Origin of the sequence: Arthrobacter sp. USHLN218, assembly GCF_037144715.1 — a bacterium.
Taxonomy (GTDB): Bacteria; Actinomycetota; Actinomycetes; order Actinomycetales; family Micrococcaceae; genus Crystallibacter.
Window position 1 is genome coordinate 57672 of the sequence record NZ_JBBCYT010000009.1, and the last position, 104349, is coordinate 162020.

At 69.4% G+C, this 104349-nt stretch carries 99 protein-coding genes (1 of these 99 cut by a window edge); 40 read left to right on the forward strand and 59 right to left on the reverse strand.

Annotated elements, in window-relative coordinates; all coding sequences use genetic code 11:
- Positions 1-335, forward strand: partial view of a DNA alkylation repair protein gene (locus WFH44_RS18405; RefSeq protein WP_336715670.1) — the final stretch only. The gene continues 337 nt to the left of window position 1, outside the view; 335 of the gene's 672 nt are visible here — the last part of the coding sequence; the start codon falls outside the window, past its left edge; its stop codon occupies positions 333-335.
- A 38-nt stretch (positions 336-373) separates the two neighbouring features.
- On the opposite strand, the gene WFH44_RS18410 is transcribed toward WFH44_RS18405, so the two are convergent.
- The gene (locus WFH44_RS18410; RefSeq protein ID WP_336715671.1) at positions 374-997 is read right to left on the reverse strand and encodes a dihydrofolate reductase family protein; all 624 of its coding nucleotides are present in this window, start codon (positions 995-997) and stop codon (positions 374-376) included.
- Positions 994-1599, reverse strand: coding sequence for a TetR/AcrR family transcriptional regulator (locus WFH44_RS18415; RefSeq protein ID WP_336715673.1), 606 nt, complete (start codon positions 1597-1599; stop codon positions 994-996). The genes WFH44_RS18410 and WFH44_RS18415 overlap by 4 nt, the downstream gene beginning before the upstream one ends.
- Before the next feature lie 134 nt (positions 1600-1733).
- Here WFH44_RS18415 and WFH44_RS18420 point away from each other — a divergent pair, with 134 nt between their 5' ends.
- The 9 genes from WFH44_RS18420 to WFH44_RS18460 all read left to right on the forward strand — a co-directional run bounded on the left by WFH44_RS18420 (position 1734) and on the right by WFH44_RS18460 (position 12136).
- On the forward strand, positions 1734-4217 hold the full coding sequence (locus WFH44_RS18420) for a GcvT family protein (protein WP_336715675.1): 2484 nt from the start codon (positions 1734-1736) through the stop codon (positions 4215-4217).
- A 101-nt stretch (positions 4218-4318) separates the two neighbouring features.
- Positions 4319-4912: a helix-turn-helix domain-containing protein gene (locus tag WFH44_RS18425; protein WP_336715676.1), complete on the forward strand. Its 594-nt coding sequence runs from the start codon at positions 4319-4321 to the stop codon at positions 4910-4912.
- A gap of 50 nt (positions 4913-4962) precedes the next feature.
- Positions 4963-6072 carry an ABC transporter substrate-binding protein gene (locus WFH44_RS18430; RefSeq protein ID WP_336715678.1) on the forward strand — a complete coding sequence of 370 codons (1110 nt, stop codon included), beginning with the start codon at positions 4963-4965 and terminating at the stop codon, positions 6070-6072.
- Positions 6069-6989 carry an ABC transporter permease gene (locus tag WFH44_RS18435; RefSeq protein WP_336715680.1) on the forward strand — a complete coding sequence of 307 codons (921 nt, stop codon included), beginning with the start codon at positions 6069-6071 and terminating at the stop codon, positions 6987-6989. The genes WFH44_RS18430 and WFH44_RS18435 overlap by 4 nt, the downstream gene beginning before the upstream one ends.
- A complete protein-coding gene (locus WFH44_RS18440; protein WP_336715682.1) occupies positions 6986-7780 on the forward strand; it encodes an ABC transporter permease in 795 nt (264 codons plus the stop codon). Before WFH44_RS18435 ends, WFH44_RS18440 begins: the two co-directional genes overlap by 4 nt.
- Positions 7773-8888 carry an ABC transporter ATP-binding protein gene (locus WFH44_RS18445; RefSeq protein ID WP_336715684.1) on the forward strand — a complete coding sequence of 372 codons (1116 nt, stop codon included), beginning with the start codon at positions 7773-7775 and terminating at the stop codon, positions 8886-8888. Before WFH44_RS18440 ends, WFH44_RS18445 begins: the two co-directional genes overlap by 8 nt.
- Before the next feature lie 78 nt (positions 8889-8966).
- Positions 8967-10343 carry an NAD(P)/FAD-dependent oxidoreductase gene (locus WFH44_RS18450; protein ID WP_336715685.1) on the forward strand — a complete coding sequence of 459 codons (1377 nt, stop codon included), beginning with the start codon at positions 8967-8969 and terminating at the stop codon, positions 10341-10343.
- 164 nt (positions 10344-10507) lie between these two features.
- Entirely contained in the window at positions 10508-11704 is a 1197-nt protein-coding gene (locus WFH44_RS18455; protein ID WP_336715687.1) for a cytochrome P450, read from the forward strand.
- 27 nt (positions 11705-11731) lie between these two features.
- Positions 11732-12136: an SRPBCC family protein gene (locus tag WFH44_RS18460; protein WP_336715689.1), complete on the forward strand. Its 405-nt coding sequence runs from the start codon at positions 11732-11734 to the stop codon at positions 12134-12136.
- A 112-nt stretch (positions 12137-12248) separates the two neighbouring features.
- Here the strand turns inward: WFH44_RS18460 and WFH44_RS18465 are convergent, their stop codons facing one another.
- The 3 genes from WFH44_RS18465 to WFH44_RS18475 form a co-directional block, all read right to left on the reverse strand.
- Positions 12249-13097 carry an SDR family NAD(P)-dependent oxidoreductase gene (locus WFH44_RS18465; protein WP_336715691.1) on the reverse strand — a complete coding sequence of 283 codons (849 nt, stop codon included), beginning with the start codon at positions 13095-13097 and terminating at the stop codon, positions 12249-12251.
- Positions 13098-13288: 191 nt separating this feature from the next.
- Positions 13289-14461 carry an NAD(P)/FAD-dependent oxidoreductase gene (locus WFH44_RS18470; RefSeq protein WP_336715693.1) on the reverse strand — a complete coding sequence of 391 codons (1173 nt, stop codon included), beginning with the start codon at positions 14459-14461 and terminating at the stop codon, positions 13289-13291.
- Positions 14458-14643 carry a ferredoxin gene (locus WFH44_RS18475; protein ID WP_336715695.1) on the reverse strand — a complete coding sequence of 62 codons (186 nt, stop codon included), beginning with the start codon at positions 14641-14643 and terminating at the stop codon, positions 14458-14460. The genes WFH44_RS18470 and WFH44_RS18475 overlap by 4 nt, the downstream gene beginning before the upstream one ends.
- Positions 14644-14823: 180 nt before the next feature.
- On the opposite strand from WFH44_RS18475, the gene WFH44_RS18480 reads away from it, so the two are divergent.
- The 3 genes from WFH44_RS18480 to WFH44_RS18490 all read left to right on the forward strand — a co-directional run bounded on the left by WFH44_RS18480 (position 14824) and on the right by WFH44_RS18490 (position 17621).
- Entirely contained in the window at positions 14824-15321 is a 498-nt protein-coding gene (locus WFH44_RS18480; protein ID WP_336715697.1) for an HtaA domain-containing protein, read from the forward strand.
- Positions 15308-16264 (forward strand): LysR family transcriptional regulator, encoded by a 957-nt coding sequence (locus WFH44_RS18485; RefSeq protein ID WP_336715699.1) that lies wholly within the window; start codon positions 15308-15310, stop codon positions 16262-16264. Before WFH44_RS18480 ends, WFH44_RS18485 begins: the two co-directional genes overlap by 14 nt.
- Before the next feature lie 178 nt (positions 16265-16442).
- The gene (locus tag WFH44_RS18490; RefSeq protein ID WP_336715702.1) at positions 16443-17621 is read left to right on the forward strand and encodes a cytochrome P450; all 1179 of its coding nucleotides are present in this window, start codon (positions 16443-16445) and stop codon (positions 17619-17621) included.
- A gap of 95 nt (positions 17622-17716) precedes the next feature.
- Here the strand turns inward: WFH44_RS18490 and WFH44_RS18495 are convergent, their stop codons facing one another.
- From WFH44_RS18495 to WFH44_RS18515, 5 genes are all read right to left on the reverse strand, one after another.
- A complete protein-coding gene (locus WFH44_RS18495; protein ID WP_336715705.1) occupies positions 17717-18913 on the reverse strand; it encodes a hypothetical protein in 1197 nt (398 codons plus the stop codon).
- Positions 18910-21108: a multicopper oxidase family protein gene (locus WFH44_RS18500; RefSeq protein ID WP_336715707.1), complete on the reverse strand. Its 2199-nt coding sequence runs from the start codon at positions 21106-21108 to the stop codon at positions 18910-18912. Before WFH44_RS18500 ends, WFH44_RS18495 begins: the two co-directional genes overlap by 4 nt.
- Positions 21109-21314: 206 nt before the next feature.
- Positions 21315-21824, reverse strand: a complete 510-nt coding sequence (locus tag WFH44_RS18505) for a metallophosphoesterase family protein (RefSeq protein WP_336715709.1) — start codon at positions 21822-21824, stop codon at positions 21315-21317.
- A 40-nt stretch (positions 21825-21864) separates the two neighbouring features.
- Positions 21865-22128: an antibiotic biosynthesis monooxygenase family protein gene (locus tag WFH44_RS18510; RefSeq protein ID WP_336715711.1), complete on the reverse strand. Its 264-nt coding sequence runs from the start codon at positions 22126-22128 to the stop codon at positions 21865-21867.
- 108 nt (positions 22129-22236) lie between these two features.
- On the reverse strand, positions 22237-22902 hold the full coding sequence (locus WFH44_RS18515) for a DUF2306 domain-containing protein (RefSeq protein ID WP_336715713.1): 666 nt from the start codon (positions 22900-22902) through the stop codon (positions 22237-22239).
- A 114-nt stretch (positions 22903-23016) separates the two neighbouring features.
- Here WFH44_RS18515 and WFH44_RS18520 point away from each other — a divergent pair, with 114 nt between their 5' ends.
- Positions 23017-23730, forward strand: coding sequence for a TetR/AcrR family transcriptional regulator (locus tag WFH44_RS18520; protein WP_336715715.1), 714 nt, complete (start codon positions 23017-23019; stop codon positions 23728-23730).
- On the opposite strand, the gene WFH44_RS18525 is transcribed toward WFH44_RS18520, so the two are convergent.
- Positions 23719-24165, reverse strand: a complete 447-nt coding sequence (locus WFH44_RS18525) for a hypothetical protein (protein WP_336715717.1) — start codon at positions 24163-24165, stop codon at positions 23719-23721. The genes WFH44_RS18520 and WFH44_RS18525 overlap by 12 nt on opposite strands.
- 152 nt (positions 24166-24317) lie before the next feature.
- On the opposite strand from WFH44_RS18525, the gene WFH44_RS18530 reads away from it, so the two are divergent.
- Entirely contained in the window at positions 24318-25199 is an 882-nt protein-coding gene (locus WFH44_RS18530; RefSeq protein ID WP_336715719.1) for a DNA-formamidopyrimidine glycosylase family protein, read from the forward strand.
- Positions 25200-25272: 73 nt separating this feature from the next.
- Positions 25273-25944: a DNA alkylation repair protein gene (locus tag WFH44_RS18535; protein WP_336715720.1), complete on the forward strand. Its 672-nt coding sequence runs from the start codon at positions 25273-25275 to the stop codon at positions 25942-25944.
- Between the two features lie 67 nt (positions 25945-26011).
- On the opposite strand, the gene WFH44_RS18540 is transcribed toward WFH44_RS18535, so the two are convergent.
- The 8 genes from WFH44_RS18540 to WFH44_RS18575 form a co-directional block, all read right to left on the reverse strand.
- Positions 26012-27910, reverse strand: coding sequence for an FAD-binding monooxygenase (locus tag WFH44_RS18540; RefSeq protein ID WP_336715722.1), 1899 nt, complete (start codon positions 27908-27910; stop codon positions 26012-26014).
- Positions 27911-28186: 276 nt separating this feature from the next.
- Entirely contained in the window at positions 28187-28969 is a 783-nt protein-coding gene (locus WFH44_RS18545) for an SDR family oxidoreductase (RefSeq protein WP_336715724.1), read from the reverse strand.
- 113 nt (positions 28970-29082) lie between these two features.
- On the reverse strand, positions 29083-29475 hold the full coding sequence (locus tag WFH44_RS18550; RefSeq protein ID WP_336715725.1) for a DUF1801 domain-containing protein: 393 nt from the start codon (positions 29473-29475) through the stop codon (positions 29083-29085).
- A 109-nt stretch (positions 29476-29584) separates the two neighbouring features.
- Complete coding sequence (locus WFH44_RS18555; protein WP_336715729.1) at positions 29585-30622, reverse strand: hypothetical protein; 1038 nt, start codon at positions 30620-30622, stop codon at positions 29585-29587.
- Positions 30623-30759: 137 nt separating this feature from the next.
- Entirely contained in the window at positions 30760-31245 is a 486-nt protein-coding gene (locus tag WFH44_RS18560; protein WP_336715731.1) for an RpiB/LacA/LacB family sugar-phosphate isomerase, read from the reverse strand.
- A 10-nt stretch (positions 31246-31255) separates the two neighbouring features.
- Entirely contained in the window at positions 31256-33010 is a 1755-nt protein-coding gene (locus WFH44_RS18565; RefSeq protein WP_336715732.1) for a dihydroxyacetone kinase family protein, read from the reverse strand.
- Between the two features lie 33 nt (positions 33011-33043).
- The gene (locus WFH44_RS18570) at positions 33044-33817 is read right to left on the reverse strand and encodes an SDR family NAD(P)-dependent oxidoreductase (RefSeq protein ID WP_336715733.1); all 774 of its coding nucleotides are present in this window, start codon (positions 33815-33817) and stop codon (positions 33044-33046) included.
- A 25-nt stretch (positions 33818-33842) separates the two neighbouring features.
- Positions 33843-34670 carry a sugar phosphate isomerase/epimerase family protein gene (locus tag WFH44_RS18575; protein ID WP_336715734.1) on the reverse strand — a complete coding sequence of 276 codons (828 nt, stop codon included), beginning with the start codon at positions 34668-34670 and terminating at the stop codon, positions 33843-33845.
- 213 nt (positions 34671-34883) lie between these two features.
- On the opposite strand from WFH44_RS18575, the gene WFH44_RS18580 reads away from it, so the two are divergent.
- The 4 genes from WFH44_RS18580 to WFH44_RS18595 all read left to right on the forward strand — a co-directional run bounded on the left by WFH44_RS18580 (position 34884) and on the right by WFH44_RS18595 (position 39048).
- Complete coding sequence (locus WFH44_RS18580) at positions 34884-36224, forward strand: MFS transporter (RefSeq protein WP_336715736.1); 1341 nt, start codon at positions 34884-34886, stop codon at positions 36222-36224.
- Between the two features lie 223 nt (positions 36225-36447).
- On the forward strand, positions 36448-37272 hold the full coding sequence (locus WFH44_RS18585; RefSeq protein ID WP_336715847.1) for a transketolase: 825 nt from the start codon (positions 36448-36450) through the stop codon (positions 37270-37272).
- A 65-nt stretch (positions 37273-37337) separates the two neighbouring features.
- A complete protein-coding gene (locus WFH44_RS18590; protein ID WP_336715849.1) occupies positions 37338-38288 on the forward strand; it encodes a transketolase family protein in 951 nt (316 codons plus the stop codon).
- A gap of 100 nt (positions 38289-38388) precedes the next feature.
- Entirely contained in the window at positions 38389-39048 is a 660-nt protein-coding gene (locus WFH44_RS18595) for a GntR family transcriptional regulator (protein ID WP_336715738.1), read from the forward strand.
- A 22-nt stretch (positions 39049-39070) separates the two neighbouring features.
- Here WFH44_RS18595 and WFH44_RS18600 read toward each other — a convergent pair whose 3' ends face one another.
- From WFH44_RS18600 to WFH44_RS18615, 4 genes are all read right to left on the reverse strand, one after another.
- Positions 39071-39760 carry a GntR family transcriptional regulator gene (locus WFH44_RS18600; protein ID WP_336715740.1) on the reverse strand — a complete coding sequence of 230 codons (690 nt, stop codon included), beginning with the start codon at positions 39758-39760 and terminating at the stop codon, positions 39071-39073.
- Positions 39761-39887: 127 nt separating this feature from the next.
- Positions 39888-41621, reverse strand: coding sequence for an acetyl/propionyl/methylcrotonyl-CoA carboxylase subunit alpha (locus WFH44_RS18605; RefSeq protein ID WP_336715741.1), 1734 nt, complete (start codon positions 41619-41621; stop codon positions 39888-39890).
- Entirely contained in the window at positions 41618-43426 is a 1809-nt protein-coding gene (locus WFH44_RS18610; RefSeq protein ID WP_336715743.1) for a carboxyltransferase domain-containing protein, read from the reverse strand. The genes WFH44_RS18605 and WFH44_RS18610 overlap by 4 nt, the downstream gene beginning before the upstream one ends.
- A complete protein-coding gene (locus tag WFH44_RS18615) occupies positions 43423-44181 on the reverse strand; it encodes a LamB/YcsF family protein (RefSeq protein WP_336715745.1) in 759 nt (252 codons plus the stop codon). Before WFH44_RS18615 ends, WFH44_RS18610 begins: the two co-directional genes overlap by 4 nt.
- A 196-nt stretch (positions 44182-44377) precedes the next feature.
- On the opposite strand from WFH44_RS18615, the gene WFH44_RS18620 reads away from it, so the two are divergent.
- The gene (locus WFH44_RS18620) at positions 44378-45592 is read left to right on the forward strand and encodes an NRAMP family divalent metal transporter (protein WP_336715747.1); all 1215 of its coding nucleotides are present in this window, start codon (positions 44378-44380) and stop codon (positions 45590-45592) included.
- A gap of 3 nt (positions 45593-45595) precedes the next feature.
- Entirely contained in the window at positions 45596-46417 is an 822-nt protein-coding gene (locus WFH44_RS18625) for a putative hydro-lyase (RefSeq protein WP_336715749.1), read from the forward strand.
- An 82-nt stretch (positions 46418-46499) separates the two neighbouring features.
- On the opposite strand, the gene WFH44_RS18630 is transcribed toward WFH44_RS18625, so the two are convergent.
- The 4 genes from WFH44_RS18630 to WFH44_RS18645 form a co-directional block, all read right to left on the reverse strand.
- Positions 46500-47153, reverse strand: a complete 654-nt coding sequence (locus tag WFH44_RS18630; RefSeq protein ID WP_336715751.1) for an HNH endonuclease family protein — start codon at positions 47151-47153, stop codon at positions 46500-46502.
- Positions 47154-47285: 132 nt separating this feature from the next.
- Positions 47286-47966, reverse strand: a complete 681-nt coding sequence (locus tag WFH44_RS18635; protein ID WP_336715850.1) for a carbon-nitrogen hydrolase family protein — start codon at positions 47964-47966, stop codon at positions 47286-47288.
- Positions 47967-48093: 127 nt separating this feature from the next.
- The gene (locus WFH44_RS18640) at positions 48094-49449 is read right to left on the reverse strand and encodes an APC family permease (RefSeq protein WP_336715753.1); all 1356 of its coding nucleotides are present in this window, start codon (positions 49447-49449) and stop codon (positions 48094-48096) included.
- Positions 49450-50337 (reverse strand): carbon-nitrogen hydrolase family protein, encoded by an 888-nt coding sequence (locus WFH44_RS18645; protein ID WP_336715755.1) that lies wholly within the window; start codon positions 50335-50337, stop codon positions 49450-49452.
- Between the two features lie 96 nt (positions 50338-50433).
- Here WFH44_RS18645 and WFH44_RS18650 point away from each other — a divergent pair, with 96 nt between their 5' ends.
- Positions 50434-51210: a FadR/GntR family transcriptional regulator gene (locus WFH44_RS18650; RefSeq protein ID WP_336715756.1), complete on the forward strand. Its 777-nt coding sequence runs from the start codon at positions 50434-50436 to the stop codon at positions 51208-51210.
- A gap of 22 nt (positions 51211-51232) precedes the next feature.
- On the opposite strand, the gene WFH44_RS18655 is transcribed toward WFH44_RS18650, so the two are convergent.
- The 3 genes from WFH44_RS18655 to WFH44_RS18665 all read right to left on the reverse strand — a co-directional run bounded on the left by WFH44_RS18655 (position 51233) and on the right by WFH44_RS18665 (position 53158).
- Positions 51233-52117: a serine/threonine-protein kinase gene (locus WFH44_RS18655; RefSeq protein ID WP_336715758.1), complete on the reverse strand. Its 885-nt coding sequence runs from the start codon at positions 52115-52117 to the stop codon at positions 51233-51235.
- On the reverse strand, positions 52114-52548 hold the full coding sequence (locus tag WFH44_RS18660; protein ID WP_336715760.1) for a hypothetical protein: 435 nt from the start codon (positions 52546-52548) through the stop codon (positions 52114-52116). Before WFH44_RS18660 ends, WFH44_RS18655 begins: the two co-directional genes overlap by 4 nt.
- 100 nt (positions 52549-52648) lie before the next feature.
- The gene (locus tag WFH44_RS18665) at positions 52649-53158 is read right to left on the reverse strand and encodes a MarR family winged helix-turn-helix transcriptional regulator (RefSeq protein ID WP_336715761.1); all 510 of its coding nucleotides are present in this window, start codon (positions 53156-53158) and stop codon (positions 52649-52651) included.
- A 230-nt stretch (positions 53159-53388) separates the two neighbouring features.
- Here WFH44_RS18665 and WFH44_RS18670 point away from each other — a divergent pair, with 230 nt between their 5' ends.
- Positions 53389-54033, forward strand: coding sequence for a response regulator transcription factor (locus tag WFH44_RS18670; RefSeq protein ID WP_336715762.1), 645 nt, complete (start codon positions 53389-53391; stop codon positions 54031-54033).
- On the opposite strand, the gene WFH44_RS18675 is transcribed toward WFH44_RS18670, so the two are convergent.
- Positions 54034-54891 (reverse strand): NAD-dependent epimerase/dehydratase family protein, encoded by an 858-nt coding sequence (locus WFH44_RS18675; protein WP_336715764.1) that lies wholly within the window; start codon positions 54889-54891, stop codon positions 54034-54036. It abuts the gene before it with no gap.
- 81 nt (positions 54892-54972) lie between these two features.
- Positions 54973-55629, reverse strand: a complete 657-nt coding sequence (locus WFH44_RS18680; protein WP_336715766.1) for a nucleoside/nucleotide kinase family protein — start codon at positions 55627-55629, stop codon at positions 54973-54975.
- Positions 55630-56130: 501 nt separating this feature from the next.
- On the opposite strand from WFH44_RS18680, the gene WFH44_RS18685 reads away from it, so the two are divergent.
- The 3 genes from WFH44_RS18685 (at position 56131) to WFH44_RS18695 (ending at position 58264) form a co-directional block, all read left to right on the forward strand.
- Positions 56131-56799, forward strand: a complete 669-nt coding sequence (locus WFH44_RS18685) for an endonuclease/exonuclease/phosphatase family protein (RefSeq protein ID WP_336715768.1) — start codon at positions 56131-56133, stop codon at positions 56797-56799.
- A 75-nt stretch (positions 56800-56874) separates the two neighbouring features.
- Entirely contained in the window at positions 56875-57072 is a 198-nt protein-coding gene (locus WFH44_RS18690) for a DUF2945 domain-containing protein (protein WP_442892936.1), read from the forward strand.
- A 1-nt stretch (position 57073) separates the two neighbouring features.
- Positions 57074-58264, forward strand: a complete 1191-nt coding sequence (locus WFH44_RS18695; protein ID WP_336715771.1) for an NAD(P)/FAD-dependent oxidoreductase — start codon at positions 57074-57076, stop codon at positions 58262-58264.
- A 30-nt stretch (positions 58265-58294) separates the two neighbouring features.
- Here the strand turns inward: WFH44_RS18695 and WFH44_RS18700 are convergent, their stop codons facing one another.
- Both WFH44_RS18700 and WFH44_RS18705 read right to left on the reverse strand, forming a co-directional pair.
- Entirely contained in the window at positions 58295-59212 is a 918-nt protein-coding gene (locus WFH44_RS18700) for a diacylglycerol/lipid kinase family protein (protein ID WP_336715773.1), read from the reverse strand.
- Positions 59213-59508: 296 nt separating this feature from the next.
- Complete coding sequence (locus WFH44_RS18705; RefSeq protein ID WP_336715775.1) at positions 59509-60384, reverse strand: EamA family transporter; 876 nt, start codon at positions 60382-60384, stop codon at positions 59509-59511.
- Between the two features lie 198 nt (positions 60385-60582).
- Here WFH44_RS18705 and treS point away from each other — a divergent pair, with 198 nt between their 5' ends.
- Entirely contained in the window at positions 60583-62895 is a 2313-nt protein-coding gene (gene treS, locus WFH44_RS18710) for a maltose alpha-D-glucosyltransferase (RefSeq protein WP_336715776.1), read from the forward strand.
- Between the two features lie 115 nt (positions 62896-63010).
- On the opposite strand, the gene WFH44_RS18715 is transcribed toward treS, so the two are convergent.
- Complete coding sequence (locus tag WFH44_RS18715; protein WP_336715852.1) at positions 63011-63763, reverse strand: hypothetical protein; 753 nt, start codon at positions 63761-63763, stop codon at positions 63011-63013.
- A gap of 160 nt (positions 63764-63923) precedes the next feature.
- Here WFH44_RS18715 and WFH44_RS18720 point away from each other — a divergent pair, with 160 nt between their 5' ends.
- Positions 63924-64952: an NADP-dependent oxidoreductase gene (locus WFH44_RS18720; RefSeq protein WP_336715778.1), complete on the forward strand. Its 1029-nt coding sequence runs from the start codon at positions 63924-63926 to the stop codon at positions 64950-64952.
- On the opposite strand, the gene WFH44_RS18725 is transcribed toward WFH44_RS18720, so the two are convergent.
- A complete protein-coding gene (locus WFH44_RS18725) occupies positions 64942-65817 on the reverse strand; it encodes an RNA polymerase sigma-70 factor (protein WP_336715780.1) in 876 nt (291 codons plus the stop codon). The two genes, WFH44_RS18720 and WFH44_RS18725, sit on opposite strands and share 11 nt — an antisense overlap.
- Positions 65818-67005: an NAD(P)/FAD-dependent oxidoreductase gene (locus WFH44_RS18730; RefSeq protein WP_336715782.1), complete on the reverse strand. Its 1188-nt coding sequence runs from the start codon at positions 67003-67005 to the stop codon at positions 65818-65820.
- Between the two features lie 76 nt (positions 67006-67081).
- Here WFH44_RS18730 and WFH44_RS18735 point away from each other — a divergent pair, with 76 nt between their 5' ends.
- Entirely contained in the window at positions 67082-67483 is a 402-nt protein-coding gene (locus WFH44_RS18735; protein WP_336715784.1) for a VOC family protein, read from the forward strand.
- Between the two features lie 37 nt (positions 67484-67520).
- Here WFH44_RS18735 and WFH44_RS18740 read toward each other — a convergent pair whose 3' ends face one another.
- Entirely contained in the window at positions 67521-68039 is a 519-nt protein-coding gene (locus tag WFH44_RS18740) for an ion channel (protein WP_336715786.1), read from the reverse strand.
- 37 nt (positions 68040-68076) lie between these two features.
- Positions 68077-70482: an OpgC domain-containing protein gene (gene opgC, locus WFH44_RS18745; RefSeq protein ID WP_336715787.1), complete on the reverse strand. Its 2406-nt coding sequence runs from the start codon at positions 70480-70482 to the stop codon at positions 68077-68079.
- A gap of 471 nt (positions 70483-70953) precedes the next feature.
- On the opposite strand from opgC, the gene WFH44_RS18750 reads away from it, so the two are divergent.
- The gene (locus WFH44_RS18750) at positions 70954-71709 is read left to right on the forward strand and encodes a class I SAM-dependent methyltransferase (protein WP_336715788.1); all 756 of its coding nucleotides are present in this window, start codon (positions 70954-70956) and stop codon (positions 71707-71709) included.
- A gap of 41 nt (positions 71710-71750) precedes the next feature.
- Here the strand turns inward: WFH44_RS18750 and WFH44_RS18755 are convergent, their stop codons facing one another.
- Positions 71751-72470 (reverse strand): hypothetical protein, encoded by a 720-nt coding sequence (locus WFH44_RS18755; protein ID WP_336715790.1) that lies wholly within the window; start codon positions 72468-72470, stop codon positions 71751-71753.
- 210 nt (positions 72471-72680) lie between these two features.
- Between WFH44_RS18755 and WFH44_RS18760 the strand changes: the two genes are divergently transcribed.
- Positions 72681-74111, forward strand: a complete 1431-nt coding sequence (locus tag WFH44_RS18760; protein ID WP_336715792.1) for an aldehyde dehydrogenase family protein — start codon at positions 72681-72683, stop codon at positions 74109-74111.
- A gap of 239 nt (positions 74112-74350) precedes the next feature.
- On the opposite strand, the gene WFH44_RS18765 is transcribed toward WFH44_RS18760, so the two are convergent.
- Both WFH44_RS18765 and WFH44_RS18770 read right to left on the reverse strand, forming a co-directional pair.
- A complete protein-coding gene (locus WFH44_RS18765; protein ID WP_336715794.1) occupies positions 74351-75025 on the reverse strand; it encodes a response regulator in 675 nt (224 codons plus the stop codon).
- A complete protein-coding gene (locus WFH44_RS18770; protein WP_336715795.1) occupies positions 75022-76644 on the reverse strand; it encodes a sensor histidine kinase in 1623 nt (540 codons plus the stop codon). The genes WFH44_RS18765 and WFH44_RS18770 overlap by 4 nt, the downstream gene beginning before the upstream one ends.
- Before the next feature lie 213 nt (positions 76645-76857).
- Here WFH44_RS18770 and WFH44_RS18775 point away from each other — a divergent pair, with 213 nt between their 5' ends.
- Genes WFH44_RS18775 through WFH44_RS18790 form a run of 4 tightly spaced genes read left to right on the forward strand, consistent with a single transcriptional unit; the run spans position 76858 to position 80395 of the window.
- Complete coding sequence (locus WFH44_RS18775; RefSeq protein WP_336715798.1) at positions 76858-77871, forward strand: Bug family tripartite tricarboxylate transporter substrate binding protein; 1014 nt, start codon at positions 76858-76860, stop codon at positions 77869-77871.
- On the forward strand, positions 77868-78371 hold the full coding sequence (locus WFH44_RS18780) for a tripartite tricarboxylate transporter TctB family protein (protein ID WP_336715800.1): 504 nt from the start codon (positions 77868-77870) through the stop codon (positions 78369-78371). Before WFH44_RS18775 ends, WFH44_RS18780 begins: the two co-directional genes overlap by 4 nt.
- Positions 78372-80003, forward strand: coding sequence for a tripartite tricarboxylate transporter permease (locus tag WFH44_RS18785; protein WP_336715801.1), 1632 nt, complete (start codon positions 78372-78374; stop codon positions 80001-80003).
- The gene (locus WFH44_RS18790) at positions 80000-80395 is read left to right on the forward strand and encodes a universal stress protein (RefSeq protein WP_336715803.1); all 396 of its coding nucleotides are present in this window, start codon (positions 80000-80002) and stop codon (positions 80393-80395) included. Before WFH44_RS18785 ends, WFH44_RS18790 begins: the two co-directional genes overlap by 4 nt.
- 107 nt (positions 80396-80502) lie before the next feature.
- Here WFH44_RS18790 and WFH44_RS18795 read toward each other — a convergent pair whose 3' ends face one another.
- A complete protein-coding gene (locus tag WFH44_RS18795; protein ID WP_336715805.1) occupies positions 80503-81417 on the reverse strand; it encodes a DUF2382 domain-containing protein in 915 nt (304 codons plus the stop codon).
- A 370-nt stretch (positions 81418-81787) separates the two neighbouring features.
- Here WFH44_RS18795 and WFH44_RS18800 point away from each other — a divergent pair, with 370 nt between their 5' ends.
- Positions 81788-83167: an FAD-binding oxidoreductase gene (locus WFH44_RS18800; RefSeq protein ID WP_336715807.1), complete on the forward strand. Its 1380-nt coding sequence runs from the start codon at positions 81788-81790 to the stop codon at positions 83165-83167.
- A gap of 86 nt (positions 83168-83253) precedes the next feature.
- On the opposite strand, the gene WFH44_RS18805 is transcribed toward WFH44_RS18800, so the two are convergent.
- From WFH44_RS18805 to WFH44_RS18820, 4 genes are all read right to left on the reverse strand, one after another.
- Positions 83254-85317 (reverse strand): fibronectin type III domain-containing protein, encoded by a 2064-nt coding sequence (locus tag WFH44_RS18805; protein WP_336715809.1) that lies wholly within the window; start codon positions 85315-85317, stop codon positions 83254-83256.
- A 212-nt stretch (positions 85318-85529) separates the two neighbouring features.
- A complete protein-coding gene (gene lepB, locus WFH44_RS18810) occupies positions 85530-86102 on the reverse strand; it encodes a signal peptidase I (protein ID WP_336715811.1) in 573 nt (190 codons plus the stop codon).
- Positions 86103-86109: 7 nt separating this feature from the next.
- On the reverse strand, positions 86110-87723 hold the full coding sequence (locus WFH44_RS18815) for a multicopper oxidase family protein (protein WP_336715812.1): 1614 nt from the start codon (positions 87721-87723) through the stop codon (positions 86110-86112).
- Between the two features lie 87 nt (positions 87724-87810).
- The gene (locus tag WFH44_RS18820; RefSeq protein WP_336715814.1) at positions 87811-88365 is read right to left on the reverse strand and encodes a hypothetical protein; all 555 of its coding nucleotides are present in this window, start codon (positions 88363-88365) and stop codon (positions 87811-87813) included.
- 303 nt (positions 88366-88668) lie between these two features.
- On the opposite strand from WFH44_RS18820, the gene WFH44_RS18825 reads away from it, so the two are divergent.
- Entirely contained in the window at positions 88669-89619 is a 951-nt protein-coding gene (locus WFH44_RS18825) for an AfsR/SARP family transcriptional regulator (RefSeq protein ID WP_336715816.1), read from the forward strand.
- Between the two features lie 106 nt (positions 89620-89725).
- Here the strand turns inward: WFH44_RS18825 and WFH44_RS18830 are convergent, their stop codons facing one another.
- From WFH44_RS18830 to WFH44_RS18875, 10 genes are all read right to left on the reverse strand, one after another.
- Positions 89726-90661, reverse strand: coding sequence for a 5'-3' exonuclease (locus WFH44_RS18830; RefSeq protein ID WP_336715818.1), 936 nt, complete (start codon positions 90659-90661; stop codon positions 89726-89728).
- 71 nt (positions 90662-90732) lie between these two features.
- Entirely contained in the window at positions 90733-90999 is a 267-nt protein-coding gene (locus WFH44_RS18835; protein ID WP_336715819.1) for a DUF6221 family protein, read from the reverse strand.
- Positions 91000-91103: 104 nt separating this feature from the next.
- Complete coding sequence (locus WFH44_RS18840; protein WP_336715821.1) at positions 91104-91277, reverse strand: hypothetical protein; 174 nt, start codon at positions 91275-91277, stop codon at positions 91104-91106.
- Between the two features lie 112 nt (positions 91278-91389).
- A complete protein-coding gene (locus tag WFH44_RS18845) occupies positions 91390-92457 on the reverse strand; it encodes an LLM class flavin-dependent oxidoreductase (RefSeq protein WP_336715823.1) in 1068 nt (355 codons plus the stop codon).
- Between the two features lie 11 nt (positions 92458-92468).
- Positions 92469-92714, reverse strand: coding sequence for a tautomerase family protein (locus tag WFH44_RS18850; protein ID WP_336715825.1), 246 nt, complete (start codon positions 92712-92714; stop codon positions 92469-92471).
- 14 nt (positions 92715-92728) lie between these two features.
- A complete protein-coding gene (locus WFH44_RS18855; RefSeq protein ID WP_336715827.1) occupies positions 92729-94207 on the reverse strand; it encodes an aldehyde dehydrogenase in 1479 nt (492 codons plus the stop codon).
- Positions 94200-94952 (reverse strand): alpha/beta fold hydrolase, encoded by a 753-nt coding sequence (locus WFH44_RS18860; RefSeq protein WP_336715829.1) that lies wholly within the window; start codon positions 94950-94952, stop codon positions 94200-94202. The genes WFH44_RS18855 and WFH44_RS18860 overlap by 8 nt, the downstream gene beginning before the upstream one ends.
- A gap of 2 nt (positions 94953-94954) precedes the next feature.
- A complete protein-coding gene (locus tag WFH44_RS18865; protein WP_336715831.1) occupies positions 94955-95506 on the reverse strand; it encodes an amino acid synthesis family protein in 552 nt (183 codons plus the stop codon).
- Positions 95503-96135: an amino acid synthesis family protein gene (locus WFH44_RS18870; protein WP_336715834.1), complete on the reverse strand. Its 633-nt coding sequence runs from the start codon at positions 96133-96135 to the stop codon at positions 95503-95505. Before WFH44_RS18870 ends, WFH44_RS18865 begins: the two co-directional genes overlap by 4 nt.
- 89 nt (positions 96136-96224) lie before the next feature.
- Entirely contained in the window at positions 96225-96911 is a 687-nt protein-coding gene (locus WFH44_RS18875; RefSeq protein WP_336715836.1) for a GntR family transcriptional regulator, read from the reverse strand.
- Between the two features lie 129 nt (positions 96912-97040).
- Between WFH44_RS18875 and WFH44_RS18880 the strand changes: the two genes are divergently transcribed.
- Complete coding sequence (locus WFH44_RS18880) at positions 97041-97988, forward strand: flavin reductase (RefSeq protein WP_336715838.1); 948 nt, start codon at positions 97041-97043, stop codon at positions 97986-97988.
- Between the two features lie 39 nt (positions 97989-98027).
- Positions 98028-99674, forward strand: a complete 1647-nt coding sequence (locus WFH44_RS18885) for a BCCT family transporter (protein ID WP_336715840.1) — start codon at positions 98028-98030, stop codon at positions 99672-99674.
- 240 nt (positions 99675-99914) lie between these two features.
- Here WFH44_RS18885 and WFH44_RS18890 read toward each other — a convergent pair whose 3' ends face one another.
- A complete protein-coding gene (locus tag WFH44_RS18890; RefSeq protein ID WP_336715842.1) occupies positions 99915-102569 on the reverse strand; it encodes an ATP-dependent Clp protease ATP-binding subunit in 2655 nt (884 codons plus the stop codon).
- A gap of 630 nt (positions 102570-103199) precedes the next feature.
- The coding region (locus WFH44_RS18895) for an HNH endonuclease signature motif containing protein (protein ID WP_336715843.1) at positions 103200-104349 on the reverse strand (1150 nt) is incomplete at its 5' end.

A 104349-nucleotide genomic window follows, 5' to 3' on the forward strand; every position in this document is an offset into this window, starting at 1 on the left:
ACCCCCTGGCGGTGGACGTGGTCGGGCCCATGGTGGAGGGGCTTGTTGCCTCGGCGCGGGAGAAGGCGGACGCCGTGCTCGACCGGTGGGCGCAAGAAACCGACCCTTGGCTCCGCCGGGCCGCCCTGCTTTCCCCGCTGCGGGCGCTCAAGCGCGGCGGCGGCGACTGGGACGGCTTCGCCCGGCGCGTGAAGGCCGCACTGCCGGGCCCGCCGGGTTCCGCGACAGCACGCGGCATCGTCGAAGAGGCGGCCTCGAGGGTGGCCGCGGACGTGGGCAAGACACGGCCGGAGCCGGCGCTGCCGCACGCCGCAGACTCCGCGAGGCCAGCCTAGGAGTTCGGCGGCAGCAGTCCCAACCCTGACCGGCGGCCTCAGCCGGCCGTCTGGTCGCGCCTCGGCCGGTAGGTGTTGATGAGGACTCCGGAGCGGAGGGCGCGGGTCCCGAGCAGTTCGAGCCGGCTGAGCGGGAATCCGTCGGAGAAGAGCTTCTTGCCGGTGCCCAGCACGAGCGGGTAGACGGCGAGCCGGTACTCGTCGATGAGGTCATGCTCGGCCAGCGTCCTGGCCAGCCGGGTGCTGCCCCACACGCGGATTTCGCCGCCCGGCTTGGCCCGCAGTTCGGCCACCGCGGCCGGCACGTCGGGGCCGAGAAGCTGCGAGTTCTGCCAGCCGAGTTCGGTCAGCGTCCGCGAGGCCACGTACTTGGGGATGCGGTTGTACCGGCGGGTCAGTTCTCCCTGCAGGCCCTCGGCGTCCTCGTCCCACACGCCCCAGGAGCCGGCGAAAATCTCGTAGGTCTTGCGGCCGAGCAGGAGCGCCTCGGTCCGGCTCTCCCATTCGGCGATGATTTCGCCGCCTTCGCCGCCGTCGCGCTCGTCGAATTCGGCCGTCCAGCCGCCGTGCTCGAAGCCGCCCTCGCGGTCCTCGTCCGGGCCGCCGCCCGCCTGGACGACGCCGTCGAGGGTGATGAATGCCTGCACCACGATCGTGCTCACAGCCGGTTCTCCTTCATCTCGTTCCGGGCCTGGAAGTCGACCCCCACGTGGGGAGCGACGGCGTTTAGCAGCAGGTCGGATGCCTGCTCGAGGGTGATGCCGTCGTCGTCCGCTGCCACCGCAAGCATGAGGCCGTCCACCAGGGCGACCAGCATCTTGGCCGTCTCGGCGGGGCTGGCCCGGAGCGTGAAGGTGCCGTCCGCCACCCCGCGCTCGATCGTTTCGACCACCCAGCTGCGCCAGGCGTTGTTGGTGTCGGACACCAGCGGCTGGAGGAAGTCGTTCCGGCTGGCCGCGGCGCAGCTTTCCGTCCAGACGATGCAGCGTTCGCGGCTGCTCAGTGCCCCGGACAGCAGCAGGCGCAGCCGCTCGCGGTTGTCCTCCACGCCGTCGAGCTGGGCGGTCCATTGGCGGATGCGTTCCTCGCTGGCCGTCAGCAGCATTTCGCGCACCACGTCGTCGCGGCTACCGAAGTGATGCTGGATCAGGCCGATGGAAACCCCGGCCTCGGCGGCGATGTCCCGGAGCCGGATTCCGTCCACGCCGTACAGGGCAAGGAGCCGCTCTGCAGCCTTGAGGACGCGGTCGCGTTTGAGCGGCATCTTCTCCCCGATCCTTGTCTGCAACTGGTTTGAGCCTAACCCGTCCAAAATAAGCGTGCCCGAACCCTTGCCGCCGGCAAAACAATAATTCATTATTGGACGCACTGGCTGCCTCGCTCGGAAGGATGTTTCGCATGGACCGGCTCGTCGACAAGACCATTGGTGCCCACCTGTTCCTGACGGAGGACGAGGCGGCCGCCCCGCTGCCCGCGCAGGTCGAGAACCTGGTGATTGGCGGCGGCATCGCGGGCGCCAGCATCGCGGCCCACCTCGCCGAGCGCGGGGCGGGCGTCGCGCTGCTGGAGGCAAACGTCCTCGGGTCCGGCACTACGTGGCACGCGGCCGGCCTCGTCACGGGCAGCAGGACGACGACGGCGCTCACCAAGCTGGCGAGCTACGGCATCGGTCTCTACTCGGGTCTGGAGTCCCGCACCGGGATCGACGTGGCGTTCGAGCGGCGGGGATCGCTGATGGTGGCCCGGACCCCCGGGCGGGCGGACGAGGTTGACTATGCCTACGACGTCGCCGTCCTCAACGGGGTCGATGCCAAGCTGCTGGAACCCGAGGACGTGCGCAGCCTGTGGCCGGCCGCCGATCCGTCCGGCATCCTCAAGGCCCTGCTGGTCCCGGGCGACGGCCACATCAATCCGGGCTATGCGGCCATTGCGCTGGCGAAGCTGGCCCACGAGCACGGCGCCTCGATCCACGAACACGTCCGGGTGCAGGAGGTCCTCGTCGAAGACGGGCGCGCGGTGGGCGTCCGCACCGACCGCGGGGTGGTCCGCGCGGAGCGGGTTGTGCTGGCCTGCGGGCTCTGGACGCGGGAGTTGGCCGCCACGGCCGGGGCGCCCGTGCCGCTGTATCCCGCCGAGCATGTGCACGTCCGCACCGCCAAGGTCGCCGACGACATCGCCCGGCCGCCGGTGTTCCGGGACCTCGACAACCACTACTACATCCGCGGCGAGGACGGCCACCTGCTGGTCGGCGCCTTCGAGCCCGACGGCATTCCCCGCAACGCGGCAGAGGTCGCCTCCAACGGCTTCGCTGAGTTCCCGGCGGCGTGGGAGCACTTCGGGCCGATCCGCGCGAAGGCCGAGGCCGCCGTTCCGGTCCTCGCCGACACCGGCTTCGAGCGCTTCCTGAATGCGCCGGAGTCCTTCACTCCGGACGGGAACTTCCTGCTGGGCGAGACGGCGGAGGTGGGCTCGCTCTTCATCGCCGCGGGATTCAACTCGCAGGGCATCATTTTCGCGCCCGGGATCGGCAAGGAACTCGCCGAGTGGATGCTCTCCGGGGCTCCGGGGTTTGATGCATCCGCCGTCGACGTGCGCCGCTTCTCGCGGCACCAGTCCAATCCGCGCTATCTCCACGAACGCACCGCGGAGGCTCTGGGCCGGCTGTACGCCATGCACTGGCCGCAGCTCCAGCCGGTGACCGCCCGCAATGTCCGCCGCAGCCCGCTGCACGAACGGGCGGCCGCCCTGGGCGCCTGCTTCGGCGAGCAGAACGGCTGGGAACGCGCCAACTGGTACGGCGAGCCCGGCTCGTCGCCGGCCTACGAATACAGCTACGGGCGCCAGAACTGGTTCGAGCCGGTCCGCCGCGAACATCAGGCCGCCCGCAACGGGGTGGCGATTTTCGACCTCTCCTCTTTCGCGAAGATCGAGATTGCGGGGCCGGACGCGCTGGAGGTACTGCAGCGCACGGTCACGGCCGACGTCGACGTGGCCCCCGGAAAGGCGGTCTACACCCTGGCGCTGACGTCCCGCGGCGGTATCCAATTGGACGGCACGGTCCTGCGGCTCGAGGCCGACCGGTTCTGGCTGATCACCCCGGCGGCGTCCCAGGACCTGACCCTCGGGCTGCTGCGCTCGCAGGCGCGGGGGAGGGCCGCGGCGGTCTTCGACGCGACCAGCGGCTGGGCCGTGCTCGGCGTCATGGGGCCGCAGAGCCGGGAGCTGCTGGAATCGGTCTCGCCCGGTGTCTGGTCCGACGCGGATCTTCCGTACACGCACTCGGCGGAGGTTCCGCTCGGCGGCGGGACGGTGCGGGCGCTGCGGCTGAGTTTCGTGGGGGAGCTGGGCTACGAGCTGTACGTGCCGGCGGAGCTGGCGGTCGCCGTGTTCGACCAGCTGTGGGAAGCGGGCAGCGCCTTCGGGGCCCGCCTGGCCGGGTACCACGCGCTGGATTCGCTGCGCAGCGAGAAGGGCTTCCGCCATCTCGGCCACGACATCGGCCCCGCGGACGACCCCTACACGGCCGGCCTCGGCTTCACGGTCGCCGCCTCCAAGGACTTCGGCTTCACGGGCGGCCCCGCACTGCGGGACCTGGACCGGAAGTCGCTGCCGGAGCGGACCGTCTATGTGAAGCTGCTGGATCCCGAGCCGCTGCTGCACCACGACGAGGCCGTGCTGGTCAGCGGGATGGTGGTGGGCCAGGTGACCAGCGGCGCCTACGGGCACACCGTGGGCGCCGCGGTGGGGCATGCCCGCGTGGCAGCCGAGGTGGCTTCCGCTGGCGAGGTCGAGGCCCAGGTCCGGATCAAGGGCGTGCTGGTGCCGGCACTGCTCAGCCGCCGCCCGTTCTACGATCCGGCGGGCGAGCGGATGCGCGGATAGGCCGCCGCATCCAATAACGAATTATTAAATCTGCCTCACAGCCCTAGCCATCCTTGTTGTCTCTTCCGTATGGTGTTACTAAACATTCTGTAATGTGATCCATGTCACTTGGAGGTGTCGTGGCGGTTCAGCAGGCTTCGCCGGACGGCGTGGAGATCGGCGGCCGGATTCGTTCCGCCCGCGCGCTGCGCGGCATTTCGCTCCGCCGGCTGGCCGCCGACGCCGGGGTGAGCGCGGGCTTCATCTCCCACCTTGAGCACGGCCGGAGCGGGGTCAGTATCTCGACCCTGCGCAACATTGCGCGCGTGCTCGGCATGACGATTGCGGAACTCGTCGACGGCGAGCACAGCCAGGGCCGCGGGGTCCTGCGCCGGGAGGACCGGAAGAAGGTGCAGGCGGAGGGCGGCCTGACCAAATACCTCCTCTCGGCCACGCCGCTTCGCAACCTCGAGGTCTATGCCGGTGAGCTCCTGCCGGGCGGATCCACTGGCGCGGAACCCTACAGCCACGGGCACGCCCAGGAAATGGTCATCTGCCTCCGGGGCAGCGTCGAGGTCACCGTTGGGGACCAGGGCTACGTCCTGGCGGAAGGGGACCTCGTGGACCTGCACAGCTCCGTGCCGCACAAGCTGCGCAACGCCGGCGGCGACACGGCCGAAGTGCTGTGGATCATCAGCCCGCCCACCCCCGACTGAGCTTCGACTCCCGCTTAAGAACGCGATAACGCATGTTGAAAGGAAGCACAATGAGGATGACCATGAACCGCGGCCGCGCAGCACTGGCGCTCGCCGCCGTCGGACTCCTGGGCCTGACGGCCTGCGGGGGAGGCGCCCCGTCCGCCGAGGTCGACCTGGGCAGTGGCCCGGCCGAGGCGGGAACGGTCAAGGCGGACGCCCTCAACGGGCACACGTTGACGTTCGCCTCCTACGGCGGGATCTACCAGGACGGGCAGATGGAGGCCGCCGGCACGCCCTTCGGGGAGGAATCGGGCGCAACCATCCTCTCCGACGGACCCATGGAGTACGCCAAGATCCAGGCGCAGGTCGAATCCAACAACGTCACCTGGGATGTCGTGGACATGGACTCCACGTGGGCGGCCGGCCAGTGCGGGAAGAACCTGCAGAAGCTGGACTACAGCCTCATCGACATCTCCAACGTGCCGGAGGAGCTCACCAGCGACTGCTACGTCCCGGCCATGCAGTACGCCAACGTGGTCATGTACAACACGGAGAAGTACGGGCAGAACGCGCCGAAGACCTGGGCGGACTTCTTCGACGTGCAGAAGTTCCCGGGCAAGCGCGCCATCAACGGCTCCGACGTCGGACCGGTCATCGAGGGCGCGCTGCTCGCCGATGGCGTGGCGGAGAAGGACCTCTACCCGCTCGACGTCGACCGCGCGCTGAAGAAGCTGGACACCATCAAGGACCAGCTCATCTACTGGTCCACCGGCGCCGAGTCGCAGCAGATGCTCGAAACCGGCGAGGCGGACATGGCCGTGGTCTGGTCCGGCCGGGCCTACTCGGCCGTGAAGAACGGCGCAAAGTACGAGCCCGCCTGGGATACCGGGGTGCTGGTGGCGGACGTCCTCGGCGTGCCGACGAACGCCAAGAACCCGAAGGCCTCCATGGCCTTCATCAACTACTACCTGGGCAAGGAGCAGCAGGAGAAGCTGACGGAGACGACGTCCTACTCCCCGATCAACACGCAGTCCGAGCCCAAGATCGACGACCTCGCCAAGAAGTACCTCGTCTCGGCGCCGGAGATCAAGGACAAGCTCGTGGTCTCGGACTTCACCTGGTGGGGCGAGAACTACCCGGCGGCGCTCGAGAAGTACTTGGCCTGGATTAACGGATGACAGCCCTGCTCGAAAGCAGCGTTGGGCCCGCGGCACCCGCGGGCCCAACGCCCGGGACGGCGGCAGGCCGGCAGGGCCGCGGCTGGACGGTCTTCCTGCTGCTGCTGCCGGCAGCCCTGCTGGTCGTCGCGATGTTCTCCTATCCGTTGCTGGTGGCGGCCTGGCGCAGCCTTGCCTACCCCGAGCTCGGCACGCAGAACTACGCCTGGTTCTTCGACGGCGCCACCAACATCGGCGTCCTGCTCCGCACCGTGTGGATCGCCTTCCTGACCACGGTCATCTGCCTCGCCTTCGCCTATCCGTACGCGTACCTGATGGCCATCTCGGGCCGGCGCCTGAAGACGCTGCTGCTCGTCCTGGTGATGGTGCCCTTCTGGACCTCGCTGATGATCCGGACTTTCGCGTGGATCATCCTCCTGCAGGACAACGGCCTGGTCAATGAAGGGCTGGGCCTGTTCGGCATCGGGCCGCTGCCGCTCATGCGCAACACCACCGGCGTGCTGATCGGCATGGTGCAGGTGCTGCTGCCGTTCATGGTGCTGCCGCTCTACAACGCGATGGCGGGCGTGGACATGCGGCTCATGCAGGCGGCGACGAGCCTGGGCGCCAGGCCGAGCACGGCCTTCCTCAAGGTCTTCGTCCCGCTGGCCATGCCCGGCGTCCTCTCCGGAAGCCTGCTGGTATTCATCCAGGCGCTCGGCTTCTACATCACCCCGGCCCTGCTGGGGTCGCCGACCGAGATGCTGGTCTCGCAGTACATCTACGCACAGGTCAACGGCCAGCTGCAGTGGGGCCGCGGCAGCGTGCTCGGCGTGGTCCTGCTGGTGACCGTCCTGGTGCTGCTGGCGGCCGCGGCCGCGCTCGGCAGGGCGGGCCGGCGCCGGCAAGGCGCCGCGGCGAAACGGGAGGCGGCATGAAACACACACTGGTGACCCGTGGCCTCCTGTGGGTGTTTGCCGCAGTGGTGGCCGCACTGCTGGTGCTGCCGACCGCCGTCGTTATTCCGCTCAGCTTTACGGACAAGGCCTCGCTGGCCTTCCCGCCGACCGGCTGGTCGACGCGCTGGTACGAAAACTTCTTCGCCGATCCCACTTGGACACGTGCGCTGGGCAACTCCCTGGTCGTCGGCCTGCTGGTGGCGATCGTGGCGACGGTGTTCGGCACGGCCGCCGCGGTGGGGCTGCGCCGCTGGGCCAACCGCCGGGCGGCCGGCGTCACACAGGCCGTACTGCTGGCCCCGATCGTGGTGCCGGCGATCGTGCTGGCCATCGGCGTCTACGCCACGTTCCTGCAGCTGCAGCTGCTCGGCACAGTGCCCGGCTTCGTGCTGGCGCACAGCGTCCTGGCGCTGCCGTTCGTGGTCATTGCGGTCTCGGCGACGCTGGTCGGCTACGATGACCGGCTGACCTTGGCCGCGCTGAGCCTGGGCGCTTCGCGCTGGGCGGCCTTCCGCCAGGTCCAGCTGCCGCTGATCATGCCCGGCGTGGTCTCCGGGGCGCTCTTCGCGTTCGTTACGTCCTTCGACGAGGTTGTCCTGTCCATCTTCATCAAGAGCCCCTACCTGGAAACGCTGCCGGTGAAGATGTACGCCTCGGTCACGCGGGACACCGACCCCACCATCGCGGCGGCCGCCACCATGATCATGCTTCTGACCACCGCGGTCATCACCATTGGACTTCTCAGCCTGCGCAGGAGGAAACGTGCTTGAGAGCAGCACCATCACCAAGACGGGGACCCGGATCGACATCCGCAACGTCTCCAAGCACTACGCCGGGTCCACGGCCGTCGAGGACATCGACCTGACGATCGAGCCGGGCGAGTTCCTGACCCTCCTCGGGCCGTCGGGGTCGGGCAAGACCACGACCCTGAACCTGATCGCGGGGTTCACCGACCTCAGCGCGGGGCACATCGAGATCGACGGCGAACGGGTGGACAACATTCCCTCCCACCGGAGGGGGCTCGGCGTCGTGTTCCAGCACTACGCGCTCTTCCCGCACATGAGCGTCGAAGACAACATCGCCTTCCCGCTCAAGCAGCGCAAGGTCCCCAAGGCGGAGCAGAAGCGGCGCGTGGCCGAGGTCCTGGAGACCGTGGGCCTGGGCGGCTACGAAAACCGCCAGCCGGCGGAGCTCTCCGGCGGCCAGCAGCAGCGGGTCGCGTTCGCCCGGGCCATGGTGTTCGAGCCCCGCGCGCTGCTGATGGACGAGCCGCTCGGCGCGCTGGACAAGAACCTGCGGGAGAAGCTGCAGCTGGAGATCAAGCGGATCCACCAGGACGTGGGGCGGACCTTCGTCTTCGTCACGCACGATCAGGAGGAGGCGCTGGTCCTCAGCGACAGGATCGCGATCTTCAACAACGGGCGCATCGAGCAGGTCGGCCCCAGCCACGAGCTCTACGAGCGGCCGCGGACGCTGTTCGTGGCGACCTTCATGGGCGAATCGACCGTCCTCCGCGGCGAACCGGAGTGGCGGGGCAACGAGTGGACGCTTGGCTTCCACGGCGCGGCCCTGCGCGGCACCGCGGAGCCCTTCAATGGTCCGGCCGCGCTGGTGCTGCGGCCCGAGGATATCCACCTGTCGTCGCGGGAGGATGGCATTCCGGCCGGCCACCAGTACTGCCCGGTGACCATCACGCAGAGCATCTACCTGGGGTCCGGCCGCAAGTTCGAGCTGGCCCTGCCCGATGGCGCGACCGGCATCGTGCGCGGTCCGCTGGCCCGGGGAGCCGGGCTGGAGACCGGGGACCGGGCGTTCGCCTCCTGGCGCCCGGAGCGCGGCTCGCTGCTGCCGGACACCGGCTCCCGGTCCACGACCTAGGTTCCTGCCGCAAGCCGAGCTCCCTGCGGGGCCCGTTCCTCCCGCAGCCCCGTATCCCTCCGCAGAAAGGTTTCCCCAGTGACAGTCAACGGCAACGTCTCCTTCTGGTACGCCGCGGGCGGCGTCCCCTCGCCCCGTCCGTCGCTGCCGGGCGACGTCCGGGCCGACGTCGCGATTGTCGGCGCGGGGTACACCGGGCTGTGGACGGCCTACTACCTGAAGAAGGCCGAGCCGTCGCTCAACGTCGTGGTCCTGGAGGCCCGGTTCGCCGGCTTCGGGGCCTCGGGCCGCAACGGGGGCTGGCTGGCCAATACCATCACCGGAGGGCGGACCCGATACGAAAAGTCGCACGGCCGTGCCGTCGTCGGCCGGTTCCAGGAACTGCTGAACGAGGCCGTCGACGAGGTGTGCAAAGTAGCCGAGGCCGAAGGGATCGACGCGGACATCGTCAAGGGCGGTGAGCTGCTGGTGGCCCGCAACCGCGCGCAGCTGACCCGCCTGCACGAGCTCGCCGCGGAGGAGCGGCGCTGGCCGGAGGGCGGTGCGCGGCTGCTGACCGCGGAGGAAACAGCGGCCCGGGTGAACGTCGCCGCCGCGCTCGGCGGCATGCATGTCCCGCACTGTGCCCGCATCCACCCTGCCAAGCTCGTGCGGGGCCTGGCCGCCGCCGTCGAACGCCTCGGCGTGCCGATCTACGAGGACACCGAGGTCACCGAGATCCTGCCCGGCGCGGCGGTCACGCGGCGCGGGCGGGTCGAGGCGCGGCACGTCCTGCGCGCCACCGAGGGGTTCACCGCGAACCTCAAGGGGCTGCACCGCGAGTGGCTGCCGATGAACTCGTCGATGATCGTCACGGCGCCGCTGCCCGCCGCTGCCTGGGAACAGATCGGCTGGGAGGGACGGGAAACCCTGGAGGACCTCGCCCACGCCTATGTCTACCTGCAGCGCACGGCCGACGACCGCATCGCGATCGGCGGCCGCGGCGTGCCCTACCGCTACGGCTCGCGCACGGATACGGACGGGGCCACGCAGCCGGGCACCATCACCATGCTGACCTCCATCCTGCACGACATGTTCCCTGCCGCCCGGGGCCAGGACATCGAACACGCCTGGTCCGGGGTGCTCGGCGTGCCGCGGGACTGGAAGGCGACCGTCGGCTACGACCCGGCCAGCGGCCTCGGCTGGGCCGGCGGCTACGTGGGCACCGGCGTCACGGCGACAAACCTGGCCGGCAGGACACTCAGCGGCCTGGTGCTGGGCAGCGCCGGCGAGCTGGCCGCCATGCCGTGGGTCAACCGGAAGATCCGCCGGTGGGAGTTCGAGCCGCTGCGCTGGATCGCGGTGCAGGCGATGTACGCGCTGTACCACCGGGCCGACCGCGCCGAGGCGGGCGGCCTGGCGAGGACATCGGCGCTGGCCCGGTTCGCCGACAAGGTGTCCGGCCGGGGCTACTAGCGCCCGGGGCTGACCAGCCGTGCCTGAAAAGGGGCCGGTTTCCGCTGGAGCGCAGGCTGGCACCGGGTATAGGATCGGGCCTCACCGGGCCATGAGCCCGCCCATCCGGAGGCTTCCGCGCAGGCGTTGACCGGGGGTCGCCGGACCAACCAGGAAGGCCGGCCATGGAGAATCTGCGGGACCTTGAGCGGTCGCTGGATCCTTACCCCTTCTACGCGCAGATGCGGGAATCCGCTCCGGTCTTCCGCGGGGAGCGGGCCGGGCTGTGGCACGTTTTCCTCTACGACGACGTGCAGCGGGTGCTCTCCGACTACGAGGCGTTCTCCTCGCACCAGCCGCGCGAGGAACAGTCGGTCACGGGCCAGCTCTTCGCGGCGAGCCTGATCAACACGGACCCGCCGCGGCACCGGCAGCTGCGCTCGCTGGTCAGCCAGGCCTTCACGCCGCGTGCCGTGGAGGCGCTGGCCCCGCGGATCGAGGCGATCACCGGGGAGCTGCTGGACCAGGTCGCTTCCGCCGGAGCGGCCGACCTGGTCGAGGCGCTGGCCTACCCGCTGCCCGTGATCGTGATCGCGGAGCTCATGGGCATCCCCGCCGAGGACCGCGACCGCTTCAAGAAGTGGTCCGACGCGGTGGTCCAGACGGCTGGCCCGGAACGGGTGCGGGATGGCGCGGCCGGCCCCGCACAGCCCGCCAACCACGGCGAGATGGTGAGCTACTTCCTGGCCATGATCCAACAGCGCCGGCGCGACCCGGGACCGGACCTGATCAGCGCGCTGCTGGCCGCGGAGATCGACGGGCAGCAGCTCACCGTCCCCGAGCTGATCGGCTTCTGCGCCCTGCTGCTGGTGGCCGGCAACGAGACGACGACCAACCTGATCGGCAACGCCGTGCTGGCCTTCTCCGGCGCGCCCGGGAACTCCGGGAACCCCGGGATCACGGAGCGGCTGCGCGCCGAGCCGGACCTGCTGCCGCAGGCGATCGAGGAGGTGCTGCGCTACCGCTCGCCCGTGCACGCCATGTACCGTACGGCCATCGCCGACGTGGAGCTGGGCGGCCAGCGGATCCCCGCCGGCGACTCGCTCGTGGCGTGGATCGGTTCCGCCAACCATGACGAGCGGCACTTCGAGCGGCCGGAGGAGTTCGACGTCGACCGCGGCCACATCCGGCATCTCGCCTTCGGGCAGGGCGTCCACTTCTGCCTCGGCGCGCCGCTGGCCCGGCTCGAGGCCCGGATCGCGCTGCAGGCCGTGCTGACCCGGCTGCCCGGCCTGGCCGTCGCCCCCGACGCCCGGCTGGAACGGATGGAGAGCCCCATCATCTATGGAGTCAAGCAGCTTCCGGTCATCTGGCAGACTTAGCCCGGAGCAACCGGGAGGAAGAAGAACATGCTTGATGAGGACCGCGGAATCGTGCGGCTGGAGCAGCAGATTGCGGCGCCGCCCGCGAAGGTCTGGGAGGCGCTGACCACGCCCGGGCTGCACGCGAAGTGGTGGGCCGCCGGCGACATCGCGGCCGAGCCGGGCCACAGGTTCGAGCTGGACATGGGCAGGTTCGGGCAGCAGCCGTGCGAGATCCTCGAGGCCGTGGAGCACCGGAAGCTGCGCTATTCCTTCGGTCCGTCATGGACCTTGGCCTGGGAGGTGGAGGAGAACGACGGCGGCACGCGCCTGGTGCTGGAGCATTCCGGTTTCGATCTCCAGGATCCGCAGGGCCGCTTCGCCTTCACCGCGATGGGAGCGGGCTGGCGGGACGAGGTGCTGCCGCGGCTGGCCAGGCTCGTCGAGGGCTGAGCCGGATCCCTGCTGCGGGGACGCCAACGGCGGGGCCCACCGGAAGGGCGGTTTCAAGGGGTCGTTGTCCGGCGCGGAGCCGGACGAAGCTACGCGGCCGCGTTGCCGGGATTCAGGCGGGGATACCGAGCATGCCGGCGCTGGCCTGCCAGTGCCGCAGGACCAGGTCGTCGTCCGCGGCCTGCGGGCTGGTGCGGCCGGGCCGGCGGTGGTCGTCATAGTAGCCGCCGGACTGCCAGTCGGCGCCGGGCGTGCCGGTGCAGAAGTGGGCGAGGTTGGCGCCGCCGCGTTCGGACGAGATCAGGAACCGGCGCAGCCACGTGTGGTAGAAGGGGCGGAGGTAGCTGGTGCTTTCCGCCGCGAAGTTCGTCGCGACGTTGCCGGGATGGAACGCCACGGAGGAGAGGCCCCGTTCTGAATAGCGGGCGTGCAGTCCGCGGGTGAAGAGGATATTGGCGAGCTTGCCGTTGCCGTAGGCGCGGTTGGGGGTGAAGCCGCGCCAGGTGTTCAGGTCGTCGATGTCGACGCGGCCGAACAGCCGGGCGCCGATGCTGGAGGTATTGACGATGCTGGCGCGGCTGCCGAGCAGGACGTCGAGGAGCTCATGCGTGAGCAGGAACGGCGCCAAGTGGTTGATCTGGAAGGTCTTTTCGAACCCGTCGTTGGTCCGCTCGGGGCCGGCGAAGAGGCCGCCGGCGTTGTTCGCGAGGACGTCGATGCGCGGATAGGCCCCCTTCAGGTCCCGGGCCAGCGCACGGACCTGGCCGAGGTCGGCGAAATCCGCGGTGTACCAGTCGGCGTCGAGCGGCCGGGCGACATTCTCGGTCTTGCCCGGCGACCGCCCCACCAGGACCACGCGGTGGCCCTCGCCGTGCAGGAGCCGGGCAGCGGCCGCGCCGATCCCGTCGCTGGCGCCCGTCAGGACGATGGTCTTCGATGTGCTCGTGTTCGGCCCGGTCATCCGCAGTTCCCTTCGTGGGCACGCGCATTGGTGCGCTGCAGGCACAACGTTAGCGCCGCCGTCGTTATTCTGGCGTCCTCCCCGCCCTATCGACTCGGCGGCAGGTGCCCGGTTTCGCGCGGAAAGGGCATCTGCTGCCCAGTCGGCGGGATGGTGGAAGAGGGCCGGAAGGGTGGGAGAGGAATGGGAGGTCAGGCGGCGGACGGTGCGACGGCGGCGGGCGCCTTGGCGAGGCGGCGCAGCTTCGGGATCGGGATCCGGTAATTAAGGCCGACGGCGGTGCCCGTGCCGTCCGCGTGCGGCCAGCGCATGAGGGCCGGGCCGGCGTGCGGGTCGCCCTCGAGGAGCTCGGGCCGGCCGGCCAGGGGCAGGAAGCCGCTGGCCTTGAGGTTCAGGCCGAACTGCTCGGTCCAGAAGTAGGGCTGGAAGTCCAGCTCCGGCGCCTCATCGCCCTTGAGCAGCGCGACGGCCGCCGCCTTGCTCTGCTCGATGGCGCTGGTCCAGAGCGGGATCCGGCCGATGCCCCGGGCCGTGGGGAAGGCGGCCACGTCTCCGGCGGCGACGATGTCCGGACGAACGCGCCCGCGGGTGTCGACCTCGAGCCGGCCGTTGGCGAGCAGGCCGCTGGCCGCCAGCCACTCCGTGTTGGGGACATCGCCGACGGCGCTGATGACGAGGTCGGCCTCGAGGTCCGAACCGTCGGCCAGGGACACCCGGGGCCGTCCGCCGTCGTCCTGGAGGCCGAGGGCGCGGGAGGGTGCAAGCTTCAGCCCGGCGCCCAGCGCCGCGGAGAGGAAGACCTCGGACAGGTACGGGCCGAGCTGGGCGGTGAGCGGCCGGTCGCGGGACACGAGCGTGACATCGCAGCCGACCGACAGGCAGCCGGAGGCGATCTCCATGCCCAGGGCGCCGCCGCCGACCACGACGACCGACGGACGGTCCGCGATCCGGCGCCGCAGCGTGAGCGCGTCCTCGATGCTCCGCAGCGTCAGTTCGTTCCGGTGCGCCGGCCCGCCGGTTCCGAGGCGGCGGGCGCGCGATCCGGTGGCGAGGACGACGCCGTCGTAGGGCAGATCGGTGCCGTCCTCGAGGAGCACGAGCTTCCGTCCGGCGTCCAGCCCGGCGGCGCTGACTCCGAGGATCTCCTGTGCTTCGTGGCTCGCGGCCGGCAGTTCGTGGGATGTCATGTCCTCGGTGTCGAGCAGTGCCGCCTTGGAGAGCGCGGGACGGCTGTACGGCGCATGCTGCTCGTCGCCGACGATGGTCAGCTCGCCGTCGAAACCCGCCGCCCGCAGCGAGTCCGCCGCCGTGACGCCGGCAATGCCGTTGCCGACGACGACAATCCGTTCCATCCGCATGGTCATGCCAGCTTCAGGGCGGCAACGGGGCAGACACGCACGGCTGCCTTCGCCGCGTCGAGGTGGCCGTCGACCTGCTTGACGTCCAGGACCAGCTCGCCCTCATCGTCCAGATGCATCAGCTGCGGGGCGGCTTCTTCGCACAGGCCGTGCCCCTCGCAGCGCGGCCGATCCAGGATGATGTTCATTGCTTCCTCCGCTGGGTCTGGGGTGTGTCCGGTGCCACAACCCGGTGTTCGAAAAGCTTGGCAGGCGGGGTCATGTTCGGCAAATGAATACTTTTCATTGCTGATGTGCATGGAATGAATAGGTTGCTATGCTGGCCGGCAAGCGCGCCGGAGCGGCCGGCCCTGGGAGTGAGGTGTTCGATGGTGGTGCAGCCGGGGCTGACCTGGAACGTGAAAGACAGTTTCGTTGCCTATGTGGAGGCCCTCGACGACGGCGCCGCGGAGGCGCTCTCGCCGGCGTCCCGGCTGGAGGCGGGTTTCCACTTTCCGTGGGATGAGGCCGTTCCGGTCAGGGATCCCGACAGCTTTTCCGGGGCCCTGCAGTTCGTGGGTGCCGTCCGGTTTGCCGGGCACTGGGGCGCCCTCGACGTCGAACTCCGTGATCCGCGGATCGAACTGGCCGGCGGCGCCGGCACGCTGCTGGTCCGCGAGCGGGGCGGGCTGGAGGCGGGCAAGATGCTTCCCTTCGCAGGTTTGGAGGCTGGTCCCCGCGTGGAAGGAGCCGACGGCTCCCTCCTGCTGGAGCTGTCCGCGTCGCTGACCGGTCATGGGCGCCTGCTGCTGGGTGGTCAGTACGACGCGGGACAGCCGCTGAGCCCGCTCCAGATCGCCTTCCCCGCGCGCCATGGCCGACCGTAACGCCGGTTCCGCGACCGATGCGGACCTGTCCCGGCTGGCCTCGGTGGACCTCAACCTGCTGGTGCCGCTGCTGGCACTCCTCGAGGAGCGGTCCGTCACCAGGGCGGCCCGCAAGGTGGGGCTTTCCCAGCCTGCCATGAGCCACGGGCTGAACCGGACCCGCCGGCTGCTCAATGATGAACTTCTGGTGCGGCAGGGGCGCGGGATGGTGCTCACTCCGCGGGCCGCCGAACTCATCGTGCCGCTGCGCCAGGCGCTGTACCAGGCGGCCAGGATCGTCACGGGCACCAGTTTCGACCCCGCCGTCGACCACCGCCTGATCACCGTGGCGATGACCAACAGCACCGCGTTCGTGATCGGCAGCGAGCTGAGCCGGCTGCTGGCGGAGCGGGCACCGAATGTCGTGCTGCGGCTGCGCACGACGAGCGTCACGACAAGCGCGGCGTTCGCCGAGGATGCGGCCGACGTCGTGCTGCTCCCCGAGGCATTTCCCACGCCGCATCCGCGGGAGCGGCTGTACGACGACCGGTGGGTGGTGGTGGCATCGTGGAACGAGCCCAAGGACGCCGATGCGCTGGAACTGCTGGAGAAGGTGCCGCATGTCTTCCTCGATGAGCCCGCCGAGCGCCAGCGGCCCTACGAGATCCTGGACGAGAAGAAGATCCAGTACCGGGTGCGCCAGCGGGTGTCGGACTACCTGTTCATCCCGCACCTGATCGCGCAGTCCGGCGGCGGGGTGGCCATCCATCGGTACCAGGTCGGGCTGGAATTCGAGGGCCGGTTCGACCTGCGGGTAGAGGAGTTTCCGTTTCCCATCGAGGCCCTCGGCATCGACATGGTGTGGAATCCCTGGCTGGCCGACGGCCCCTTCAAGACCTGGCTCCGCGAGATGCTCATCGAGGCGGCTGCGCCGCTGCGTGCCCGCTACCGGCCGCCGCAGTAGGCCATTCAGCTCCTGCATGGAACGTATGCGGAATATTCAGTTCCCCTATTTCCCGAAGTTGGCTTGAATGAGTTTCGGTGGTGTGAGTCAGGTCTCACCACCGGAAGCAGACAACGATTCGCGCCGGGAGCAAGCCTGCCCGCCGGTGCGAATCCCGAGCCACCATGTGAGGTGCCTGATGACCGTTGAGACATCGGTTTCATCCAAGATCGACTTGTTCTCCGACGAGGTCCTGCTGGACCCCTACCCCTTCTTCGCCGAGCTGCGCGAACAGGCCTCCGTGGTCCGCCTCGAGAAGAACGGCGTCTGGGCGCTGACCCGGTATGACGTGATCCGCGACGCGCTGGCCAACTGGGAGGTCTTCTCTTCCACGGCAGTGGCTTTCAACGACGATATGAATGCCGCGCTCGTCGGGACGAGCCTGGCCACCGATCCGCCGGAGCACCAGCGGCTCCGTGCGGCGCTGACCGAGAACCTCACGCCGCGGGCGCTTCGCAAGCTCAAGGGGAGCATCGACGAAAAGGCCGACGCGCTGGTGGCGGAGCTGGTGGAGCGCGGCTCGTTCGACGCGATCGACGACCTCGCCCGGGCGCTGCCCATCGCCGTGGTGACCGACCTGATCGGCCTGCAGGGCGTGGCCCGCGAGAACATCCTCCGGTGGGGCGAGGCGGCTTTCAACGTCCTCGGCCCGATGAATGAGCGCACCATGCAGAACTTCCCGGTGGCCGGTGAGCTGTTCCAGTGGTGCTCCGGCGTCCAGGCCAGCGACCTGGCGGAGGGCAGCATGGGCCGCGCCATCTTCGCCGCCGCCGAGCGCGGCGAGATCCCGATGGAGAGCTGCGGCCACATCATCCACCAGTACCTCGGCGCCGGCGTGGACACCACCATCGCGGCGATCGGCAACGCCATCGCGCAGTTCGCGGCGAACCCGGACCAGTTCGACCTCGTCCGCGAGGACCGGTCCATCATCCCGTCCGCCTTCAACGAAGTCCTGCGCTACGAAGCGCCCGCCCATGCCTTCGCGCGGCTGGTCAAGCAGGACATCGAAATTGACGGCACCTTGATCCCCGCCGGGGACAAGGTCGCCATCCTCTACGGCTCCGGCAACCGGGATCCGCGCCACTACGAGAACCCCGATGCCTTCCTGGCCAGGCGGAACCCGGTGGACCATCTCTCCTTCGGCTACGGCGTGCACAGCTGCGCCGGGCAGGGCCTGGCCCGGCTCGAGGCCCATGCCGTGATCGATTCCCTGGCCCGCCGGGTGCGCCGCTTCACCGTCGGCGAGGCGCAGCGCGCCATCAACAACATGACTCATAGCCTCGACAAGCTGCCGGTCCTGGAGATCGAGCCGGCCTAGTCCGGCCACCCGGCCGCCGCGGAAAGGGATAGGCCCCTCCGAAGCCGGAGGGGCCTGTCCCTTGCCGAACCGCGAGCGGGTGGTGGCTGCGGCGGCTAGGGGACGGTGTTGAGGCCGCCGGAACCCGGGGAGTCGGCCGTGCCCGGGACGGAGGCTGTCGCTTCGTCCGTGTGGACGACGGCGGCGGCGTGGTTCGCGGCCGCGTTGCCGGAGGTGCCGGCCGGCGTCCACACCGCGCCCAGCCCCATCGCCGTCCCGCTGGCAATCAGGCAGATGCCGAGGGCCGCGGGGAGCAGCCGGACCGGGCGGCCGCGCGGCCCGTCGGCCGGAAGCAACGGGAGCGGCCGGGACCGGTATGCAATCCCGGCCGCCACAATGGCAACGGCGGCCGCCTCCAGCACGGTGGCGGCCAGATCCGCGGTGCCGACCGCCTCGGGCACTCCGGGGGAGGGGCCGAACGGCAGTCCGCCGCTCCGCGATGCAGCCCAGACCGCCAGCGGCAGGACCGACACCGCCCCCGCAACATAGAGCGGCCAGCGCCTGGCGGTCGCCGCCACGCAGACGGCGAGCGTCAACTGGACGAGGCCGAGCTCGAAGAAGAACACCCCGGCCGCCCGCCATTCCTCCAGATGCTCCGGCACCACGGCGAAGTGGATGGCGGCGCTTCCGGCCAGGGCCGCGGCCAGCGCGAGCCGGCCCGGGTGGACCTCGCGCCGGCGGCGTGGCGATGCCGCCGGCGCGTCGCGCGCCAGCACCGGCATCCGGCCGCCGCAGACCGCGGCGACCCACCCGACGGCGAGGAGGTTGCTGACCAGCAGCAGCGCCGTGCCGGAGCCGAGGGCCTGCAGCTGCACGCCCGCTGCCGCCTGCTGCATCCGGTCCAGGCAGCCGCCGAAGCACGTGCCGCTCATCGAGCCGGACATGCCGAGCCCCGCGGCCTGGAGCGTGTAGTCGGCCCAGCCCTGTCCCGCGAGCAGGACGGCGCCCGGCAGCGTTGCAAGGGACGCCACCAGCAACCAGGCGCGCAGCGTCGGGTGCGCCCGCCGGCGTCCTCGCGACGGTGGGCGCGATGCCAGCCGGGCGGCCAGCACCACCGCGGCGAGCACGGCGAAGACCAGCAGCGGCACGGCCAGCAGCGAGTCGTGGATCCAGGTGGCAAAGGGGTGCTGGGTGTTCCGGATCGAGCCCACCGCGCCGCGCAGCGAGACGCTCCAGAACCCGTCGATGAAGGCCAGCAGCACGGCGAGTACGACGACGCCGGGCCAGGCTATGCGCTTGGTTTCCGTCTTCATGGCGTGATCTCCCAGCCGAACATCATTGCGTGGTCCTCGTGCGCCAGGTTGTGGCAGTGGGCGACATAGGGCCCGGTGAAATCGCGGAAACCGCGGTAGACGATGACGGACTCACTCGGATCCAGCGCCACCAGGTCCTCGCGGGAGACGTCGTCCGGATGGCCCTTGTCCGGGGTCTTGGTGACGTCCCGGCCGTTGCGCATCACGGTGCGGTGCTCCTCCATGTGCAGGTGGAAGGGGTGCACCCAGCCGCCGCCTCCGTTGCGGATCTCCCACAGGGCGAAGCTGCCCTTCTTCTGCTGGGCCAGCGGCGTGGCTCCCCGCGGGTTCCTCAGGCTGCTGGCCACGGTGGCCGGTTCGAACGGCTTGCCGTTGATGAGCCACTCGACGTCCGGGCCGGAACTGCCGCGCTCGACCTCGAAGATCTTCCGGTCGTCGAGCAGGTTCCGCCAGTTCGAGGGCAGCGGCGGCAGGGCGCGCAGCTGCTGCATCGGCTGCGGGATGAGGCTGTTGTCCGGCGCCGAATCGCCGATCACGAACTTCAGCACGGGCACCTTGTAGTTGGGGTCGGACGAAAAGCGCGAGGAGGTCTCCCACATGCGGCCGTCCGGCATCTTCATCACGTTGGTCAGATAGACAACATCGCCCTTGGTGGTGGGCGTGCCGTCCTGGTAGCGGGTGAAGTCGATGATGACTTCGCGGCGCTTGGCCGGCCACAGCTCGAAGGAGTCGCGGGGGATCGCGAAGGGGAGCAGGCCGCCGTCGGACGCTATCTGCGTGAACTTCATGCACTGCTGGCCGTCCGGGATCCGGTACTGGCCCTCGAGCTCGTCGCCCTTGTAGCCGAGGGAGACTGAGGACTTGGGGCCCTTGGTGGAGGACATCAGCTTGAACTCGTAGATCCGGGCGATGGACGCGTCGAGGAAGCGGAACCGGTACTTGCGGCGCTTGACGTGCATGACCGGGTAGGCGGTGCCGTTGACCGTGAAGAGGTCGCCGACGAAGCCGTGGTTGGGGAAGTGCCGGTAGAAGGTCTTGCCCCACCACTCCGGGTGGGTCTTGGGGTTCTGCGCCTCCGGGTACTCGCCCATGCCGTCGTGGACGTCCTTGTGCGTGGTGACGCCGTCGTCGAGCCGGCAGTCGTAGAACGCGAGCGGCACGTCGTAGTCCACGTCGAACGAGCCGTCGCCGTAGTTCTTGCGGACGCCGGGCAGGCGCAGGCCGCGGCGCTCGTCGCCCATGTCGGTGCCGTTCTTCTGGTCGTAGATCGGGTAGAGGCCGACCATGCCCTTGTAGACGTTCGAGCCGGTGTGGTCCATGCGGTGGTCGTGGAACCAGAAGAAGCTTTGCTTCTCCCGGTCGTCGCCCCCGGCGGGCCAGTTCAGGTAGAGGTTGTCGCACCAGGTGCCCGGCTCGTAGCCGACCGCCTTCGGGCCGTACAGCATGCTGTAGTGCGGGTTGCCGTCGCTCTCCGGCGCGGTGTGGGCATTGTGCAGGTGCGTCAGGAAAGAGGCGTCGGGCGCGCCGAAGTCCTGCCGGTCCAGGTTCATCGGGTTCTCGTCGAGGTGGTTGGCGAAGCGCACCAGCACCGGCCGGCCGTACTCGGCGTTGATCCGCGGGCCCGGGAAGGTGCCGTTGAAGCCGTAGATGGTGCTCGGCGGCAGCGTCCGTCGGGTGCCCGCGGCGTAGATCCGGCCGGATGCGTCGAAGGACCTCGCCGGCCGGCCGTTCTTGTCGATCGGCAGGACCTGGGATGTGGTGAACGCGTGGGTGCGGACCTGCAGGTCGATCTTGTAGACCAGCGGATCCGGGTAGCCGATCGCGCTGGGCCAGATCTGGTGCCGCTCGTTGGCGATCGAGTTCTGCTGTCCGTTGCCCGGGCCCGGAGGGCTGGCCCAGCTCGAATACTCCGTGCGCGCGACCGGCCGCAGCGCCCGCGGGATCGGCAGCTCGTCCGTGAACGGCGAGACGATCAGCGGACTGGTCGGAAACGTCTCGACATAGAACAGCAGATCGGACAGCTCGGTCGACGTCGCCGCGAACGCGCCGTCCGCCGAGAGCAGCCCGCGCTGCTCCAGGAACGGGCCGCCGAAGCCCCGGGCGGCCAGCAGCGCGGCCCCCAGTCCGCCTGCCGCAGCCACCCTGAGCAGGGTGCGCCGGCCGATTCCATCATGGTCATGATTTTCCTGTGGCATGATGCCACCCCCAACGATATGGCGGGGCGCTGCCCGCCGCCATGGCGAACCCACGCACCCGCGTCCCCAACGGATCGCCGGTCCGCCCCACCGGGCCGACGGTCTATGGTCACGCCGGCACCTTTGGAAGAACTTAGGAGGAACCTTGGAACGGTTAAGCTGCGCTCTGGCTTCCCGGCAGCGCAAGGAGCCGCCGTCGCCCTGGCCTACAGGGTGCGGTCCACCGGCACGAGCCGGACGTCGCGCAGTTCCCCGGCGTCGGCGACGGCCGTGAGGTAGGTGCACGCGGGCTGCCGGCGCCGGTCCGTGGGCGAGCCGGGGTTGAGCAGGCGCAGGCCGGTGGCTGCAGTGGTGTCCCAGGGGATGTGGCTGTGGCCGAAGACCAGCACGTCGGCGTCCGGGAACCGCGCCGCGCAGCGGGCCTCCCGGCCGGCGGCGGCACCGGTCTCGTGGACCATGGCGAAGCGGAGCCCCTCGAGTTCCACGCGCGCGACCTCAGGCAGCCGCGCGCGCAGCTCGCCGCCGTCGTTGTTGCCCCACACGCCCACCAGCCGGCGGGCCCGCGACTCCAGTGCGTCGAGCGTGGTCGCATCCACCCAGTCCCCGGCGTGGAAGACCACGTCGGCGTGGTCGACGGCGGAGAGCACCTGCGCGGGCAGGCGGCGGGCGCGCTTCGGGACATGGGTGTCGGCGAGGAGCAGGATGCGGGTGGCCATGTACGGCATGGTCCCACATGCCGGACCCGCCGGCGGTGGCTTAGGCGGTCACCGCGTTGATCAGCTCGTGTTTCTGCGGGGTGACCTCCACTGGCAGGTGCGGCCGCACGTTGTTGTCGAACCAGTCGTCATGCTGTTCGGCGCTGTCCCAGATTTCGACGACGTTGATCCCGCTTTCGGATTCCCAGGCGTAGTGGGAGACGAAGCCGGGGGTCGACTTGAGCTTGTCGATCAGGACGGCCGCGATCTGGTCATATTGCTCTCGCTTCAGGCCGCTCACCGTGCTGTAGGTCAGGGTAGCCATGCCGGCCTCCTCTTGATGGGGTGCCGGCCGGGCGGACGGGCGCCGCGGACAGGGCCGGCAGGGCCGAATGTACGCTCCCTGGGCCGCCGCCGACAGGGGCGTGTTGCCCTACCTGCGCCGGCGGCGGATGACGTACTCCGCTACCGCGAGATTGATCAGCCACGCCGCCCCCATCAGGAGGGCCCGCGGCAGTTCCGGCGTGGGGCCGAACAGCAGGACCCCGGGCAGGAGCAGGACCACCTGGGTGCCGGCACCGAGGCCGAGCGCGTAGGCGCGCGTCATCCAGTCACCGTGCGCCGCGAAGTCGCGGCGCCGGATCGCGAGGACGCCCAGGACGATGCTGGCGGCCATGGCGGTGCCGACCACCAGGCGGATGGCGAGCAGCAGGTCGCCGTCGCCGGGCGGAAGGACGTAGAAGGCTGCCATCCACAGGCCGGACAGGGCGGTGAGCAGGCCGGCCGGTACCAGAATCCGCCCGGCGATGCGGTGCCAGCCGCGCCGGGTGCGCAAGGCCGGGACGAACTGGAATGCGCCAAGCAGGCAGTAGACGGTCACCGCGACGATGTGCACGACGACCGGGACGGGTGAGGTGAAGAAGCGCTCGTTAGCCGGCGTTACCGGGCCGTCTCCGGCCAGCTCGGCCATCCGCAGCGAGCCCTGGAGCAGCGGAACGAGGCTCAGGAGGATCAGGCCGGCGGGCACGAGCCACTGCGCGCGCTTGCTGGTGACGCCGGGGACGTCGGCGGCGGGCCGGGTTTTGCTGATGGGATTCACGAGAGGTCCTCTGCTGCCGGAGGTGTACGACGTACACCTAGTGGAGATCAACCTAGGTGTACGGCGTACACTTGTCAAGGGCGGCGAGAGTGCCGTTCCGGATAGGGTGGCTAGATGGTTCAGCAGGGCGAAGGCGGGCAGCGGGTGCGGCTGAGCCGGGACCGCGTCCTGCAGGCAGCCGTGGCGCTCGCCGACGAGATCGGCATCGAGGCGGTCAGCATGCGCCGGCTCGCGCAGGAAGTCGGCGTGGTGCCGATGGCGCTCTACAAACACGTCGCGAACAAGGAAGAGCTGCTCGACGGCATGGTGGACCTGCTGGTTGCCGAGATCGATCCGCCGGCCCGGGACGCAGGCTGGAAACGGGCGGTCCGGCTGCGGGTCCTCTCGGCGCGGAGGGCGCTGCTGCGGCATCCGTGGGCGCGGCCGGTGCTCGAATCCCGCGTCAACAAGACACCGGCGGTCCTCGGTTACATGGACTCGTTCATCGGCATGTTCCTTGCCGGGGGCTTCTCCGTCGACCTCACGCACCACGTCATGCACGCCCTCGGCAGCAGGATGTGGGGCTTCACCCAGGAGCTGTTCCAGGAGCCGGCGCCATCTGCGGCGGAGCCGCCGCCCGCCCCGCCCCCGGAAGCCATGGCCGCGATGCTCGAGCAGATGGCGGCCGTGTATCCGAACGTGGCGCGGGTTGCGATGGCCTCGGCGCATGACGAGGGGTCGGTTGTCGGCCCGGGCTGCGACGACCAGTTCGAGTTCGAGTTCGCCCTGGACCTGCTGCTGGACGGTTTCGAGCGGCTGCACGCGCAGGGCTGGAGCTCAAGGTCCTAGTTTGCTTGCGGCGGCCGTCTGTACGAGGAGATTCCTGTGGATCTGCTGCCAGCCTTGGGCGAGATACGAGGAAGCCTTGAAGCCGTCCGCCACGACGCCGATCTTCATCCCGCCGGTCTCCAGCACCAGCGGCGTGTACACCGGCACGGATTGCGAGCAGGCCGCCACGGCGCCCGCCGGATCCTGCGCGGGTTGCGCGACCACGCAGACGCCGTCGGCCGCCGCCGGGTCGGACGGCTTGGCCAGGAAGAGCGCGTGGGAGTCCAGCTCGGCGGCGAACCGGGCGGACGGCCCGTCAATCCCATCCAGGTCCGCCGCGAGTGCGTCCCTGGCCGCGGGTTCCTTATCCAGCGCCGCGATCGGCGATCCGCTGCCGCAGCCCGCCAATCCAAGTCCGGCCGCCACCAGTACCACCGCGCCGACGAACCTCCGCATCCCAACCCCCATGGTGCCGAACCGACAGTGGGCCCAGCCTAATGGCACCATGTGAGGGGCGCACGGAGGCTTGCCGGCCCAGAAAGGTGGGTGCCGCCGTCGTTCGCAGTGGTTTCACAGACTAGGGGCGAGCCGGCCGCTACAGTTGGGGCATGCCCGAGATGCCCGAAGTGCAGGGACTCGTCGACTTCCTGCGGCTGAAGCTCCTTCCGCCCGATGCTCCGGCGGCCGTGGTCGACGATGTCGAGGTGCTGTCCTTCTCAGTGCTGAAGACGGCGAACGTCCCGCTGGACCTACTGGGCGCGGGGCCGGTGTCGGAGGTGGAACGCCGGGGCAAGTTCATTGTCATCACTGCGGGCGGCGCTCACCTGGTGATGCATCTGGCCAAGGCCGGCTGGCTTCGTTGGTCGGACGGGCTGAAGCCGGGGCGGCTGCGGCCCGGCAAGGGGCCGATCGCGCTGCGCGTGCGGTTCGCGGCGGATGCTGACGAGAAGCCGGGATTCGACCTGACCGAGGCCGGCACCAAGAAATCCCTCGCGGCCTACGTCGTCAAGGACCCGGCCGAGGTCCCGGGCATTGCCCGGCTGGGGCCGGACGCGCTCGACGTCGACCAGGATGCCTTCGCGCGGCTCGTCGGGTCGCACTCGAGCCAGATCAAGGGGCTGCTGCGGGACCAGTCGGTGCTCGCCGGGATCGGGAACGCCTACAGCGACGAGATTCTGCATGCGGCGCATCTCTCGCCCTTCGCCAACGCCTCGAAGCTCGGGGATGACGAGGTGCGGCGGCTGTTCGAGGCCATGCGGGACACGCTGGAGGCCGCGATCGCGGGGGCCTCGGGCCGGCCGGCGGCGGAGCTGAAGGACTCCAAACGGAAGGCGATGCGCGTGCACGGCCGCACGGGCCAGGCCTGCCCGGTCTGCGGTGACGAGGTCCGGGAGGTCTCCTTCGCCGACTCGTCGCTGCAGTACTGCCCGACCTGCCAGACCGGCGGCAAGCTGCTGGCGGACCGGCGGACGTCCAAGTTCCTCAAATGAGCCGGCGGTTGGGCGCCCCTTCCGGGAGTGAATAGGCTGGAGCCCGTACAACGGACTATGGGGGAGGGGCGGGATGCCGGAGACGAACGCGGCCGAGGTGATGGCGGAGCTGGCCACGCTTGAGGACCCGAAGATGCGCGAGGCAAATGAAAAGCGCGGCGACGACCACGGGGTGAACCTGTCCAAGCTGCGCTCGGTCGCCAAGCGGCTCAGGACACAGCAGGACCTCGCCCGCGAACTGTGGGCGACCAACGATACCGCCGCGCGGCTGCTTGCCCTTCTGATCTGCCGCCCCAAGGCGTTCGGCCGCGGCGACTTGGACGCCATGCTGCGCGAGGCCCGGGCGCCCAAGGTGCATGACTGGCTCGTGAACTACGTGGTGAAGAAGAGCCCGCACGCCGAAGAGCTGCGGGTGGCCTGGTCCGCGGACGCGGACCCCGTTGTCGCCAGCGCCGGCTGGGCCCTCACCACCGAGCGGGTCGCGAAGCAGCCCGAGGGGCTGGACCTCGACGGCCTCCTCGACACCATCGAGGCGGAGATGAAGGACGCGCCGGACCGCCTGCAGTGGGCCATGAACCATACCCTCGCGCAGATCGGCATCGAGCATCCCGGGCACCGCGCCCGCGCCCTTGAAATCGGCGAACGCCTGGGAGTACTCAAGGACTACCCGACGCCGCCCAACTGCACCTCCCCGTACGCACCCGCCTGGATCAACGAGATGGTCAGCCGGCGAGGGGGCGCTTAGGGGCGCATAAAGAAGGAGGACGACGGCGGCACCCGGGTGCCGCCGTCGTCCTCCCTTTAGCGGTGGATCAGTGCTGGGGCTGGCGGGCCTGCAGCAGCGGCGCGAAGAACGCGGCCAGCTCGTCCTTCGCGGTCAGCGGCAGGACGTTCGCCACGTACTGGTCCGGGCGGACCACCACGACGACGCCGTTGCGGTCCAGGCCGCGGGCATCGAAGATGTCGTCGCCCGGGACGATGCCATAGACCTTCTGCAGGTCGTTCAGCTTGAACGGGCCGACCTCCGGCTTGAACACCGCAGGGACGGCGTTGATGTCGATGCCCTCGTGGGGCTGCTGGTAGATGACCTTGACGTCGAACCACGCGTCGTCGTCACCGCCCTGCGGCTGGGCCGCCAGCGGGGAATCCTGCGAGGTGGCGAGCCACTCGGCGAGCTCGGCGGTGGGGGAGGCCGCGCCGGGCGCCGCCGGGTCAGCAAAGACGTAGATGCGCCAGCGGCCGTCGGCAGAGGCCTGGTGTCCCAGGTGCAGCGGGTTGGTGTCGGCGACGCGGCTGGCCACGGCGGACTTGAAGCGCTTGCCGATCGGGAAGCCGGTGGCGAGCGACTGGTGCTTGGCCTCGCCGACGATCAGCGACGGCGTGTACTCGGTCATGAACCCGGCCGGGAACTCGGCGGTGCGCACGTAGAAGTCTTCGAGCTCCGAGGGATCCTCGAACTCCTCGGGCTTCTTGGCCATCATGGTGGACCAGGTCTTGTCGAAGTCGATGAGGTTCTTCGCGACGACCTGGCGCTCGGCCGAGTAGGTGGAGAGCAGCGACTCGGGGCTGCGGCCCTCGAGGACGTGCCCCAGCTTCCAGGCGATGTTGAAGCCGTCCTGCATGGAGACGTTCATGCCCTGGCCGGCCTTCGCGGAGTGCGTGTGGCAGGCGTCGCCGGTGATGAACACGCGCGGCGTGCGGGTGCCCAGCTGCTCGGGAACGACATCGTCGAAGCGGTCGGTGAGCCGGTGCCCGACCTCGTAGACGCTGTGCCACGCGACATCGCGCACCTCGACGGTGTACGGGTGCATGATCTCGTTGGCCTTGCGGATGATGGTCTCGATCGAGGTCTTGCGGATGGCGCCGTGGTCGTTCTCCGGGACAACCCCGAGGTCAACGTACATGCGGAACAGGTGCCCGCCCTCGCGCGGAATGAGCAGGATGCTGCCGCCGTCGTGGGACTGGATGGCGCACTTGAGGCGGATGTCCGGGAAGTCGGTCTTGGCCACGACGTCCATGACGCCCCACGCGTGGTTGGCCTGGTCGCCGGCCATGGTGCAGCCGATCGAGGCGCGGACCTTGCTGCGCGCGCCGTCGGAACCGATGACGTACTTGGCGTGCACGATCTTCTCCGTGCCCTCGTCCGGGCCGGCGCTGCGCACCAGGCTGACCTTGACCGGGTACTCGCCCTCGTCGGCGACCTCCAGCGTCTGGAAGTCCCAGCCGTAGTCCGGCTTCAGGCGGGTGGGGGACTGGGCGGCCACGCGGGCGAAGTAGTCGAGGACGCGGGCCTGGTTGACGATCAGGTGCTTGAACTCGCTGATGCCGGCCTCGTCGTCCTTGGCGCGGCCGCCGCGGATGATGTTCTTCGGGGTCTCCGGATCCGGGCGCCAGAACGCCATCTCGGTGATCCAGTACGCCTCGGCGGTGATCTCCTCGGCGAAGCCGAAGGCCTGGAACGTCTCGACGCTGCGGGCCTGGATGCCGTCCGCCTGCCCGATCTCCAGCCGGCCCGGCCGGCGCTCGATGATGCGGGTGGTGATGTCCGGGAACTGGGCGAGCTGCGCGGCGGCGAGCATGCCCGCGGGGCCGGAGCCAACAATCAGGACGTCGACCTCGGAGGGCAGTTCCTCGGGGCGATTGATGCCGACGCCGGCGGCCGGTTGGATGCGCGGGTCACCGGATACGTAACCGTGGTGGTGGAACTGCACGGGCTTTCCTCACTTCATTCTGCTGTTAGCGGCCATCTGGCGTGTGTTCGTTATCGGAATGCTCGGTTCGATAATCGAATAACGTGTGCTAAGACACTGTACGACAAACATGACGCAGGTAACAACTGTGACTTTCGGCTTTTTGGGCCGCGGAGACGTGCGCGGCGGGGCGGCGTGAGGGGCCGCCGAAACGGCAGCGGGCGGAGGCGACCTTTCGCCTCCGCCCGCTGGCACCGCCGTCGTTAGCTTTCGGCAACGACGGCGGATGGGGTGCCTTTAGTACTTGTAGGACTGGCCGCCGTCGATCGGGATGACCGCGGCGTTGATGAAGCCGGCGTCGCCGGAGAGCAGGAAGGCGACGAGCTGGCCGACCTCCTCGGGCTTGCCGAAGCGCTTCATCGGGTTGGGCTGCACGAACTGCTTGCCGACCTCTTCCCAGTTCTCCGGATCCATCTGCTTGAGCGAGCCCTCGACCATCGGGGTCATGATGGCGCCCGGGGCGATGGCGTTGACCTGCACGCCGTACTGGCCGTACTCGATGCCGGAGTTGCGGGTGAGGCCGACGACACCGTGCTTGGAGGCGGCGTAGCCGGACTGGTTGCCGACGCCGCGGATGCCGCCGACCGAGGCGGTGTTGACGACGGCGCCGGAGCCCTGTTCCTTCATGACCTTCAGGACGTGCTTGAGGCCGAAGAAGACGCCGTTGAGGTTGACGGAAACGACCTTGGCGAATTCGTCGGAGCCGAAGTCTTCGGTGGGATTCTGCTTGCCCTCGATGCCTGCGTTGTTGAAGAAGCCGTCGATGCGGCCGAAGCGCTTCACGGCCTCGGCGACGTAGTTTTGCACCTGCGCTTCGTCTGCGACGTTGGCCGTGACGGTCTGGATTTCGGCGTCCGGTGCGGCGGCTTGGATCTCCTCGACCGTCTCCTTCAGTCCGGTCTCGTTGAGGTCGACCAGGGTCAGGCGGCCCTCTTCCTTCGCGACCTGGAGCGCGGCCGCCCGGCCGAGCCCGGAACCTGCGCCGGTGATGATGACTGACTTACCTGAGAACCTCTGCATGATTTGCCCTCTCGTAGTGACGTGACCGGCCACGATGCCGGTGCTTATGCAAACGCATGGAGTCTTGAGCGCATTCCGCCGCGGCGTGTGATGTCAGGTACAGGCGGGCCGGACTACCGGGCGCGCGGCTGCCTGGCCCGGGCCGGCTTGGCGCGGTTCCGCTCGATGGCCGCACGGACCAAATCCTTGAAGGCGGCCTCGTTGAGGGTGTCGCCCTGCGCCAGTTCATAGGAGCGGCGCTGGTTGCCGTTGAGCTCGCCGTTGAACAGTCCCGCGGGGTCCTCCAGCGAGGCGCCGTACATGAATCCCAGCTTCACCTTGGTCTTGAAGATGTTCCCGACGATGAGCGGGCCGTCGAGCTCCCAGACGGGGGCGCCCATGTACTTCCATTCCTCGATGATCTCCGGGTCCACCTCCAGGATCATGCGCCGGGCATCGGCGAGGGTTTCTCCGCGCCAGTCGGGATGGGCGGAGATCAGGGCATCGATATATTCGCTGGGTTCCATGGCAGCCAGCCTACGCACAGCGGGCCGCGGCTTCTTCTCGATTCCTGACCGGTTTGCTTCCCGGCCGGCGTGCCGGCGGCCCGGGAAGCGCCAGCCGCCGGCAGCCTGCTTACTTGGTGCGGGCGTAGGGGAAGCGCTCCCAGCTGAGGACCTCGCCGGTGGCGGCGTTCGGGGCGACGGTGAAGCGCATCCACTCGTTCGACGTGGCGGCGCCCTCGACGGTGACGCGGTCCAGGTTCCCGAGCGGCTGCTGTCCGTAGACCTCGAGCCAAGGCGAGTCGGCCGCCAGCGGCTGGTCGGCGTTGTAGGTGTGGCTGTCGCCGTTGATCAGGTAGACGGGGCCGTCGAAGGACCGCGCGCCGGCGGCGAGGGCGTCGACGATCGGGCGGAAGCCGGACACCTGATCCGGGTTCTCCTCCACGCCGTTGGCCAGCTGGGAGGGGTCGAACATGTCCGCCTGGGTCACGACGACGACGGCGCGGGCGTTGGTGCGCCGGGCGCCGGCGAAGGTCTCCTGCAGCTGGGTGACGTCCGCGGCGGTGCGGGTGGCGACCTCGTCGAGCTGCTCGTTGGTGGCTTCGGTGAGTCCGAGGCCGCTCCACGGCGCGAGCGAGTTGTTGGAGCCCTGGGTGTTGATGACGGAGAAGGCGACGCGGTTCTTCCCGAAGGTGACGTTCTCCGGCAGGCCCAGATCCGCCTGGGAATCCACCGGCATGGTGCCGCCGAGGGTCTTGCCCGGGTTGGCGAAGAACATTCCGCGCAGGGTGTCCAGGCGTTCCAGCGGGTTGTAGGAGCCGTTGTTGGCCCGGTGGCAGTCGACCCACTCGTTGTCGCCCGGCGTGTAGACCAGCGGGGCCTCGAAACGGTCGAACTGCTCTTTGATGTTGGCGAAGTACTCGTCGGTGCACTGCGCGGAGCCGGCCTTGATGTCCCCGACGTGGGCGACAAAGCGCAGGTCGTCCTGCTGGTTGAGTTCGGAGACCATCCCCGGAAACTGGGCGACCTGGGCTTCGCCGTAGGGGACGTCGCCGATGACGCCGAAGGTGTAGGCGTCATCGGCGGAGGCCAGCGCCGGCGCCGCCGCCGCGAAGGAGGCGGTGGCGGCGATGGCCAGGGCGGAGGCGCCGGCGAGCAAGCGGGACTTCATGGTGTGCTCCTGCGAGTGGTTCGAGGGGTGACACCATGAAGGTAGGCGGGCGGGGTGGACGGACGGAGGCTCTCGGGTGGCCGAAGGGTTAACCGTTCCGCCGCCGTCGTCCTAGGCCGGTGCCTCAGGCCGGCGCCTCAGGCACCGCCTGCGACTGCGGCCGCCCCCTCGAAGTCCTCGAGCACCTGGACCTTCGCCGCCGAGGCGGAGGATGGATCAAAGGTGTAGCCGATCCACTCCTTGGCCAGCCGGCGGGCAAGTTCGAGGCCGATGACGCGCTGGCCCATGGTGAGGATCTGGCAGTTGTTCGAGAGCACGGAGCGCTCCACCGAGAAGGAGTCGTGCGCGGTGGCCGCGCGGATGCCCTCGACCTTGTTGGCGGAGATGGCCACGCCCAGGCCGGTGCCGCAGAACAGGATGGCGCGGTCGGCGCGGCCGTCGCGGATCAGTTCGCCGGCGGTAATCCCGATGTACGGGTAGGGCTTGTTGAAGTCCTCGTCGGCGCGGTTGACGCCGATGTCGATGATTTCGCCGACGCGCGGGTCCTGCCGCAGGTCGGCCAGGATCTGGTCCTTGTAGTCGACGCCGGCTTCGTCCGAGCCGAGGATGAGTCGCAGTGCCATGGGGGTGTCCTTACTTGGTTTGCGCGTTGGTGGTGGTGAAGCGGTCGACGACGGCGGCGGCCACCATCGCGAGGGAGGTGGCGCCCGGGTCGGGGGTGCCGATGCTCTTTTCCGCCAGCGGCCTGGCGCGGCCCTTCTTCGGGATGAAGGCCGCCGTAGCCTCGGCGGCGGAGGCGGCCTCGCGGGCGGCTTCGTGCCAGGCGGCCTGCGGAGCGGCGCCGTTGCCGGTGGCATCAACCAGGGTGCGGACGAGCGGCAGCAGGGCGTCCACGAGGGTCTTGTCGCCGGGTTCGGCCTTGCCCAGGGTGAGGATCCGGTCCGTGAAGGCCTGGGCCGCGGCGACGAGCCCGGCCGGTGAGGGGGCCGCCTCGTCGCCGAGGCTTTCGCCGGCGGCCCGCAGGCCCGCGCCCCACAGGACGCCGGAGGTGCCGCCTGCCTTGGACGCCCACGCGTCGCCCGCGGTGGCCAGCATGGTTCCGGCCCCCGCGCCGTTGTCGAGGGCGAGGACGGCGGCGTCGAACGCGGCGTCGATGCCGCGGACCATGCCGCGGCCGTGGTCGCCGTCGCCCGCAATGGCGTCCATGTCCCCGAGCTTGGATTCAGCCTCGTGGAGCGTCAGCCGAGCGGTTTCCAGCGCGGACATGCAGTGCTGCGCGAACCGCCGGGATTCCTCGGAGGAGGCGGGGACCGGGGCGGGCGAAGCCTGCGCTTCGTCCGGCGCCGCCTCGGCAGCGTCCGCACTTTCGCCGCCCGCGGCTGCCGCGCCGGCCAGCGAGCCGCGCCGGAAGGCGGGGGTCTCCGCGGGGGCGGCCCAGAGCTGTTCGAGTTCGTCGTCCAGCCAGGTGACCGTGAGCGAGACGCCCGCCATGTCGAGGGAGGTCACGAGCTCGCCGACCTCGGGCAGGACCAGGGTATGGCCGGCCTCGCGGAGCAGCGCCGAGACGGTGCGCCACAGCACGAAGAGTTCCTCATGCTTGGTGGAGCCGAGGCCGTTGAGGATGACGGCGAGCCGGGCGCCGCCCTCGACGGGGGCCTCGGCCAGCACGCGCCCGACCAGTTCCCGGGCCAACTCCGCGGCGGAGGGCAGTTCGGTGTCGCGCAGCCCGGGTTCGCCGTGGATCCCGAGCCCGAGGCCCATCTGCCCGTCCGCGACCGTGAACAGCGGGGCGTCCGCGCCGGGGAAGGTGCAGCCGGCGAAGGCGGTGCCCATGGTGCGGGTCAGGCTGTTGGTCTTGCGCCCCAGCCGGACCACATCGTCGAAGCCCGCCCCGGCCTCGGCGGCGGCGCCCATGACCTTGAAGACCGTGAAGTCGCCGGCGATGCCGCGGCGCTTGTCGGCCTCGCCCGCCGCCGCGGACGCGATGTCGTCCGTGACGATGACGTTCTCCACCGGGATGCCCTCGGCCGCCAGCCGCTCGGTGGCGAGGCCGAAGTTCATTACGTCGCCGGCGTAGTTGCCGTAGGTGAAGACGACGCCGCCGCCGGACTCGGCGGCCCTGGCCACGGAGTAGGCCTGCTGCGCGGACGGCGAGGTGAAGATGTTGCCCACCACGGCGCCGTCGGCAAAGCCCGGCCCGATCAGCCCGGCGAAGGCCGGGTAGTGGCCCGAGCCGCCGCCGGGAATGACGGCTACCTTCGGCTGCGCCGGGCGGTGCCGGCGGACGGCCCCGCCGTCGACCTGGCGCACCAGGTTCGGGTGGAGCTCGCAGAAGCCCTGCAGGGCCTCCTCGGCAAAGACGGCCGGGTCATTGAAGATTCTGGTCATGGGAGTTCTTTCGGTCTGGGGAGCCGGAACCGGCTAGTGCAGGTGGCTTCCGCCGTTGATGTCGAACGTGGCGCCGGTCAGGTAGGCGGCGTCCTGGCTGGAGAGGAAGGTGATGACGGCGGCGACTTCCTCGGTGGTGGCGGTGCGGCCGAGCGGGACGTCGGCCGCGATGGCTGCCTCCAGCTCGGGGGTGGTGCCGACGCGGATGTTCGTGTCGACGGCGCCGGGCGTGACCGCGTTGACGGTGACGCCGCTGTCGCCCAGCTCGCGGGCCAGCGCCTTGGTGAAGCCGAGGATGGCTGCCTTGGCGGAGGAGTAGGGAACCTTGCCGAACACGCCGCCGCCGCGCTGCGCGGAGACCGAGGACATGTTGACGATGCGGCCCCACTTGTTCTCCAGCATCGCGGGCAGGAAGGCCTTCGTGACCAGGTAGGTGCCGGTGGCGTTGACGGCCATGACCTTGTTCCAGAGGTCGAGCGTGGTCTCCAGGAACGGCACGGGCGAGGTGATGCCGGCGATGTTGGCCAGCGCCCCCACGGGAGGCAGGTTGCCGGCCCGGACTTCGGCCTCGACCGCGGCCTGGGCGGCGGCCACGGACGCTTCGCTGGTGACGTCGATTTCGTGGCCGAAGGCCGGGACGTTCAGCTCGTTGCCGATCGCGCGGGCGACCTTCGCGGACTTCTCGCCGTCGAGGTCGAGGATGACGATGGCCCAGCCCTCGCGGGCATAGCGGCGGGCGGTGGCCTCGCCGATGCCGCGCTCGGACGTGGCGCCGGTGACGACGGCGGTGCGCTGGATGGTGGTCATGGTGTCTCCTTGGGTTGTTGCGTTGCTAGATGAGGTCCGAGATGAAGGCGGCCGCCGCTGCGGCTGCCGCCGGGCGTTCGTCGTGGTCGACGTCGCGGGTTTCGAGTTCCAGGGAAAAGTGGCCGGTGTAGCCCTTGTCCGCCAGCGACTTCAGGCCGGCCGCGAAGTCCGCCTGGCCGTTGCCGATGCTGAGGTTGATGTTTCCGGGGACGGCGTCGCGCAGGTGGACGTGGGCGATGCGCCCATGGAAGCGCTCCACGAAGTCCTCGGGGCTGCCGCCGGAGGCGACGATGTGGCTGAAATCCATGACGACCTGCACTTCCGTGCCGGCGAGCCGGTCGGTCAGCTGCTGGGCGCGTTCGGTGTCGTGGCAGAGGCGGAAGAAGTGCAGGGATTCGGTCCAGAGTCCGACGCCGGCCTCCGCCGCACGCTCGCCGGCTGCGGCGAGTTCTGCGGCGACGAGGTCGAGGTCCTGGTCCAGGGTGCTGACGGGGGTGTTGTCCAGCGCGCCGCACGGCAGTACCAGCGCCTCCGCGGCGGTCTGCCCCGCGAGGGCGAGCAGCATGTCCAGGTGCCGGGAGCGCTGCGCCCGCTCTTCGGCGGAGAGCCGGCGGTTCAGGTCGCCGATGTCGCCGTTGATGGAGCGCACGCGCAGCCCGGAGGCGGCGACGGTCGCTGCGACGGCGGTGACCGCCTGCTCGTCGAGGACGTAGGGCACGTGGTCGCACACGCCCGGCAGGGCGCCGAGATCGATCTCGGTGAAGCCGAGGCCGGCGATGGTGGCCAGCGCCGTGGCCAGGTCCTGGTGCCGGAAGCTGATGGTGGAGCAGCCCAGCCGCGGATGGAAGGTCATGGGTTCCCTTTAGGAAGTCGGAACGGGTGGAGCAATGTTGTGACGCGAACCACGTTAGAGCAGTTGACTGTTGACAGTCAACGGTTGAAGAAATTTTCTGTCGACTGTTGACAGAGGCGAGTGGCGCGGCTCACACTGATTGGCATATCCTGTTGACTGTCAACAGTGACGGAGGTTCCTCCAGCCTCCGCCATCGCTTCGAAAGGTAATTCGATGAGCAACGAAGCCCTGACAATGCGCGGCCCCGTTCACGGCACAAAGGACGCCAAGCGCGTCGCCATCGGCTCCGGTGTCGGCGCCGTTATCGAAACGTACGACTTCATTGGTTTCGGCACCGCCGCGGCCCTGTACTTCGGCACCGCCTTCTTCCCCGGCGGCGACCCCCTCACCGGAACCCTGGCAGCGTTCGCGACCCTCGGCGTCGGCTTCGCGGCCCGCCCGCTGGGCGGCATCATCGGCGGGCACCTCGGCGACCGGATCGGACGCAAGCCGGTGCTGGTCTCCTCGCTGATCCTCATGGGCCTGGCCACGTTCGCCATCGGCCTGCTGCCGACCTACGCGCAGGTCGGCCTCCTGGCTCCGGCGCTGCTGGTCACCGTCCGCGTCATCCAGGGCCTGGCCTTCGGCGCCGAGTGGGGCGGGGCCATCCTGATGAGCTACGAGCATGCGCCCTGGAAGCAGAAGGGCAAGTACACCGGCATCGTGCAGGCCGGCTTCCCGGTGGGCCTGCTCCTGGCCAACCTCGTCTTCCTCTTCAGCGTGCATCTGGGCAACGAGTGGGCCTGGCGCGTGCCGTTCCTGGCCAGCATAATCCTGGTCGCGGTCGGCCTGATCATCCGCTCCAAGGTGCCCGAGTCCCCGGTCTTCGAGGACGTCAAGGAACACGGCGACATCGTGAAGTCCCCGATCGTCGAGGTCATCCGCGACGACTGGCGCAACATCGTGCGCGGCATCGGCCTGCGCATCGCGGAGACCGCCGGTTACGCCGTCTCCGTCACCTACATGATTTCCTACCTGCACAACTCCGAGCTGGCCGACAAGACCCAGACCCTGGTCGCGCTGTGCATCGCCTCCGGCATCGGCATCTTCGCCACCATGGCCTGGGGCCGGCTGACGGACAAGGTGGGCCGCCGCCCGGTCTACATCGCCTCCACCGCGTTCGCCGTCCTCTTCGGCGTCCCGATGTTCCTGCTGGTCAACACGGGCCTGTTCCTCTTCATCATCGCCACCATCGTGATCTCCTACGCGGTCTGCCAGAACTCGCTGGCCGGCGCCCAGGGCGCCTGGTTCCCCGAGCTGTTCCAGGCCAAGACCCGCTCGTCGGGCGCCTCGCTGGCCTACCAGATCTCGGCCATGGTCTCCGGCTTCACCCCCTTCATCACCACCCTGCTGTTCGTGGCCCTGGGCTGGGTCGGACCGGCGCTGCTGTTCAGCCTCTACGGCGCCATCGGCCTGTGGGCCGCGCTGGCAACCCGCGAAACCTGGGGCCCCCGGGAGCGCCGCCTGGCCGCGGAGGCCGCGGCGACCACCAAGCCGGCCAAAGTGACCGCCTGAATCCGGACCCGAAGGCGCAACCGCCAGGTCCTCCAGGACCGGTAAGCCGCCCGATCTTCCTCAACCCGAGCCGTGCCGGGGCGGGACCTCCCGCCCGCCCCGGCGCCACGCCGTCGTACTTTTCCCGAAAGGAAATCCTGTGACCATCACCGAAACCGTCCGCGCTCCCGAGGCTGCGTCATTGCAGGAACGGGTGGCACGCGTCGAAGCCGCGGCCTACCGGATGCGCCACCACGTGCTGAACATGGGCGAGGCGCAGGGGCAGGGCTACGTGGGCCAGGCGCTCGACGCGGCCGACGTCCTCGCCGCGGTCTACGCCGACCAGCTGCGCTACCGGCCCGAGGACCCGGAGTGGGGGGAGCGGGACCGCTTCCTGCTCTCCACCGGCCACTACGCGATCGGCCACTACGCCGCGCTGGCGGAGGCCGGGATCGTCCCGGTCGACGAGCTGGAGACATACGGCTCGGACGATTCGCGGCTGCCGATGTCCGGCATGTCCACCTACACACCCGGGATGGAAATCTCCGGCGGCTCGCTCGGGCACGGCCTGACCATCGCCGTGGGCACCGCGCTGGGCCTGCGCCTGCAGGGCTCCGGCGCCCGCGTGTTCAACTTCCTCTCCGACGGGGAGCTGGACGAGGGCTCCACCTGGGAGGCCGCGATGGGCGCGCACCACCACCAGCTGGGCAACCTGACCGCGATCGTGGACATCAACGCCCTGCAGGCCGACGGCAAGACGGACGCCGTGCTGCGCACCGAGCCGGTGCTGGACAAGTGGGCGGCGTGCGGCTGGTTCGTCCAGCGCGTGGACGGCAACGACGTCGGGGCCCTGCTGGCCGCATTCGACGCGGCCGCCGCCAAAGCCGAGGCCGAGGGCAAGCCGTCGGTCATCCTGTGCGACACCAAGGTGGGCCGCGGCGTGCCGCTGCTCGAAGACCGGGAGAAGGCGCACTTCATGCGCATCGATGAACACGAATGGCAGATCTGCCGCGAGCAGCTGACCGCCGGGTACGAAGCCCGCACCGCATCTGAAGGAGAATCCAAGTGACCGCGACCACTGCTGCCGGACCCACCGTGAAGACCGCGCCGAAGCCGAAGCTGAAGACCTCGGCCATGATCGCTTCCTTCGCCGACCCGGGCCAGAAGACCAGCCCGGCTCCGTTCGGCCACGCCCTGGTCAAGGCCGCGCAGGAGAACGAGAAGATCGTCGGGCTCACCGCCGACCTGGGCAAGTACACGGACATGCACATCTTCGCCAAGGCCTTCCCGGAGCGGTTCTTCCAGATGGGCATGGCCGAGCAGCTGCTCTTCGGCGCGGCCGCCGGCATGGCGCAGACCGGGCTGGTCCCGTTCGCCTCGACCTACTCGGTCTTCGCCGCGCGCCGGGCCTACGACTTCCTCTGCCTGGACGCCGCGGAGCCGAACCTGAACGTGAACATCGTCGGCGGGCTGCCCGGCCTGACCACCGGCTACGGGCCCTCGCACCAGGCCACCGAGGACATGGCGATCTTCCGCGGCATGCCGAACCTGACCATCGTGGACCCCTGCGACTCGGTGGACATTGAACAGGCGGTGCCGCAGCTCGCCGCGAGCGAGGGGCCGACCTACCTGCGCCTGCTGCGCGGCAACGTGCCCACCGTGCTGGACGAGTACGACTACACATTCGAACTCGGCAAGGCCAAGGTGCTGCGCGGCGGCAACGACGTGGTCTTCGTCTCCAGCGGGCTCATGACCATGCGGGCGCTGCAGGCAGCCAAGGAACTCGCCGCGCACAACGTCGACGTCGCCGTGGTCCACACGCCGACCATCAAGCCGTTCGACGCCGAGACCGTCCTAGGCGAAATCAACACCGACCGGCTGGCGGTGACCCTGGAGAACCACACCGTGGTCGGCGGCCTGTTCGAAACCGTCGCCGCAGCCGCCGCCCGCGCCGGGGTCGCCAAGCGCATCCTGCCCGTGGCCCTGCCCGACGAGTTCCTGCACGCCGGCGCCCTGCCGACCCTGCACGAACGCTACGGACTCTCCGTCGACCGGATCGTCGCGGCCGTCCTCGGCGCACTCTAGCGGGCACGGCATGGAGCTCGCACCGGCGACAGCCGTCCGACCGACTGTTAACATGGCAACTGTCAACAGTCTTGCTTCCAAGCGCCCGAGGATGAAAACGATGGCCACAGAATCGATGTCGCTGCTGGGACTGGAAAAGACCAGCCTCCGGCAGCAGGCCCTGGCCGCCCTGCGCCGCGCCATCACCACGGGCGAGATCGCCCCCGGGACCCACTTGGTGGAAACCGAGCTGTCCGAAACCCTGCAGATCAGCCGCGGCACCCTGCGGGAGGCCATGCGGCAGCTGCAGCAGGAAGGGCTGATTTCCGCCGGGCCGCGGGGCCGGCTGTCGGTCCGCCACCTGGACGCCAAGGAAATCTGCGACATCTTCTCCGTCCGGGCCGCGCTCGAGTCCCTGGCCGCGCGGGAGCTCTGCGCCCTGGAGGACCGGGCCCAGGTCATCAAGGAACTGCGCCGCGCGCTGGAAGAGATGGAGCGGGCCAGCAAGGACGGGCTGGAGGAGCGCATCGAGGCGGATTTGAACTTCCACCGGACGCTCTGCGGCCTCACCGGCAACGAGACGCTGCTGCACTCGTGGGGCTCGCTGGAAGGCAACATCCGCATGTCCATCATGTTCGCCGGCTTCGAACGGGCGGCACAGAACATGAGCGTCAAGCGGCACGGCGAGATCGTGGACGCGATCGAAACCGGCGACGCGGCCAAGGCCAGCGAGGCGATCACCGAGCACATGGACGGCGCGGCCAAGGTCCTGGTCGGCTAGGAAACGCCGAAGCGAGGGAAGGTCACGCCCGTTTGGCGGCAGGCTCCGCGCTGAGGTGTTCCAGCAGCTCGGCCTCGGCCTGGTCCATGTAGCCGCGCAGCGTATCGGCCGCCTCTTCCCGGCGCCCGCTCGCGAGCAGCGCCACGAGCTCGGCGTTCTGCTCCACGTAGTGGCTATGGAAATCCGGAGTCTGGCTCATGGTGTGGAAGACCAGGCGCATCTGGGCCAGCACCCGGGTCATCAGTTCCTGCAGCAGCTTGCTGCCGGTGCCGCGGATCAGGGTCTCATGGAAGCGCTGGTTGGCGCCGGCCATCTCGGCGATGTCGCCCCGTTCCCGGGCGTCCCGGGCATCCGCGACAATCGCCGCCAGCGCATCCACGTCCACGTCCTCGCCCCAGCGGACCGCGGCAGGTTCTAGGATCCGCCGCACGCTGTAGATTTCGCGCACGCCCTCGGGGCCGGGCGAGGTCACGATGACGCCGCGGTTGGGGATGCGCGTGACGACGTGTTCGCCGGCGAGGACGGTGAAGGCCTCGCGCAGCGTGTTGCGGGAGACCCCGAAGGACGTGGCCAGCGCCTGCTCGGACAGCTTGGAGCCGGGCAGCAGCTGGCCCTCCGCGATGCGGATGCGCAGCGACTCGGCCACCCACGCCGCGGTGTGCGCATGCGCCGCCTCGCTCCGCGCGGCGATCCCCGTCAGCGGTGCGTTCATCCGTTCGTCCCATCCCTCGCCGGTCGAACCGGGCCTGCAATTGCGGATCTGTTGGCCCGTAATGGCTGGATAGGGCGTCCTATCGGGCCATTACGGGCCAATCGTTTGTGGTGCGGCCAGGGGCCGGCTACCCGATGCTACCAAGTGCGTCACCGCGGACGACGGCGGTGCCGGGCTGCTGCTCTCCGCGCGCCAGGGTGCCGGGCCGGTGGGCGGCGATGGTGGTCTCCATCTTCATCGCCTCGACGACGGCCACCGGGTCGCCCGCGGCGAGTGCGGCGCCGTCCTCCGCGACCCACTTGACCAGGTTGCCGTTCATCGGCGCCCGCAGGACCTCAGGCTCGTGCGTCTCCTCCGCGGCGGCCTGGCCCGGGGCGCTGCCGCCGCCGTGCAGCAGCGACTCGAGCAGGCGGGCGGGCAGGCCGAGGCGCAGCGCCTTGCCGTCGACTTCGACCGTCAGTTCCGTGCGCTCGCTGCCGGGCTCGGCCGCCGCGATCTCCGGGGACGCTGCCAGCGGCTCGGCGAACTCGGACTCGATCCAGGTGGTGTAGACGCCAAAGGCCTCGGTCTTGGTGAAGGCTGCGTCCCGGACCACCGCCCGGTGGAAGGGCAGCACGGTGGGCAGCCCGGCGATGACCATCTCGTCCAGCGCCACCCGGGCCCGGTTCAGCGCCTGCGCGCGGTCCGCGCCGTGCACGATGAGCTTGGCCATCAGCGAGTCGTAGTCGCCGGGAACCGTGGACCCGCTGCGGACGCCGGAATCCACGCGGATGCCGGAGCCGGTGGGCGGTTCGAAGGCGGCGATGGTGCCGGGCGCGGGCAGGAAGCCGCGGGCGGGATCCTCCGCGTTGAGCCTGAACTCGAAGGCATGGCCCTGCGGCCGAGGGTCCTGGGTCAGGGTCAGCGGCTCGCCGTCGGCAATGCGGAACTGTTCGCGCACCAGATCGACGCCGGTGGTCTCCTCGGTGACGGGGTGTTCCACCTGCAGACGTGTGTTCACCTCGAGGAAGGAGATGGTGCCATCGCTGGCGACCAGGTACTCGACGGTGCCGGCGCCGTGGTACCCGGCCTCGCGGCAGATGGCCTTGGCCGAGTCGTGGATGAGCCCGCGCTGCTCCTCGGTCAGGAACGGGGCCGGGGCTTCTTCGACGAGTTTCTGGTTGCGGCGCTGCAGCGAGCAGTCGCGCGTCCCGACCACGACCACGTTGCCGTGCATGTCGGCCAGGACCTGGGCTTCCACGTGCCGGGGCTTGTCGAGGAAGCGTTCCACGAAGCATTCGCCCCGGCCGAAGGCCACCGTGGCTTCGCGGACGGCGGAGTCGAAGGCGTCCTCGATGTCCTCCATCCGGCGGGCGATCTTCAGGCCGCGGCCGCCGCCGCCGAACGCCGCCTTGATGGCCACCGGGAGGCCGTGTTCCTCGGCGAACGCCATCACCTCGGCGCCGCTCTCGACCGGACCGTCGCTGCCGGGCACCAGCGGCGCTCCGGCCCGCACGGCGATCTCCCGGGCGGTGACCTTGTTGCCCAGGTCGCGGATGGACTGCGGGGAGGGGCCGATCCAGGTCAGGCCGGCCTCGTTCACCGCCTCGGCAAAGTCGGCGTTTTCAGAGAGGAAGCCGTAGCCGGGGTGGACGGCGTCGGCGCCGGAACGGCGGGCCGCCTCGATCAGCTTGCCGATGTCCAGGTAGGTTTCCTGCCCGCTGCTCCCGCCCAGTGCGTACGCTTCGTCGGCGCGGCGGACGTGGAGCGCATCGGCGTCGGGGTCGGAGTACACGGCCACGGACGCGAGCCCGGCGTCGGCGCAGGCGCGCGCGACTCGTACGGCGATCTCGCCGCGGTTGGCGATCAGGACCTTCTTCATGCGCGGTACCTTTCCGGCGGATTCGAAGTGCCGGCGCTGCCGGCGGGAAGCAGGGTGTCCGGGTCGACCAGGACGAAGCGGACGGTGCTGCCGGGCGGCAGCTGGGCGGCCACCGGCAGGTCCTCGGGAACCACGGCGGCAATCACGGGATAGCCGCCCGTGACCGGATGGTCGGCCAGGAACAGCACGGGCAGCCCGGACGGCGGGACCTGCAGGGCGCCAGCCACGGTGCCCTCGCTTTGCAGCTCGCCGTCCCGGATGCGCTCCAGCGGCGCGGCCGTCCCGGCCGTCCCCGCCGGGCCGCCGCCGATCGGCGTCCCGTTGCCGCTGCCGCCGGCGCCCGGCAGCTCCAGCCGGACGCCGATCCGGTCCGAGGCCGAGCCGGACACCCAGTCCTGGCCGGTGAGCCGGTCGAGCCCGGCCTGGCCGAACCAGTCGTCGCGGGGGCCGGGCGTGATGCGCAGCAGGGCGGTTTCGCCGGGGCGGACCCGCAGGACGGGCGGTTCCGGCGTGCCGACCACGTGCCCGCTGCCGGCTGCGCCCACCGGCAGGACGGATCCGGCCTCCAGCGGCGCGGGGCCCAGCCCGGACAATGTGTCGGTGGAGCGGCTCCCCAGCTCCGCGGCCAGCTCGATCCCGCCGCGCACGGCGACGTAGGCCCGCAGCCCGGCGGTCGCCGGTCCGAGGGACAGGGTCTCGCTGTCGAGCAGGACGAAGGGCGAATCCTGCGCCGGACGGCGTCCGGACGGGGCGATGTCCAGCTCCACGCGGGCACCGGTGACCGCGAGGACCTGGTCGCCGCAGGCCCGCAGGACCAGCGAGCCGAAGAGATTCTCGACGACGGCGTCCCCGGGGGAGTTGCCGGCCAGCCGGTTCGCCTGGCGTGCGGCCGGCACGTCGAGCGCGCCGGAGCTGCCTACGCCGAGGTTGCCCATGCCCGGTCGGCCCAGATCCTGCAGCAGCGACTGCAGGCCGGTGGAAACCACCTCGAGCGAGCCGGCGGCTTGCCGCCGCGGGGTGGCAGGCTCCTCCTCGGCGGGGGCGGCCGCGATGGCGCTGGACCCGGACCGGCCAGCCTCGTGGCGGTCGGTTATGGTCGTGTTCGCAGCGGGCCTGGTCCCGGTCGAGATGGCGTCGGCAGGCGGGGCCGATGCCGCGGAGCCGGCCGAGCCCGCCACACCGAGCGACTCCCGCACGGCGGTGAAGCGGACCAGGTCCTGCGGCCGGATCAGCGCCGGATCCGGCCGGGCGACGTCCCACAGCACGCTCTCGGTGCGTCCGATCAGCTGCCAGCCGCCCGGCGACTTGCGCGGATAGATGGCGGAGTAGCCGCCGGCCAGGGCGACCGCGCCGGCAGGGACGGCGGTCCGCGGGGTGGCGCGCCGCGGCACCTCGAGCGAGCCGTCCTCGCCCGTGAGGTAGGCAAAGCCGGGGGCGAAGCCGCCGAAGGCGGCGGTCCAGACCTGCCCGGTGTGGGCATTGACCACACCCTCGGAACTGAGGCCGGTGAGGCGGGCCACCTCGGCGAGGTCCTCGCCGTCGTACGTCACGGGAATTTCAATGGTTTTCCCCGTCCCGGCCGGGGCATGCTCCAGTTCCAGCCGTTCGACGGCGGACCTCGCGGCCACCGCGTGGGCGCGGGTGTCGCACTGGACCAGCACGGTGGAGGCCGCGGCCAGCACATCGAGCTGGCCGGGCAGCGGGTCCGCGGTCAGCCGGGCGTGCAGGGCCAGCACGGAGTCCAGGCCGGAGAGCTCGACCAGCAATGCGCGCGGCCCGGCAAACCGGACGGCGGTCACGCTCACGCAAAGCTCCGGACCGTCACGCCGGCGGATTCGAGCCCGGCGCGCACGGCGGCAGCCATCGCGACGGAGCCCGGAGTGTCGCCGTGGACGCAGATGCTTTCGGCGTCCACCCTGATGATGGAGCCGTCGATGGCCGTGATCTTGCCGGTCTGGGCCAGCCGCACCATGTTGGCGACGACGAGGTCCGGGTCGTGGAGGACGGCCCCCGGCTCGCGGCGCGAGACCAGCGTGCCGTCCGGGTTGTAGGCGCGGTCGGCGAAGGCCTCGGCGACGCCGCGAAGTCCGGTGGCCTCGGCCTTGGCCAGCGCCACTGAGCCCGGGAGCAGGAGCAGCGGCAGGTCCCCGCCGAAGGCCCGCACCGCATCGACTACGGCCTGGGCATGGGCTTCGTGATGGACGATCGTGTTGTAGAGGGCGCCGTGCGGCTTGACGTAGCGGATCCGCGCTCCGGCGGCCTGGGCCAGCGCCTGGAGCGCGCCGAGCTGGTAGAGCACGTCGTCCGCCAGTTCCGTGGGGGAGCAGTCGAGGAAACGCCGCCCGAAGCCCGCTAGGTCCCGGTAGCCCACGTGGGCGCCGATGGTCACTCCGGCGGCCACCGCGTCGCGGCAGGTTGCGGCGATGGTGCTCGGGTCTCCGGCATGGAAGCCGCAGGCCACGTTGGCACTGGAGACGGAGCGGAAGATCGCCGCGTCGTCGCCCATTTCCCAGTTGCCGAAGGATTCTCCGACGTCGCTGTTCAGGTCGATAATAGCCATGTGTGACACCCGTCTCGTTGGTTTCCCTGGTTCCAGCATGCACCACATTCCAAGATTGTTCAACAATCGCCCGCGGCTGCCGCTGACGCCCGGAGCCTCGGTTTGTTGAACAATTTCTTGCCAGCATTGTTCAACAACATGTAAGGTCGCTCCAATGTCCGTGTGACAGCAGTCACCGATCCAGATGGGAAAACCAATGGACAAGACCACGCCAACCAAGGTGCGCCCGAACTTCCAGCGCACCGCGATGCTCGGCGCCATGTTCCTGATGGCCACCAGCGCGATCGGCCCCGGCTTCATTACCCAGACCACGGTCTTCACCGTGCAGCTCGGCGCGGCTTTCGCCTTCGCCATCCTGCTCTCGGTCCTGGTGGACATCGCCGTGCAGCTCAACGTGTGGCGGATCATCGGCATCTCCGGCATGCGCGCGCACGAACTGGGCAACAAGGTGCTGCCGGGGGCCGGCTGGATCCTGGCCGCGCTGGTGTTCTTGGGCGGCGTGGTCTTCAACATCGGCAACATCGCCGGCACCGGGCTCGGCGTCAACGCGATGATGGGCCTGGATCCGAAAATCGGCGGCGCGGCTTCGGCGCTCGTCGCCATCCTGATCTTCCTCTCCAAGAAGGCGGGCATGGCCCTGGACCGGATCGTCGTGCTGCTCGGCGCGGTGATGATCCTGCTGATGCTCTACGTGGCGATCGTCGCGGCCCCGCCGCTCGGCGAGGCCCTGAAGAATACCGTCCTGCCGGAGGAGGTCGACTTCCTCGTGATCACCACCCTGATCGGCGGCACCGTCGGCGGCTACATCACCTACGCCGGCGCGCACCGCATGCTCGATTCCGGCGCCCACGGCGTCGAAAACGTCAAGGCCATCTCGCGCAGCTCCATCCTGGGCATCATCGTCACCGGCATCATGCGCGTGTTGCTCTTCCTCGCGATCCTCGGCGTGGTGTCCGGCGGAGTGGCACTGACCAGCGACAACATGGCGGCCGAGGCGTTCGGCGCCGCGGCAGGCGAGATCGGCATGCGGATGTTCGGCGTGGTCCTCTGGGCCGCCGCCCTGACCTCGGTCATCGGCGCCGCCTACACATCGGTTTCCTTCATCACCCGGACGACGACGTCCGAGCGCAAGCGCAACCTGATCATCGTGGCCTTCATTGCCGTCTGCGCCGTGATCTACCTGCTCCTGGGCCAGGCCCCGCAGCAGCTGCTCATCTTCGCGGGCGCGTTCAACGGCCTGATCCTCCCGTTCGGTCTCGCGGTCCTGCTCTGGGCCGCCTGGCGCCGCCGGGACCTCCTGCACGGCTACGTCTATCCGACGTGGCTGCTGGTCCTGGGTGCGGCCGCCTGGCTGCTGACCCTGTACCTCGGCTGGAATTCGCTGGCCGGGCTCGCCGAAATGTGGGGCTAGCCCGTGGATACCGCACAGGCCGCCGGCACCGCCACCCTTCCGGCCGACCCGGGCGCCCTCACTCCGGCCGAGGCGCGCGCCGCCTTCCGCTCCGGGCTGGCTGTCCCCACTGCCGGCTGGTCGCGCGGCTTCGCCCAGGCCAACCTCATCATCGTGCCGCGGGAGCTGGCGTTCGACGTGCTGCTCTTCGCGCAGCGCAACCCGAAGCCGTGCCCGGTGCTCGGCGTGCTCGACGCGGGCGAAACCAGCGGGACGCTGCTGGCCGGCGGCGACATCCGCACCGACGTGCCGCGCTACACCGTCTACCGGGACGGGCAGAAGGTCGACGAGCCGACGGACATCATGCAGTACTGGCGGGACGACCTCGTCACCTTCATCGTCGGCTGCTCGTTCACCTTCGAGTCCGCGCTGCGCGAAGGCGGCATCTCTATCGCGCACATCGACCAGAACGTGAACGTTCCGATGTACCGGACGGGTGTGCGCTGCGAACCGGCCGGCTCGATGGCGGGCCCGCTTGTGGTCTCGATGCGCCCGGTTCCCGCGTCCCAGGTGGCCGACGCCGTCCGCATCACCTCCCGCTACCCCGCCGTGCACGGCGCCCCGGTGCACGTGGGCAATCCGGAGGAACTGGGCATCGCGGACCTGGCCAGGCCGGACTTCGGCGACCCGGTGCGCATTCCCGAGGGCCACGTTCCGGTGTTCTGGGCCTGCGGCGTCACCCCGCAGGCGGCGGTGATGGAGTCCCGTCCCGCGCTGGCCATCGGCCACGCGCCCGGACACATGCTCATCACGGATGCCCGGGACAGCCAGTACCTGGTCCCTTAATCCGCGAACGACGGCGGCGCGCCGGGTTCCGAAGTTACGGAACCCCGCGCGCCGCCGTCGTACTCCTACCGCCGGGCGGGACTCAGGCCCGGGTGACTTTGATGGTCGCCGCGGGGCAGGAGTCGGCGTAGCGGATCAGGGCCGCGCGCTCCCGGCTGTCCGCCTTCAGGCCCCAGCGGATCTTCATGGCGACCCAGTCCGCCACGTACTTGCAGCGGTTCTTGGCCGGCATCCAGTCCTCCGGGCCCTTGGCCTGCTTGGCCGAGTTCAGCTTGGACGTCTGCGCATTCAGGAGGCGGCCGTCGCCCAGATCGTTGTAGAAGGCGACGCGGCGGGCCTGCGACCAGGAACGGGCCCCGGAACCCCACGCCTCATGCACCGGGACGAGGTGGTCGATCTGCACGGCCGACGCCGAATAGTGCGTGCGGTTGTCCCAGTTCGTGACCCACTTGCCGCTCCGGACCGTGCAGCCCCTGGATGTTGTGTAGGTCGTGCGGACCTTGGATTCCTGGATGAGCACCTCCGCCCGGGTGTTCTGGCAGTCCCGGTTGGTGTCCTTCCAGTCGCCGAAGTAGCGGTCCCGGTCGTAGCCGGTGTTTTTCTCCGCCGCGACCGGAAGCGAACGCGCGGCGGTGCGCAGCGACGCCTTGTAGACGCCGGCGGCCTCTGCCGGTGCGGCCAGGCCGCCCAGCAGCAGGGCAGCCGTGAAGACGGCAGCGATGATTTTCCCCAACATTGAAGGTCCCCCAACCTTGTCTTTCCCCATGCTGCCGAACAAGTAAAACCCCAACGGCTCCAGGCAGCGGTTATACGATACACGACGCGTCGGTATGTGGCCATCCCACGAGGGACGGCGTAGTGGGGCTGGTCAGCGCAGCCGGCGCTGGCGGTGCATGGGGAATGCTGCGCGGGTGGTGTCGACGGCCTCCACCGGGACATCGACGACGGCGAGACCCGGCTCGGTGCCGAGCTGCTGCAGGGGCGCACCCATCGGGCTCACGACGACGCTGTGTCCGATGGAGTTGGGCGGGGACTGGCAGGCGCCGGCGAGGTAGAGGCCATTCTCGATGGCGCGGGCGGCGGTGAGGCTGAGCCACTGGTTCGTTTTGTGTTCGCCGGGGACCCAGGCCGCACAAACGAGCAGGACCTGCGCGCCGGCGTCGGACAGCGCCCGTGAAAGCTCCGGGAAGCGGAGGTCGTAGCAGGTCATCAGGCCGAAGCGGACCCCGCCGAGGTCGAAGACGACAGGATCGGCGGTGGGCGCCGGCCTGATGAACCGGGACTCGGTGTAGCCCTGGGCGTCGAAGAGGTGGATTTTCCGATAGCTGGCGAGCCGGGAACCGTCGGCCGCGAAGACGGCGAGGGTGTTGTAGGCGCGGCCCGGTTCGTCGCTCGATTCGACGACCCCGGCCACGAGGGCGATGCCGTGCCGCCGGGCGGTCTCCGCGAGGGCTGCGCAGATGGGGCCGTCCAGCGGCTCGGCAACTTCCGGAAAGGAAGCGTCCAGGACCTTCTTGTCGTAGGTGGCGTATTCGGGCAGGATCAGCAGCTGCGCCCCGCCTTCCGCCGCGGCACCCGCGAAGCGTCGATGGCGGCAAGGTTCGCACCGACGTCGTGCCCTGACGCAAGCTGTCCCAGCGCAATACGCATGGTCCGGTCCCTCCTCGCTGCCGCTGCTAGGCGGCGACTTCCTCGGTGGCCTTCATCTCCGGCGGGGCGGTCCGGAAGCCCCGGGTGATGAAAGCCAGCAGGATCGTTCCGACCACCAGCCAAATCAGTCCGAGCGTAATCGCGTGGACGTCCAGGCGCGAGAGCAGGTACGCACAGACGATGGCTCCGACAATGGGGGCGACAAGGTAGCCGAACGGGTTGAGTGCGATGCCTTCGCGCCGCCGCCGGAAGAAGTGGAAGATAACGGAGACGTTGACCAGCGTGAAGGCGGTGAACGCCCCGAAGTTGATGAACGACGTCGAGGTCGCGACATCGAGGAAGATGGCGATCAGGCCGACTGCGCCTGTAATCGCCAGGTTGATCACCGGTGTGTGGAAGCGGGGGTTGAGCCGGCCGAAGACCGCCTTAGGCAGCACAGCATCCCGTCCCATCGCGTAGAGCAGGCGCGACGCGCTGGCCTGGGCGGCGAGGCCGGAGGCGAACTGGGCTGCCACCAGCCCGGCGAGGAAGACCGCGCCGAAAAGCTGCCCGCCGATCTGCAGTGCGATCTCGCTCGCGGCGGAGGCGGAATCCTCGAAGGCGCCCCCGGGGTGCACGAGCTGGGTGAAGTAGGAAACGGTGATGAAGATGCCGCCGCCGATCAGCGCGATGAGCATGATGGCCCGCGGCATGTTCTTCCGCGGCTCGACGGTCTCCTCGGTGAGCGTGGTGACGGCGTCGAAGCCGAGGAACGAATAGGCGGCGATGGCCGCGCCGGCCGTGATGGCGCCGAAACCGGATTCCGGATTGATGAAGGGCTCGGAGCTGATCAGTCCGCCGGCACCCGAGCCGGAGACGATATGTCCGATGGACAGCCCGACAAAGAACACGATGACCAGCAGCTGGAATGCCATCAGGACGTAGTTGGCCTTGTCTGCGACCTTGATGCCCAGGATGTTCAGCAGGGTGGTGACAGCGATGAAAGCGATGATCCAGGCCGCGATCGGCACGCCGGGGAACTGCGCAGTCAGGTAGGAGCCGCCGATCAGCCAGATCACCATGGGCAGGAAGAGGTAGTCCAGCAGGATGGCCCAGCCAACCAGGAAGCCGACGCGGGGGTCGATGGACTTGCGCACGTACGTGTAGGCGGAGCCGGCCACCGGGTAGGCGATGGCCATGCGGCCGTAGCTGTGCGCGGTGAAGAGCATGGCAATCATGGCGACGAGATAGGCCGAGGGAGAGGCCCCGGCCGTGGTCTCCGCGATCACGCCGAAGATGCCAAGGACGATCAGGGGCGTCAGGTACGCCAGGCCGAACAGCACCAGCGACGGCAGTTTCAGCGTTCGGGTCAGTGCAGGCGCAGGGGAAATGGGTGTGCTCACTTAGATGTTCCTCGTGTCCGGGACCCTCGGGGTCCAATGGGCCGGGTCGATCCGGCCTTGGTAGATGGGCAGCTCGATGGGTGGTTCCCCCGGGTGGAATTGGGACCACGGGCGGTTCACGTTTTCGGTTCCGTGCTTCCGGACGCGGTCGACGACGCCGAGGTCGAGTTCCGCGGCGAGCAGTGCCGGAGCATCGTCCCCGGCTTCCGCGATGATGTTTCCCTCCGGATCCACGATCAGGCTGCGGCCCTGTCCGGTGGGTCCGGCGCAGTTGACGCTGACCATGAAGACCTGGTTGACGATCGCGTTGGCTTGCGCGAGCACCAGTTCCTGCCGGCGGTCGGGCGTGGTGGTTTTGACGACGTTGAGGATCACCTCGGCGCCCATCCAGGCCAGCTGGCGGGTGACTTCCGGGTACCAGGCGTCGTAGCAGATGTGCAGGCCCACCCGGCCCATGCCGTCTAAATCGACGACGGTGAAGCTGTCGCCCGGATCGTAAGGCTCATGCGGCCGCCACGGGAAGATCTTGCGGTAGTAGCCGGCGAGTTCCCCGGCAGGCGAGAGAACCAGTTGGGTGTTGAAGAGCTGGCCTTCCGGGCCGCGCTCGCAGACGCTGCCGGGCACGAGCCAGACGCCGAGGTCGCCGGCGAGCCGGCGCAGTTCGCGGACCCGCGGGCCGTCGAGCGGTTCGGCGCTGTCCTGCAGGGCCTCGGTGCGCTGGAGGTCCGGGGAACCGTCGGCGAAGAGGTGCAGCTCGGGAAAGACCAACAGCTTGGCCGAAGGATAGCTGGACAACGCGCTGTCGGCCTCGTCCGCAAAGGCGGAGACCGGTTCGCCGATGAGGCGCGGCCGGGCCTGCGCCGCAATGAGGGGGAGGTGTCTCTCCATAGGTAGCTTCCAGTCGATCGTGAGTGACTTGTGACATAATAGATCAAGTTGAACTAATAAGGAAAGGGGTTGGATGAGGCCCGTATGGTTGTCCCTATGACCACCGGAACCGCAGCGTCGGAGCGTGCCCTGCCTGAAGCGGCGGGCTCTGCGATCGACGAGGGCGTGCTGGCCGGCATTGATCGCCGCAGCGCGATCGATGCAGTGCGGTTTCGGATCAGCACCGCGATCCTGCTCGGCCTGCTGCGGCCGGGGGAGCGGCTGCCCGACCAGAAAGAGTTGGCCCGCGGGCTCTCCGTCAGTCCGATCACCGCGCGGCGGGCGCTGACGAACCTGGCCGAGCAGGGCATTGTGGTGCGTCGGCGCGGCCGCGGCGGCGGCACGTTCGTCGCCGACGAACCGCCCCGGCAGCTGCTGCAGGAACTCACGGCCGGGCCGGAAGAGTTCACGGCCATCCACCGATTGGTGGACCGCCGCCTGCTCTTTGAATGCACCGTGACGCACTATGCCGCGTTGAATGCCTCCGAGGAGCAGTTGGAGGAGCTGGACCGGCTCACCCAGCGGATGGCCGGCGCCACCGGCTGGTCGGAGTACCACCAGGCCGACGACGAGTTCCACCGGCTGGTGGCGCGCTGCTCAGGGATGGGCACTGCTGTCGACGAATACAACCATGCGCTTGCAGACCTGTACGCCTACTTCCTGCCGTACCCGATCGAGCACCTGCACAATTCCAACCGGGACCACGTCCGGCTGGTCGAGGCCTTGCGCTCAAGGGACGTGCTTGCTGCTGTCGACGTATCCCGGCGGCATGTGGCGATCCTGCACAGGACGATGTTCATGGGACTCCTGGAGGACGGAGAGCCGAATCCGTGAGCGGCAGGTCCGCACTGGTGTTTCAGCGGTTGATGCGGTGGAGCAGGCGGAGGGCCTGGCGGGCGGTGGGGCGGTCTTCCGGGCGCGCCGCCGTCATGGTCCCGAGCAGGGCGTTCCAGCGCCGCCCCAGGGTGTAGGGGAGGGCAGGGCCGCGCAGGGTGCGGGCGACCATCGATTCCACGGCGGTTCCGGGGAAGGCCTTGGCACCGGTCAGGCATTCCAAGGCGACCAGGCCCAGCGCGTAGATGTCGCTGGCCGCCGTGGCCTTGGTCCCGAACGCCTCTTCGGGGCTGATGTAGTGCGCGGTGCCGGACGTGGACGCCAGCGGCGCATGGCGCCGGCTCGTGGCGACACCGAAATCGGTCAACCTGGCGACGACGGAGGGCGAGCCGTCGGCGGCGGACGTGACCAGGATGTTCGCTGGTTTGATGTCGTTGTGGACGATGCCTTTCCGGTGCACCTGCACGAGCGCGTCCAGGATGGAGCCCAGCCACGCGGCGGTCATGGCCGGGGTTGCCGCACCGGCGTACAGGATGCTGCGCAGGTTCCGTCCCTCCACCAGCTCCATGACCGTGAAACGCCGCGGCGCATCGCCGTAGTGGTCCGCCGGGATCCGGCCATGGTCCCGCACCGGCACGACCGCCCAGTGGTGGAGGCGCCGGTGCATGTCCACTTCGCGCTGGAAGCGCGCGTCGGCGTGGGACGCCTCGGGCCGGAAGATCTTGACCGCCACGCGCTCACCGGTGCGCAGGTCCTCGGCGTTGTACACCACCGCCTCCGAACCGCTGCCCAGCACGGGGCCGAGCTGGTAGCGCCCGGCGATGGGGTGCGGTCCGAAGGCCGCCGGCGCGGTCGGGGCGGGACGGACTGTTTCCCTGTGCTTGGTGGCTGGGCCTGGGCGGGTCACCGAAGCACGGCTTCGAGCTCGGCCGCGGTGAAGCCGGCGGCCGTGCGGAGTGCTGTCCGCTCCGCTCCCTGCGCTGCGGCCGCCCTTACGGCGTTGGCGAGCGCCTCCTGGGCGGCGTCTAGTTCCCACTGGAGGCTTTCGAGCCGTGCGGCCGCCAGCCAGACGCTGTCCAGCGGGTGAAAAGTCAGTGCCGGTGCAGTGTCTTTGCGGAAGCCGCACGCGCAGGACCACTCCAGCTCAGTGGACCCGGAGGCCCCCGCCTCGGCCAGGGTCATGGGGCGGCGGCAATGGATGGGGGCCGCCGGCCCATCGAAGGATTCGGGTGCCGGCGCCATCGCGGCCAATCCGAAAGCCGTATCTGCTGCGCTGCCCTCGCCGTCGAAGACGGACTGCAGGCCGGTTACCTGGATCGGGTCAACTACTTCAGTCACAGCGAACTCCTAATCTTGCTGATAGTTCAGGGTGAAAGTATCTCGCCTAACTAGTTATATGGGGGTTTAGCGATTAAGTCCACTCAAGGAGCGAGGCGTATCAGACATCTTCCGTGGAGTCGATTGCGTCGACGGCATCGCGCATCCGGGTGAGGAAGGTGGCGATGATCTCGGCCTCTTTGGCGGAGAGGGAGCCGGCGACCGCGATCATGCGCTGGTGCATGAGTCCGAGGGTGCGGCGCACCTCCTCGTCCGAGCCGGGGGTGGGGCGGAGGATGAGCGCCCGGCGGTCGGTGGGGTGGGGCTCCCGGCGGATGTGGCCGGTCTTGACGAGCCGGTCGATGAGGGTCGTCATGGAGGCCGAGGTGACCCCCAGCTGGGCGCCGAGCTCCTTCGGGCCGACGGCCCTGCCCTGCGCCTCGGCCTGGAGCAGGTACCTCAGGGCCAGCAGGTCCGTTTCGCCCATCCCCATGGAGGATCGGGTGCGCCTGCGCATGGCGGCCTCGGAGGCGCGGTATTCACGCAGCGCGTTGAGGACGCCGACGGCGCCGGCCTGCTGCTCCGTGTCCTGCGTGTACCAGTAGCCTCCCGCTCCGGCTTTTTCCTGCACGTTCTCGGTCCTTCGATAGACGTAAATCTTGCTTGTCTAGTAATCGATCATAACCATTCACCACAGGGGCTTCCAGCGGGCCCGGGCGTCTGCCGCCGATTCTTGAGCAGGAATTGCGGCCCCGCAGGGTCTGTCCTTGAGGTTTGCCCGGGAAACTGGAGCAGCTGGTAAAGGTACCTGCGTTCCGGCCGGACCGGAACGCCTCGTAGTGGCGGAGGAGGGCGCGTGGCATGAGCACGCAATGTATCGGGGTCTCCCGGGTCGTGGTGGTGAGCAGGCATGCCCTGGTGGGCGAGCTGCTGGTCGCCTCGTTGGCCCGCCACGACGACCTGCACCCGGCTGGCTTCGCCTCGACGGTCGACCAGGCGGTTGCGCTGTGCGGCGAACAGGCTCCCGATGTGGTGCTCATGGACTACCGCATGCCCGGCGGCAGCGGGCTGGACGCCGCGGAGCAGATCCTGCAGCGGCTGCCCGGAACGAGGATCATCCTGCTCGCCGACGACCTCTCGTCAGAGGAGCTCCTGCGGGTGGTGGAGGCAGGCGTGAGCGGGCTGCTGCCGCTGGACGCCTCGCTGTCGTCGGTGGTGGAGGCGCTGCGCTACGCCACTCCCACGGCCATGGCGGTCCACCCCTCCTTCCTGATTCCCTCCTTCGGGGCCGAGGGCGTCAGCTTCGACGGCCCGGCACTGACCAGGCGGGAGCTGCAGGTCCTGGGCATCCTGGCGTGCGGGAACGACGCCCGTGCCGCAGCCCGCGACCTCGACATCTCGCTCAACACCTGCCGCGGCTACATCAAGTCGGTGCTCGCCAAGCTCGGCGCGCACAGCCAGCTCGAGGCCGTGGCCACCGCCCGCAACCTGCGGCTCATCGCCTGATTACGGGTGCCGCGTGCCCTGCCCGGCCAGTACCGCCCGGTATCCGGAGCGGTAGTCCGGGTAGGCGAACTCGAAGCCCGTCCCGCGCAGCCGCGTATTCGAGAGCAGGCGGTTGCCGCCCCTGGCGGCCTTTCCATCCGTCTGTGCCGGCGCGGAGGCGCCCGTTTCGCGCGCAAGGAAATTTACGACGTCGGACATTTCCGCCGGCGCGTCATCCACCCCAATGTAGGTGCCGGGGGAGGCATCCGAACGGATGAGGTGGACGATCGCGGCGGCGGCGTCGTCGCGGTGGATCCGGTTGGTCGGATGGGGCCCTGCCGGGGCGGACGCCGTGCCGGAGCGCACCTGGTCAATCAGCCGGGTCCTGCCGGGACCGTAGATGCCCGCCAGTCGGAGGACCAGGCCGTCCGGCCGGCGCCGGAGGAGCAGTTCCTCGGTCTCCAGCAGGACCTTGCCGGTCGGCGTCGCCGGCACCGCGGGAGTGTCCTCGTCTACCCAGGCCCCGTCCGCGTCGCCGTACACCGCGGTGGAGGAGACCAGCAGCATCCTGGCGGGGGCCGCGGGTCCGGAATCGATGGCATCCAGCACACGCTCCAGGCCGCGCAGGTAGGTGGCCTCGTACGCCTCGACGCTGCGTTCGGGGGCGGCCGGGGCGAACACCACGGCTTCGGCATCCGCCGGCAGCTCGGGCAGGGGCCCCGCCAGGTCCGCCTGCACGCCGGCCAGTTGGGCGGGCAGGAGTTCGGGCCGCCGCCGCCAGCCCTGCACGCGGTAGCCGGCCCCGGCGAAGCGCAGCCCGGCCTCGGTCCCCAGGTCGCCGCAGCCGATGATGACGATGCTTCCGCGCTTTGTGTCCATGCCCGCCCAACGCGCGGCGGCCGCCGCTTTGTTCCGCAACGGCTGGAAGCGGAAAAATCGGGGCCGCCGGGTGCGCGGGGCTTACCCGGCAGCGATGGATTCCAGGTCGACGACGAGGTCCGCCCGGTCCCTGGTGGCGCGGATGAGCTCGGCGTTCCGTTCGTCCACCTCGCGGACCCAGGCCGCAGCCGCCTCCGGGGTCTTGCCGAAGAGGATGTGGCGTTCGGTCAGCCGCTGGATCCGCAGGGCATCGTCCTGCTGGCAGTACCAGACCTCGGTGCACTGCAGCCGCACCTGGCGCCAGCCCGGCCGGTCCAGCAGCAGGTAGTTGCCCTCGGTGACCACGGTTTCCGCGGCGGGGAAGACCGGGACCGTTCCGGCGACGGGCTGCTCAAGTACCCGCTCGAAGCCGGGCGCGTAGACCGCGTGGCCGCGTTCGGTCCGCAGGCGCGCCAGCAGGGCCGCATAGCCGTAGGCGTCGAAGGTGTCCGGCGCCCCCTTGCGGTCCAGCAGGCCGAGCCTGCTCAGCTCGACGTCGGACAGGTGGAACCCGTCCATCGGCACGTGGGCAAAGCGGGCCTCCTCGGGCCCCGCCGCCGGCGCGTTGAGCGCGCGGACCAAGGCTTCTGTCAGGGTGCTCTTGCCTGCACCCGGCACGCCCACGATGCCGATGACCGCCCGGCCGCCCCGCGGGTCGGCGAGGGTGGAGGCCCGTTCCAGCAGTTCCGGCAGCGTCATCGGAGCGCCTTGGCCTGGAGATTGTCCTCCATGAAGCGGCGGGCAGGGACGGCAAGGTCGGCGCCCGCGGTCCACGGATTCCGCCGGATCGCCAGGTCGTTCTCAGTGATGTTCATGTGCTGGGTGTCCCATGGATAAGGGCGTGGTCGTGGCGGACGTTGTCGGCCAGCCGAAGCGCGTCGTAGGCGGTGCTTATGACGTTGGTAGCTTAGCGGCCGCAGATCGCGTCGACCACGGTCATTGACACCTGCTGGACCCCCGACGTGCTTGAGTGCCGGGGCCGGTGCCGCTGATCGCGCAGGGGTTTTCAGCAGCGTGCCGCTGCGAATAGCGTCGAGGAGCTGAAGGCCACAAGGCGCCTGAAACCGGCCGATTCCCCGGAGGGCGGGCGGCGACAGACACATTTCCGGACATTCGCCGGCGAACGCCGCGGGCACCGCCGTCGTGCATAGGATTGCTCCAGACGCAGTTCGGCTGCAGACCCGGGACAGGAGAATTCCAGTGCTAAACGTCATCAGCTACAACCTCCGCAAGCATGCCGCGAGCGGTGAGCTCATGGACCTGAGCGTCAACTACGACGTCGATGTGATGTGCCTGCAGGAGTGCGACACGCAGAAGCTGCCGCACAAACTCGACGACCTGGAACTCGCCGATTCCACCAAGGGCAACCGGCTGGGGCTCGCCGTCTACTACCGCCGCAGCCGCTTCACTTCGCTGGAGACCAACACCTTCTCGCTGAAGAAGTCGCTGCACGACTACGTGCTGTCGCCGGCGCACGAGCGGCTGCTCGGGGTGCGGCTGGTGGACGATGAGACGGAGCGCGAGGTGGTGGTCGGGGATTTCCACGCGGCGCCGCTGACCGCGACCAACTCACTCCGGCGGCACCAGATCCGCGCCGGCCACGCGGCCTTGCTGGGCATGGGCGGCGCCAAGACCCTCATGGTGGGCGACTTCAACTATCCGTTCTTCACCAAGAGCCTCACCGAGCACCTGAAGGAAACCGGCTACGAACTCTCGCTGAGCAACCGCCGGACCTACACGCGCTACGCCGTCTTCAAGGGGCATTTCGACTTCGCCACCTCGCTAGGGCTGGACATCAAGGGCGTGGAGACCTTGCCGCGCGGCGTATCCGACCACCTGCCCATCCTGGTGACCGCCGAATACACCTAGCCCCTTGACCCCGCCGTGTCCCCGGGGTGCACTGGAGGTGTTGCCCGGCGCCGGCTCCAGGGAAGGACATTGGCGATGAAGGCAGGAACACACGTCAGCTGGAACACCCCGCAGGGCCGGACCCGCGGGAAGATTATCGACCGCAAGACCAGCGACTTCCAGCTGGACGGCCATACTTTCCGGGCCAGCGAGGATAATCCGATGTTCGTCGTCGAGTCGGAGGGCACCGGGGCCCGCGCGGCGCACCGGGCCGACGCCTTGGCGGAGGACTGACATGCCGGCCCGCCACGAGGTGCTGGTTATCGGCGGCGGGAACGCCGGCATCTCGCTCGCCGCCCGGCTGCGGCGGTACAAGGTCGGGGACATCGGGCTGGTCGAGCCGCGCACTACCCACTACTTCCAGCCCTTGTTTTCCCACATCGGCGCGGGTGCCGCCAACATGAGCGAGGCCATGCGGGACCAGGCCAAGGTCATGCCGCGCGGGGTCGAATGGATCAGGGGCTCCGTGGCGGACATCCTGCCGGAGGAAAACGCCGTGGTCCTCGCGGACGGGAGCCGGGTGGGCTACGGGCAGCTCGTGGTGTGTCCGGGCCTGCAGCTGGACTGGGACGGCGTGCCGGGCCTCGCGGAGGCCATGGCCTCGCCGGACGTGACGTCCAATTACGATCCGGCGATGCCGGAAAAGACCTGGGCGCTGGTGCGCTCCCTGCGGCACGGGACGGCCGTCTTCACGCAGCCGCCCGGCCCCGCGAAGTGCGCCGGCGCGGCCCAGAAAATTGCTTACATGGCCTGCGACTACTGGCGCGAACAGGACGTGCTCCGCGACATCCGGGTGGTCCTCGTGGTCCCCACGCCCACGGTCTTCGGTGTCGAGGGCGTGGACACGTTGCTCGACGCCAAGGTTGCGGAGTACGGGATCGAGCTGCGGACCGGTACCACGCTCGCCGGCGTGGATGCCGCGCGCCGGACGGTGTCCCTGTCCGGCCCTGCCGGGACCGAGGAACTCGCCTTCGACCTGCTGCACGTGGTGCCGCCGCAATCCGCGCCGGACTGGCTGAAATCCACGGCGCTGCCGGCCGCGGGGGACGCCGGCGGCTTCGTGGAGGTGGACCCGGAGCTGCTCCGGCACCGGCGCTATCCGAACGTGTGGTCCCTGGGCGATGCGGCGGCGACGCTGAACTCCAAGTGCGGCGGGGCCCTGCGCAAACAGGTCAAGGTGCTCGCCAAGAACCTCAAGGCGGTACTGGCCGGGCGCGAGCCGCAGCAGCGCTACAACCACTACGGCGTCTGCCCGTTCACCCTGACGCGGCACACGGTCCTGTTCGCGGAGTTCGACCACCAGTACCGTCCCATGCCGACGTTCCCTTGGCTGGACCCGGTCAAGGAGCGCCGCTGGGCCTGGGTGCTGGACCGGCGGATCTTCCCGCAGATCTACTGGCACCTGATCCTCAAGGGGCGTGCCTGACCGCGCGGACGGAGGCTACTGCGGGCGGAGCTACTTCGGGACGATGATCTGCCAGGCGTCCGGCTCCACGGTCCAGGAGCGGCGGGTGTAGGGGCCGCGGATTTCGCCGTCGTCAATGGTGGAAAACGGACCGTGCGTCCCGGAAATAACGACGGCGGTGCCTCGCCCGGCAGTCACGTCCTTCCGCTTCGCGTGGTTGCCGTCCTTCAGCTCGAGGGCGTAGGCGATCCGGGCCGGGAGGCTGACGGCTTCCCAGACGATGACGTCGACCTGGCCGTCGTGGGGGTCGGCCTCGGGTACCAGCCGGGCGCCGCCGCCGATCGTGCCGCCGAGGGCCAGCGCGGCCATGAGGACGGGATCCTCGCCGGGATGGATGACCTTGCCGTCGACAGTGACTTCCAGCTGCCAGCCCTTTTCGGTTGCGCCGGCCGCGAGGGCCCCGGCGGCGTAGCCGAGCTTGCCCAGTTTCACCCGGCCGAAGGCCTTCTTGGCGGCCGCACCCTTCTGGACCGCCGCGACTCCGATGCCGACGTGGACCGCGTTGACCGCGATGCCGCCGTCGTCGGCCACCAGCAGCTCAATGGGCCGCGGCCGGCCCGAGAGGACGATGGCCGCCGCCTGCTCGGGATCCGGCGGGATGCCCAGGGTGCCTGCCAGGTCGTTGCCGGTGCCGAGCGGCACGAGGCCGATGGGTCCGGCGTCCCGGAGCCGGCCCTTCGTGTGGAGGCACTGCACCGCCGCGTGCAGCGAGCCGTCGCCGCCGAGCACCACCAGCCGCCGCCCGTCCAGGCCATCGAGCGCGCGGTCCAGCTCGTCGACGCTGTGCGTGGCGGCCGTTTCCACCGGGTGGCCGGCGCGGCGCAGCACGCCGAGTGCGGACTCGACCGCGTTTTCGTCGGCGGTTCCGGCCGACGCGTTGACAACAGCCAGAAATCCGGGCCCAGCCATGGGTGCCCTCCCGTCGCAGTTTTGGACTCATCATAGGCGCCTGGTCACAGGAGCCGCTCGACTGGCTCGAGCTGTTGGGGTGCCGGTTGAGGAGGGCAAGCCGGTCGATGGGCAGGCATTCGCGCGCGGCCATGGCCTTGGGCTGGCCGACGGAAATCCGCAGACTTTCCCGTGGATGCCATAGCATCCACGCAGGTCAGAGCCATCCAGTCCCGGTCAAAACCTGTCGGGAACCGTCAAAGATGCCGATTTCCCGTCGGTCCCACCGCCGGTCGGCCGCCGACGGGGCGGGACGGCTAGCGCTGCGGGGAGGTCCGGACGGCGCCGATGCTGGCCGTGATGACGAGGGCGATGGCCACCAGATGGCTCCAGCCGAGTTCCTGGCCCAGCACGGCGAACCCGGCCAGCGCCGCGACGGCGGGAGCCAGGCACGTCAGCACGGAGAAGGTCGCCGCCGGGATGCGCCGAAGCGCGATGAGCTCGAAGGCGTAGGGGAGCGCGGACGACATCAGGGCGACGCCCAGTCCGACGGCGAGAATCAGCGGATCCAGCAGCGCGGTGCCGGCGGTGAGGACCGCGCCCGGGATGGTGATGGCCGTGCCGAAGGCCATGGCGAGCGCGAGTCCGCCCAAGCCGGGGAAGGCGGCGCCGGTCCGGGCGTTGAGCAGGATGAAGAAGGCCCAGCAGGCCGCGGCCCCCAAGGCGAACAGGACGCCGAGGGGGTCGATGCCGCCGTCGGTGCCGCCGCGGCTGATCAGGGCGACGCCGGCGAATGCGAGCACGGCCCAGAGGACGGCGATCCAGCGCCGGCTGGCGACGACGGAGAGCACCAGCGGACCCAGGACCTCGAGGGTGACGGCCACGCCGAGCGGCAGCCGGTCGATCGCCGCATAGAAGAACGAATTCATGGCCGCCATCGCCGCGCCGAACCCCGCCGCGGTCCACCACGCCGCCTTCCCATGCCCGCGGAGCCGGGGCCGGGCAAAGGCCAGCAGGACCACGGCCGAGAAGAACAGCCGCAGGAAGACCATGCCCAGCGGCCCGGCGGCCGGAAAGACCAGCACGGCCAGCGCGGCGCCGACCTGCTGGCACAGGATCGCCGCCAGGACCAGCCCCAGCGCACCCGCGTAACCCGACGTCACGGGGGATTTGGCGACCGGCGGCATGCTCATGGGGACAACGCTAAGCACAGCGGACGCCGCAGCGAAATCGCACCCGTCACCCGGAAGCCGTGGCAAGGCGCCGTCGTCGTTGTTGCATCCCGTCCGCGCGGAGTGGGCGTCCCTACTGGCGGCCTACCTATGCGTCTGGCAGTGTGGGATGCAGCCGGTTCCGGCGTCCATAGCACCGATGTTCAAGGAGATGAGCCGATGGCCGATTCGCTCGCATCGACGGAGCAGGCCTCAGAAGAGCGCGCCGCAGACGTCGCCGACAGCGAGGCCGTACCGGAGGAGGCTGCCGAGGCCCCCGCCCCGGAAATCAGCTACGACGAACAGTTCTACCCCGCCCGCCCTCGGCAGTTGCGGCCGCGGGCACGCCGTCGTCCGTGGACGCCCGGCCAGCCCCCGTTCGAGGCGGACGCGCGTAATCCCGTCTACGTGGAGTGGCTGCGCAATCAGTCGATGCTCGGTGACGCGAAGGTCATTGCGCGCCAGCTTTCGGGCCAGGCGAGCATGTGGCAGAACCCCTTCGCCTACCCGAACCCCCGCGCCGCCGTGGACCGGGCGTCCGTGTGGTTCACGGCCTACCCGCTCTCGCTCATCACCGGGCCGGCACAGACCTTCCTGGCGGCGCTCGGCGACCCGGGCCTGTGGCAGTCGTTCGAGGAGATCGGCATCAAGGCCATCCACACCGGGCCGGTGAAGCTGGCCGGCGGGCTCAAGGGCTGGGAGCACACGCCCAGCGTGGACGGGCACTTCGACCGGATCAGCATGGCGATCGACCCGCTGTTCGGCACGGAGGACGAGTTCCGCGCGATGTGCGAGGTGGCCACCGAGCACGGTGGCACCATCGTGGACGACATCGTCCCGGGCCACACGGGCAAGGGCGCGGACTTCCGGCTGGCGGAGATGAACTACCGGGACTACCCGGGCATCTACCACATGATCGACATCCCGGAATCGGACTGGCACCTGCTGCCGGACGTTCCCGACGGGGATGATTCCGTCAACATCGACGCCGACACGGAGCGGGCGCTGCAGCAGGCCGGATATATCATCGGCGAACTGCAGCGCGTGATCTTCTACGAGCCGGGCGTGAAGGAAACCAACTGGAGCGCCACCCGCGCGGTGATGGACACCGCCGGCCAGATGCGGCGCTGGGTCTACCTGCACTACTTCAAGGCGGGCCAGCCCTCGATCAACTGGCTGGACCCCACGTTCTCCGGCATGCGCATGGTCATGGGGGACGCCCTGCACTCCCTCGTGGACCTCGGCACCGGGGCGCTGCGGCTGGACGCCAACGGCTTCCTCGGCGTGGAGAAGAGCGCGGAGGAGCGGCCGGGCTGGTCCGAGGGGCACCCGCTGTCCGAAGCGGCCAACCAGATCATCGGCAGCATGGTCCGCAAGGTCGGCGGGTTCACCTTCCAGGAGCTCAACCTCAGCATCGACGACATTAAGGCGACGTCGGAGACCGGGCCGGACCTCTCCTACGACTTCGTCACCCGGCCCGCCTACCACCACGCGCTGGTGATGGCGGATACCGAGTTCCTCCGGCTGACCCTGCGCCAGGCCATGGAGATCGGCGTGGACCAGGCCTCCCTGGTGCACGCGATGCAGAACCATGACGAGCTGACCTACGAGCTGGTCCACTTCATCACCAAGCACAAGGACGAGGTCTTCGAGTACGACGGCGGCGAACTCACCGGGGCGGAACTCGCGCACCGGATCCAGCAGAACCTGCGGGACGGCATCACGGGCGAGGCCGCCCCGTACAACCTGGTGTTCACGGCCAACGGCATCGCCTGCACCACGGCCAGCGTGATCACCGCGGTGCTGGGCATCCGCGACTTCAACGCGATCACGGTCGAGGATGTCGAGAGGATCCGCCGCGTCCACCTCCTGCTGGCCATGTACAACGCGCTGCAGCCGGGCGTCTTCGCGCTCTCCGGCTGGGACCTGTGCGGCATGCTGACGCTGGACCGGTCCAAGGTGGCCGAGCTGCTCTCCCGCGGCGATACCCGCTGGATCAACCGCGGCGCCCACGACCTGATGGGCTTCAACCCCTCCGCGCAGACCTCCGCCGCCGGCATGCCGAAGGCCAAGGCCCTGTACGGCACGCTGCCGGAGCAGATGGCGGACGAGGAGTCCTTCGCCCGGCAGCTCTCCCGCATCCTGGCCGTCCGCGAGCAGCACGGCATCGCCAAGAGCGGGCTGATCGACGTGCCGGACGTCTCGCACCGGGGAATGCTCGTGATGGTGCACGATCTTCCCTCGGGCGACCGCGAGGTCACGGTGCTGAACTTCTCCGACCAGGACATCGCCGGCACCGTCCGCTCCGAGCTGCTGGCCACCGGCGCCGAGGTGACGGATGCGTTCAGCGGCGAGGCGGTCGGAACGGTGGATGACCTGCACAGCTTCTACATCCAGCTGGAGGCCTACCAGGGCACCGCCCTGCTGGTGGTGGCCCCGGAACCGGAAGAGGAGAACGACGGCGAGGCGTCCGAGGGCGCGGACCGCGCCTAGGCGACCGGCGAGGGCGGCCTGCACGGCGTAACGGGCACGATGTAACGGGCACAGGGTGACGGCCAGGATATGACGGGTACGACGGCGGCCGGCCGGCCGCCGTCGTCAACCTGCCTTAGAGCTCGAAGTCGCCGAACGCGCCGTCGGCCTCGCCGAAGAAACCGCCGAAGCCGCCCTGGTCGCCGAAGCCTTCGCCGGCGGACGCGATCCCGTCGCCGACTCCCTCGGCGGCGCCGGCAATCCCCTCGCCGATGCCGCTGAACCCCTCGAGCAGCGGTCCCGCGATGGCCGAGCCGACGAAACCGGCGGCGACGCCGGCCAGGAGGCCAGCGCCCAGGCCGCCGGCCGCCCCCGCAGCACCCGCCGCGAGCCGGCCGCCGCCCTGCCCGCCGCGGCCGAGGATGCGCTCCATGAAGCCGGGACGGGAGACCTCGGCGCGGGTGGCGGTGCGGGCCAGGACCTCCGGCCGGTCCGAGCCGGCGTGCTCGGAGGCCGGCAACTGGCTATTGAGCTCGTCCCGGAGCATCGCCCGCTGCTGCGGGGTCAGCCGGCTGAAGGCCTCGGCGTGCGCGCGTTCCATGTCCTGCGGCGGCGCGGTGTGCAGCATGTACTTGTACTTCGCGATCGCCGCCTGGTCGGCATCCTGGCCCTGCAGCGGGCGGCCGCCGGACTGGTTCGGAGCGGAGGGAGACTGCCGGCCGCCGTACCCCTGGTCCTGACCGTAGCCGGGCTGGCCGTACCCCTGGCCCTGGCCGTAGCCGCCCTGGGTCCCGCCGGATGGGTGCTGCTGCCCGGTGCGGCGGGACAGCTGTTCCTTCGCGTACTGCATGGCCATGGTCTTGCCCTTGCGGACCAGCTTGTCGAACATTCCCACGTGCGGCTCCTTTGGTTGGTGTGGTCGGACCGTTGTGCGATCAGGCCCCGTCTTCTTAACCTCCCGCGTCCGGCATGAGTTCCGCGGCCCGCAGCGGCCTCCGGAATCGGATGCAGGCTCACCGCCGGGCGGCGGGGGAGGCTAGCCTGAATGCATGGCTCATTCTGCGACGCACTCCACGACCCGCATCGTGCTGGCCGAACGGCCCGAGGGCACGCCGACCGCATCGACCTTCCGCACCGACACCGCCGAGCTGGCGGCGCCGGCCGACGGGCAGCTGCTGGTGCGCAACCGCTACATCTCGCTGGACCCGTACATGCGCGGGCGGATGAGCGCGGCCAAGTCCTACGCCAAGCCAACTCCGCTCGGCGAGGTCCTCCCCGCCGAGACCGTGGCCGAGGTGGTGGAGAGCCGGCACCCGGACTTCGCCGCCGGCCAGCTGGTGGCGACCTACGGCGGGTGGCAAAGCGCCGCCGTCGTGCCCGGAAAGATGGCCCGCCGCATTGCGGACAACGGCCTGCCGGAGTCCACCGCGCTCGGCGTCCTCGGCATGCCGGGCTTCACCGCCTATTCGGGCATGGCGGAGATCGGCAGGATCCAGGCGGGCGAGACGCTCGTGGTCGCGGCGGCCGCGGGGCCGGTCGGCTCGGCCGTCGGACAGCTGGCCAAGGCGGCCGGCGCCCGGGCCGTGGGCGTTGCCGGCGGCGCCGAGAAGTGCGCCTATCTGGTGGACGAACTCGGTTTCGACGCGGCCGTGGACCACCGGTCGGCCGACTTCGCCGACCGGCTGAAGTCCGCCTGCCGCGACGGCATCGACGTGTACTGGGAGAACGTCGGCGGCAAGGTCCTCGAGGCGGTGCTGCCGCTGCTGAACCTGTACGGGCGGATGCCGGTCTGCGGGATGGTGGCGCAGTACAACGCGACCGGCGTCCCGGAAGGGCCGGACCGGCTGCCCGGTTTCATGCGCGCCGTCCTGAACCAGAGCCTGACCGTCCGCGGCTTCATCCAGACCGAGTTCCGTGCCAAGCACTGGGACGGCTTCCAGCAGGACATGGCCCGGCTGGTCGCCGAGGGACGGATGAAGTACCGCGAGGACGTCGTGGAGGGCCTCGAGAGTGCCCCGCAGGCCTTCATCGGGCTGCTCGAAGGGCGCAACTTCGGGAAGCTGCTGATCAAGGTCTGACGGCCGCGCCGTCCGCGAGTCCGGCGAGCTTGTCCGGGTTGCGCACGATGTAGACGCCCGTGACCAGCCCGTCCTGTACCTCGACCATGGCGGCCAGGTCCAGCCGCGTTCCGCTGAAGAGCAGCAGGCCGGGCAGGTTGTTCAGGGTGGAGAATTCCACGCGCATGTCCGGCAGGCCCTTCGCCGCGAGGCCGGCCAGGAATCGGGCTACCCGGTCCGCCCCGAGCACGGGCCGGCGCGCCGCGGAGACCTTGCCGCCGCCGTCGGACAGCAGGACGGCGCCGGGCGCGAGCAGGTCCATCAGGGACTGCAGGTCGCCGCCGAGCGTCGCCGCCATGAACCGGTCCGCGACCTGGCGCTGCCGGGCGGCGTCGACGTCGAACCGCGGCTGCCGCTCCCGGACGTGCTCCCTGGCCCGGTGCGCCAGCTGGCGGACCGCGGCCGCGGACTTGCCGGTGGCCTCGGCGATGTCGGTGTAGGGGAAGTCGAAGACCTCGCGCAGGACAAAGACGGCACGCTCATCCGGCGTGAGCGACTCGAGGACCACCAGCATCGCAACCGAAAGCGCCTCGCCCAGCACCGCGTCCTCGGCCACGTCGGGTCCGGTCAGGATCGGCTCCGGCAGCCACGGACCGATGTAGTCCTCGCGCCGCCGCCGGGCGGAACGGAGCGAGTTCAGCGCGGTCCGGGTCGCGACCTTGGCGAGGTAGGCGCGCGGGTTGTGCACGCCGTCGTCCGCTACTTCCGCCCACTTCAGGTAGCTGTCCTGGACCACGTCCTCGGCATCCGTGGCCGTGCCGGTGATCTCGTAGGCGATGGCGAAGAGCAGCGGGCGGTGCTCTTCGAAGGCCTCGGCGGAGCCCATTCAGCGTGCCCCCGCCAGTTCCCGGTCCGCCGTCGGGTGGGGTCCCTTGGGCCAGCCGTACGAGCCGCCGCGGGCCTCCTTGCGGATCCACGCCAGCGTCATCCGGCACACCTGTTCCTTCACCATGGCCCCCATTCTGCCGTGCAGCGCCAGCCCGCGCGGCCGGTCGTCCGCATGCACCAGCTGGATCAGCCCCGCCGAGCGGCCCAGGCTGATGCACCTCACGATAAACCCGCCGGAGAAGGATCGGGGAGCGCGGCCTAGCATCCGGTCCGCGATCGCGTCCGCCGCCTGCGCACCGAGCGGCATGGCCGCGGCGCACGACATGCGCAGGTGGGCGCCGACGGAATCGGGAAGCCGGACCGCGTCCCCGGCGCCGAAGATTTCGGGATACCCGGGCACCGAGAGCGCCTCGTCCACCAGCAGCCGGCCGTGTTCCCCGGTGGGCAGGCCGCTGTCCCGCGCCAGTTCCGGCGCGGCGAAGCCCGCGGTCCACACGGTCAGGTCGGCGTGCACCGGGCTCGCCGGGGCGGTATCCGCGGACGACGGCGGCAGGTGCATTGCGTCGGGGCGTTGCGCCTCGGTGCGGTCCGCCAGCGCGACGCCGAGGCCGGCCAGTGTCCTCCGCAGCTCGCGCCGTCCGGCCGCCGACAGATCGGACCCGATGGTGCCGCGCGATACCAGCCGGACCCGCAGCCGCGGATGCCGCTCCGCGATCTCGGCGGCGGCCTCGATTCCGGTCAGCCCGCCGCCGACTACGTCCACCGCTGCACCCCGTGCCAGGCCGGCCAGCCGGGTCCGCAGCAGCGCCGCCGATTCCTCGTCCGCCAGCCCGCAGGCACCGGCGGCCGCGGGGCTGGAACTGCCCGCCGCGTAGAGCAGCGAGTCATAGGCCAGCGGCTCCCGGCCGTCCGTGAAGCGGACCAGCCGCGCCCGCGGATCGATGCGCGCGGCCCGTCCGACGACGACGGCCACGTCCGGGTGCAGCAGCGATTCCAGCGGCACCGAGGCGGATTCCCTGGTCCCGGCGGCAACCTGGTGCAGCCGGATCCGTTCGACGAAGTCCGGCCGCGGGTTGACCACGGTGACGCCGACGCGCCCGGCCAGCTCCTTGTTTGCCGCGAGCCGGTTGGCCGCCAGCACTCCCGCATACCCGGCCCCGATGATGACTACCCGCTGTACAGCCACCGTAAACTCCTTTGTTCGCTCCAAACCGACATACCCAAGACACCGGCCGCGCGGGATGTGTGACATGATCGGCCGAATGGAGCCACTGAGCAGCCGCATCATTCTTCGCCCCACCGATCCCGGCAAGAGCCAGGCCTTCTACCGGGACACCCTCGGCCTGGCCGTCTACCGGGAGTTCGGCGACCCGAAGGACCCGGGACAGGTCTTCTTCCTGGGCAACGGGATGCTCGAAGTGTCCGGCCGGCGGGACGCCGAAGGACCGGGCCGGATGGAGCTGTGGATCCAGGTCCGGGATGTGCGCGCCGAGCACCGCCGGCTGGAGGAAGCGGGGGTGCAGGTCCTCCGCGCGCCGCAGCAGGAGCCGTGGGGCCTGATCGAAATGTGGATCGCCGATCCGGACGGCGTGCGCATCGTCCTCGTCGAGGTCCCCGCCGACCACCCGCTCCGCCGCGACCAGCGGGACCCCGCCGCCATGTGAGGCTAGGGGAGCCCGCCCCTGACGGCGAGGGCACGCGCTAGCGCAGCGTCTGCCGCCTCGGCCTGCCCGCCGCGAAGAACGTCGTCTTGGCGATCAGCGCGAGCACGCCCAAATCCAGCAACATCTGCACCGTTACCGCGACCCGCGCCGTTTCGTTCACGGGCGTGATGTCGCCGAACCCCACCGTGGCGAAGGTGGATGCCGTGAAGTAGAGCGCGTCCAGCCGTCCGAGCGGCTCGCTGAACGCGTCCGGATCCGTCGCGGCAAGGGAGAGGTAGAGCAGCGCGAACAGGCAGATAAAGAGCACCACGAGTTCGATGACGAATTCCACGGCCCGAAGCCGTGGTGTGCCGGCCGCGAGGATCCGCCACACGGCGAACGCCATCGCGGCGCTGAAAACCAGGACGACAGCGGCCAGCCGCAGCCATGGGCCAAGGTTGGCGCCCTGGCGGAAGCCGCCGATCGGCAGCAGGAAGTACGCCGCCAGCACGAGGACCAGGACGGCAATGGTCCGTCCCGCCGACGCGGCCACGAGCCGGACCAGCGATCGTTTCATGCGCGAATCATAGCGCTCCGGTTGCGCCCGGGCATGATCAGCGGGGGATGATCCGGAACAGGAACCGCGTCCGGACCATGACCCACAGCAGCGCCAGCACAGCGGCGTAGGCCAGCGTGTTGAGCCAGACCCTGCCCTCGTTCAGCACCTGGATGTTGTCGATGACCAGCACGAGGAACACATGCATGATGAAGACGTAGAGCGTCGCCTGGCCGAGGGGAATCAGCAGCCAGCCCAGGGCCCGCTTCAGCACGGCCCAGTAGGCGCTGAGCAGGGCGTACCCGGCGACGACGACCACCAGGACGTTGAGCACCCTGCCCGGACCGAGGAACGTCCGGTTGAAGTAGCGGTCGTAGATGTCCTGGTAGAGCGCGTCCGGCAGCAGCGCCAGCCGCACGTCGTAGGCATTGGCCAGGTACGGGTTGCACCAGGAGAAGAGGGCGAACAGCGCGGCCAGCCCGACGCAGCCGGCGAGCACGATCCGGTGCCGGGAGAACCAGGCGACGATCGCGCGGCGGTGGTAGCCGGTGACCATGCCGACGACGAACAGCAGCTGCCACACCAGCAGCGGGAAGGAGTCCTCGAACTGCGACGGCAACAGGCGGATCCGGGCGGTCGAGCCGAGCACGTAGAGTCCGGTGCTGAGGAGGAGGACCAGCCAGGCCTTCTTCCGGGCCAGGGCGGCGAGGATGAGCGGGCTGGCCAGCAGCAGGATCACGTACAGGCCCATGATGTTGAACTGCCACGGGCCGAATTGCAGGCTGAGGATCTGCGGGACCACGTTGCCGGGCACCGGATACTGCAGGATGCCGTCCATGCCGGAGTAGAGGTCGTAGGTGCGGCCGGCGGCCGCGCGCCCCGCGGCTCCGGTGCCCTGGTCGGAGAAGGTGGTGACGGCGTCGGAATCCACGGTCGGCAGCCAGCTCAGCGCGAAGACCGCGACCACCACGGCCAGCGCGGTCAGGTAGAGCTTTCCGGCCCGCCGCGCCGTGGCATCGACGACGTCGCCCAGGCCGTCGGCGACGCGCGGGCCGTAGACCATGCCGAGCACGGTGCCGGAGAGCAGCACGAACAATTCGGCCCCTGACACCACGCCGACGGCTTCCTGGCTCAGCAGCTGGAAGAGCGAGACCAGGCCCAGGTGGTTGACGACGACGAAGACAATGGCCACCCCGCGCAGCAGGTCCACGCGCAGGTCCCGCCGCGTCTCCTCCGCGTAGGCCCAGGACCGCGCCGCTCCCCGTCGGGTCGGGAGGAACCACAGGATGGCCGCGGCGGCGAGCGTTGCGGCGACCGCGCCCCACGCCGGGATGCCGCTGAGCGCGGTCCCTTCGCCCGCGGCCCCGGTGCCGGCGGCCCGCTCGGTGACCGGGGCGGTGGCCAGGGCCGAGTCTGCGAGGCCGGCCCGGAAGGCGGCCGCCTGCGTGCCGTCGAAGCTGACCCGCCAGTCGACCGTAGTTTCGCCCAGTGCCCGCTGCGTCGTCGTCTCCATCCAGATGACGGCGCCGATCGCCCGGTGGTCCGCCGAGGCCGCCCGGAAGACCTGCTTCCACCAGGCGCTCTTGATCGCCGCAGCCCCGGCACCCCCGGCGCCCGGACTGAAGAACGCGGCGGTGCGGACCATGAGCGGCTTGCCGGCCTCCTCGGCATATCGCTCGTAGAAGTCCTCGGAATCCAGCAGTCCGGCGAAGGCGCCGGCCTGCGGGACGGTGTTGGTCGCGGGTCCGCCGCGCGTCTCGTCATGGAAGGCGGAAAGCCCCACCCAGTCCACCGCGGCGTCGCCGGGATAGTACGGGGCGTAGGCATCGTCCTCCTGGTCCCATTCGCCGTCGGAGTTCGTGTCCAGCAGGCTGAACTCACCGCTGCCGGGCTGCGGCGCGTGCTTGCTCTTGCCATAGGGGTAGTCCTGTGCCGCGTAAGGAGACCACACCATGACCGCGCCTGGAAGCCGTTCGTGGACGGCCTCGGACACCGCCCGGAACGCCGCCGTGTAAGCGGCGGGCTGCTGGCCCCAAGCCATCCAGCTGGCGTTCATGTCCGGGGCGAAACGGACGAAGAGCTTCCCCTCGAACCCCTCGCTTAGCGACTGCAGCCCCTCCGCTAGTTTGGCTGCCCCGGCTGCGTCGAATCGCGCCAGGGGAACGGTGGGGTGGATCGAGAGCACGGCGTGCGAACCCTCCGCAGCGGCCTGGTGCAGGAAGCCCTCGAGGTAGCGCCGCTCCGCGTCCTGGAGCGGCCACGGCATCTCGTGGTCGTAGACGGCCGCGGACGCCCCCAGCCGGTCGGCGTAGGCCTGCGTGCTGTCGGAACCCCAGTCCAGCTCGGCGCCGAATAGCGGGGCGTCGCCGGCCTCCGCCGGAGCCTCGTCCTGTCCAGCCGTGGTGCCGGGGAGGGCGGCATAAGCCGCGGTGCTGCCCGGCAGCATCGCGGCTCCGATTGCCATCACGACGGCGGCAAGTGCCGCAACGTAAAACCAGCGCCTGATCAGGCTAAAGGGTGAAGTCCGAAAGGGATCCGCTGCCACGGCAATACCCTACAGCCGGGGAGGGAATAGGAAGGGACAGGTCCCAAGAACCAGGACACAAACGACAAGATAAGGCTCTGGCCCCGGAAGCGCGTTGGGGGGCCTTCCGGGGCCAGAGCCTTGAAAGTCCGGCCGGACACTTCGGCTGTTGGGGGGAACCGCAGTCAACGGACCGGACCAGGAAATTACTCTACATCATCAACGGTAAGCTTGCTTCCCGGACGTGAAACTTTTCACTCAAATTTTGCGGATTTCCCGCTCGGCAACCGCGGTGACCCGGGAAACGGCAGGGCGTAGACTGCGCGCAGGGGCCGGGAAACGACGACGCCGGGTGCCCGCCGCCGTCGCAGCGGCGGGCCATCGCGGCCCGGGGACGAGAGGCGCGAGGTGATGTTCGAGGTTGCCGCCGAGGCATACAACTCCTTCATGGGCAGGTATTCGGAGCCCTTGGCCGCGCGCTTCATCGACGCGGCCGGTGTGCGCCCGGGGCAGGAGGCCCTGGACGTCGGCTGCGGTCCCGGGGCCCTGACGGCGCTGTTGGCGGCCAGGCTGGGACCCGCGGCGGTGAAGGCGCTCGACCCCTCGTCGTCCTTCGTCGACGCGCTCCGGGCGAGGCTGCCCGGCGTCGAGGTGACGGCTGGGGTGGCCGAGCAGCTGCCCTATCCGGACGATTCCTTCGACTGCGCCCTGTCCCAGCTGGTGGTGCACTTTATGGCCGATCCGGTGGCCGGCCTCGCCGAGATGGCGCGGGTGACCCGGCCCGGGGGCGCCGTTGCCGCCTGCGTGTGGGACCACGCCGGGGGCAGCGGGCCGCTCTCCCTGTTCTGGCGGGTGGTTGGCGAGGTGGATCCGGCCGCTCCGGGCGAGGCAGGACGGCCCGGTTCCCGTGAGGGCCACCTGGCCGAGCTGTTTAGCCAGGCGGGCCTGCGGGACATCGAGGAGAGCAAGCTGACGGTGCGTGTCGGTTTCGCCGGATTCCCCGACTGGTGGGAGCCCTACACCCTCGGGGTCGGCCCCTCCGGGTCCTATTTGGAAGGGCTGGATGCGGCCAAGCGCGCGCAAATCCGGGACCGGTGCGCCCGGCTGATGCCGGAGGGGGCGTTCGACGTCGAGGCATCGGCCTGGTGCGTCCGCGGGCGCCCCTGACAACGGTTAGGCAAGGCGGCTCCGTCGCTAAACGCGTTCGCTCAGCGGGGCCCGCGCCCCGAAGGGTCGGCGGGATCGAAGTAGACCGATCCGAACATAAAGAGGCCGCGCTGGGGGAGCCGGAAGCCGCCGAGCCGTGCCTGCTCTGCGAGGGGCCCGAGGGGACCCAGGTCCTCGCCGCGGAGCGTGGCCGAGCCGGCGTCGATGGACCAGACGCGCCGCGGGATGGCCTTGAAGCGCTGGCTGTTGGGCGAACTGCCGGTCAGCGCGATGCCGCCGGAGTCCAGGACGAGGCCGGCCGCGGGGCCCATCGCCTTCAGCACGGCCGTGGTCCGCAGGAGCGGCCCGGGCATCAGGCCGGCGACGGCGGAGAGGATGCGGGTGGCCGGGGTTGCGGACAGGTGCATGGTCCAGCTGAGATCGACGGCGCCGCCGACCGCGAGCCTCAGCGACTGCTCGCCCGTCCACTGCAGCTCGATGTCCTCCATCGATGCCCCGGCGAGGGCGTTGCCGAAGTAGCGCGGGCAGGACATCCCCGGCGGCACGGTGGAGTACATGCTCCAGGCGCCGGCCGGGGTGCGGACCCAGACGGAGGTGTAGCCGGGGCCGAGGGAGGTGACGGGGAAGCGCCGCATTGCCAGGAGGTAGCCGGAGGCGAAGGGCAGGCCCATGACGCCGTAGCCGCGGAATCGTTCCTCCCGCCCGGCCGGCACGGCGGCATCGTGTTCGACGGCGGCGGCGAGCGTGCGCGGACTCTTCATGGGGCCATTGTCCGCCTGCGCCGACGCCAGCGGCACCGGATCCGGCCCGGAAAACCGGACGGCGCGCAGGGCTTCGGCATGCGGTGCACGGGAAGTCAATGGCTGGGCACTCAGAGACAAGACGGCGGCGGGGCCCACGGGAGACAGTGGACTTCGAAGCATCTAACGCATCGACCGCCCATAGCGGCCGACGACGAAGAAGGGGACTCCATGCAGACCGAACAGGACACCCAGCTGGCCGCCTACGCCGAGCTGCTGGCGGCGATCGAACCGGCCGGGGGCGGCCGGGAAATCAAGGACCCGGCGACGGGTGAGGTCGTCGGGCGCGCCCCCGAGCACACCGCGCAGGACCTGGAGGCCGCGGTGCGGGCGGCGCGGGCAGCGCAGCCCGCGTGGGGCCGGCTGAGCCACGCCGAGCGCAGCGAGTACCTCAACCGGGCCGCCGACGCCATCGAACAGTCCGCCGAGGCGCTCGCCGAGCTGCTGTCCCGGGAACAAGGCAAGCCGCTGAACGGCCCGAACGCGCGCTTCGAGGTCGGAGCCTGCGCGGCGTGGCTGCGGGCCACCGCGTCCTTCGAGCTGGAGCCGGAGGTGCTGGTCGACGACGAGGGCGGCCGCGCCGAGCTGCATTACCGCCCGCTGGGCGTGGTCGGCGCGATCGGCCCGTGGAACTGGCCGATGATGATCTCCGTCTGGCAGCTCGCGCCGTCGCTGCGGATGGGCAACACCGTGGTGATGAAGCCCTCGGAGTACACGCCGCTGAGCGTGCTCGCGCTGGCAAAGGTGATCAACCAGGTGCTGCCGGCCGACGTGCTGCACGTGGTCTCCGGCGGCCGCGACGTCGGCGAGGGACTGGCCTCGCACCCGGAGATCGACAAGGTCATGTTCACCGGCTCCACGGCGACGGGCAAGGCCATCATCCGCTCTTCGGCCGACACGGTGAAGCGGCTGACCCTGGAACTCGGCGGCAACGACGCCGGGATCGTGCTGCCGGACGCTGATCCGAAGGCGATTGCCGAGGGCCTGTTCTGGGGCGCGTTCATCAACACCGGCCAGACCTGCGCCGCGCTCAAGCGGCTCTACGTCCACGAGGACCTCTACGACCAGGTCTGCGAGGCGCTGGTTGACGTGGCCAAGCAGATGCCGATGGGCGTGGGACTGGACGAGCAGAATGTGCTGGGCCCGCTGCAGAACAAGGCCCAGTACGACATCGTCGCGGACCTGGTCCAGGCTGCCAAGGACTCCGGCGCCCGCGTGCTGACCGGCGGCGATCCGGAGACCGGCCAGCCGGGCTACTTCTACCCGACGACACTGGTGGCGGACATCGACAACGACAACCCGCTGGTCGCCCGGGAGCAGTTCGGTCCGGCCCTGCCGATCGTCAAGTACTCCAGCCTGGACGAGGTCGTGGAGATGGCCAACGGCCTCGAGGTCGGCCTCGGCGCCTCGGTGTGGTCCTCGGACCCGGCCAAGGCCCGCGAAGTGGCGGCTCGCATCGAAGCCGGCACGGTGTGGATCAACAAGCACGGTGCCGTCGACCCGCGCGTGCCGTTCGGCGGTGCCAAGGGCTCCGGCTACGGCCTGGAGTTCGGCGCCGAGGGCCTGAAGCACCTCGGCCAGCCGCAGGTCATCAGCTACTGACGCCCTACCCGGGAAAGCAGGAAAGACAGAAGGGAGGACGACGGCGGAACTCGAGATTCCGCCGTCGTCCTCCCTTTCCGGTTCCAAGGTGAGGGGACGAACGCCACCGCGCGAAATTGCCGCGGAATGGAACCGCGCCCGGGTTCTGAACCGCCGGCGGAATTCCGTTTCGCGGCAGAATCCGCCAGGGGAAAGAGCCCGGGTGCCGGGCATCAGAACCCAGCCGGGGAATTCTGCGGCTAGGCGGAAGCGCGGCGCGTCGAGTAGCGGCGTTCGGGGCGGCCGACCTCCCCGTACCGCAGCTGCACCTCGGCCCGACCTTCCTCGCAGAGATACTCCAGGTAGCGCCGCGCGCTGACGCGGGAGATGCCCGCCCGGGCCGCCGCCTCGGTCGCGGACAGCGCGGTGTCCGCCTCCTGCAGCCGCTGCTGGACGAGGCTGAGGGTTTCGGCGCTGAAGCCCTTGGGCAGCGGCCGTTCGCCGTGGCCCACGCCGAAGACCCGGTTGACGTCCTCCTGTTCGGCCGTGCCGGCGGAGGACAGAGGCTGGTACGCCTGCCGGTAGTGCTCCAGCCGCTCGCGCAGGTCCTGGCTGGAAAAGGGCTTCATGAGGTAGTGCACGATGCCGCCGCGCAGGGCCCGGCGCACGGTGTCCATCTCGCGTGCGGCGCTGATGACCAGGACGTCGAGTTCCGGGTCGAGCCGGCGCAGCTGCTGCAGCAGGTCCAGGCCGTTGATGTCCGGCAGGTGGATGTCCAGCAGCACCAGGTCCGGCCGCAGCGTCCGGACCGCCTCGAGGGCTTGGGCCCCGGTGTGGGCCACCCCGGCGACGCTGAAGCCCGCCGCCTGCTTCACGAATCCGGCGTGGACTTTGGCGACCATGAAGTCGTCATCGACTATCAGGACTTTGATCATGCGGGCTGGCTCTGCTTTCCCAGAACGGCGGTGAATTCGGCGCCGGGGGCGTTGCGTACGCCCACGCCTCCGCCGCGCCTTGAACATACTAGACGGGTGAGGGCCAGGCCAAAGCCGCGGCCGCCGCCGTCGTCGGAATCCTTGGTGCTGAAGCCCTGCCGGAAGATATCTTCCACGCTGTCCGCCGCGACGCCCGGGCCGGAGTCCCGGACGGTGACCGTGACCCGGTGCGGCTCGTCCCGCAGGTGGATGTGGACCGCGGCATCCGGGCGGCCGCTGACGGCATCGATCGCGTTGTCCACCAGGTTGCCGACGACGGTGGTCAGGTCCCGCGAGAGGGTCTCGTCCACGCGGCCCAGGGCGGAGCCGTCGTCCAGCTCCAGGGAGACCACGCGTTCCGCCGCGGAGCTGGCCTTGGCGATCAGCAGGGCGGCGACCGCCGGGTCCTCGATACGCGAGGTGACATCGTCGAAGAGGCGCGTCCGGCTCAGGCTGACGCCGTCGACGAAGCGGGTGACCTCGTCATATTCGCCGAGCTGGATCAGCCCCGAGATGGTGTGCAGCTGGTTCGCGAACTCGTGGGTCTGGGCGCGCAGCGTGTCCGTGGTGGTGCGGGTGGCGCCCAGTTCCTTCTCCAGCGAGGACAGCTCGGTGCGGTCGCGCAGGGTGGTGACGGAGCCGATCAGCTTGCCGCGCGAGCGCAGCGGCATCCGGTTGCAGACGACCACGCGCTCGCCGACCAGCACCAGCCGGTCCGGACCGGTCTGGTCCGCGGTGAGGACGTCGCGCAGGCGGGCGGGGACGGCCAGCTCATCGAGGGTCTTGCCGGCGCAGTCGTGGGGCAGCTCGAGGAGCTGGCGCGCGCTGTCGTTGGCCAGCGTGATGCGTGCGTGGCGGTCCAGGGCGAGGACGCCCTCCTTCACGTCGTGCAGGATGGCCTCGCGGTGCTCCACCAGGCCGGCGATCTGCTCGGGTTCGAGGCCGAGGGTCTGCCGCTTGACCCGGCGGGCGAGCAGCAGGGACCCGGCGGCGCCGAGGCCGATGGAGACGCCGAGGTAGGTCAGCAGGTTGGGCAGGGCGTCGCCGAGCCGTTCCCAGACGGACGGATAGTTCCGGCCGACGGCGGCGATCCCGACCATGCGTCCGCCGTCGTCGAGGACGGGGACGTGGGCCACCAAGGTCCGGCCTCCGGGGAGCTCCACGGGTCCGGTCCAGGCGCGGCCGGAGAGGACGAGGCTGTCGCCCAGCGGCAGCCGGCTGCCGAGCTGGTCCGGATCGGAGGAGGTGATGACGGTGCGGTCCGGGTGCGCCAGGTATACGCTGCTGGAGCCGGAGACCGTGCGGACGGACTCGGCGACGGCCGGCAGCGCGGCTCCCAGCCGGGGCTGCGCGACCGGCAGCAGGGCCCGGACGGCGGGCATGGCGGCCAGGGACTCCGCCGCGGACAGGGCGCGGCGGCCCTCGACCCGTTCGAAGGTCTGGGCGGACTGCGCCAGGGATAGGGCGACGACGCCGGCCAGCACCGCGGCGACGATCAGCAGCTGGAGGACCAGGTACTGCCCGGCCAGTGTCAGGCCGCGGCGCCGCCGCTTCGCCCGGCCGCGGGCATGCTGGTCCATTTCCGATCCCTCCAACCCAGGCTCCGGCCTGCCGCTGTTTCCCTCAGTTACCGCGTCTGGTACCGCGTGAACTATATCCTCAGGTCGGCACGGAACCGGTATGTGAGCGTGAACACAATGAACTCAATTTTCTTTGAGACCGCAAATGTGCCGCGGCTCACATGCCGTTTTACGGTTGGTGGGCTCGATCACTCTTTGAGATGAGGATTCTCCATGCGCAAGAACAACGTCTTCCGCCTCGCCGCCGTTGCCGCCGGCGTGGCCCTGGCCATGACCGGCTGCGGGGTGACCGGTTCCGGCAGCAGCAGCGACGCCGGCACGTCCGCTGCCGCCGAGGGCCCCGTCAGCGACCTGCGGATCATGGTCCCGAACACGCCCGGCGGCGGCTACGACACCACCGCCCGAGTCGCCGCCAAGGTGATGGAGGAGACCGACATCGCCTCCAATATCGAGGTCTTCAACCTGGCCGGCGCCGGCGGCACCGTGGGCCTGGCCCGCACCGTGAACGAAAAGGGCAACGGCGACCTGGCCATGCTGATGGGGCTGGGCGTGGTCGGCGCCAGCTACACCAACGACTCCGAGGCCAAGCTGACCGAGACCACCCCGCTGGCCCGCCTGATCCAGGAGCCGGGCGCAATCATGGTCTCGAAGGACTCGCCCTACAAGACCATCGACGACCTGGTGAAGGCCTGGAAGGAAAACCCGGGCAAGGTCAGCGTCGGCGGCGGCTCCTCGCCGGGCGGCCCGGACCACCTGCTGCCCATGCAGCTGGCCCAGGCCGTGGGCATCGATCCGAAGGACGTGAACTTCGTGTCCTACGACGGCGGCGGCGACCTGCTCCCGGCCATCCTCGGCAACAAGCTCGGCTTCGCCGCCTCCGGCGCCGGCGAGTACATCGACCAGATCAAGAGCGGCGAGATCCGCGTCCTGGCCACCAGCGGCGAGGAGCGGCTCGAGGGCGTCGACGCCCCGACGCTGAAGGAATCCAAGATCGACCTCGTGTTCACCAACTGGCGCGGCATCGTCGCCCCGCCGGAAGCCAGCGAGGAAGACAAGCAGAAGTGGATCGCGGCCCTCGAGAAGATGCACGGCACCCCCGAGTGGAAGAAGGCCCTCGAGGACAACGGCTGGTCGGACGCCTTCGCCACCGGCGAGGAGTTCTCCGCCTTCCTGAAGGAACAGGACCAGCGCGTCGCCGACGTCCTGTCCGAGCTGGGGCTTGCGTGAACAAGCTGGCTTCACGGCTGAAAGGCCGCTCCGAGCTGGGCCTCGCGGCCCTGCTCGGGGCGGTCGGCGTGATCGTCATCCTCGACGCCGCCTCGATCACCGTCCCGTATTCGCAGGCCGACCCGGTCGGACCCAAGACCATGCCGTTCATTATCGGCGGCCTGCTGCTGGTGTGCGCGGTGCTGCTCGCCATCAACGTGCTGCGCGGCGGCCAGGGCGAAGCCGAGGGCGGCGAGGATGTGGACCTGAGCCACCCGAGCGACTGGCGGACCGTGCTTCCGCTGGTCGGCGCGTTCGTGCTCAACATCCTGCTGATCGACACCGTCGGCTGGGTGATTTCCGGGGCCCTGCTGTTCTGGGGCAGCGCCTGGGCCCTCGGCAGCCGCCGCTACGTGCGGGACGCGATCATCGCCGTCGTTCTGTCGCTGGGTACGTTCTACGGTTTCTACCTCGGCCTGGGCATCAATCTCCCGGCCGGACTGCTGCAAGGAGTGCTCTAGATGGAGACATTCGACCTGCTGATGCAGGGATTTTCGACGGCGGCGACTCCCCTTAACCTGCTCTATGCCGTCATCGGCGTACTGCTGGGCACCGCCGTGGGCGTGCTGCCCGGCATCGGACCGGCGATGGCCATCGCGCTGCTGCTGCCCGTGACCTACGGGCTCGAGCCGACCAGCGCGTTCATCATGTTCGCCGGCATCTACTACGGCGGCATGTACGGCGGCTCGACCACGTCCATCCTGCTGAATACCCCGGGTGAATCCGCCACCGTCATCACCGCGATCGAGGGCCACAAGATGGCCAAGGCCGGGCGGGCCGCCCAGGCGCTCGCGACGGCGGCCATCGGCTCGTTCGTCGCCGGTACCATCGGCACCGCGCTGCTCGTCGCGTTCACGCCGATGGTCGTGGACTTCGCCGTCAGCCTCGGCGCGCCGAGCTACCTGGCCATCATGGTGCTGGCGCTGCTCGCCGTGACCGCCGTGCTTGGCACGTCCAAGCTGCGCGGCTTCGCCTCCCTCGGCCTCGGGCTGGCCATCGGCCTGGTCGGCGCGGACCACACGACCGGGCAGCAGCGCCTGGTCTTCGGGCAGCCGCTGCTGGTGGACGGGCTGGACATCGTCGTCGTCGCCGTGGCCATCTTCGCCGTCGGCGAGGCGCTCTGGATCGCCGCCCACCTGCGGCGCCGCCCCATGCAGACCATCCCGGTGGGCCGGCCCTGGATGGGCAAGCAGGACTGGAAGCGGTCCTGGAAGCCCTGGCTGCGCGGCACCGCGTACGGCTACCCGTTCGGCGCGCTGCCGGCCGGCGGCGCGGAGGTCCCGACCTTCCTGTCCTACGTGACCGAGAAGAAGCTGTCCAAGCACCCCGAGGAATTCGGCCACGGCGCAATCGAGGGCGTCGCGGGTCCGGAGGCGGCGAACAACGCCTCGGCGGCCGGCACCCTGACGCCGATGCTCGCCCTCGGCCTGCCGACCAATGCCACCGCCGCGGTCATGCTCACCGCCTTCATCCAGTACGGCATCCAGCCCGGCCCGCTGCTCTTCGACAACGAGCCGGACCTGGTGTGGGCGCTGATCGCGAGCCTGTTCATCGGCAACACCCTGCTTCTGCTGATCAACCTGCCGCTGGCGCCGCTCTGGGCCAAGCTGCTGCAGATCCCGCGGCCGTACCTGTACGCCGGCATCCTGTTCTTCGCCACGCTGGGCGCCTACGCGGTCAACCTGCAGGCGTTCGACCTGGTGATCCTGCTGGTGCTCGGAGCGCTCGGCTTCATGATGCGCCGCTACGGACTGCCGGTGCTGCCGCTGATCATCGGCGTCATCCTCGGCCCGCGCGCCGAGGAGCAGCTGCGCAAGGCCCTGCAGCTCAGCGGCGGCGACCCGGCAGGCCTGTTCAGCGAGCCGATCGCCGTGGGGACCTACATCCTCGTGGCCCTGGTGCTGCTGCTGCCGCTGGCCATCTCCGCGTTCAAGCGGTTCCGTCCGCAGCCGCAGGGCGTCCCGGCCGGCGCCGAACCGCTGGCCCAGGCCGCCACCGCGGAAGCCCGTCAAGGGGCTACCGTGCCCAACGGACCGCGTGAGACGATCGCCGAGGATTCCCAGCACCAATACGATCACGAGGAGAAACCATGACAGTTCTGGTCGGCTACATCCCCACGCCCGAGGGCGCAGCCGCGCTGGACCGCGCCATCGTCGAAGCCCGGAGCCGGTCCGCCAAGCTGGTCGTCGTGAACGCCAGCCGGGGCGACGTCTTCGTGGATGACCGGTTCGTGCAGTCGGACGGGGCCGAGGCACTGCGCAAGCGCCTGGACGGCGAGGACGTGGCCTACGAACTGTTTCAGCCGATCGGCGGGCACGACAGCGCCGACGAGGTGCTGGACGCGGCCGAGCAGCACGGCGCCGAGCTGATCGTGATCGGGCTGCGCCGGCGCACCCCGGTGGGCAAGCTGATCATGGGCAGCACCGCGCAGCGGATCCTGCTGCAGGCCGAATGCGCGGTGCTGGCGGTCAAGGCCGCCAAGTAGGCACCCACCCGCAGGCACAACCCGCAGGCACAAAGGGAGGACGACGGCGAAACCGAGGTTCCGCCGTCGTCCTCCCTTTTGCGTTGCGGCTTTAGCCGGCAGCCGGACTACCGGTCGCGGTCGCGGCCCAAGGTACCATCGCGCAGGCGGTCGTCCGCGCCGTCCGCCTCGATCCGCTCCTTGCGGACCTCGTCGCTGACCGTCTCCTGGTCCGTAACGGTGTCCTTTTCGAGGCGGACCCGCTCCACGGGCACCGTCTCCTTCTCGACGACCGGCCGCTCCTCGTGCAGGGTCACCTCGTGCTCATCCTCGCGGAGGTCGGGGCCGGACAGGGCGTCGCCGACGTTCCCGTCCGTGATGGGTTCGCGCTCGACGCGCACCTCTTCACGGGTCACGGGCACCGTGCGGGTGACGTTCTCCGTGACGACATACTTGCGAAGCCGGGCCCGGCCGGTTTCGTGGCGCTCGGTGCCGACGTGCAGCTGCTCCTCCGAACGCGTCATGGCATCGTCCGTGCCGCGGCCCGCCGTGCCACGGTCGGCCAGGCCATCGCGGCCGGCCAAGCCATCACGGTCGGCGAGTCCATCGCGGTCGGCGAGTCCATCACGGTCGGCCAGGCCGTCGCGGCCGGTCACGCCACGGCCGGCCAGTCCATCACGGTCGGCCAGGCCATCGCGGTCGGTCACGCCGCGGGTGCCGTTGCCGTTGGCGATGCTGTAGTGCCGGTAGAGGTGGTCCTCTTCCTCAGGGCTGAGGTGGCCGTCCGGGTCGACGCGCGGGGCGTCCTTGACCTCGTCCTTGGTGTACGGAACGCGGATGTCGCCGTCGTCGTACGTCGCCTCGGTCAGCGGAACGAAGGTTTCGGACATGCCGAACAGGCCGGTCTTGACCGTTACCCAGCTCGGGTCTTCGGTGCGGTCGTCCAGGTAGAACTGACCGACGGAGCCGATCTTGTTTCCCGAGTTGTCGAGGACGTTGGTGTTACCGCCAGCGAGAATGTCGATGTTTTCCCTAGTGATCATTACATCTCCTATCTTTCCCGGGCACGGCGGATCAGTCCGGGGCGGGACGGGGTCCCCGTTCCGCCGCTGATGATGTTGGACTGGTCCTGGCGCGGCACCGCATCTAGCGTTCGGTTCTGCCGGGAGGATCTCTCCTCCCCGCAGCCGTCGGGGCTTTCCCTGTGCCGCGCATCGCGACGCGTTGTGCCTTCGCGAATTCCGCTTACATATTTACCTAAGCATGCTTATTAATCGCGTGCAAGGCTGTCGGCCGGATCCGTCCGCACCCGGATTTGCGGCCGGCCGGCGCGGGGGCCGGCGGCTGTCATGGTCCGGCGGCCGGGGCTGCAGTAGCATCGGCTCAGCTGCCGGAGGAAACGAAGGGGTTTTCATGGAGACTGACGCTGTACCCGCAATCGCAGGCCCGGCCGCCGAGCTGCTGGCCGCCTGCCGCTCGACATCCACGGATCCGGCTGACCGCGCGGCAGCCGCGACTGACCGCTCCGGCTTCGTGCCGGCGTCGCTGCCGGACGGTGTGGTGTACGCCGAGTCGGTCGATGACGTGGTGGAGGCCGTGAGGCTCGCGGCGTCGCACGGGGTTCCGCTGGTTCCGCGCGGTGCCGGAACGGGGCTGGCGGCCGCCTCCTCCGCCGGCGCCGGCGAGGTGGTGCTGGACCTCTCCCGGATGAACCGCATCCTGGACCTTGACCCGGTGGAACAGACCGCCGTCGTCGAACCCGGCGTGCTGAACGCGGAGCTCAATGCCGCCGCTGCCGGGCACGGACTGTTCTACGCGCCGGATCCGGCCAGCACCGCGATTTGCTCGATCGGCGGGAACATTGCCACGAATGCCGGAGGGATGCGCTGCGCGAAGTACGGCGTGACGCGCGAGTCCGTGCTGGGACTGCGCGTAGTGCTGGCGGACGGGCGCGAGCTGCGGACCGGCCGGCGCACCATCAAGGGCGTCACCGGCTACGACCTGACGGCGCTGATGATCGGGTCGGAGGGGACTTTGGGTGTGGTGGTGGAGGCGACGCTGCGGCTGCGGCCGGCCCCGATAACGACGGCGACGGCCGCCGCGTTCTTCCCGGACGTCGCGGCTGCCGCCGCGGCCGCTTCGGCCGTCATCGCCGCGCGGATCCAGCCGTCGCTGCTGGAACTGGTGGACGGCCCGACGCTCGAGGCGATCGACCTGGCGCTCGGGACGGACTACCGGCGCCGCGGCGGGGCCTTCCTGCTCGGCCAGACGGACGGGTTCGGCGCCCGGGCAGAGATGGACGTGCTGGCCGGCGCCGTCGAACCTTTTGCCACCGAGGTGCTCCGGGCCGATGACCCGGTGGCCGCCGAGGCGCTGCTGACCGCCCGGCGCGAGGCGATTCCCTCACTCGAAAAGCTCGGCCGCGTCTCCATCGGGGACATCGGCGTGCCGCGCGGCCGGCTGGCGGAAGCCGTGACCGGCCTGCATGAGATCTCGGAACGGACCGGCGTGCGGATCTTCACGATTGCCCACGCTGCGGACGGGAACCTGCATCCGATGATCGTGGTGCGGCCGGACCAATCCGTCACGGAAGGCCCGGCCAAGACCGCGCTTGGCGAGATGTTCCACCTGGCCAAGCGGCTGGGCGGAACGCTCACCGGCGAACACGGCGTCGGCCTGCTCAAGCGGGACTGGCTGCGCGACGAACTCGGCGACGTCTCGCTCGACGTGCAGCACGCCATCCGCCGCGCCCTCGACCCGCAGGGCATCCTGAACCCCGGCAAGGCCATCTGAACCGTGGCACAGGGGAGGGGCCCGTCCAGCCGGTTTGATCCGGTGGACGGGCCCCTCCGTGGAGCGTTCCTGCTGTTAGGCTCCTGCTACTTGTTGGTCACCGTGAAGGGACCTGCGACGCCGCCGCCGCTGGACTTCACGAAGATCCTGCCCGGGTTGGTCGCGGGGACCGAGCCGTTGCGGAGCCGGATGGTGTAGTCACCGATGCCCGGAGGGGCTGCGGCGACGACCGCGGCATTGGCACCGGGGATGGCTGCGCCGATGGTGCCGTCAGCCTTGCTGGCGTAGACCGTGACGGTGGCTCCGAGCTGCGAACCCGTTCCGGTGATGCGGAATTCGCTGCCGGCCTTGTACCGCGCGGTGCCGATGGTGACCCGGTCCGTGATCGCAGTGGGAGCGGCGCTAACCTTGCCCGATTCCGTGCCCCAGCCGCCGGCGGCGTTCTTGGCCTTGACGCTGAACTGGTAGTTCGTGCCGGCGGTCAGGCCGGTGACGGTCTGGGTCCGCGCCGTGGTTTCGGCCGGCTGCTGCACGTTGGCGGCGAGGGCCGCTCCTGCAGCATCGTAGACCGAGACCTGGTAGCCGGTGACGGAGGCGTCGCCCGCGTCCCAGCGGAGGGTGACGGAACCCTGCCCTGCGGTGGCGGCGAGCCCGGCAGGAGCGGCCGGGGGCTCCGTGGACGCGGCCTCCGGAGCGTATTGGCCTTCCACCAGGGTGAAGTTGCCGGCCTGGTCGAACGCGGCGACCTTCAGCGTGATGGCTTCCGTGATCGCGATCGGCCCGGTGACGAGCCGGGCGGTGTCCGAGGGCAGGCCGCCGGAGATCACCGGTGAACCGTCGGTGGTGTAGTAGTTCTGGCCGTCACCGTCTACCGTCACGGATGACGCGGTGGTCACGGTGTCGGCGGCCGGGGCCGGGCTGAGTGCCAGGGTGGGAGCCGTGGTGTCCGACGGCGGAGTCACGCCGCCGGTGTCCGGTGCGGTCGCGTCTGTGATCGTCAGGGCCTCGCTCATCCGGGCGCCGGCGATGGAGCGCACCTCGACGGTGTACGTCTTGGCCGGGTCCAGGCCGGTCAGCGTGGTCGAGGTGGCGTCCGCGCCGGTGCGCATGCCCACAACGCCCTGCTGGCCCGCAGTAGTCGAGTTGTACATGGCGAGCACGTTGTAGCCGGTCACGGCCGTCGCGCCGGGCTGGGCGGTGGCGGCGGTCCAGTTGACCTTCATCGAGGTGCGGTCCGTGGAGTAGACCACTGCGGCGGTGCCGGCAGCGGGAGCCGCCTGCTCCGACGGTCCGGCGGGGCAGCCGCCCATGCCCGGTCCGCCGAGCTCGCCGAACTCGGCGATGGTCAGGCCCTGGCGGTTGCCGTCCGCATCTTCCTGCTGCCAGGACATGGCTCGCTCGCCGAGGTCCGCGGCGGCCGCCACTTCGGCGACGGCGGGATCATCGAAGACGTACGTCGCGAGGAAGGTGTCCGCCGTCGGGAACTCGATGCCGGAGGAGTAACCGCCCTTGTCCGAGGGGACCACAGGGCCCGGCAGCGCGCGGATGTCGCGGCGGCCGATGGCGGTGTCGCCCATGTCCGGGTTGATGATGCGCTGCTCCATCTGGGCAGTGTTGACGCCGGCGCCGACCCGGCCTTCCACCGTGATGGTGTTGCCGTTGAGCGTCATGTCCTTGGTGACGTTGGCGTCGGCGACGGTGGTCTCGTCCGAGGTGCCGTCGGCGAAGGTGATGGAGACGACGTCCCCGGCTTTGATATCAGGCGTGACCTTGTGCGATGTATCCGCGCCCCAGCAGACACCGCCGGGGTGGTTGATTTCGAAGGCCACATCCGTGCCGGAGATGACGCTCTTTGCCGAGCCGACGACACCGATACCCGGACGGGTGACTTCCACGGTTGCGGTTTCGCCGGCACGCTCCCCGTAGCCCTCGATCGAGACGAAGTCCCGGTCGGGGAAGACAACGACGTTGTTCGGGAAAGTCGGCACAGCAGCCGTGGCGGAGCCCGCGGCGAGCAGGCCCGTGGCCGTGAGGCCGGCTGCGGTGAGGGCCACCATGGCGGTGCGTGCCCTGCGCTGATTGCGCTGGATGCGCTGGCTCCGGGCCCTCGCCTCCCTGCGCGGCTGCTGGTCTGGTGATTGGGTTTGCATGGTTTGTCCTTTTCAGACGGAAGGCTGACCCGAAAGGTCCGCCTGGATAGATGCCCCGGGCCGGCAGTGCCGGACCTGAACTGCTGACTGTCCTCCAAGGCCGGATCCGATGGATGAGCGGTTCCGGCTTGGCTTGAGGTTGGCCGCTTCGTATTGAAAATTTCTTGGCTTCCCGGTCCCCGCCCCGCGAAGCCGGGCGGCGCCGTCGTTGTTTACGGCCGTATGAAGGGTTTGACCACGGTGCCCCGGATGTCCTCCACCGGCACCGTGCCGAAGTCCCTGGAATCGATCGAACGCTCGCGGTTGTCTCCCATCAGGAAGACGTCCCCGGGCGGCACCGCGGTGGGGATGAAGTGCGTGCCGTCGATGGTGCTGTGGTCCACGTAGGGCTCCGGCGGCGCGACGCCGTCCACCAGGAGGATGGCGTCGTCGATCTCCACCGTCTCCCCGCCCACCGCCACCACCCGCTTGATGATGGGCATGCCGTCGATCGGGGAGTCGAGCACCACCAGGTCTCCGCGGTGCACGCCGAACCAGGCCGGCGCGGGTTTGAGCACGAACGCGATGCTGCCCGGCGGCAGCGTCGGGGCCATGCTGTCCGAGTCCACCGTCACCGGCTCCGCCACCCAGGTGCGCACACCCAGCAGCAGGGCAAGTACGACGGCGCCGCCCGCCAGGGCGTTGAGCTTCCGTTTCCGGGGAGGGCCCGAGGTCCTCCCCGAAGCGGCAGCCGCGCGGTGCGCCGGGCTGCGCCGCGCTGGACGCAGCCCGGTTTCGGCGCTCATCGCAGGCTCAGTCCGGGTCGTCGTCGAACTCGGCCGGCGCGGCGTTGATCGGATCCCACGGGTCCTCATCGTCCTCGCCCAAGCCGACCCGGAACTGGAACATCATCGAGTGGTCCTCATGCGGCAGGTTGTGGCAGTGGACCATGTAGCGGCCCTGGTGCGGGCCGAACCGCATGACCACATCCACCTTCTCGCCCTCGCCGATGTAGACCACGTCCTTCGGCCCGCGTTCCCAGGCGAAAGGCGCCTTGCCGTTGCGGCTGAGCACCCGGAAGTCCACCAGATGGATGTGCACGGGGTGGAACCAGCCGCCGGACTTGTTCTCGATCGTCCACATCTCCACGGAGTTCAGCTTCGGGTCGGCGTGAGCCAGCTTGAAATTGCTGGCGATCACTTCCTCCCAGGTGACGCCGTTGATGGTCCACGGTTCGACCAGGCCGTCCTTCTCCACCCGGAAGTAGCGCTTCTCCTCGGCGTCGTCCTTGGTTAGGTGCATGGGCTCGCTGTCCGCCAGCGTGGTCGGGATGCGGTTCCACTTGGGGTCGTCCTTCATCCCCGTCGGGGCCGCGACCACGTCGAACGCCATCACCTTGCCGGTGAAGTCGTAGTCCCTGTTGTTGGTTGCCGACAGGTTCTTCAGCTCCACCCGGGTGCCCGGCTTGTACTTGCTGAAGTCGATCAGCACCTCGTAGCGCTCGGCCATGCCGTGGCGGTAGTTGGCCACCGACTGGGTGGCCGGCATGAGACCGCCATCGGTGCCCACCACGTGCAGCGGCTGTCCCGAACTGAGCGCGAACTTGTAGGAGCGGGAAATGGACGCGTTCAGCACCCGGAAGCGGTAGACCCGCGGCTGGACTTTCATGACCGGCCACGGCACGCCGTTGACCATGATGACGTCGCCCCAGAGGCCCGAGTGGTCCCGGTCGTCGTAGGCGAGCGAGCCGTCCGCGGCGAACATCGCGTCGTTGACCACCAGGGGGACGTCGAACTCGCCCTGCGGCAGCAGTTCCCGCTCCACCGGGTCATGGATGATGTACATCCCGGCGAGGCCGGAGTAGACGTTCTGCGCCGTGAAGTGGACGCCGTGGTCGTGGTACCAGATGGTCCGGGCCGGCTGGAAGTTCGGGTACTGGTAGTCCTTGCAGAACCCCGGCAGCGTGACGTCGTTGGCGTAGCCGTCGTACTGCGGCAGCGTCGCGGAACCGTGCAGGTGCGTCGACGTGGCCAGCAGATGTTTGCTCCACTGCGGGTGGTTCTTGGGCAGCCGGTTGCGCATGTGCACCACCGCCTTGGTGCCTTGATCGAGCTCGATGGTCGGCCCCGGGAACGTCCCGTTGTAGCCGAGGATCCCGGTCTTCTTGGTCGGCAGGATCTGCGCGGATGCCTGCCGCATGGCCAGCGTGTAGTGGTTGACCGTGGCCCCGTCGGAGTCCGTGGTCACGGAGTCCGGCTTGAGCGCCGGCGGTCGCCGGAACGCCGCCTGGAAAGGCTTAGGCATGTCCCGCGAGCTGAGCTGGCTGGCCGCCTTGGCCGACACGGTGGAAATAGGAACGGTCACAAGCCCCGCCCCGACTACTCCCAGGCCTCCCCATTGCAGGAGTTTGCGTCGTGAAACTGACATGTCGAGTCACCTCCCAATGATGACTTGTTGCAGGTCGACATGACGGAGGCACCCCAACGTTGCATCCGTCGTCGTTGGCCGGACTCTTTAGCCGGCCGAATGGTGGTCGGTGCCGAGCGAGAGCCGGCTGCCGGAGGAGTCCTCCAGCACCAGGGCAATCGCCTTGTTCGGCAGTTCGAACACCATGGTGGTGTTGACGGTTTCCCCCTGGGCCAGCGTCATGGATGAGGACGAGGTCCAGAGCGGATGCGGCTTCCCCGAGCCCAATCCGTCAACGAAGAAACCGGCAGGATCAAGGGGCAGGCCGGCCTTGTCCAAGGCCGTGAACTGCACCTGGATGCGTACACGGTGCGCACCCTCCTGCGGTTTCTTCCCGAGGGCTGCCACCGGAGCAGGCGGCTGCCACCCGTCGCTTTCGAGCGGAACGAGGCCGGTAATGCTGGCCGATCCGCCCGGTACATCAACGGAGGCGCCCATCGGAGCGCTGGACTTCACCTCCGCATTGAGGAACAGGTACCCGAAGGCGATCCCGAGCAGGCACACCAGGGCCAGCGGGATCACAATCAGCCGACGGCGGCGCCGCGGAGAATGCTGCGCCTGTGCCGGTACCCGTGTCTCTTGTTCAAGCTGTGCTGCTGACATGGCGTTTATGCTTCGCCCGGGAACTTGAGAAAAACTTTGGGCGAACGTGCGGAAGGGTCCCGGCGCGTTGGGGGGAGCGTCGGGACCCTTATGGACCGCGTGGGATCCGGTAAAACCTTCGCCCACGCCCCTTGGAAAAATCCTTGCGCAGGTCAGGGGGAGATTGAGGGAGCGGCACCCCCCAAGGTTTGAGGGTGGGGGGTCCGCCCCAGAGTGGGCTGGCGGGAGTTTGGAACCGCGCCGACTATTAAGCCACCGGTGTTGTTGTGGGGTGCCGGAACAAGTTGGGGGTAGGGGCAAAAGATGAAATCGGAAACCAGTTCTGCCGCGTGCATTTCCATCCGCCTGATCGGCGGCCTGAGGGTGGAGCGTGCCGGCCAGGTCATGACCGCGGCCACGCTCGGCAGCCCGAAGGCCCGGCAGGTCCTCGAGATCCTGGCCCTGCAGCCGGGCATCAGCATCTCCCGGGAGCGGATGATCGAGCTGCTCTGGGGCGGCAACCCGCCGGTCACCGCACGGGCCACGCTGGAAAGCTATGTCAGCGTCATCCGCCGCCACATCCAGCCCGGCCAGGCCAAGACCGGCCCGCTGCGCACCGAACACGGCTGCTATTTCCTGGACCCGAAGCTGGTCAGCGTGGACCTCGACCGGTTCGAGCGGCTGGTCGGCCGCGTCGATGGCACCAAACCGGCCGAAGCCTACGAGCGGCTGCTCAAGGTCCTGGACATGGCCACCGCACCGCTGCTCTCCGACGAACTGACCGTCGAATGGGCGGAGGAAGCCCGCCGCCGGCACGAAGCACTGGTGGTCGACTGCCGCATCCGGGCAGCGCAGGCAGCGGCGGCGGTGGGCAATAACGACGACGCAGTGCACTGGGCGCAGCGGGCCGTCGCCTCGGAACCGCTGAATGAGCGCGCGTGGACGGCCCTGGTGGCAGGCCTCGAGCAGAGCGGCCGCTACACCGAAGCCCTCCAAGCCTACGACCGCTACCGCACCAGCCTCCGCCGTGACCTTGGCTGCAGCCCGGGCGACGAGCTCCAGGCAGCGCATTCCCGTCTCCTGCGGCAGACCTCCACCGGGGAAGCCGACCTGGCCGAGCTGCTCTCCGCGCTGCTGTGCCTGAACGAACACGTCAAGCAGCGCGCCCACGGGATGCCCGCCGGCCCCCGGATTCCCGGCCTCGACGTTGCCGACCATGTCACCGCCGGCAACGTCATCGGCAGCTTCCTGGACAAGGCCCTCGCCGCCGCCTAGGCGCTCCGGAAAATTTCCGCCAGGCATCACAGCGGCGTGCGAGGCAGGGGCGTTCTCCCAATGGCCGGCTCGGTCCGGGCCGGGCTTAAGGACGCCGGTCCGTAACTTATTGAGCCGGTTCGTTCCCGAGGGCGCGGAGCGCGCGGTGCACGGACCCGCCCAGGTTGTGCTCCTTGCCGAGCCGCTCGATGCGGTCGAGCTGGTCGGCGCCCAGGGGCCGGATGGCGGCGTCGATTTCGCCCAGGCCGAGGTCCCGGACCACCTGCACCACCTTGGGTGCCGCGGCGAGGTAGTCCGCGGCGGCGGCCAGCTTGGTGCGGATCGTGGCCGACATCGCCGCGTCCGGATCCGAGCTTGCCGCGATGATCCCGTCCAGGTCCACGAATTCCTGGAGGAGCTTGGCCGCGGTCTTCTCGCCGATTCCGGAGACGCCGGGCAGCCCGTCCGAGGCGTCGCCGCGCAGGGCGGCGTAGTCGGCGTACTGCACCGGCAGCACGCCGTACTTGCCGACGACCGTCACGTCGGTCAGCGTCTCGAGCTTGCTCATGCCGCGGGCCGTGTAGATAACGCGCACGTCGCGCGCATCGTCGACGAGCTGGAAGAGGTCGCGGTCGCCGGTGACGATGTCTACCGGCATGGCCGCCTGGGACGCGAGGCTGCCGATGACGTCATCGGCCTCGTGCTTCGCGGCCCCGATCACAGTGATGTCCAGGGCCTCCAGGACCTCGCGTAGGAGCGGCAGCTGCGCGACTAGGCCGGGCGGCGTCTCTTCCACGTCGACTCCGCCGGGGACGGCCTTCGCCACTCGGTGCGCCTTGTAGGTAGGGAGCAGGTCGACGCGCCACCCCGGGCGCCAGTCGTCATCCCAGCAGGCGACGAGCCGGCTCGGCCGGAAGTCGGTGACGAGCCGGGCGATGATGTCGAGGAGGCCCCGGACGGCGTTCACCGGAGTGCCGTCGGGTGCCTTGAGGCTGTCCGGCACGCCGTGGAAAGCGCGGAAGTAGAGCGACGCAGTGTCGAGGAGCATCAGTCGATCGGTCACGTACGCGATCTTCTCACGCACGGCCGCCACGCGGGACTATCAGGGCCTTACGGCGGGGCCTTGCGCACCGATTACGGCCGGCCGGCCGGACGCCAGCGTTCGCGGTAGGCGGGGTGGCCGACATAGGGCAGGGCCATGATCTGGAGCAGCGTGAGCAGTCCCGGGTCCTCGCCGTCCTGGCCGGCCAGCTGCCGCACGTGGCGGATCATCCGGCGCTTGGCCTCGCACTCGGCCAGCGCACGGTCCAGCACCGGAACGGCGGCGGCCTCCGCCCAGGACCTGACGTTGGCTTCGTCTTCGGCGATCCGCGCGAGCAGGAACTCCACGATCTCGTCCACCCTCCCACCGTACGCCGGTGACCTGAGCACGGCCGGTGAGCGCCGTCGTCGTCAGCGGAAGGAAGCAGCGAACAAGGCATGGAAGGAAGGCCGGACTGCCGCGGCTATGCGTAGGGATTGGCCCCCGCCCCGTGGCAGCCGGACTCGTAACCCTCCTGCCAGGCACTCCGCACCGAGGAAACCAACTCGGCCAGCAATGTGTAGGAGGGATGGTCAGGGCCGAGGAAGATCATCTCCTCCTCGGCCCTGACCAGGACGTCCAGGATGTGCCTGCTCATGATCAGTAGTGTGTCCCCGGCCGCCCGGATGTGCCACCTGCAGGGTCACGGGGCCGCGTCCATCTCCGGCGCCACCACCAGGCGCCGTCAGGCGCAGCTGAAGGCTCAGGTATCAGCGTGCTGCGGATGCGGGCTGTTCCTGGAAGGCCGGCACGACATGCTCGATGAAGAGCTCCAGGGAGCGCTTCTTCTCCTCGTGGCTCAGGCTGTTGTCGGACCAGAGGCTGAACTCGGTGACGCCGAGTGCTTCGTAGTGGCGCAGCCGCTCGATGATTTCCTCAGGCGTTCCGATCATCGCTGTCTTGTGCAGGGATTCCGGCGTGAACTCGGGGCGGCCGGCAAACTTCTCGACCGGGCTGGGTTCGAGGAAGCCGTTCTTCGGAGTGGTCTTGTTGCCGAACCAGGCATCAAAGGTGCGGTAGAACTTTTGGATGCCCTCGGCCGGGCGGCGCCAGCCCTCCGGCTCGTCCGCGGTATGGACGTGCGTGTGGCGGAGGACCATGAGGTCCGGGCGGGGGATGCCGGGGTTGTTCGCGACGGCTGTGTCGAATTTGCCTGCGAGGTCCTCGACCTCCTCGTCGCCCTTCATCAGCGGGGTGACCATCACGTTGCAGCCGTTGGCGACCGCGAACTCGTGTGAGGAGATGTCGCGGGCGGCGACCCACATCGGCGGTGTCGGCTTTTGGATGGGCTTGGGAACGCTCGTCGAGGTGGGGAATTGCCAGACTTCGCCGTCGTGTGCGTAGTCGCCTTCCCACAGTGCGCGCACGGCCGGCACCAGCTCGCGCAGGTGCTTGCCGCCGTCGACCGCAGGCATGCCGCCCATGAGGCGGTCGAACTCGACCTGGTAGGCCCCGCGCGCCAGCCCCACTTCCATCCGGCCGTTGCTGATGACGTCCAGCAATGCGGTTTCCCCGGCGACACGGAGCGGGTTCCAGAACGGTGCGATGATCGTTCCGGCACCCAGACGGATGCGCGACGTGCGTGCTGCGAGGTATGCGAGCTGCGGCATCGGGCTGGGGGAGATGGTGTACTCCATTGCGTGGTGCTCACCGATCCAGACCGTGCTGAATCCGCCGGCCTCCGCGATGAGGGCGAGTTCCGTCAGGTTCTCGAAGCATTCGCGGTGGGAGACGCTCTCGTCCCAGCGTTCCATATGGACGAAGAGTGAAAAACGCATTAGTGACTCCTTTATTCTGCGGCGGTTTCGACCGGCGTTGCGTGGGTGAGCGGAGCTGCCTGGGCCGCAGCCTGGCGCTCGGCGATGGTCTGGTTTGCCTTGGACCAGTGGCTGGTGGGGACCTCGCGGATGATCACCGTGGTGTTCTCCGGCAAAGCGCCAACGGATTCCTCTGCCGCCCGGTGCAGGGCTGAGACCAGGTCCCGGAGCTGTTCGGGGGAGCGGCCCTCGGCAATGGATACGTCAATCAATGGCATGCCTGCTGCTCCTATCAGCGCATGACGAACGGGTCCGCGACCGGGCCCTCGTCGGTGTTGATCCAGATGCTCTTCAGGCGGGTGTATTCGTGCATCGACTCCAGGCCGTGTTCGATGCCCACGCCGCTGTTCTTGAAGCCCTGGCGGGGCGACATCGGGGACATCGCCCGGTAGGTGTTGACCCAAACCGTGCCGGCTTCGAGCCGCCGGCTCATCCGGTGGGCGCGGGCGAGGTTCTGCGTCCACACGCCGGCGGCCAGCCCGTACTGCGTGTCGTTGGCCAGCCGCAGGACTTCCTCTTCCGAGTCGAACGGCATGATGGCCGCGACCGGACCGAAGATCTCCTCACGGACCACGCGCATGGAATTGTCGACGCCGGTCAGGACGGTCGGGGCGTAGAAGTAGCCGGGCAGTTCCACGTCCGGCCTGCCCCCGCCGGTGAGGACCTTGGCTCCCTCGGATACCCCGAGATCCACGTAGGAGCCAACCTTCTCCTGCTGGGCCGCGAAGGCCAGCGGGCCGAGCTCGGTGGCGTCCTCGAGGGGGTTGCCGATGACGATGCTCTTGGCTCGTTCGGCGACCTTCTCCAGCAGCTCGTCGTAGACGGACCGGTGGGCGAACACCCGGCTTCCGGCGATGCAGGTCTGTCCTGCCGCGGCGAAAATACCGGCCACGACGCCCATGGCGGCATTGGAGACGTTGGCGTCCTCGAAGACGATATTGGGGCTCTTGCCGCCCAGCTCCAGCGTGCAGCCGATGAAGCGCGACGCGGCGGACGCGGCGATTGCCGAGCCGGTGGCGGTCGAACCGGTGAAGGAGATCTTGGCGATGTCGGGGTGGTCCACCAGCGCGGCGCCGGCTTCGGCGCCCATGCCGGTCACCACGTTGATGACGCCGTCGGGGAAGCCCGCTTCGACGGTCAGTTCGGCCAGGCGCAGGACGGTCCGAGAGGTGTACTCGGACGGCTTGATCACGAGGGTGTTGCCCGCGGCCAGCGCCGGCGCCAGCTTGGAGGTGGTCAGCGTCAACGGCGAGTTCCAGGGTGTAATGGCACCGACGACGCCCAGCGGTTCGCGCTGCGTGTAGTTCAGGATCGCCGGATTCATGGTGGGGACCTGGCTGCCCTGCACCTTGTCCGCCAGGCCCGCGTAGTAGTAGAGGTACTCGGGCAGCGTGGCCAGCTGGCCGCGCATCTCGCGCAGCAGCTTGCCGTTGTCCTCGGTCTCCATCCGCGCGAGTTCCTCGGCGTGCTCGACGACCAGATCGCCGAGCTTGCGCAGCAGGTGCCCGCGCTTGGTCTGGCTCAGGTCCCGCCACAGCGGGTTCTCGAAGGCGGTTCGGGCTGCGCCCACTGCCGCATCCACGTCGGCCTTGGTGCCGCGGGCCGCGGTGTACAGGAGCTCGAGCGTGGCCGGGTTCGTGCTCTCGAAGTAGGCACCCTCAGCCGGAGTGACCCACTTGCCGTCGATGAAGTGGTCGTATTGCTTAGTCATGGGGGTCTCGTTTCGGGTCTTCGATGAATTCGGTGATGATTCGGGCCAGCTCCGCCGGACGCTCCACCGGCAGCATGTGCCGGGCGGCGGGTACGACGGCGGTGCGCGAGCCCGGGATCGCCTCGCCCAAGCGGCGGGTCATCTCGGGTGTCGAGCCGGGGTCCAGGTCCCCGGTCACGGCCAGCGACGGGACGGAGATCCCGCCGAGCTCGGCGCCGATCTCAGCGTCGGACGTCGCGAAAACCCGGTATGCGTGCAGGTAGGACTGCCTGTCATTCGCCAGAAGGGTGCTGCGGACACGGGCGATGGTCGCCGTGTCCGTTCCCGCTTCTGCCGGGAACCAGCGCCGGATCGAGGCCTCGACGCTGTCGGCGAAGTCCACATCCGCGTTCTCCAGCCGCGCGGCCACTGAGGCTGCCTCCTGCGGCGTCCGCAGGCAGACCGAGCTCACGCTGGCCAGGCTGGCGACCAGCTCCGGGCGATGCCGGGCCAGATGCTGTGCGACCAGCGCCCCCAGCGAAAATCCGACGAGGTGCGCCCGCCCCGGAAGCCGGCCAGCGACGTCGTTAGCCAGATCCGCAAGGGATACCGCTTCCGTTAGCGGCGGCTGGCCGCCGTGGCCGGGCAGGTCCAGGGCCACGATTTCCCGGTCGGTGAGCCGGCCCAGTTCCGCGCGGAACAGCTCCCACATGCTGCTGTCCAGGCCGACACCGTGCAGCAGGACGATCGGCAGTCTTGCCTCCATGGCTACTGTTCGGTCGACAGCGGTGCCAGGCGCTGCTGCGGACGGCCCTGCGAAGCTGCCGCCAACGCGATGACGATCTCGCCGGGGTGCGGTGCATCCGCCAGCCGGACCTCGATGCTCTGGTGGTGCGAGCGGATGGTTGCGTCCGTGATGTGCTTCAGCGGGATGTCGAAGGTGACGCCGGCCGGACCGCGCTTCTCGACGGCGGGCAGCAGCGTGGTGGCATTCGCTGCATTGCGGAAGTGGTCGCCGAACTTGAGCGTATGGATCAGTGCGGAGCCGTGCTCGATCTCGCCGTCCAGCCCCACGATGGCGGCCTTGCCGTAGGCCTCGACCGTGCCGCCGAGGGCCTTGACGACGCGCGGTGCGAGGAGTTCTCCGACCCGGGAGGCCGCTTCGTCGATACCGGCGGTGAGGTCTTCAACGAAGCCTTGGCCGTTCCACGGGTTCTCGATGACGGCGGCGACGACGGCGACGCGGGCGTTGGGCTCGACCGGGCGGCCGCCTTCGGTCAGGGTTTCTTCCAGCAGGGTGACGATCTTGCGGACGTTCATGCGGGGGCTCCTTCGAGGATGTTTGAGGTTACAGCGGGGTCGGTGCTGCGGTCGCCGATCCTGGCGTGCGGGCGGGGGCCGGTTGAGGCGGCGGCGACGACGACGATCTCGTCCCGCCGGGGGCCGTCCGAAATCCGGGCGGTGACGGTTTGGTAGTGGCTGCGGGTAGCGGCCTCGGTCTTGTGCCAGAGGGGGACGACCAGCTGCTGGCCGGCCTCGGCACGGTCGTCGGCAAAGCAGATGATCGACGAGCCCTCGAGGAACTCCCGGACCAGGTTGCCGAAGTAGGGGGTGTGGATCAGGGCGCCGGCGTGCTCGATCTCGCCGCCGGTGCCGACGATGGCCGCCTTGCCGAACGCTTCAATCCGGTCGGCTCCGCCGAGTCCTTCGATAAGGCGGTCGGTCAGGATCCGGGCGATCCCCGGGGCCACGGTCCGCGACTCGTCAGAGAGGTCCGTGTCCGGCGGGGTGCCGAACCAAGGGTTGGTGATTACTGCCGCGGCTGTGGCCCGGAGGGCCGGTACCGGCGGCTGGGTGCCGTTCTCCAGCAGGACTTCCTCCTGGTAATAGACGACTTTCCGGATGCCGGCTGCGCGTTCCGCGGGGCCGGCCGTAGTGCTGTTAGTCAAAATGGGGCTTCACTTTCTTAGGGAACGGATTGAAGCTGCGCAGCACCAGGGCGGTGCAAGGAGCGACTGCCTGGTCAGTTAGGCAGGGGTCAGTCGGTTCGGGTGCGCGAGTCCGTGAGGACTTCGCGGGAGGATGCATAGACGTGGTTGCGCATGGCCGCTTCGGCGCCGAAGTGGTCCTTGTCCTTGATCATCGACAGGACGGTGCGGTGCTCGGCCGTCGAGGCGCTGATGCGGCCCGGATGCTCGGCCGTCCGCAGGACCAGCCGGTGGTAGGCCAACTGGTTCATCAGCCGCTCATAGTGCTCTACCAGCTTGTTGTTGTCCGCGCCGGTGATGATGGTCCGGTGGAACTCGTGCACCAGTTCGGCGTAGCGCTCGGCATCCTGCTCGGCGGCGGCCTCGTCAGATTCCTCGACGTTGCGTTCGAGGACGGCGATCTCGCGAACCTTTCCGCGGCGGGCCAGCAGCCCGGCGGCGAGGCCCTCGAAGCTCTCCTTCAGCTGGAACAGCTCGACGATTTCCCGACGGGTCGGCTCCCGCACGAAGGTTCCCACTTTGGGACGGATTTCGACCAAGCCTTCATGCTGCAGCTGCTTGAGCGTCTCGCGGATGGGCGTGCGGCTGACGTCGAACTCCTGCGCCAGGAACACTTCCGACACCGGTGCGCCCGGAGGGAACTGTCCGCCGAGAATCAATGTCCGCACTCTCTCGAGCAGTGAAAGCTCCTTGGCGACAGTAACGGCGTCCTGCCTATTCATCAGCGTCTCTTGCATACATGAAAGACTACGTTGCATGCATCACACCGGTCAAGACTCTCGCTAGAACCGATGAAATTCAGCTTAAACACGCGCTCTGCAATTGCCTATTGACCTCTGGGCGTGATGCAGATTACGCTCTCTGCCATGCAACAGACTTTTGAAAGTGCAGTAGCGAACGTTTGGCAGGCGGCTTGGGACCGTGGAGAGGTCGAGGCATTGGAGACCCTGGTCTCCGACGACTACCTCCGCGTCAGCAAGAGCAGCGGCAAGGCCGCGAACCTGTCGCAGTTGCAGGGCGAGATCCTTGCCATCCGGGAGGCCTTCCCCGATCTGGTGACCACCGTGGACGCCGTCGTCGTCGACGGAACCAGCGCAGCCATTTTCTGGACCTCAACCGGTACCCACACCGCCCCGTTCATGGGAGTTCCGGCCACGGGCCGGCAGGTCCAGACCCGCGGCTCCAACTTCGTGACGATCGAGGCCGGCCGGATCAAGCAGGAGACCGTGACCTGGGACGGCAGTGAACTGCTGCAATCGCTTGGTATCCGGCACCTGGGCGACGCGCTCGGAGAAGCCGATGGCGGCGTCGTCGTTGATTCCCTCTCCGATGAACCGGACCTGGAGGTCATGAAGGGCTTCAACCGGCAGTTCGTCACCGGCGTCACCGTGGTCACGACGAAGGAGGGCGGCGTGCCGAAGGGCCTGGCGGTCAACGCGTACGCCTCCGTCTCCCTCGAACCCCCGCTGGTCATGGTGTGCATCCAGAAGACGTCTTCCACCTACCCGGCCCTGTTCGCCTCGACCCACCTCGGCATCAACATCCTCAGCAATGAACAGAAGCCCACCGTGTCCACCTTTGCCTCCAAGTCGGCGGACAAGTTCGCCGAGATCGACTGGCACGCCGGCCCCCACGGCTCGCCCCTGATCGACGGCTCGTCCGCCGCCCTTGAGGCGGAGATCCGCGAGCGGTTCCAGGCGAAGACCCACACCATCTTTATCTGCCGCGTCCGCCACGCCGAGGTCAGCGAAACCGCGCCCATGGTCTACCAGGCGGGCCGGTTCTTCGACAGCGAAGGCCTGTCCCAGCTCTAACGCCGCGTGGCGTTGAACTTCCACCGTTCGGAGACCATCATGGTTCAACAAATTTCCCGACCCAGTGCGGAAACCATGCCCAGCGACCCATTGCCCCCGGAATTCACGGAACCGCCCGCGCCAGCCCCGCCGCGGCGGCTCGGGAGCGTCTTCTGGGCCTCGGTCGGGCTGATCGCCGCGTTCGTGATCTGGGCAGCGGCGAGCCCGCAGAGCCTTGGCGACGTCATGACCGCCAGCATGAACTGGGTGGCGGCCTCGGTCGGCTGGAGCTACCTGGTGGTGACGCTGTTCTGCATCGGTCTGATGGTCTACCTCGGATTCAGCAGGTTCGGCGACATCCGGCTGGGCTCAAGCACGGACCGGCCGGAGCACAGCACCTGGGCGTGGCTGGCGATGATCCTATCCGCCGTCATGGGGATCGGCCTGATCAGCTACGGCGTCGCCGAGCCGATCTCCCACTTCATCGCGCCGCCGCACGCCCTGGCCCAGCCGGAGACCATGGACGCCGCCGTCCGCGCCATGCAATTCAGCTTCTTCGACTGGGGGCCGCACGCCTGGGCCGTCTTCGGTGTCTTCGGGCTGGCGATCGGTTACTCCACGCACCGCAAGAAGCGCCCGGGCCTGGTCTCCCCGATGCTGCGGCCGATTTTCGGCAGCCTCGTCGACGGATGGTTCGGCAAGGCCATCGACGTCTTCGCGATCATCGCGACGCTCTTCGGAACCACCACGTCCCTGGGGCTGGGTGCCTCGCAGATCGCCGAGGGCCTGGAGCGCGTCTTCGGGCTGCCGTCCGGCCTGGTCACGCAGATCCTGATCATCGCCATCGTGACGGTTCTGTTCACGCTGTCCGCGCTGTCCGGCGTGAACAAGGGCATCAAGTACATCAGCCAGATCACCATGGGCCTGTCGATCGCGCTGGCCATCTACGTGTTCGTCGCGGGTCCCACGAACTTCATCTCGAACCTGTTCTTCCGCTCCATCGGGCAGTACTTCAACGACTTTTTCCAGGTCAGCCTCATCACCCCGAACACCCCGGATGACCTGCAGTGGATGCAGTGGTGGACCTACTTCATGATGGCCTGGTGGCTGAGCTGGGGCGCCTTCGTCGGCGTGTTCCTGGCCAAGATCTCCAAGGGCCGCACCGTCCGCCAGTTCGTCGTGGGTGTCCTCGGAGTCCCCAGCCTGGTCTTCTTCGCCTGGTTCACCATCTTCGGCGGCTCCGCCATCCAGATGGACATGAACGGTGCCGGCATCGGCGCAGCGACCACCGAAAACATCAACTCCGCCTTCTTCGCCATGCTGGAGAACCTGCCCCTGGTCCAGCTCACGGCCATCGCGACCGTGCTCCTGGTGGCGCTGTTCTTCATCTCCGGGGCGGATGCCAACACCTTCGTCCTGAGCATGCTCTCCTCCAAGGGAACGCTGGATCCCACCAAGCCCGTGCTCGTCATGTGGGGCGGCCTCACCGGAGCCTGCGCGGTCCTGCTGCTGGTGGTCGGCGGCCTGACGGCACTGCAGCAGGCGGCGATGCTGTCCGCCCTGCCCTTCACCCTGATCGTCGCGCTGCTGGGGGCCTCGCTGATCATCGAACTCCGGCGGGACCACGAGTTCACCGCTTTCCGGCACGCACGCATGAAGGACCTGCCGGTCAAGCGCGACCTGCCGGTCAAAGGCAACGACGGGTAGCAACGGCAGCGCGGCTGGCACCATGCCGGGCAGCACGAGGCCGGGCCGGCCGGGAAGATCAAAGTCTTCCCGGCCGGCCCGGCCTTTGTGGGGGAGCCCCGCCATTGCGGTTCCGGAGCGTGGTCGGTCTGCGCCGCCGGCCTGAACCGCCAGTCTGCGCCGCCAGTTTGTGCCGCCGACCCGCGCCGCCGACCCGCCGCCGGCCTGCACCGGCAGCCCGCGCCGCCAGCCCGCGCCGGGCTAGGCGGCAGCGGCCAGGCTGTCCGCTGCCACCCGCAGTTCTCCGCCGTCGGCCGTGACGGTTACCCGTCCGCCGTCGTGCAGTTCCCCGTTGATCAGCAGGTCCGCGATCCGGTCGTCGAGCTCGCGCTGGATGACCCGGCGCAGCGGGCGGGCGCCGTATTCCGGCTCGTAGCCGTGTTCGGCGATCCAGTCCACGGCCGCCTCGTCGACGGTCAGGCCGTAGCCCTGCGCGGCGAGCCGTGCCTCCGAGCGGGCCAGCTGCAGGCGCACGATGCCGCGCAGCTGCTCCCGGTCCAGCTTGCGGAAGAGCACGATCTCGTCGATCCGGTTCAGGAACTCGGGCCGCATAGTCTCGCGCAGCCGGCCCATGACGCGGGCGCGCAGTTCCTTCTCGGACCCGAACCCGTCGCCGCCCTTGGCCGTGAAGCCGAGAGCTCCGCCCTTGCTGGCGAGGAACTCCGAACCCAGGTTGGACGTCATGATAACCACGGTGTTGCGGAAGTCCACGGTGCGGCCCTGGCTGTCGGTCAGGCGGCCGTCGTCGAGCACCTGCAGCAGCAGGTTGAACACGTCCGGGTGCGCCTTCTCGACCTCGTCCAGCAGCACCACGGAGTACGGCCGACGCCGCACGCGCTCGGTGAGCTGGCCGGCCTCGTCATAGCCGACGTAGCCCGGAGGCGCGCCGACCAGGCGGGAAACGGTGTGCCGTTCGCCGAACTCGCTCATGTCGAACCGAACCATTGCGTCCTCGTCGCCGAACAGCGACTCCGCCAGCGCCTTGGCCAGCTCGGTCTTACCGACGCCCGTGGGGCCGAGGAAGAGGAAGCTGCCGACGGGCCGGCCCTCATCACCCATGCCGGTGCGGTTGCGCCGCACGGACTTGGCGATCGCGGTCACCGCATCGTCCTGTCCGATGACCCGCCCGTGCAGGTCCTCCTCGAGCCGGGCCAGCCGGCCGCGTTCGCTTTCGGTCAGCCGCGACGCGGGGATACCGGTGGCCCGGGCGATGATCTCTGCGATCTCCGCCTCGCCGACCACCCGGGAACCGGAGGGCACGACGCCGTCACGCGTCCCGCCGTCGTCGATTCCGCTGGCGTCCGCATTGATTTGGGCGCCGGCATTCCCGTTCACAGCGCTCGCGCCCGCACCTTCGCCCGCAGCGGCGGTTTCGGCGGCGGCCAGCTGCTGCTTCAGCGCCTCGATGCCGTCGCGCAGCCCGGACGCCTCCTCGTAGCGCTCCTCGGCGACCGCGGCATTCTTGGCCTCCTCCAGCTTGGCCACCTGGGCCCGCAGCTCCGCAATGTCCACACGCGGACCGCGCCGCAGGCTCAGACGTGCGCCGGCCTGGTCGATCAGGTCGATCGCCTTATCCGGCAGCTGCCGGTCCATGATGTAACGCGCGGAAAGTTCGACGGCGGCCCGGAGGGCGTCATCGGTGTAGGTCACCTGGTGGTGTTCCTCGTAGCGATCCTTCAGCCCCTGCAGGATCAGGACGGCGTCCTCGATGGAGGGTTCGCCGACCGTGACCGGCTGGAAGCGGCGCTCCAGGGCGGCGTCCTTCTCGATCTTGCGGTACTCGGCGAGCGTAGTGGCGCCGACGAGGTGCAGCTCGCCGCGGGCCAAGCGCGGCTTGAGGATGTTGCCCGCATCTATGCCGCTGCCCTCGCCGGAGCCTCCGGCGCCCACGACCGTGTGCAGCTCGTCGACGAAGACGATGATGCCGTCCTTGTGCGCGCTGATCTCGTCCATGGTCTTGGTGAGCCGCTCCTCGAAATCGCCGCGGTAGCGGGTTCCGGCGAGCATGCCGGGCAGGTCGAGCGAGATGACGCGCTTGCCCTGCAGCTGCTGCGGCACGTCGCCGGCGGCGATTGCCTGGGCCAGGCCTTCCACGATGGCGGTCTTGCCGACGCCGGCTTCACCAATCAGCACCGGGTTGTTCTTGGTACGGCGGGCGAGGATCTCGATAGTCTGCTCGATTTCCTCGGCGCGGCCGATCACCGGGTCCAGGTTGCCTTCCCGGGCGCGGGCCGTCAGGTCTATGCCGAACTGGTCCAGGGTAGGCGTGGTGCCGTCGCCGGACGGTGCCACGGCCGCGTCGCGCCGCGGGTCGGGCTCCGACGATGAAGCCTCCTGGCCGGCCGCCTGCAGCGACTGCGGCGTAACGCCCGCCGCGGAAAGGACCTGGCCTGCGGGAGATTCCTCGTTCAGCACGAATGCAAAGAACAGGTGCTCGGGATCGATGTACGTGGAGCCGAACGCGCGTGCAACCTGGTGCGCGTCCAGCAGCGCCCGCTGGGTCGACTGGGTCAGCGACGGCGGGGTATCGACCTTTTCCGACGAGGCGCCGGGCAGGCGCTGCTCGGCTGCCTGCGCAACGGCCTGCGGGTTCGCACCGGCGCGGCGGACCTGCTCCGCCAGCGGCTCCTGCTCCGCCATCACGCGGAGGATGTGAAGCGCGTCGACTTCCGTGTGGCCGTGCTCGACGGCGAATTGGGCGGCGCGGCCGATCAGCTCGTGCGAGCGGCGGCTGAGCAGCCGCGTCATATCGATCGGCCGGCCGGCGCGGGCGGTCCGCTGGCCCTGCAGGTAGCGGGCCAGGAACTCGTCGAAGGAGCCGTTGCCGGAACCTGCGGGTCCGAAAAAGATAGGCATATATCCTCCTGTTTGACTTGAGTGCCTTCGACTCAAGTTAACGCGTTGTGCCAAAGATTATTCCGCATCCGCCCAAACGTGAGCAAGTTGCACTCAAGTCAACGTTTGGTCAGCGGGTTTATTCCCGCCATGGGCCCGCGGCCGCCCTGGGGGTCCCGTTCACGGGGGCCTCGGAACGAGGGCGCCGGGTACCGACATTTACGTCGAAGAGCGGCATCAGCATGCGCCCGTTGAAGGCTTGCCCCTGATGCCTAGGTCAACATTTCGCGGCATCTCGGGGCCCGTTCCTGCCGCCCCGAGTCGAATTCCCGCGCGTCGTGGTCCTGCTTATAAGGCGTTGCTGCTCGGCGGGCCTGCACTATTCCAGCCCCTTCCGGCGCATGGTCAGAGGAACCACGGGGTTCCCGGCAAGCGGTCCGGCCGCACGCGTGCCGCTTATGGAAGCGTTCAGCGCATGGAATCTATGCGCTCGGGTTCCGCTGGTGGGGTTCGTGTGTGTGTTGGAGTTCAGAGGCCTGCCGGGCCGTGGAGGCGAGAGAGGCTTGCAGCCTCCAGGCAGACACCTGCAGGTTCCAGGTAGACACCTGCATCCGGCGCCTGCCACCTGCCACATGCCACCTGCAGGCGCGCTTAGAAGGGTGGTGGTGTGGTGTCGTTGAAGGGGTCTGGTGGCGGGGGCGGGGGCGGGGTGATGCCGTGGCTGATCCAGGAGCCGTCGGGGTAGCTGGTGTAGGTCTGCCCGGTCCTCGTCTGGTGGCGGATCACGCCGTGGGGCTGTTGGGTGGTGTGCCAGCCGTCGTTGTGTTTGGCCAGGTGGTCGGGTTTGCAGCGCAGGACGAGGTTATCGAGCTCGGTTTTGCCGCCGTGTTCCCACGCCTGGGTGTGGTCGAGTTCGCAGTGCTTCCAGTGCGTGCGGCAGCCGAGCCCGCGGCAGGTTTCATCGCGTAACCGGACTTGGCGTTTGAGCCACTCGGGCGGGTAGCGCATCTGGCGGGCCACGATCACCGCCTGGTCGTGTTCGTCGGTGATGACCGGCAGCCAGGACTTCGCCAGGCCGGCCAGCCGGCGGGCCATGCCGGGCGGGATCGGCCCGTACCCGGCCAGCACGCCCGGCTCGTCCCCGCCGGCCGCGGTGGCCAGCGGCATCGACACCGCCACGAACGCCTTCACGTTCCCGCCGCCCCACACCTCCGCGACACTCCGGCCCGCTGCTTCGGCAGTCTCGTCGGCCGGTGGGCCGAAAAGCCCGCCCTGCCCGGCCGCGGCAGCACCGTCGGCCGGTGGGCCGAAAAGCCCGCCCTGCCCGACAGCGGCAGCACCGGCCGACGCCGGCCCAAAAGCCTGGCTCCCGCCATTGACGGCAGAGCCGGCCGCCGGCCCGAAAGCCGCGCCGGCGGCGGGCCCGAAGGCAGAACCGGCGGCGTCGGCAGCAGCCTCAGCAGGGGCACCGATGCTGCCTTCACCGTGGCTGCTGCCCCCGGCACCCGCGGTAGCGGCGGTGGCCGGGGGTTGGAGGCAGAGGTCGGTGAAGACGTCGGCGCGCAGCTGGGCCAGGGTGCGGGTTTCCCCGTCGAGGGTCTTGAGGTGTTTCGCGTGCTCCTGCACCAGGCTATAGACACTCATCGCGGTATCCGCACCGGTCTGCACACACAATTCGGCCATCCCGTCCTCCTGCGGCCGGAACCACACCCCGCGGTGCTCCATCGCCCGGGCATGCCGCTCCTGAAGGGTCTGCGGGTGCAGCCGGTGCCGGGCCGCCCGGGCGCGGTCCTGCACGGTC

Coding starts and splice junctions, on each gene's coding strand:
- WFH44_RS18415 (WP_336715673.1), bottom strand. CDS start 1,599: ATGCCGCTCAAACGCGACCGCGTCCTCAAGGCTGCAGAGCGGCTCCTT.
- WFH44_RS18420 (WP_336715675.1), top strand. CDS start 1,734: ATGGACCGGCTCGTCGACAAGACCATTGGTGCCCACCTGTTCCTGACG.
- WFH44_RS18425 (WP_336715676.1), top strand. CDS start 4,319: ATGTCACTTGGAGGTGTCGTGGCGGTTCAGCAGGCTTCGCCGGACGGC.
- WFH44_RS18430 (WP_336715678.1), top strand. CDS start 4,963: ATGAGGATGACCATGAACCGCGGCCGCGCAGCACTGGCGCTCGCCGCC.
- WFH44_RS18435 (WP_336715680.1), top strand. CDS start 6,069: ATGACAGCCCTGCTCGAAAGCAGCGTTGGGCCCGCGGCACCCGCGGGC.
- WFH44_RS18440 (WP_336715682.1), top strand. CDS start 6,986: ATGAAACACACACTGGTGACCCGTGGCCTCCTGTGGGTGTTTGCCGCA.
- WFH44_RS18455 (WP_336715687.1), top strand. CDS start 10,508: ATGGAGAATCTGCGGGACCTTGAGCGGTCGCTGGATCCTTACCCCTTC.
- WFH44_RS18460 (WP_336715689.1), top strand. CDS start 11,732: ATGCTTGATGAGGACCGCGGAATCGTGCGGCTGGAGCAGCAGATTGCG.
- WFH44_RS18465 (WP_336715691.1), bottom strand. CDS start 13,097: ATGACCGGGCCGAACACGAGCACATCGAAGACCATCGTCCTGACGGGC.
- WFH44_RS18470 (WP_336715693.1), bottom strand. CDS start 14,461: ATGACCATGCGGATGGAACGGATTGTCGTCGTCGGCAACGGCATTGCC.
- WFH44_RS18475 (WP_336715695.1), bottom strand. CDS start 14,643: ATGAACATCATCCTGGATCGGCCGCGCTGCGAGGGGCACGGCCTGTGC.
- WFH44_RS18480 (WP_336715697.1), top strand. CDS start 14,824: ATGGTGGTGCAGCCGGGGCTGACCTGGAACGTGAAAGACAGTTTCGTT.
- WFH44_RS18485 (WP_336715699.1), top strand. CDS start 15,308: ATGGCCGACCGTAACGCCGGTTCCGCGACCGATGCGGACCTGTCCCGG.
- WFH44_RS18490 (WP_336715702.1), top strand. CDS start 16,443: ATGACCGTTGAGACATCGGTTTCATCCAAGATCGACTTGTTCTCCGAC.
- WFH44_RS18495 (WP_336715705.1), bottom strand. CDS start 18,913: ATGAAGACGGAAACCAAGCGCATAGCCTGGCCCGGCGTCGTCGTACTC.
- WFH44_RS18500 (WP_336715707.1), bottom strand. CDS start 21,108: ATGCCACAGGAAAATCATGACCATGATGGAATCGGCCGGCGCACCCTG.
- WFH44_RS18505 (WP_336715709.1), bottom strand. CDS start 21,824: ATGGCCACCCGCATCCTGCTCCTCGCCGACACCCATGTCCCGAAGCGC.
- WFH44_RS18510 (WP_336715711.1), bottom strand. CDS start 22,128: ATGGCTACCCTGACCTACAGCACGGTGAGCGGCCTGAAGCGAGAGCAA.
- WFH44_RS18520 (WP_336715715.1), top strand. CDS start 23,017: ATGGTTCAGCAGGGCGAAGGCGGGCAGCGGGTGCGGCTGAGCCGGGAC.
- WFH44_RS18525 (WP_336715717.1), bottom strand. CDS start 24,165: ATGCGGAGGTTCGTCGGCGCGGTGGTACTGGTGGCGGCCGGACTTGGA.
- WFH44_RS18530 (WP_336715719.1), top strand. CDS start 24,318: ATGCCCGAGATGCCCGAAGTGCAGGGACTCGTCGACTTCCTGCGGCTG.
- WFH44_RS18535 (WP_336715720.1), top strand. CDS start 25,273: ATGCCGGAGACGAACGCGGCCGAGGTGATGGCGGAGCTGGCCACGCTT.
- WFH44_RS18545 (WP_336715724.1), bottom strand. CDS start 28,969: ATGCAGAGGTTCTCAGGTAAGTCAGTCATCATCACCGGCGCAGGTTCC.
- WFH44_RS18550 (WP_336715725.1), bottom strand. CDS start 29,475: ATGGAACCCAGCGAATATATCGATGCCCTGATCTCCGCCCATCCCGAC.
- WFH44_RS18555 (WP_336715729.1), bottom strand. CDS start 30,622: ATGAAGTCCCGCTTGCTCGCCGGCGCCTCCGCCCTGGCCATCGCCGCC.
- WFH44_RS18560 (WP_336715731.1), bottom strand. CDS start 31,245: ATGGCACTGCGACTCATCCTCGGCTCGGACGAAGCCGGCGTCGACTAC.
- WFH44_RS18565 (WP_336715732.1), bottom strand. CDS start 33,010: ATGACCAGAATCTTCAATGACCCGGCCGTCTTTGCCGAGGAGGCCCTG.
- WFH44_RS18570 (WP_336715733.1), bottom strand. CDS start 33,817: ATGACCACCATCCAGCGCACCGCCGTCGTCACCGGCGCCACGTCCGAG.
- WFH44_RS18575 (WP_336715734.1), bottom strand. CDS start 34,670: ATGACCTTCCATCCGCGGCTGGGCTGCTCCACCATCAGCTTCCGGCAC.
- WFH44_RS18580 (WP_336715736.1), top strand. CDS start 34,884: ATGAGCAACGAAGCCCTGACAATGCGCGGCCCCGTTCACGGCACAAAG.
- WFH44_RS18585 (WP_336715847.1), top strand. CDS start 36,448: ATGCGCCACCACGTGCTGAACATGGGCGAGGCGCAGGGGCAGGGCTAC.
- WFH44_RS18590 (WP_336715849.1), top strand. CDS start 37,338: ATGATCGCTTCCTTCGCCGACCCGGGCCAGAAGACCAGCCCGGCTCCG.
- WFH44_RS18595 (WP_336715738.1), top strand. CDS start 38,389: ATGGCCACAGAATCGATGTCGCTGCTGGGACTGGAAAAGACCAGCCTC.
- WFH44_RS18600 (WP_336715740.1), bottom strand. CDS start 39,760: ATGAACGCACCGCTGACGGGGATCGCCGCGCGGAGCGAGGCGGCGCAT.
- WFH44_RS18605 (WP_336715741.1), bottom strand. CDS start 41,621: ATGAAGAAGGTCCTGATCGCCAACCGCGGCGAGATCGCCGTACGAGTC.
- WFH44_RS18615 (WP_336715745.1), bottom strand. CDS start 44,181: ATGGCTATTATCGACCTGAACAGCGACGTCGGAGAATCCTTCGGCAAC.
- WFH44_RS18620 (WP_336715747.1), top strand. CDS start 44,378: ATGGACAAGACCACGCCAACCAAGGTGCGCCCGAACTTCCAGCGCACC.
- WFH44_RS18630 (WP_336715751.1), bottom strand. CDS start 47,153: ATGTTGGGGAAAATCATCGCTGCCGTCTTCACGGCTGCCCTGCTGCTG.
- WFH44_RS18645 (WP_336715755.1), bottom strand. CDS start 50,337: ATGGAGAGACACCTCCCCCTCATTGCGGCGCAGGCCCGGCCGCGCCTC.
- WFH44_RS18650 (WP_336715756.1), top strand. CDS start 50,434: ATGACCACCGGAACCGCAGCGTCGGAGCGTGCCCTGCCTGAAGCGGCG.
- WFH44_RS18670 (WP_336715762.1), top strand. CDS start 53,389: ATGAGCACGCAATGTATCGGGGTCTCCCGGGTCGTGGTGGTGAGCAGG.
- WFH44_RS18675 (WP_336715764.1), bottom strand. CDS start 54,891: ATGGACACAAAGCGCGGAAGCATCGTCATCATCGGCTGCGGCGACCTG.
- WFH44_RS18680 (WP_336715766.1), bottom strand. CDS start 55,629: ATGACGCTGCCGGAACTGCTGGAACGGGCCTCCACCCTCGCCGACCCG.
- WFH44_RS18690 (WP_442892936.1), top strand. CDS start 56,875: ATGAAGGCAGGAACACACGTCAGCTGGAACACCCCGCAGGGCCGGACC.
- WFH44_RS18695 (WP_336715771.1), top strand. CDS start 57,074: ATGCCGGCCCGCCACGAGGTGCTGGTTATCGGCGGCGGGAACGCCGGC.
- WFH44_RS18700 (WP_336715773.1), bottom strand. CDS start 59,212: ATGGCTGGGCCCGGATTTCTGGCTGTTGTCAACGCGTCGGCCGGAACC.
- WFH44_RS18705 (WP_336715775.1), bottom strand. CDS start 60,384: ATGAGCATGCCGCCGGTCGCCAAATCCCCCGTGACGTCGGGTTACGCG.
- treS (WP_336715776.1), top strand. CDS start 60,583: ATGGCCGATTCGCTCGCATCGACGGAGCAGGCCTCAGAAGAGCGCGCC.
- WFH44_RS18715 (WP_336715852.1), bottom strand. CDS start 63,763: ATGTTCGACAAGCTGGTCCGCAAGGGCAAGACCATGGCCATGCAGTAC.
- WFH44_RS18720 (WP_336715778.1), top strand. CDS start 63,924: ATGGCTCATTCTGCGACGCACTCCACGACCCGCATCGTGCTGGCCGAA.
- WFH44_RS18725 (WP_336715780.1), bottom strand. CDS start 65,817: ATGGGCTCCGCCGAGGCCTTCGAAGAGCACCGCCCGCTGCTCTTCGCC.
- WFH44_RS18735 (WP_336715784.1), top strand. CDS start 67,082: ATGGAGCCACTGAGCAGCCGCATCATTCTTCGCCCCACCGATCCCGGC.
- WFH44_RS18740 (WP_336715786.1), bottom strand. CDS start 68,039: ATGAAACGATCGCTGGTCCGGCTCGTGGCCGCGTCGGCGGGACGGACC.
- opgC (WP_336715787.1), bottom strand. CDS start 70,482: ATGGCAATCGGAGCCGCGATGCTGCCGGGCAGCACCGCGGCTTATGCC.
- WFH44_RS18750 (WP_336715788.1), top strand. CDS start 70,954: ATGTTCGAGGTTGCCGCCGAGGCATACAACTCCTTCATGGGCAGGTAT.
- WFH44_RS18755 (WP_336715790.1), bottom strand. CDS start 72,470: ATGAAGAGTCCGCGCACGCTCGCCGCCGCCGTCGAACACGATGCCGCC.
- WFH44_RS18760 (WP_336715792.1), top strand. CDS start 72,681: ATGCAGACCGAACAGGACACCCAGCTGGCCGCCTACGCCGAGCTGCTG.
- WFH44_RS18765 (WP_336715794.1), bottom strand. CDS start 75,025: ATGATCAAAGTCCTGATAGTCGATGACGACTTCATGGTCGCCAAAGTC.
- WFH44_RS18770 (WP_336715795.1), bottom strand. CDS start 76,644: ATGGACCAGCATGCCCGCGGCCGGGCGAAGCGGCGGCGCCGCGGCCTG.
- WFH44_RS18775 (WP_336715798.1), top strand. CDS start 76,858: ATGCGCAAGAACAACGTCTTCCGCCTCGCCGCCGTTGCCGCCGGCGTG.
- WFH44_RS18785 (WP_336715801.1), top strand. CDS start 78,372: ATGGAGACATTCGACCTGCTGATGCAGGGATTTTCGACGGCGGCGACT.
- WFH44_RS18790 (WP_336715803.1), top strand. CDS start 80,000: ATGACAGTTCTGGTCGGCTACATCCCCACGCCCGAGGGCGCAGCCGCG.
- WFH44_RS18795 (WP_336715805.1), bottom strand. CDS start 81,417: ATGATCACTAGGGAAAACATCGACATTCTCGCTGGCGGTAACACCAAC.
- WFH44_RS18800 (WP_336715807.1), top strand. CDS start 81,788: ATGGAGACTGACGCTGTACCCGCAATCGCAGGCCCGGCCGCCGAGCTG.
- WFH44_RS18805 (WP_336715809.1), bottom strand. CDS start 85,317: ATGCAAACCCAATCACCAGACCAGCAGCCGCGCAGGGAGGCGAGGGCC.
- lepB (WP_336715811.1), bottom strand. CDS start 86,102: ATGAGCGCCGAAACCGGGCTGCGTCCAGCGCGGCGCAGCCCGGCGCAC.
- WFH44_RS18815 (WP_336715812.1), bottom strand. CDS start 87,723: ATGTCAGTTTCACGACGCAAACTCCTGCAATGGGGAGGCCTGGGAGTA.
- WFH44_RS18820 (WP_336715814.1), bottom strand. CDS start 88,365: ATGTCAGCAGCACAGCTTGAACAAGAGACACGGGTACCGGCACAGGCG.
- WFH44_RS18825 (WP_336715816.1), top strand. CDS start 88,669: ATGAAATCGGAAACCAGTTCTGCCGCGTGCATTTCCATCCGCCTGATC.
- WFH44_RS18840 (WP_336715821.1), bottom strand. CDS start 91,277: ATGAGCAGGCACATCCTGGACGTCCTGGTCAGGGCCGAGGAGGAGATG.
- WFH44_RS18845 (WP_336715823.1), bottom strand. CDS start 92,457: ATGCGTTTTTCACTCTTCGTCCATATGGAACGCTGGGACGAGAGCGTC.
- WFH44_RS18850 (WP_336715825.1), bottom strand. CDS start 92,714: ATGCCATTGATTGACGTATCCATTGCCGAGGGCCGCTCCCCCGAACAG.
- WFH44_RS18855 (WP_336715827.1), bottom strand. CDS start 94,207: ATGACTAAGCAATACGACCACTTCATCGACGGCAAGTGGGTCACTCCG.
- WFH44_RS18860 (WP_336715829.1), bottom strand. CDS start 94,952: ATGGAGGCAAGACTGCCGATCGTCCTGCTGCACGGTGTCGGCCTGGAC.
- WFH44_RS18865 (WP_336715831.1), bottom strand. CDS start 95,506: ATGAACGTCCGCAAGATCGTCACCCTGCTGGAAGAAACCCTGACCGAA.
- WFH44_RS18875 (WP_336715836.1), bottom strand. CDS start 96,911: ATGCAAGAGACGCTGATGAATAGGCAGGACGCCGTTACTGTCGCCAAG.
- WFH44_RS18880 (WP_336715838.1), top strand. CDS start 97,041: ATGCAACAGACTTTTGAAAGTGCAGTAGCGAACGTTTGGCAGGCGGCT.
- WFH44_RS18885 (WP_336715840.1), top strand. CDS start 98,028: ATGGTTCAACAAATTTCCCGACCCAGTGCGGAAACCATGCCCAGCGAC.
- WFH44_RS18890 (WP_336715842.1), bottom strand. CDS start 102,569: ATGCCTATCTTTTTCGGACCCGCAGGTTCCGGCAACGGCTCCTTCGAC.